This is a genomic window from Klebsiella quasivariicola (assembly GCF_002269255.1).
In the GTDB taxonomy this organism is placed as follows: domain Bacteria; phylum Pseudomonadota; class Gammaproteobacteria; order Enterobacterales; family Enterobacteriaceae; genus Klebsiella; species Klebsiella quasivariicola.
Map to the genome: position 1 here is coordinate 3,986,741 of NZ_CP022823.1, position 115,343 is coordinate 4,102,083.

Annotated in this window: 101 protein-coding genes and 7 tRNA genes (2 of these 108 running past the window's edge); 75 read left to right on the forward strand and 33 right to left on the reverse strand. The window is 59.1% G+C overall.

What is annotated here, in order from left to right; genetic code table 11:
- Positions 1 to 1,230, forward strand: the 3' portion of a protein-coding gene (gene tcuC, locus B8P98_RS20155; protein WP_025711838.1) for an MFS transporter. Its footprint begins 66 nt before the window's first position; only the last 1,230 of its 1,296 coding nucleotides appear in the window; its start codon lies beyond the left edge, outside the window; it ends in the stop codon at positions 1,228 to 1,230.
- A 50-nt stretch (positions 1,231 to 1,280) separates the two neighbouring features.
- On the opposite strand, the gene B8P98_RS20160 is transcribed toward tcuC, so the two are convergent.
- Positions 1,281 to 1,613, reverse strand: coding sequence for a ChiQ/YbfN family lipoprotein (locus B8P98_RS20160; protein WP_025711839.1), 333 nt, complete (start codon positions 1,611 to 1,613; stop codon positions 1,281 to 1,283).
- A 47-nt stretch (positions 1,614 to 1,660) separates the two neighbouring features.
- A complete protein-coding gene (chiP, locus tag B8P98_RS20165) occupies positions 1,661 to 3,064 on the reverse strand; it encodes a chitoporin ChiP (protein ID WP_095033371.1) in 1,404 nt (467 codons plus the stop codon).
- Between the two features lie 230 nt (positions 3,065 to 3,294).
- Between chiP and B8P98_RS32045 the strand changes: the two genes are divergently transcribed.
- Positions 3,295 to 3,447, forward strand: a complete 153-nt coding sequence (locus B8P98_RS32045; RefSeq protein WP_410476992.1) for a hypothetical protein — start codon at positions 3,295 to 3,297, stop codon at positions 3,445 to 3,447.
- A gap of 54 nt (positions 3,448 to 3,501) precedes the next feature.
- Here B8P98_RS32045 and glnS read toward each other — a convergent pair whose 3' ends face one another.
- Complete coding sequence (glnS, locus tag B8P98_RS20175) at positions 3,502 to 5,169, reverse strand: glutamine--tRNA ligase (RefSeq protein WP_025711841.1); 1,668 nt, start codon at positions 5,167 to 5,169, stop codon at positions 3,502 to 3,504.
- A 178-nt stretch (positions 5,170 to 5,347) separates the two neighbouring features.
- A complete protein-coding gene (gene nagE, locus B8P98_RS20180; RefSeq protein WP_025711842.1) occupies positions 5,348 to 7,297 on the reverse strand; it encodes a PTS N-acetyl glucosamine transporter subunit IIABC in 1,950 nt (649 codons plus the stop codon).
- A gap of 315 nt (positions 7,298 to 7,612) precedes the next feature.
- On the opposite strand from nagE, the gene nagB reads away from it, so the two are divergent.
- The 12 genes from nagB (at position 7,613) to B8P98_RS20245 (ending at position 14,705) form a co-directional block, all read left to right on the forward strand.
- Complete coding sequence (gene nagB / locus B8P98_RS20190) at positions 7,613 to 8,413, forward strand: glucosamine-6-phosphate deaminase (protein WP_012542446.1); 801 nt, start codon at positions 7,613 to 7,615, stop codon at positions 8,411 to 8,413.
- A gap of 115 nt (positions 8,414 to 8,528) precedes the next feature.
- Positions 8,529 to 9,677, forward strand: coding sequence for an N-acetylglucosamine-6-phosphate deacetylase (nagA, locus tag B8P98_RS20195; protein WP_080897279.1), 1,149 nt, complete (start codon positions 8,529 to 8,531; stop codon positions 9,675 to 9,677).
- Between the two features lie 8 nt (positions 9,678 to 9,685).
- On the forward strand, positions 9,686 to 10,906 hold the full coding sequence (gene nagC / locus B8P98_RS20200; RefSeq protein WP_025711844.1) for a DNA-binding transcriptional regulator NagC: 1,221 nt from the start codon (positions 9,686 to 9,688) through the stop codon (positions 10,904 to 10,906).
- Between the two features lie 116 nt (positions 10,907 to 11,022).
- Positions 11,023 to 11,775: an HAD-IIA family hydrolase gene (locus tag B8P98_RS20205; protein ID WP_025711845.1), complete on the forward strand. Its 753-nt coding sequence runs from the start codon at positions 11,023 to 11,025 to the stop codon at positions 11,773 to 11,775.
- A gap of 278 nt (positions 11,776 to 12,053) precedes the next feature.
- The gene (asnB, locus tag B8P98_RS20210) at positions 12,054 to 13,718 is read left to right on the forward strand and encodes an asparagine synthase B (RefSeq protein WP_025711847.1); all 1,665 of its coding nucleotides are present in this window, start codon (positions 12,054 to 12,056) and stop codon (positions 13,716 to 13,718) included.
- Positions 13,719 to 13,954: 236 nt separating this feature from the next.
- Positions 13,955 to 14,031 (forward strand) — tRNA-Met (locus B8P98_RS20215).
- Positions 14,032 to 14,039: 8 nt separating this feature from the next.
- Positions 14,040 to 14,124, forward strand: a tRNA-Leu gene (locus B8P98_RS20220).
- Positions 14,125 to 14,147: 23 nt separating this feature from the next.
- A tRNA-Gln gene (locus tag B8P98_RS20225) sits at positions 14,148 to 14,222 on the forward strand.
- Between the two features lie 36 nt (positions 14,223 to 14,258).
- Positions 14,259 to 14,333 (forward strand) — tRNA-Gln (locus tag B8P98_RS20230).
- A gap of 23 nt (positions 14,334 to 14,356) precedes the next feature.
- Positions 14,357 to 14,433, forward strand: a tRNA-Met gene (locus B8P98_RS20235).
- A gap of 47 nt (positions 14,434 to 14,480) precedes the next feature.
- Positions 14,481 to 14,555 (forward strand) — tRNA-Gln (locus tag B8P98_RS20240).
- A 75-nt stretch (positions 14,556 to 14,630) separates the two neighbouring features.
- Positions 14,631 to 14,705: transfer RNA gene (locus B8P98_RS20245), tRNA-Gln, on the forward strand.
- 119 nt (positions 14,706 to 14,824) lie between these two features.
- On the opposite strand, the gene ubiF is transcribed toward B8P98_RS20245, so the two are convergent.
- Positions 14,825 to 16,000, reverse strand: a complete 1,176-nt coding sequence (gene ubiF / locus B8P98_RS20250; protein WP_025711848.1) for a 3-demethoxyubiquinol 3-hydroxylase — start codon at positions 15,998 to 16,000, stop codon at positions 14,825 to 14,827.
- Positions 16,001 to 16,179: 179 nt separating this feature from the next.
- Between ubiF and miaB the strand changes: the two genes are divergently transcribed.
- The 11 genes from miaB to B8P98_RS20305 all read left to right on the forward strand — a co-directional run bounded on the left by miaB (position 16,180) and on the right by B8P98_RS20305 (position 29,439).
- On the forward strand, positions 16,180 to 17,604 hold the full coding sequence (gene miaB / locus B8P98_RS20255) for a tRNA (N6-isopentenyl adenosine(37)-C2)-methylthiotransferase MiaB (protein WP_025711850.1): 1,425 nt from the start codon (positions 16,180 to 16,182) through the stop codon (positions 17,602 to 17,604).
- Between the two features lie 153 nt (positions 17,605 to 17,757).
- Entirely contained in the window at positions 17,758 to 18,804 is a 1,047-nt protein-coding gene (locus tag B8P98_RS20260; RefSeq protein WP_004176871.1) for a PhoH family protein, read from the forward strand.
- A complete protein-coding gene (ybeY, locus tag B8P98_RS20265; RefSeq protein ID WP_002894722.1) occupies positions 18,801 to 19,274 on the forward strand; it encodes an rRNA maturation RNase YbeY in 474 nt (157 codons plus the stop codon). Before B8P98_RS20260 ends, ybeY begins: the two co-directional genes overlap by 4 nt.
- Before the next feature lie 147 nt (positions 19,275 to 19,421).
- A complete protein-coding gene (gene corC, locus B8P98_RS20270; protein ID WP_004197606.1) occupies positions 19,422 to 20,300 on the forward strand; it encodes a CNNM family magnesium/cobalt transport protein CorC in 879 nt (292 codons plus the stop codon).
- Between the two features lie 128 nt (positions 20,301 to 20,428).
- Positions 20,429 to 21,967 (forward strand): apolipoprotein N-acyltransferase, encoded by a 1,539-nt coding sequence (gene lnt, locus B8P98_RS20275; protein ID WP_025711855.1) that lies wholly within the window; start codon positions 20,429 to 20,431, stop codon positions 21,965 to 21,967.
- Positions 21,968 to 22,323: 356 nt separating this feature from the next.
- Positions 22,324 to 23,235, forward strand: coding sequence for an amino acid ABC transporter substrate-binding protein (locus B8P98_RS20280; protein WP_025711857.1), 912 nt, complete (start codon positions 22,324 to 22,326; stop codon positions 23,233 to 23,235).
- A gap of 164 nt (positions 23,236 to 23,399) precedes the next feature.
- Entirely contained in the window at positions 23,400 to 24,140 is a 741-nt protein-coding gene (locus B8P98_RS20285; protein WP_002894709.1) for an amino acid ABC transporter permease, read from the forward strand.
- Complete coding sequence (gltK, locus tag B8P98_RS20290) at positions 24,140 to 24,814, forward strand: glutamate/aspartate ABC transporter permease GltK (protein ID WP_016160493.1); 675 nt, start codon at positions 24,140 to 24,142, stop codon at positions 24,812 to 24,814. The genes B8P98_RS20285 and gltK overlap by 1 nt, the downstream gene beginning before the upstream one ends.
- Positions 24,814 to 25,539 (forward strand): amino acid ABC transporter ATP-binding protein, encoded by a 726-nt coding sequence (locus B8P98_RS20295; RefSeq protein WP_025711858.1) that lies wholly within the window; start codon positions 24,814 to 24,816, stop codon positions 25,537 to 25,539. Before gltK ends, B8P98_RS20295 begins: the two co-directional genes overlap by 1 nt.
- Before the next feature lie 371 nt (positions 25,540 to 25,910).
- Positions 25,911 to 27,581, forward strand: coding sequence for a ShlB/FhaC/HecB family hemolysin secretion/activation protein (locus B8P98_RS20300; RefSeq protein WP_080897280.1), 1,671 nt, complete (start codon positions 25,911 to 25,913; stop codon positions 27,579 to 27,581).
- A 64-nt stretch (positions 27,582 to 27,645) separates the two neighbouring features.
- On the forward strand, positions 27,646 to 29,439 hold the full coding sequence (locus B8P98_RS20305) for a filamentous hemagglutinin N-terminal domain-containing protein (RefSeq protein ID WP_025711860.1): 1,794 nt from the start codon (positions 27,646 to 27,648) through the stop codon (positions 29,437 to 29,439).
- 47 nt (positions 29,440 to 29,486) lie between these two features.
- On the opposite strand, the gene B8P98_RS20310 is transcribed toward B8P98_RS20305, so the two are convergent.
- The gene (locus tag B8P98_RS20310; protein ID WP_025711861.1) at positions 29,487 to 29,969 is read right to left on the reverse strand and encodes a zinc ribbon-containing protein; all 483 of its coding nucleotides are present in this window, start codon (positions 29,967 to 29,969) and stop codon (positions 29,487 to 29,489) included.
- A gap of 226 nt (positions 29,970 to 30,195) precedes the next feature.
- Between B8P98_RS20310 and leuS the strand changes: the two genes are divergently transcribed.
- The 15 genes from leuS to lipA all read left to right on the forward strand — a co-directional run bounded on the left by leuS (position 30,196) and on the right by lipA (position 45,661).
- Positions 30,196 to 32,778, forward strand: coding sequence for a leucine--tRNA ligase (gene leuS / locus B8P98_RS20315; protein WP_095033372.1), 2,583 nt, complete (start codon positions 30,196 to 30,198; stop codon positions 32,776 to 32,778).
- A gap of 14 nt (positions 32,779 to 32,792) precedes the next feature.
- Entirely contained in the window at positions 32,793 to 33,383 is a 591-nt protein-coding gene (gene lptE / locus B8P98_RS20320; RefSeq protein ID WP_025711863.1) for an LPS assembly lipoprotein LptE, read from the forward strand.
- Positions 33,383 to 34,414 (forward strand): DNA polymerase III subunit delta, encoded by a 1,032-nt coding sequence (holA, locus tag B8P98_RS20325; protein WP_025711864.1) that lies wholly within the window; start codon positions 33,383 to 33,385, stop codon positions 34,412 to 34,414. Before lptE ends, holA begins: the two co-directional genes overlap by 1 nt.
- Positions 34,407 to 35,057: a nicotinate-nucleotide adenylyltransferase gene (nadD, locus tag B8P98_RS20330; protein WP_080897282.1), complete on the forward strand. Its 651-nt coding sequence runs from the start codon at positions 34,407 to 34,409 to the stop codon at positions 35,055 to 35,057. The genes holA and nadD overlap by 8 nt, the downstream gene beginning before the upstream one ends.
- A gap of 75 nt (positions 35,058 to 35,132) precedes the next feature.
- The gene (locus B8P98_RS20335) at positions 35,133 to 35,762 is read left to right on the forward strand and encodes an adenosylcobalamin/alpha-ribazole phosphatase (RefSeq protein ID WP_025711866.1); all 630 of its coding nucleotides are present in this window, start codon (positions 35,133 to 35,135) and stop codon (positions 35,760 to 35,762) included.
- A gap of 222 nt (positions 35,763 to 35,984) precedes the next feature.
- A complete protein-coding gene (gene rsfS / locus B8P98_RS20345) occupies positions 35,985 to 36,302 on the forward strand; it encodes a ribosome silencing factor (RefSeq protein ID WP_002894623.1) in 318 nt (105 codons plus the stop codon).
- A 3-nt stretch (positions 36,303 to 36,305) separates the two neighbouring features.
- On the forward strand, positions 36,306 to 36,773 hold the full coding sequence (gene rlmH, locus B8P98_RS20350; RefSeq protein WP_002894620.1) for a 23S rRNA (pseudouridine(1915)-N(3))-methyltransferase RlmH: 468 nt from the start codon (positions 36,306 to 36,308) through the stop codon (positions 36,771 to 36,773).
- Between the two features lie 27 nt (positions 36,774 to 36,800).
- Positions 36,801 to 38,702 (forward strand): peptidoglycan DD-transpeptidase MrdA, encoded by a 1,902-nt coding sequence (gene mrdA / locus B8P98_RS20355; RefSeq protein WP_080897283.1) that lies wholly within the window; start codon positions 36,801 to 36,803, stop codon positions 38,700 to 38,702.
- A complete protein-coding gene (gene mrdB, locus B8P98_RS20360) occupies positions 38,702 to 39,814 on the forward strand; it encodes a peptidoglycan glycosyltransferase MrdB (RefSeq protein WP_025714336.1) in 1,113 nt (370 codons plus the stop codon). The genes mrdA and mrdB overlap by 1 nt, the downstream gene beginning before the upstream one ends.
- A gap of 11 nt (positions 39,815 to 39,825) precedes the next feature.
- Positions 39,826 to 40,953 (forward strand): endolytic peptidoglycan transglycosylase RlpA, encoded by a 1,128-nt coding sequence (rlpA, locus tag B8P98_RS20365; RefSeq protein WP_025714337.1) that lies wholly within the window; start codon positions 39,826 to 39,828, stop codon positions 40,951 to 40,953.
- 139 nt (positions 40,954 to 41,092) lie between these two features.
- Positions 41,093 to 42,292 carry a D-alanyl-D-alanine carboxypeptidase DacA gene (dacA, locus tag B8P98_RS20370; protein WP_025714338.1) on the forward strand — a complete coding sequence of 400 codons (1,200 nt, stop codon included), beginning with the start codon at positions 41,093 to 41,095 and terminating at the stop codon, positions 42,290 to 42,292.
- Positions 42,293 to 42,403: 111 nt separating this feature from the next.
- Positions 42,404 to 42,667: a DUF493 family protein YbeD gene (gene ybeD / locus B8P98_RS20375; RefSeq protein ID WP_025714339.1), complete on the forward strand. Its 264-nt coding sequence runs from the start codon at positions 42,404 to 42,406 to the stop codon at positions 42,665 to 42,667.
- Positions 42,668 to 42,771: 104 nt separating this feature from the next.
- On the forward strand, positions 42,772 to 43,416 hold the full coding sequence (gene lipB / locus B8P98_RS20380; RefSeq protein ID WP_025714340.1) for a lipoyl(octanoyl) transferase LipB: 645 nt from the start codon (positions 42,772 to 42,774) through the stop codon (positions 43,414 to 43,416).
- 202 nt (positions 43,417 to 43,618) lie between these two features.
- On the forward strand, positions 43,619 to 44,515 hold the full coding sequence (locus tag B8P98_RS20385; RefSeq protein ID WP_025714341.1) for a YbeF family transcriptional regulator: 897 nt from the start codon (positions 43,619 to 43,621) through the stop codon (positions 44,513 to 44,515).
- A 180-nt stretch (positions 44,516 to 44,695) separates the two neighbouring features.
- Complete coding sequence (gene lipA, locus B8P98_RS20390) at positions 44,696 to 45,661, forward strand: lipoyl synthase (RefSeq protein ID WP_025714342.1); 966 nt, start codon at positions 44,696 to 44,698, stop codon at positions 45,659 to 45,661.
- A 190-nt stretch (positions 45,662 to 45,851) separates the two neighbouring features.
- Here the strand turns inward: lipA and tatE are convergent, their stop codons facing one another.
- Both tatE and B8P98_RS20400 read right to left on the reverse strand, forming a co-directional pair.
- Positions 45,852 to 46,058 carry a twin-arginine translocase subunit TatE gene (gene tatE / locus B8P98_RS20395; protein ID WP_002894464.1) on the reverse strand — a complete coding sequence of 69 codons (207 nt, stop codon included), beginning with the start codon at positions 46,056 to 46,058 and terminating at the stop codon, positions 45,852 to 45,854.
- Positions 46,059 to 46,301: 243 nt separating this feature from the next.
- Positions 46,302 to 47,090 carry a deaminated glutathione amidase gene (locus tag B8P98_RS20400; protein ID WP_025714343.1) on the reverse strand — a complete coding sequence of 263 codons (789 nt, stop codon included), beginning with the start codon at positions 47,088 to 47,090 and terminating at the stop codon, positions 46,302 to 46,304.
- 89 nt (positions 47,091 to 47,179) lie between these two features.
- On the opposite strand from B8P98_RS20400, the gene crcB reads away from it, so the two are divergent.
- On the forward strand, positions 47,180 to 47,563 hold the full coding sequence (gene crcB / locus B8P98_RS20405) for a fluoride efflux transporter CrcB (RefSeq protein WP_080897284.1): 384 nt from the start codon (positions 47,180 to 47,182) through the stop codon (positions 47,561 to 47,563).
- Between the two features lie 66 nt (positions 47,564 to 47,629).
- Here crcB and cspE read toward each other — a convergent pair whose 3' ends face one another.
- Together cspE and pagP are read right to left on the reverse strand one after the other, a co-directional pair.
- The gene (gene cspE, locus B8P98_RS20410) at positions 47,630 to 47,839 is read right to left on the reverse strand and encodes a transcription antiterminator/RNA stability regulator CspE (protein WP_002439184.1); all 210 of its coding nucleotides are present in this window, start codon (positions 47,837 to 47,839) and stop codon (positions 47,630 to 47,632) included.
- A gap of 194 nt (positions 47,840 to 48,033) precedes the next feature.
- Entirely contained in the window at positions 48,034 to 48,555 is a 522-nt protein-coding gene (gene pagP, locus B8P98_RS20415; RefSeq protein WP_305955583.1) for a lipid IV(A) palmitoyltransferase PagP, read from the reverse strand.
- 336 nt (positions 48,556 to 48,891) lie between these two features.
- Here pagP and dcuC point away from each other — a divergent pair, with 336 nt between their 5' ends.
- The 4 genes from dcuC (at position 48,892) to uspG (ending at position 52,361) form a co-directional block, all read left to right on the forward strand.
- On the forward strand, positions 48,892 to 50,265 hold the full coding sequence (gene dcuC / locus B8P98_RS20420) for an anaerobic C4-dicarboxylate transporter DcuC (protein WP_025714346.1): 1,374 nt from the start codon (positions 48,892 to 48,894) through the stop codon (positions 50,263 to 50,265).
- A 92-nt stretch (positions 50,266 to 50,357) separates the two neighbouring features.
- A complete protein-coding gene (rna, locus tag B8P98_RS20425) occupies positions 50,358 to 51,155 on the forward strand; it encodes a ribonuclease I (RefSeq protein ID WP_025714347.1) in 798 nt (265 codons plus the stop codon).
- Between the two features lie 178 nt (positions 51,156 to 51,333).
- Entirely contained in the window at positions 51,334 to 51,744 is a 411-nt protein-coding gene (gene rnk / locus B8P98_RS20430; RefSeq protein ID WP_025714348.1) for a nucleoside diphosphate kinase regulator, read from the forward strand.
- 188 nt (positions 51,745 to 51,932) lie between these two features.
- Positions 51,933 to 52,361, forward strand: a complete 429-nt coding sequence (gene uspG / locus B8P98_RS20435) for a universal stress protein UspG (protein WP_002894401.1) — start codon at positions 51,933 to 51,935, stop codon at positions 52,359 to 52,361.
- A gap of 77 nt (positions 52,362 to 52,438) precedes the next feature.
- On the opposite strand, the gene ahpF is transcribed toward uspG, so the two are convergent.
- Both ahpF and ahpC read right to left on the reverse strand, forming a co-directional pair.
- Positions 52,439 to 54,004: an alkyl hydroperoxide reductase subunit F gene (ahpF, locus tag B8P98_RS20440; RefSeq protein ID WP_004893443.1), complete on the reverse strand. Its 1,566-nt coding sequence runs from the start codon at positions 54,002 to 54,004 to the stop codon at positions 52,439 to 52,441.
- 126 nt (positions 54,005 to 54,130) lie between these two features.
- Positions 54,131 to 54,694: an alkyl hydroperoxide reductase subunit C gene (gene ahpC, locus B8P98_RS20445; RefSeq protein WP_002894394.1), complete on the reverse strand. Its 564-nt coding sequence runs from the start codon at positions 54,692 to 54,694 to the stop codon at positions 54,131 to 54,133.
- Positions 54,695 to 55,105: 411 nt separating this feature from the next.
- Between ahpC and dsbG the strand changes: the two genes are divergently transcribed.
- From dsbG to B8P98_RS20465, 4 genes are all read left to right on the forward strand, one after another.
- Positions 55,106 to 55,855 (forward strand): thiol:disulfide interchange protein DsbG, encoded by a 750-nt coding sequence (dsbG, locus tag B8P98_RS20450; RefSeq protein WP_025714350.1) that lies wholly within the window; start codon positions 55,106 to 55,108, stop codon positions 55,853 to 55,855.
- 180 nt (positions 55,856 to 56,035) lie between these two features.
- Positions 56,036 to 56,968, forward strand: a complete 933-nt coding sequence (gene citR, locus B8P98_RS20455) for a DNA-binding transcriptional repressor CitR (RefSeq protein ID WP_095033373.1) — start codon at positions 56,036 to 56,038, stop codon at positions 56,966 to 56,968.
- Positions 56,969 to 57,082: 114 nt separating this feature from the next.
- Entirely contained in the window at positions 57,083 to 58,306 is a 1,224-nt protein-coding gene (locus B8P98_RS20460; RefSeq protein WP_095033374.1) for a phosphoadenosine phosphosulfate reductase, read from the forward strand.
- A complete protein-coding gene (locus B8P98_RS20465) occupies positions 58,291 to 58,917 on the forward strand; it encodes an IbrB-like domain-containing protein (protein ID WP_025714353.1) in 627 nt (208 codons plus the stop codon). Before B8P98_RS20460 ends, B8P98_RS20465 begins: the two co-directional genes overlap by 16 nt.
- Here B8P98_RS20465 and B8P98_RS20470 read toward each other — a convergent pair whose 3' ends face one another.
- A complete protein-coding gene (locus B8P98_RS20470) occupies positions 58,918 to 60,063 on the reverse strand; it encodes a pyridoxal phosphate-dependent aminotransferase (RefSeq protein WP_165931880.1) in 1,146 nt (381 codons plus the stop codon).
- Positions 60,064 to 60,204: 141 nt separating this feature from the next.
- On the opposite strand from B8P98_RS20470, the gene mtnC reads away from it, so the two are divergent.
- Positions 60,205 to 60,894 carry an acireductone synthase gene (gene mtnC, locus B8P98_RS20475; protein ID WP_025714355.1) on the forward strand — a complete coding sequence of 230 codons (690 nt, stop codon included), beginning with the start codon at positions 60,205 to 60,207 and terminating at the stop codon, positions 60,892 to 60,894.
- Positions 60,891 to 61,433 (forward strand): 1,2-dihydroxy-3-keto-5-methylthiopentene dioxygenase, encoded by a 543-nt coding sequence (locus tag B8P98_RS20480; protein WP_025714356.1) that lies wholly within the window; start codon positions 60,891 to 60,893, stop codon positions 61,431 to 61,433. Before mtnC ends, B8P98_RS20480 begins: the two co-directional genes overlap by 4 nt.
- 75 nt (positions 61,434 to 61,508) lie before the next feature.
- Here the strand turns inward: B8P98_RS20480 and B8P98_RS20485 are convergent, their stop codons facing one another.
- Entirely contained in the window at positions 61,509 to 63,818 is a 2,310-nt protein-coding gene (locus tag B8P98_RS20485) for a molybdopterin-dependent oxidoreductase (RefSeq protein ID WP_095033658.1), read from the reverse strand.
- A 410-nt stretch (positions 63,819 to 64,228) separates the two neighbouring features.
- Between B8P98_RS20485 and B8P98_RS20495 the strand changes: the two genes are divergently transcribed.
- The 5 genes from B8P98_RS20495 to B8P98_RS20515 are packed head-to-tail and all read left to right on the forward strand — an operon-like array spanning position 64,229 to position 69,696.
- On the forward strand, positions 64,229 to 65,209 hold the full coding sequence (locus B8P98_RS20495; RefSeq protein ID WP_095033376.1) for a sugar ABC transporter substrate-binding protein: 981 nt from the start codon (positions 64,229 to 64,231) through the stop codon (positions 65,207 to 65,209).
- 44 nt (positions 65,210 to 65,253) lie between these two features.
- Entirely contained in the window at positions 65,254 to 66,756 is a 1,503-nt protein-coding gene (locus B8P98_RS20500) for a sugar ABC transporter ATP-binding protein (protein ID WP_167382702.1), read from the forward strand.
- Positions 66,753 to 67,742, forward strand: coding sequence for an ABC transporter permease (locus B8P98_RS20505; RefSeq protein ID WP_025714584.1), 990 nt, complete (start codon positions 66,753 to 66,755; stop codon positions 67,740 to 67,742). The genes B8P98_RS20500 and B8P98_RS20505 overlap by 4 nt, the downstream gene beginning before the upstream one ends.
- Entirely contained in the window at positions 67,739 to 68,743 is a 1,005-nt protein-coding gene (locus B8P98_RS20510) for an ABC transporter permease (RefSeq protein WP_080897287.1), read from the forward strand. The genes B8P98_RS20505 and B8P98_RS20510 overlap by 4 nt, the downstream gene beginning before the upstream one ends.
- A gap of 11 nt (positions 68,744 to 68,754) precedes the next feature.
- On the forward strand, positions 68,755 to 69,696 hold the full coding sequence (locus tag B8P98_RS20515) for a carbohydrate kinase family protein (protein WP_080924558.1): 942 nt from the start codon (positions 68,755 to 68,757) through the stop codon (positions 69,694 to 69,696).
- A gap of 42 nt (positions 69,697 to 69,738) precedes the next feature.
- Here the strand turns inward: B8P98_RS20515 and B8P98_RS20520 are convergent, their stop codons facing one another.
- From B8P98_RS20520 to B8P98_RS20530, 3 genes are read right to left on the reverse strand one after another with little or no spacing between them, the layout of a single operon-like run.
- On the reverse strand, positions 69,739 to 70,767 hold the full coding sequence (locus B8P98_RS20520; protein WP_095033378.1) for a 2-hydroxyacid dehydrogenase: 1,029 nt from the start codon (positions 70,765 to 70,767) through the stop codon (positions 69,739 to 69,741).
- Positions 70,764 to 72,260, reverse strand: coding sequence for an FGGY-family carbohydrate kinase (locus B8P98_RS20525; protein WP_025714580.1), 1,497 nt, complete (start codon positions 72,258 to 72,260; stop codon positions 70,764 to 70,766). The genes B8P98_RS20520 and B8P98_RS20525 overlap by 4 nt, the downstream gene beginning before the upstream one ends.
- 12 nt (positions 72,261 to 72,272) lie before the next feature.
- Positions 72,273 to 72,881: a methylthioribulose 1-phosphate dehydratase gene (locus tag B8P98_RS20530; protein WP_008805607.1), complete on the reverse strand. Its 609-nt coding sequence runs from the start codon at positions 72,879 to 72,881 to the stop codon at positions 72,273 to 72,275.
- Positions 72,882 to 73,332: 451 nt separating this feature from the next.
- Between B8P98_RS20530 and codB the strand changes: the two genes are divergently transcribed.
- The 7 genes from codB to B8P98_RS20565 all read left to right on the forward strand — a co-directional run bounded on the left by codB (position 73,333) and on the right by B8P98_RS20565 (position 81,858).
- Positions 73,333 to 74,595 carry a cytosine permease gene (gene codB / locus B8P98_RS20535; RefSeq protein WP_025714579.1) on the forward strand — a complete coding sequence of 421 codons (1,263 nt, stop codon included), beginning with the start codon at positions 73,333 to 73,335 and terminating at the stop codon, positions 74,593 to 74,595.
- The gene (locus B8P98_RS20540) at positions 74,592 to 75,827 is read left to right on the forward strand and encodes a PucR family transcriptional regulator (protein WP_095033379.1); all 1,236 of its coding nucleotides are present in this window, start codon (positions 74,592 to 74,594) and stop codon (positions 75,825 to 75,827) included. The genes codB and B8P98_RS20540 overlap by 4 nt, the downstream gene beginning before the upstream one ends.
- Positions 75,824 to 77,062: a cytosine deaminase gene (gene codA / locus B8P98_RS20545; RefSeq protein ID WP_025714577.1), complete on the forward strand. Its 1,239-nt coding sequence runs from the start codon at positions 75,824 to 75,826 to the stop codon at positions 77,060 to 77,062. The genes B8P98_RS20540 and codA overlap by 4 nt, the downstream gene beginning before the upstream one ends.
- 145 nt (positions 77,063 to 77,207) lie before the next feature.
- On the forward strand, positions 77,208 to 78,164 hold the full coding sequence (locus B8P98_RS20550; RefSeq protein WP_167382703.1) for a LacI family DNA-binding transcriptional regulator: 957 nt from the start codon (positions 77,208 to 77,210) through the stop codon (positions 78,162 to 78,164).
- A 121-nt stretch (positions 78,165 to 78,285) separates the two neighbouring features.
- Positions 78,286 to 79,095, forward strand: a complete 810-nt coding sequence (locus B8P98_RS20555) for an inositol monophosphatase family protein (RefSeq protein ID WP_095033380.1) — start codon at positions 78,286 to 78,288, stop codon at positions 79,093 to 79,095.
- A gap of 110 nt (positions 79,096 to 79,205) precedes the next feature.
- Positions 79,206 to 80,564, forward strand: a complete 1,359-nt coding sequence (locus tag B8P98_RS20560) for an MFS transporter (RefSeq protein WP_095033381.1) — start codon at positions 79,206 to 79,208, stop codon at positions 80,562 to 80,564.
- A 25-nt stretch (positions 80,565 to 80,589) separates the two neighbouring features.
- Positions 80,590 to 81,858 (forward strand): histidine phosphatase family protein, encoded by a 1,269-nt coding sequence (locus B8P98_RS20565; protein ID WP_095033382.1) that lies wholly within the window; start codon positions 80,590 to 80,592, stop codon positions 81,856 to 81,858.
- Between the two features lie 49 nt (positions 81,859 to 81,907).
- Here B8P98_RS20565 and mtnA read toward each other — a convergent pair whose 3' ends face one another.
- Positions 81,908 to 82,936 carry an S-methyl-5-thioribose-1-phosphate isomerase gene (gene mtnA, locus B8P98_RS20570; RefSeq protein WP_025714572.1) on the reverse strand — a complete coding sequence of 343 codons (1,029 nt, stop codon included), beginning with the start codon at positions 82,934 to 82,936 and terminating at the stop codon, positions 81,908 to 81,910.
- A 101-nt stretch (positions 82,937 to 83,037) separates the two neighbouring features.
- Here mtnA and mtnK point away from each other — a divergent pair, with 101 nt between their 5' ends.
- A complete protein-coding gene (gene mtnK / locus B8P98_RS20575) occupies positions 83,038 to 84,237 on the forward strand; it encodes an S-methyl-5-thioribose kinase (RefSeq protein WP_025714571.1) in 1,200 nt (399 codons plus the stop codon).
- A 297-nt stretch (positions 84,238 to 84,534) separates the two neighbouring features.
- Here mtnK and B8P98_RS20580 read toward each other — a convergent pair whose 3' ends face one another.
- The 4 genes from B8P98_RS20580 to B8P98_RS20595 all read right to left on the reverse strand — a co-directional run bounded on the left by B8P98_RS20580 (position 84,535) and on the right by B8P98_RS20595 (position 89,461).
- A complete protein-coding gene (locus tag B8P98_RS20580; protein ID WP_025714515.1) occupies positions 84,535 to 85,776 on the reverse strand; it encodes an LVIVD repeat-containing protein in 1,242 nt (413 codons plus the stop codon).
- 102 nt (positions 85,777 to 85,878) lie between these two features.
- Entirely contained in the window at positions 85,879 to 86,943 is a 1,065-nt protein-coding gene (locus tag B8P98_RS20585; protein WP_025714514.1) for a sugar ABC transporter substrate-binding protein, read from the reverse strand.
- 20 nt (positions 86,944 to 86,963) lie between these two features.
- A complete protein-coding gene (locus tag B8P98_RS20590) occupies positions 86,964 to 87,962 on the reverse strand; it encodes an ABC transporter permease (RefSeq protein ID WP_002894035.1) in 999 nt (332 codons plus the stop codon).
- Positions 87,959 to 89,461: a sugar ABC transporter ATP-binding protein gene (locus B8P98_RS20595; RefSeq protein WP_025714513.1), complete on the reverse strand. Its 1,503-nt coding sequence runs from the start codon at positions 89,459 to 89,461 to the stop codon at positions 87,959 to 87,961. Before B8P98_RS20595 ends, B8P98_RS20590 begins: the two co-directional genes overlap by 4 nt.
- A 163-nt stretch (positions 89,462 to 89,624) precedes the next feature.
- Between B8P98_RS20595 and B8P98_RS20600 the strand changes: the two genes are divergently transcribed.
- Positions 89,625 to 90,713: an oxidoreductase gene (locus B8P98_RS20600; RefSeq protein WP_095033383.1), complete on the forward strand. Its 1,089-nt coding sequence runs from the start codon at positions 89,625 to 89,627 to the stop codon at positions 90,711 to 90,713.
- 57 nt (positions 90,714 to 90,770) lie between these two features.
- Positions 90,771 to 91,514, forward strand: a complete 744-nt coding sequence (locus B8P98_RS20605) for an SDR family NAD(P)-dependent oxidoreductase (protein ID WP_012968723.1) — start codon at positions 90,771 to 90,773, stop codon at positions 91,512 to 91,514.
- Positions 91,515 to 91,734: 220 nt separating this feature from the next.
- Here the strand turns inward: B8P98_RS20605 and B8P98_RS20610 are convergent, their stop codons facing one another.
- From B8P98_RS20610 to entC, 7 genes are all read right to left on the reverse strand, one after another.
- Positions 91,735 to 91,932: a YbdD/YjiX family protein gene (locus B8P98_RS20610; RefSeq protein WP_002893903.1), complete on the reverse strand. Its 198-nt coding sequence runs from the start codon at positions 91,930 to 91,932 to the stop codon at positions 91,735 to 91,737.
- Positions 91,933 to 92,037: 105 nt separating this feature from the next.
- A complete protein-coding gene (gene cstA / locus B8P98_RS20615; RefSeq protein WP_080897290.1) occupies positions 92,038 to 94,143 on the reverse strand; it encodes a pyruvate/proton symporter CstA in 2,106 nt (701 codons plus the stop codon).
- Positions 94,144 to 94,555: 412 nt separating this feature from the next.
- Entirely contained in the window at positions 94,556 to 94,969 is a 414-nt protein-coding gene (entH, locus tag B8P98_RS20620; protein WP_080897291.1) for a proofreading thioesterase EntH, read from the reverse strand.
- Complete coding sequence (gene entA, locus B8P98_RS20625; RefSeq protein ID WP_042929942.1) at positions 94,970 to 95,725, reverse strand: 2,3-dihydro-2,3-dihydroxybenzoate dehydrogenase EntA; 756 nt, start codon at positions 95,723 to 95,725, stop codon at positions 94,970 to 94,972.
- On the reverse strand, positions 95,725 to 96,576 hold the full coding sequence (gene entB / locus B8P98_RS20630) for an enterobactin biosynthesis bifunctional isochorismatase/aryl carrier protein EntB (protein WP_025714610.1): 852 nt from the start codon (positions 96,574 to 96,576) through the stop codon (positions 95,725 to 95,727). The genes entA and entB overlap by 1 nt, the downstream gene beginning before the upstream one ends.
- 13 nt (positions 96,577 to 96,589) lie before the next feature.
- A complete protein-coding gene (entE, locus tag B8P98_RS20635; protein ID WP_025714611.1) occupies positions 96,590 to 98,197 on the reverse strand; it encodes a (2,3-dihydroxybenzoyl)adenylate synthase EntE in 1,608 nt (535 codons plus the stop codon).
- 9 nt (positions 98,198 to 98,206) lie between these two features.
- On the reverse strand, positions 98,207 to 99,382 hold the full coding sequence (entC, locus tag B8P98_RS20640) for an isochorismate synthase EntC (protein WP_095033384.1): 1,176 nt from the start codon (positions 99,380 to 99,382) through the stop codon (positions 98,207 to 98,209).
- 188 nt (positions 99,383 to 99,570) lie between these two features.
- Between entC and fepB the strand changes: the two genes are divergently transcribed.
- Positions 99,571 to 100,530 (forward strand): Fe2+-enterobactin ABC transporter substrate-binding protein, encoded by a 960-nt coding sequence (gene fepB / locus B8P98_RS20645; protein WP_095033385.1) that lies wholly within the window; start codon positions 99,571 to 99,573, stop codon positions 100,528 to 100,530.
- Positions 100,531 to 100,673: 143 nt separating this feature from the next.
- Here fepB and entS read toward each other — a convergent pair whose 3' ends face one another.
- A complete protein-coding gene (gene entS / locus B8P98_RS20650; RefSeq protein ID WP_095033386.1) occupies positions 100,674 to 101,915 on the reverse strand; it encodes an enterobactin transporter EntS in 1,242 nt (413 codons plus the stop codon).
- Positions 101,916 to 102,027: 112 nt separating this feature from the next.
- Between entS and fepD the strand changes: the two genes are divergently transcribed.
- The 3 genes from fepD to fepC are packed head-to-tail and all read left to right on the forward strand — an operon-like array spanning position 102,028 to position 104,815.
- Positions 102,028 to 103,035, forward strand: a complete 1,008-nt coding sequence (gene fepD, locus B8P98_RS20655) for a Fe(3+)-siderophore ABC transporter permease (protein ID WP_004176917.1) — start codon at positions 102,028 to 102,030, stop codon at positions 103,033 to 103,035.
- Positions 103,032 to 104,024, forward strand: a complete 993-nt coding sequence (gene fepG / locus B8P98_RS20660; protein ID WP_004147521.1) for an iron-enterobactin ABC transporter permease — start codon at positions 103,032 to 103,034, stop codon at positions 104,022 to 104,024. Before fepD ends, fepG begins: the two co-directional genes overlap by 4 nt.
- Positions 104,021 to 104,815 carry an iron-enterobactin ABC transporter ATP-binding protein gene (fepC, locus tag B8P98_RS20665; RefSeq protein ID WP_002893737.1) on the forward strand — a complete coding sequence of 265 codons (795 nt, stop codon included), beginning with the start codon at positions 104,021 to 104,023 and terminating at the stop codon, positions 104,813 to 104,815. Before fepG ends, fepC begins: the two co-directional genes overlap by 4 nt.
- Positions 104,816 to 104,879: 64 nt before the next feature.
- Here the strand turns inward: fepC and entF are convergent, their stop codons facing one another.
- The 3 genes from entF to fes are packed head-to-tail and all read right to left on the reverse strand — an operon-like array spanning position 104,880 to position 110,211.
- Positions 104,880 to 108,761 (reverse strand): enterobactin non-ribosomal peptide synthetase EntF, encoded by a 3,882-nt coding sequence (gene entF, locus B8P98_RS20670; RefSeq protein ID WP_025713789.1) that lies wholly within the window; start codon positions 108,759 to 108,761, stop codon positions 104,880 to 104,882.
- A gap of 10 nt (positions 108,762 to 108,771) precedes the next feature.
- Positions 108,772 to 108,975, reverse strand: a complete 204-nt coding sequence (locus B8P98_RS20675) for an MbtH family protein (protein ID WP_004176919.1) — start codon at positions 108,973 to 108,975, stop codon at positions 108,772 to 108,774.
- A gap of 27 nt (positions 108,976 to 109,002) precedes the next feature.
- A complete protein-coding gene (gene fes / locus B8P98_RS20680; protein ID WP_095033387.1) occupies positions 109,003 to 110,211 on the reverse strand; it encodes an enterochelin esterase in 1,209 nt (402 codons plus the stop codon).
- Between the two features lie 260 nt (positions 110,212 to 110,471).
- Here fes and fepA point away from each other — a divergent pair, with 260 nt between their 5' ends.
- The 5 genes from fepA to B8P98_RS20710 form a co-directional block, all read left to right on the forward strand.
- On the forward strand, positions 110,472 to 112,700 hold the full coding sequence (fepA, locus tag B8P98_RS20690; RefSeq protein ID WP_095033388.1) for a siderophore enterobactin receptor FepA: 2,229 nt from the start codon (positions 110,472 to 110,474) through the stop codon (positions 112,698 to 112,700).
- Positions 112,701 to 112,766: 66 nt separating this feature from the next.
- Positions 112,767 to 113,426 (forward strand): enterobactin synthase subunit EntD, encoded by a 660-nt coding sequence (entD, locus tag B8P98_RS20695; RefSeq protein WP_087806258.1) that lies wholly within the window; start codon positions 112,767 to 112,769, stop codon positions 113,424 to 113,426.
- 117 nt (positions 113,427 to 113,543) lie between these two features.
- Positions 113,544 to 114,485, forward strand: coding sequence for a D-ribose ABC transporter substrate-binding protein (locus B8P98_RS20700; RefSeq protein WP_004178959.1), 942 nt, complete (start codon positions 113,544 to 113,546; stop codon positions 114,483 to 114,485).
- A 10-nt stretch (positions 114,486 to 114,495) separates the two neighbouring features.
- Complete coding sequence (locus tag B8P98_RS20705) at positions 114,496 to 115,104, forward strand: DUF2291 family protein (protein ID WP_174705290.1); 609 nt, start codon at positions 114,496 to 114,498, stop codon at positions 115,102 to 115,104.
- Positions 115,104 to 115,343 carry the start of a sugar ABC transporter ATP-binding protein gene (locus B8P98_RS20710; RefSeq protein ID WP_004893537.1) on the forward strand. The gene runs 1,287 nt beyond the window's last position, so 240 of the gene's 1,527 nt are visible here — the first part of the coding sequence; its start codon is at positions 115,104 to 115,106; its stop codon lies off the right edge, out of view. Before B8P98_RS20705 ends, B8P98_RS20710 begins: the two co-directional genes overlap by 1 nt.

The window sequence follows — 115,343 nt, forward strand, 5'->3', positions numbered from 1 at the left end:
CTCGAACAGTTCGACTTTTTCCTGTTTGGCTTTTATGCCACCTATATCGCCCGCACCTTTTTTCCGGCGGAGAGCGAGTTCGCGGCGCTGATGCTGACCTTTGCGGTGTTTGGTTCGGGCTTTCTGATGCGCCCCATCGGCGCGGTGGTGCTGGGCGCCTATATCGACAGGATCGGTCGCCGTAAAGGGCTGATGGTCACCCTGGCGATCATGGGCTGCGGGACGCTACTCATCGCCCTGGTACCGGGCTATCAGACCATCGGCGTGCTGGCGCCGATCCTCGTGTTAGTGGGTCGCTTGCTGCAGGGGTTCTCCGCGGGCGTCGAGCTTGGCGGGGTGTCGGTCTATCTGGCGGAGATCGCCACGCCGGGCAATAAAGGCTTCTATACCAGCTGGCAATCCGCCAGCCAGCAGGTGGCCATCGTGATGGCGGCGCTGATTGGCTACGCGCTGAACGCCACCCTGGCGCATGAAGAGATCGCCGACTGGGGCTGGCGCATTCCCTTCTTCATTGGCTGTCTGATTATTCCGCTGATTTTCGTGCTGCGCCGCTCGCTGCAGGAGACCGAGGAGTTCCTGCAGCGTAAACATCGCCCGGATACTAAAGAGATCCTGACCACTATCGCCAGGAACTGGCGCATTATTACCGCCGGGACGTTGCTGGTGGCGATGACCACCACCACCTTTTATTTTATCACCGTCTATACGCCGACCTACGGCAGAGCGGTGCTGCACCTCAGCGCTCGCGACAGCCTGCTGGTGACCATGCTGGTGGGCATCTCTAACTTTATCTGGTTACCGATTGGCGGGGCGATCTCTGACCGGATCGGTCGTCGCCCGGTGCTGATGGGGATTACCGTGCTGGCGCTGCTCACCACCTGGCCGGTGATGCACTGGCTCACCGCCGCGCCCGATTTTACGCGTATGACGCTGGTCCTGCTGTGGTTCTCGTTCTTTTTTGGCATGTATAACGGCGCGATGGTGGCGGCGCTCACCGAAGTGATGCCGGTGTATGTCCGCACGGTGGGCTTTTCGCTGGCCTTCAGCCTTGCCACCGCGATCTTCGGCGGACTGACGCCGGCTATCTCTACCGCCCTGGTCGAGCTCACCGGCGATAAAAGCGCGCCCGGCTGGTGGCTAATGTGCGCCGCGCTGTGCGGGTTTGTCGCCACCGTCCTGCTGTTCGTGCGTCTGAGCCGCAGCTACCAACCGGCAGAGAGCCAGCGCTAAAAAACAAACGGGCGGAGAGAGACTCCGCCCGTTTGCCGTTATCGTCTGGATTAATGGGTCGTATTATTGCTGCGGATCTCCTTCCAGATCTGGTCACAACGCGCTTTCACCGCCTGATCGTTACCGGTGCGGGTGGCCTGAATACACTGCTGATAATCCAGTACCCGGACGCTCTCCTGGTTAGCAAACTGCTGGTGCTGTTTATCCTCTTTCAGGACATTCAGTACGCTCTGACACGCTTCAATCTTGTCCGGATTCCCTTCCGCCGTATTAATACAGGCGCTATAGGCATTTCTGAGTTTAGAATCTTCTTCGGGTGCCGGCGAAGCGGTACAGCCCGCCAGACCCGATGCCATCATGGCAATGAACAGCATTTTTTTCATTGTCGTTCTCCCGGAGGTGCGGCAGGCTCACGCCCGCCGCGCAGGTATCAGAAAATAGTGAACGGGGCGATAACCATGAACTTCACATCGCGCTCATCCTGGAAGATGTTGCCGTAGCCACCGCTCCAGCTCGGGATATCGGAATGGTTGTCGTACTGGGTAAAGTGCAGTTTGAACAGCGTGCCCTTCGCCCGACCTTCCTGCACGGTATACAGCGCATCCAGGCTGTAGGCCGACTCTTTCAGGCGATAGTCAGGATCGTAGTACGCATCCGGAGAGGACATTCTGCCCGGCTTCGCATCCCAGGAGTAGACATAAGAGGCGCCAAACGCCCAGCCAGGCATGTCCCAGTTTTTCATGTCATACATCGCGCCGAAGAAGACCGCTTTTTCGCCGTTGGCGTTAAAGTCAGAGCGGTTATCCCACCAGATATCGAGACGACCGTTGGAGGAGGCGTAGGTCGGCGTCATACGCTGCAGGAAGTAGCCCTGCTGGCCATCGGCCTTCACCCAGGTCCCTTCCAGACGCAGATCCAGCACATCCGCCACTTTATAGCCAAAGGTTAATGCCTGCAGCCATGCGGTGCCGTCATAGATGTCGTTGACCCCGCCATTGCTGACCTTATCGCGGGTGCCGTAGAACTGATAGCTGGTGCTCAACGGTGCACCGGCGACGTCAAACTTGTAGCTGGCTTTAGCAAAGTACTGATCGATATAGCCCTGAGCCTGACCAAACGCCGCTTCCAGCACCAGGTCATTTTTGAAATCATATTTAGCGCCGATGGAGTGCAGATAATCGACTTTGGTTTTCTTGTCGTTCTGATAGAAATCGTCCATCTCGATATGCCATGGCGCTTTATATTCGTTCGTCCACATGTAGGAGAAACTTAACGCGCCCGCGGTGCCATAGTCGAAGTTGGCGCCGGCTTCCGCCCCCTGGTAGGTACCAGGCATAAAGCTCCAGTGCGGAGCCAGCAGAGTCTGACCGGTTGGCTGGATATAACCTGCGCGTGCCCACGCGGGACCATATTTGAATTTCGCTGCCGCTTTATACAGGCTGATGCCGCTCTTATCGCCGGAATAATCTTCGTCATAGGCTTTGTTACGTGACGAGAAGGCGATTTCGTTCGGGTGGCCGCTGTCGCCGTTTTCCGCCATTTCAATCGCCGTAAACGCGGCAATATCCAGGCCAAACATATCGGCGGCATAGCCGGACTGGAAGTCCAGGTTGGCGTTCCAGGTGGAGTGAGAAAGGTTAGTTTTGTATTTGTCGCCGTCGGTCACATCTTTACGGTCACGCTCACGCTGCCAGTAATAGATACCGCCGGTTAAGGTTGAATCATCGATAAAGCCTGCTGCGCTGGCCTGCGGAACCACAACCCAGCCCGACATCGCGGTGACGGCGGCAATAGCCAGCGCCAGCGTACTACGTTTGCCACTAAACGTACGCATGTGCATATCCTCTTTGACGTTTTAAAAGGCGAAGACCAGGGGTCATTCGCTAAAAAAATAAATAAAACTGCAAAATGTGGGGCGGTGAAAAAGGCCGCGAAACCACTGTAGATAGACTATTTTTCGTGACGCGAATTATCAATGTTTTTCGTGAGGCAAAGCTTAAGATTATGACAAAGCGCACATAATTTATGTCGTTTTGTTACAGTCTTATCTCTGATGATTTTGTCATGGAAGTCATTGCAAAATCAGGGAAAAAAGAAAAGACTGAAAGCGATTACATTGGTTTTTTGTATATGACAGGAAACATCAGAAGATCTATTTATTGCCATCCTGAAACAGGATTAATTCGCATCGCGAAAATAAAAAGAGTAATTGGCTGATTCTGAAACAAAAAAAAAGCGCCGCACAATGCGACGCTTTTCATGGCGGAGACGTTATTCCCCTGCTTTCGCCCAGGTATCACGCAGGCCGACGGTGCGGTTGAACACCAGACTGGTTGCGGTTGCATAGCGGCTGTCGAGGCAGAAGTATCCTTCACGCTCAAACTGGTAAGCTTTACCCGCTTCAGCCTGCGCCAGGCTCGGTTCGGCGTAACCTTGTTTGATCACCAGCGACTCCGGGTTGATCACCGCAAGGAAATCGTCCGCCGCGCCTGGGTTGGGTACGCTGAACAGACGATCGTAGAGACGGATCTCCACCGGCAGCGCATGCGCCGCACTCACCCAGTGGATCACGCCTTTGACCTTGCGGCCGTCGGCCGGGTCTTTGCTCAGGGTGTCGGCATCGTAGGTGCAGAAGATGGTGGTGATATTGCCTTCGGCATCTTTCTCTACGCGTTCCGCTTTGATCACGTAGGCATTGCGCAGACGCACTTCTTTACCCAGCACCAGACGTTTGTACTGCTTGTTAGCTTCTTCGCGGAAGTCCGCGCGGTCGATCCAGATTTCGGCGCTGAACGGCACTTCGCGGCTGCCCATCTCCGGCTTGTTCGGATGATTCGGCATCGCCACCATTTCGCTTTCGCCCTGCGGATAGTTCTCGATAACCAGTTTCACCGGATCGATCACCGCCATCGCGCGCGGGGCGTTTTCGTTCAGATCTTCGCGAATGCAGGATTCCAGCGACGCCATCTCGATGGTGTTGTCCTGTTTGGTCACGCCGATGCGCTTGCAGAACTCGCGGATGGATTCAGCGGTGTAGCCACGACGACGCAGACCGGAGATGGTCGGCATGCGCGGGTCATCCCAGCCCTCCACGTGCTTCTCGGTCACCAGCTGGTTCAGCTTACGCTTGGACATCACGGTGTATTCGAGATTCAGGCGCGAAAATTCATACTGACGCGGATGCACCGGGATGCTGATGTTGTCCAGCACCCAGTCGTACAGGCGGCGGTTGTCCTGGAACTCCAGGGTACACAGCGAGTGAGTAATGCCTTCCAGCGCATCGCTGATGCAGTGGGTGAAGTCGTACATCGGGTAGATGCACCATTTGTTGCCGGTCTGATGATGCTCAGCGAACTTAATGCGGTACAGCACCGGATCGCGCATCACCATAAACGGCGACGCCATATCGATTTTGGCACGCAGACAGGCCTTGCCCTCTTCGAAACCGCCGCTGCGCATTTTTTCAAACAGCGCCAGGTTCTCTTCTACGCTGCGATCGCGATACGGGCTGTTTTTACCCGGCGCTTTCAGGGTGCCGCGATATTCACGGATCTCATCAGGAGAGAGTTCATCAACGTAGGCCAGCCCTTTGTTGATAAGCTCAACCGCATACTGATGCAGCTGATCGAAATAATCAGACGAGTAGCAAACGTCCCCGGACCAGTGGAAACCTAACCACTGCACGTCGTTTTTAATCGACTCCACGTATTCGATATCTTCTTTCACCGGGTTGGTGTCATCGAAACGCAGGTTGCATTGGCCCTGGTAATCCTGGGCGATGCCGAAGTTCAGGCAGATGGATTTCGCATGGCCAATGTGCAGATAACCGTTCGGCTCCGGCGGGAAGCGGGTGTGAACGGTGGTGTGCTTACCGGTAGCCAGATCTTCATCAATGATCTGACGGATAAAGTTAGTCGGGCGGGCTTCTGCCTCACTCATCACGGGTTCCTCAAAGCGTAAACAACGTATAACGGCACATGATCTTACAAGCAGGGCGTAGTGACAACTATTAGTTACGTAAAATAGGTATCAGAAGAGGATTATGGGGCCGATTGCTGGAAAAAAAAGCGGCGAAGGTTTCCCTTCGCCGCTTAGGCATAAACTCGACTCAGGAGCCTTACTTGCCTTTAATCTCATACAGCGGCGTCTGGCCGGCAACGACCTTACCGCTCGCCAGTATCACCAACGCGCTGTAGTCATCGCTGTTGCTGCAGACGACCGGGCTTATCATTGAGCGCGCGTTGGCGTTGAGGAAGTCCAGATCCATTTCCAGAATCGGCTCACCCGCCTTCACTTCCGCGCCCTCTTCCACCAGACGTTTGAAGCCCTTGCCTTCCAGCGCCACGGTATCGATGCCCATATGAACAACGATTTCCGCACCGTTGTTGGTTTCGAGGCAGAACGCGTGGTTGGTGTTGAAAATTTTCACCACGGTACCCGCAGCCGGCGCGACCACGATATTGCTGGTCGGTTTCACCGCGACGCCGTCGCCGACGGCTTTGCTGGCGAAGGCTTCATCCGGCACCTGCTCGAGGGCCACCACGTCACCGGTAATTGGCGACACCAGCGACTCAACGGTCTTCGCGTTCGCGACTGCCTGCGGTTTAGCCGCGGGCGCTGCGGTGGCGACGTCGCCAGCCGGGGCGGCTGCAGCGACCGGACCGCGAGTGACCACTTTTTTCATCTCATCGCCGATAGACTCTGCTTTCGCACCGACGATAACCTGGATGGTTTGTTTATTCAGTTTCACCACCCCGGACGCGCCGAGACGTTTACAGGCGGCATCGTTGACTTTCGCCGAGTCGCCGACGGTCAGACGCAGACGGGTGATACAGGCGTCGATCGCTTTCAGGTTGTCCGTTCCGCCCACCGCGGCGATATAGCTGGTCGCCAGCTGGGTCAGACCTTCTTCGGTGTTGCTGTTCGCTTCTTCCGTTACCACGTCAGCGGCTTTGTCTTCACGACCCGGCGTTTTCAGGTTGAACATGCGGATCACCGCGCTGAACAGCAGGAAGTAGACGAAGAAGAACACCACGCCCATCACCAGCAGCATCCAGACGTTTTTGCTGGCCGCCGGCAGGCTGTACATCAGCACATAGTCAATTGCACCCGCGGAGAAGGAGAAGCCCGCATGGATCCCCAGCGCCGTTGCGATGAACAGGCTGATCCCGGTCAGGACTGCGTGCAGGAGGTACAGCAGCGGAGCCAGGAACATGAACAGGAATTCCAGCGGCTCGGTTACCCCGGTCAGGAACGCGGTGATAGCAACAGACAGCAGCATACCGCCGACCATCGGACGACGCGCTTTCGGTGCTGCCAGATACATCGCCAGCGCCGCACCCGGCAGACCAAACATCATGATCGGGAAGAAGCCGGACATGAACATCCCCGCGGTGCCGTCACCGGCGTAGAAGCGGTTGATGTCGCCGTGGAACACAGCGCCTGCGGCGTTAGTGAACTCACCAATCTGGAACCAGGCGATGGTGTTCAGCACCTGATGCAGACCGGTTGGGATCAGCAGACGGTTGATAAAACCGAAGATACCGGAACCCAGCGCCCCTGCGGAGACGATCCATTCGCCGCCAGAGTGGATAGCGTGCTGCACCGGCGGCCAGACGTAGCCGAAGATCGCCGCGAGGATCAGACAGAAGAAGCCGGTGGCGATTGGCACGAAGCGTTTGCCGCCGAAGAAGCTCAGGAAGTCCGGCAGCTTGATGCCGGCCCAGCGGTTGTATACCGCACCTGCCACCAGACCGGTAATAATACCGGCCAGTACGCCCATGTTAATTTCCGGGTTAATGGTGACCATCGCTTTGGTCATCACGAAATACCCCACCGCACCGGCCAGCGCCGCCGAACCGGCGTTATCCTTGGACCAGCTTGATGCCACACCAATTGCGAAGATCAGCGCCAGATTATCAAAGATCGCCCCACCCGCTTGCGCGATGAAGGGTACATTCAACAGGTCTGGTTGCCCGAAGCGCAGCAGCAATGCCGCGACCGGCAGCACTGCGATAGGGAGCTGTAACGCCCTACCCAGTCGCTGAAAGAAACCTAAAATATTCATCTTATTCCCCCTATGAGACCCCGATGAGGCTCATTTTCAAAGCCACTTTTTTATTGTGTAACAAGGTCGGTTTTATCACTTACCGGCAAAGTGTGTGAAAAATTAATTCGTATCGCAAATTAAAAGGGTATTTTTTGTGACTATTATCACCAAATATCGTATTCCCCCCTGCCTTATACTGGCTAACATCGAAAACTTATTTTATCATTCAAAAAATCAACACGGATTGACCCCGGTCGGCGCAGTTGCTGCAATACTCTCCTCAGAGTGCTGGCGCCAATCCGCCAGATTCTACTTTAACTATAGAGGTGAAGAATGAGACTGATCCCCCTGGTAACCGCTGAGCAGGTCGGCAAATGGGCTGCCCGCCACATCGTTAACCGTATTAATGCATTCAAGCCGACCGCGGACCGCCCGTTCGTTCTGGGTCTGCCGACCGGTGGCACCCCGCTGACCGCCTACAAAGCGCTGGTTGAGATGCATAAAGCAGGCCAGGTTAGCTTCAAGCATGTCGTCACCTTTAACATGGATGAATATGTTGGCCTGCCGAAAGAGCATCCGGAAAGCTATCATAGCTTCATGCACCGTAATTTCTTTGACCACGTTGATATTCCGGCAGAAAATATCAACCTGCTGAATGGTAACGCGCCAGACATCGATGCGGAATGCCGTCGCTATGAAGAAAAAATTCGTTCCTACGGTAAAATCCACCTGTTCATGGGCGGTGTAGGCAACGATGGTCACATCGCGTTTAACGAACCGGCCTCTTCGCTGGCGTCCCGCACCCGTATCAAAACCCTGACCCATGATACCCGCGTGGCAAACTCTCGCTTCTTCGATGGCGATGTGGATCTGGTGCCGAAATATGCGCTGACCGTCGGTGTGGGTACCCTGCTGGATGCAGAAGAAGTGATGATTCTGGTGCTGGGTCATCAGAAAGCGCTGGCGCTGCAGGCGGCGGTAGAGGGTAACGTCAACCATATGTGGACCATTACCTGTCTGCAGCTGCATCCGAAAGCGGTGATCGTCTGCGACGAGCCGTCCACTATGGAGCTGAAAGTGAAGACCCTGAAATATTTCAACGAATTAGAAGCTGAAAATATTAAAGGTCTGTAATGTAGTCGCGTCCCGCGGCGTTGCGCGGGACCATCTTTTTTCTTTGTATGCAACATCAGGCCGGCGGCAAAAGAGCGATTGCTGGCGTGATGAGGCGTATATACCGGGGGTCGTAATGTATGCATTAACCCAGGGCCGGGTTTATACCGGTCATGAAATTCTCGATGACCATGCGGTTGTTATCGCTAATGGCCTTATCGAACGTCTCTGTCCGCTGGCGGATTTGCCGTCAGACATCGAGCAGCGCTCAGTGAACGGCGCAATAATCGCCCCCGGTTTTATCGACGTCCAGCTGAACGGCTGCGGTGGCGTGCAGTTTAACGACAGCCCAGAGGCGGTTACCGTTGAAACACTGGAGATTATGCAGAAGGCGAATGAACGTTCGGGCTGCACCAGTTTCCTGCCGACGCTGATTACCTCCAGCGACGACCTGATGAAACAAGGGGTTCGCGTGATGCGGGAATACCTGCAAAAACACCCGAACCAGGCGCTGGGTCTGCATCTGGAAGGTCCGTGGCTGAATATCGTCAAGAAAGGCACCCACAACCCGGACTACGTGCGTAAACCGGACGCCGCGCTGGTTGATTTCCTGTGCGACAACGCCGATGTGATCACCAAAGTCACCCTCGCCCCGGAACGCGTTGAGCCAGAGGTGATCCGCAAACTGGTTGCCGCCGGGATCGTTGTCTCCGCCGGCCACTCCAACGCCACGCTGAAAGAGGCGAAAGTCGGCTTCCGCGCAGGCATTACCTTTGCCACCCACCTGTATAACGCGATGCCGTACATTACCGGCCGCGAACCGGGTCTGGCCGGGGCGATTTTTGACGAGCCGGATGTCTACTGCGGTATCATTGTCGACGGGATGCATGTCGATTACGCCAACGTGCGCAACGCCAAGCGTCTGAAAGGCGACAAACTGTGCCTGGTCACCGACGCCACCGCACCGGCGGGGGCGAATATTGACCAGTTCATTTTTGCCGGGAAAACAATATACTACCGCAATGGGTTGTGCGTGGATGAAAACGGCACACTCAGCGGCTCTTCACTGACCATGATTGAAGGGGTACGTAATCTCGTTGAGCATTGCGGCGTCGCACTGGACGAAGTACTACGCATGGCCACGCTCTATCCGGCGCGCGCCATTGGTGTGGACAAGCAGCTTGGCAGCATTGCGCCTGGCATGGTCGCTAACCTGACCGCCTTTACCCGCGATTATAAAATCACCAAGACCATCGTTAATGGTAACGAGGTCGTCACTGAGTAAGTAAAAGTATGACAGCAGGCGGACAAGCTCAAATTGGTAACGTTGACCTCGTAAAACAACTGAACAGCGCGGCCGTGTACCGCCTGATTGACCAGCATGGGCCTATCTCGCGCATTCAGATCGCGGAACAAAGCCAGCTTGCCCCTGCCAGCGTGACCAAAATCACGCGTCAGCTTATTGAGCGCGGCCTGATCAAAGAAGTCGATCAGCAGGCCTCCACCGGCGGCCGCCGCGCCATCTCCATCATCGCAGAAACCCGCAACTTCAACGCCATTGGCGTGCGCCTTGGTCGCTATGACGCCACTCTGACCCTCTATGATTTAAGCAGCAAGACGCTGGAAGAGGAGCACTTCCCGCTGCCCGAGCGCACCCAGGAAACGCTGGAACACGCCCTGCTGAATATCATCGCCACCTTTATTGAAAACTGTCAGCGCAAAATCCGCGAGCTTATCGCCATTTCGGTCATTCTGCCGGGGCTGGTCGATCCGGAGAGCGGCGTGATCCGCTATATGCCGCATATTGCAGTGGAAAACTGGGGGCTGGTCGGGGCGCTGGAAAAACGCTTCAACGTCACCTGTTTTGTTGGACACGATATCCGCAGCCTGGCGCTGGCCGAGCACTATTTTGGCGCAAGCCAGGATTGCGAAGATTCCATTCTGGTGCGCGTACACCGCGGTACCGGGGCGGGGATCATCTCCAACGGGCGCATTTTTATTGGCCGTAACGGCAATGTCGGCGAGATTGGCCATATTCAGGTCGACCCGCTGGGCGAGCGCTGCCACTGCGGCAACTTCGGCTGTCTGGAGACCGTCGCGGCCAATGCCGCCATCGAACAGCGGGTTCGCCACCTGCTGGAGCAGGGCTACCAGAGCCGCCTGACGCAGGATGACTGCACGATCAAAACCATCTGCAAAGCGGCTAATAAGGGCGATGCCCTGGCCTGTGAGGTGATCGAGTACGTGGGCCGTCACCTCGGCAAAACGATCGCCATCGCGATTAACCTGTTCAATCCGCAAAAAATTGTTGTCGCCGGCGAAATAGTGGAAGCTGAAAAGGTCCTTCTTCCGGCCATTGAAGGCTGCATTAACGCCCAGGCGCTGAAGGCGTTTCGTAAGAACCTGCCGGTGGTACGCTCTACCCTCGATCACCGTTCTGCGATTGGCGCCTTCGCGCTGGTCAAACGCGCCATGCTCAACGGCACATTACTGCAGCGTTTGCTTGAGAGCTAATCGCCCCTTTTCTGATAGCGCGTCACCCTGACACTGGCGGGCCTCGCCCGTCAGAGGTGGGAAACCTCATCGATGACGCGTATAGTTTCGTCTTTGTTAATGATTCTGGACCCACCATGACCATTCAAAACATAATTTGTGATATTGACGGCGTGCTGATGCACGATAACGTCGCCGTTCCCGGCGCTGCCGAGTTTATCAAACGCATCCTCGATAAAGGCATGCCGCTGGTAATGCTGACCAACTACCCGTCGCAAACCGGCCAGGATCTGGCGAACCGTTTCGCCACCGCCGGCATCGATGTGCCGGATAGCGCCTTTTACACCTCAGCGATGGCCACCGCCGATTTTCTGCGTCGCCAGGAAGGCAAAAAAGCCTACGTGGTGGGAGAAGGCGCGCTGATCCACGAGCTGTACAAAGCTGGCTTTACCATTACCGATGTGAACCCGGATTTTGTCATCGTCGGGGAAACGCGTTCCTTTAACTGGGAAATGATGCATAAGGCCGCCTTCTTCGTCGCCAACGGCGCCCGCTTCATTGCCACCAACCCGGATACGCACGGTCGCGGCTTCTACCCGGCCTGCGGCGCGTTGTGTGCCGGGATCGAGAAGATCTCCGGCCGTAAGCCGTTTTACGTCGGCAAACCGAGCCCGTGGATCATCCGTTCAGCGCTGAATAAAATGCAGGCTCACTCCGAGCAGACGGTGATCGTCGGCGATAACCTGCGCACCGACATACTGGCCGGCTTCCAGGCGGGGCTGGAGACCATTCTGGTGCTCTCCGGCGTCTCCACCCTCGACGACATCGACAGCATGCCGTTCCGCCCATCGTGGATTTACCCTTCCGTCGCGGAAATCGATCTTTTCTAATACCCGCCACGTCTCAGGACGTGGTTTTTTATTTATAGCGCCCATCAGAATTACTCCATCTAATAAAAACGGCCTATAAATACGAATTCCTCAATAAAGGCGTTCAAAAGATACTCTTTTTTCACTATTCAACAATCGCAGTTGCGTTTTTTCTTTTTCCGGCCGCAAAACCCTTGCGCCTGCTCCCCCTTTACGGCATTTTCTTAAGCACGCACTCAGGCTTCGCCACGAGACGAAGCCAGCACAACATCAAACACGACAGGGTAATGGAGAAGGCTATGTGTTCTATTTTTGGCGTACTGGATATTAAAACTGACGCAGGCGAGCTGCGTAAAAAGGCGCTGGAGCTTTCCCGCCTCATGCGCCACCGCGGTCCGGACTGGTCTGGCGTGTATGCCAGCGACAAAGCGATTCTGGCGCACGAACGCCTGTCGATTGTCGACGTCAACGCCGGCGCCCAGCCGCTGTACAACGCCAAAAAAACCCATGCGCTGGCCGTTAACGGCGAGATCTACAATCATCAGGCGCTGCGCGCGGAATATGGCGATCGCTACCAGTTCCAGACCGGTTCCGACTGCGAAGTAATCCTCGCGCTGTATCAGGAAAAAGGTCCGGCGTTTCTCGACGACCTGCAGGGGATGTTCGCCTTCGCCCTGTACGACAGCGAAAAAGACGCGTACTTAATTGGCCGCGACCATATCGGTATTATTCCGCTGTACATGGGTCATGACGAACACGGCAACTTCTATGTCGCCTCCGAAATGAAAGCGCTGGTGCCGGTGTGCCGCACCATTAAAGAGTTCCCGGCGGGTAGCTACCTGTGGAGCAAAGACGGCGAAATTCGTCAGTACTATCAGCGCGACTGGTTCGATTACGACGCGGTGAAAGACAACGTTACTGATAAAAACGAGCTGCGCCAGGCGCTGGAAGAGTCGGTAAAAAGCCACCTGATGTCCGACGTGCCTTACGGCGTGCTGCTCTCCGGTGGTCTGGATTCATCGGTCATCTCGGCTATCACCAAGAAATTCGCCGCCCGTCGCGTCGAAGATCAGGAGCGTAGCGAAGCCTGGTGGCCGCAGCTGCACTCCTTCGCGGTTGGTCTGGAAGGTTCTCCTGACCTGAAAGCGGCGCAGGAAGTGGCCAACCACCTCGGTACCGTGCATCATGAAATTCACTTTACGGTGCAGGAAGGGCTGGATGCGATCCGCGACGTTATCTATCACATCGAGACCTACGATGTGACCACCATTCGCGCCTCGACGCCGATGTACCTGATGTCGCGTAAAATTAAAGCCATGGGCATCAAAATGGTGCTTTCCGGCGAAGGTTCGGACGAAGTGTTCGGCGGCTACCTCTACTTCCATAAGGCGCCGAACGCCAAAGAACTGCACGAAGAGACGGTGCGTAAGCTGCAGGCGCTGCATATGTTTGACTGCGCCCGCGCCAACAAAGCGATGTCCGCCTGGGGCGTGGAAGCCCGCGTACCGTTCCTCGATAAGAAATTCCTCGACGTGGCGATGCGCATTAACCCGCAGGATAAGATGTGCGGCAACGGCAAAATGGAAAAACACATCCTGCGCGAATGCTTTGAATCTTACCTGCCGGCCAGCGTCGCCTGGCGGCAGAAAGAGCAGTTCTCTGACGGCGTCGGCTACAGCTGGATCGATACGCTGAAAGAAGTGGCCGCGAAGCAGATCAGCGATCAGCAGCTGGAAACGGCGAGCTTCCGCTTCCCGTACAACACGCCGACCTCCAAAGAAGGCTATCTGTACCGCGAGATCTTCGAAGAACTGTTCCCACTGCCAAGCGCGGCGGAGTGTGTGCCTGGCGGTCCGTCGGTGGCCTGCTCTTCTGCGAAAGCCATTGAGTGGGATGAAGCGTTCAAGACCATGAACGATCCGTCGGGCCGTGCGGTAGGCGTCCACCAGTCGGCCTACAAATAAGCCCTGACGGGCGGTGACACGCGAAACGGACCCTCCGGGGTCCGTTTTCTTTTTGCAGGATTTATGCCGCTGAAAAACGATAAATAACCAATAATTGCCGAATATTGCAGCGAGCTGTTCGCAACCTAACCAAACAGTCACATTACAACGATTTTCCTTGAAAAAGAGGTTGACGCTCGCAGGCCCAATACGCATAATGCGCCCCGCAACGCCGATAAGGTTACGCGAAAAAAGATGGCTACGTAGCTCAGCTGGTTAGAGCACATCACTCATAATGATGGGGTCACAGGTTCGAATCCCGTCGTAGCCACCATCTTTTTTGCGGGAGTGGCGAAATTGGTAGACGCACCAGATTTAGGTTCTGGCGCCGCAAGGTGTGCGAGTTCAAGTCTCGCCTCCCGCACCATTCACCAGTCAGCGTTGTACGGATGGGGTATCGCCAAGCGGTAAGGCACCGGTTTTTGATACCGGCATTCCCTGGTTCGAATCCAGGTACCCCAGCCATATTTCTTCGATATTTGCGGTTAACCGCGACGGTATTGGGGTATCGCCAAGCGGTAAGGCACCGGTTTTTGATACCGGCATTCCCTGGTTCGAATCCAGGTACCCCAGCCATCGAAGAAGCAGTAAGACAATTTGGCTACGTAGCTCAGCTGGTTAGAGCACATCACTCATAATGATGGGGTCACAGGTTCGAATCCCGTCGTAGCCACCATATTCAGGACGTATCGATACACATCGATAAATCCGTAAAAAATTTGTTGGGGTATCGCCAAGCGGTAAGGCACCGGATTCTGATTCCGGCATTCCGAGGTTCGAATCCTCGTACCCCAGCCAAATTAAAAAGTCGTTCAGCAATGAACGCACTGTTGCCCTCAACCGGGGTAGTTACGGTAAAGCGCAACAGACAATTGGGGTATCGCCAAGCGGTAAGGCACCGGATTCTGATTCCGGCATTCCGAGGTTCGAATCCTCGTACCCCAGCCACTTAAATGCAAAAAAGCTCACTTCGGTGGGCTTTTTTGCTATTGGCGTTCAGGCATGCTTACACAGCACTGACTGTCGGGCAGGGGCTTTCTGCTACGCCCCTGCCCGGGAAACCACTTTTACAAACCTAACGCATACTTCAGCGCCTGACGCTTCAATACTCCGGCACGTTCGGCCGCCATCAGGCCGATATTGCGCAGCATCCGCACCGGCGCCAGGTCATTGCTGAAACCGGCATAAAACAGATCCATTCCCGACTGCATAATAAAATTATCCGCCCGCCGCCGCGCCTGGTAGCGCTTCAGCACCGGCAGGCTGGCCCAGTCTTCGCCGCGGCCGCGGGATTCAGCGAGGATCGCCAGCAGGGCATCCACATCGCGATAGCCAAGGTTAACCCCCTGCCCCGCCAGCGGATGAATGGTGTGCGCCGCATCGCCTACCAGCGCCAGTCCCGGCTGGACATACTGCAGCGCATGCCGCCGGGTGAGCGGAAAGGCGCCGGCCGCCTGCGGCGTTACTCGTCCCAACCGCGCCGGAAAGTGACTGGCGATCTCCTGCTGGAGCTGCGTCATGGTCATGCTCTGCAGCTGACGGATCCGCGCTGGCGTGTCGTACCAGACCAGCGAGGCCCAGCGGTCAAACAACGGCAGGAAGGCGCGCGGCCCGCTGGGGGTAAACTGCTGCCAGGTGCTATCGCCGGGATCGTCGGCGCATTCGACGCTGATCAGCATACAGGACTGCTGATATTGCCAGGCGTGTACGCCGATGCCGGCCATCTCCCGCACCTGGGAATTGGCGCCGTCGGCGCCGATAACCAGCCGGGCGTGGATCGCCTCGCCCTCGCGTAAATGCAGCGCAGTATGCGCCTCGCCGCGCTGCATCGCCTCCAGTTCGTCGCCGACGCGGAGGGTGACCCCTTCATGCGCCGCCAGCGCTTGCCACAAGCCCCATTGCAGAACCTTGTTCTCGACCATGTAGCCCAGTTCCGGCAGTTTGAGCTCTGCGGCGTCAAAGGCGACGTGCGCACTCTCCCACTCCCAGGTCTCCAGACGACGGTAAGCATGGACGCGCATCGCCCGCACCGCATCCCAGACGCCGAGGCTCTTCAGCAGGCCGACAGAGGCCGCGCTGATCGCCGAGATCCGCACATCCGGGGTGGATGCCGGTTCGAAAGCCGGAGGCGCCGTTTTCTCAAGCACCGTCACGGTAAATCCCTGTTGCGCCAGCCCTAACGCCAGGGCGCCGCCGACCATGCCGCCGCCCACGATGGCGACATCTGTTGCGTGAATTGTCATGGCTATTATCCTTAAAACAGAATCCGTTAAGTTTACCGGATTTTTCGCCCTCTTGCGGTGATAACGCTCGCACTGGTCAGGGGGCGACCAAAGCATTACAATACGCGCCCTGGAAAGCGAAATTCACCCTGTATATATCCCCGCGTTTTGGATATCTATTACTGAGCATGAGCAAGTCAATGACAAAAAAACTCCATATTAAAACCTGGGGCTGTCAGATGAACGAGTATGATTCATCAAAGATGGCCGATCTGCTGGATGCGACACATGGGTATCAACTGACCGAAGTGGCGGAAGAAGCAGATGTGCTGTTGCTCAATACCTGCTCAATTCGTGAGAAGGCCCAGGAAAAAGTTTTCCATCAGCTTGGCCGCTGGAAGCTGCTGAAAGAGAAAAATCCGGACCTGATTATTGGCGTTGGCGGCTGCGTGGCTTCCCAGGAAGGGGACCATATTCGTCAGCGCGCGCACTATGTCGATATTATTTTCGGGCCGCAAACCCTGCACCGCCTGCCGGAGATGATTAACGCCGTGCGCGGCAACCGCAGCCCGGTGGTTGATATCAGCTTCCCGGAAATTGAAAAATTCGATCGCCTGCCAGAACCGCGCGCCGAAGGCCCTACCGCCTTTGTTTCGATTATGGAAGGCTGCAACAAATACTGCACCTACTGCGTGGTGCCGTACACCCGCGGGGAAGAGGTCAGCCGTCCGTGCGACGATATCCTGTTTGAAATCGCCCAGCTGGCGGCGCAGGGAGTGCGTGAGGTCAATCTGCTGGGCCAGAACGTGAACGCCTGGCGCGGTGAGAATTACGATGGCACCACCGGCAGCTTTGCCGATCTGCTGCGTCTGGTCGCCGCCATCGACGGTATCGACCGTATTCGCTTCACCACCAGCCACCCGATCGAATTTACCGACGATATCATCGAGGTCTATCGCGATACGCCGGAACTGGTGAGCTTCCTGCACCTGCCGGTGCAGAGTGGTTCTGACCGGGTGCTGAATCTGATGGGACGCACCCATACCGCGCTGGAGTACAAAGCGATTATTCGCAAGCTGCGTGAGGCGCGCCCGGATATTCAGATAAGCTCTGACTTTATTGTCGGCTTCCCCGGCGAAACCACAGACGATTTCGAAAAGACCATGAAGCTTATCGCCGACGTCAATTTCGATATGAGCTACAGCTTTATCTTCTCCGCTCGCCCGGGTACTCCGGCAGCGGATATGGTCGATGACGTGCCCGAGGCCGATAAAAAACAGCGTCTGTATATTCTGCAGGAGCGTATCAACCAGCAGGCGATGGCCTGGAGCCGGCGCATGCTCGGCACGGTACAGCGCATTCTGGTGGAAGGTACCTCGCGGAAGAACATCATGGAGCTCTCCGGGCGTACGGAGAACAACCGGGTGGTCAACTTCGAAGGCACACCGGATCTCGTCGGTAAGTTTGTCGATGTCGAAATTGTCGATGTGTATACCAACTCGCTGCGCGGCAAAATCGTGCGTACCGAAGCGGAGATGGGTCTGCGTATCGCTGAATCACCCGAATCAGTGATTGCCCGCACCCGTAAAGAGAACGATCTTGGCGTGGGTATCTATCAGCCGTGATCCCTTCAGGCCTGTCGGTTCCGGCAGGCCTTGTAATTCCTCTCTCCGTCCCTATATCTACAGCAATGCTTGCGCCATTTTCCTGTGACGTAAATAATTTCCTGATTAGCCGGCCACGCGTCGCGTCCGGCCACCTGCGTAAAGAGGAACAGTTTGAACATAGACACTCGTGAAATTACCCTGGAGCCAGCGGATAACGCACGCCTGTTAGCCCTGTGCGGCCCGTTTGACGACAACATCAAACAGCTGGAGCGTCGGTTAGGCATTGAGATCAACCGCCGTGACAATCACTTTAAACTGACCGGCCGCGCCCTGTGCGTGCACGCTGCCGCCGATATTCTGCGCAGCCTGTATGTCGACACAGCGCCAATGCGCGGTCAGATTCAGGATATTGAACCAGAGCAGATCCACCTGGCGATCAAAGAAGCGCGCGTACTGGAGCAGAGCGCCGAAAGCGTGCCGGAGTACGGCAAAGCCGTCAATATCAAGACCAAGCGCGGGGTAATCAAACCGCGTACGCCGAACCAGGCACAGTACATCGCCAATATCCTCGATCACGACATCACTTTCGGCGTGGGTCCGGCGGGTACAGGTAAAACCTATCTGGCGGTGGCGGCAGCGGTCGATGCGCTGGAACGCCAGGAGATCCGCCGGATTCTGCTGACCCGTCCGGCCGTTGAGGCAGGCGAAAAGCTCGGCTTCCTGCCCGGCGATCTGAGCCAGAAGGTCGACCCGTATCTGCGCCCGCTGTATGACGCGCTGTTTGAGATGCTCGGCTTTGAGAAAGTGGAAAAGCTGATTGAGCGTAACGTCATCGAAGTGGCCCCGCTGGCCTATATGCGCGGACGGACGCTGAATGACGCCTTTATCATTCTTGATGAAAGCCAGAACACCACCATCGAACAGATGAAGATGTTCCTGACCCGCATCGGCTTTAACTCCAAGGCGGTGATCACCGGCGACATCACGCAGATAGACCTGCCGCGCAGCACCAAATCCGGTTTGCGTCACGCCATCGAAGTGCTGGCCGAAGTCGATGAGATCAGCTTTAACTTCTTCCATAGCGAAGACGTGGTGCGCCATCCGGTGGTCGCCCGCATCGTGAACGCTTACGAGGCGTGGGAAGCCGCAGACCAGAAACGTAAAGCAGAGCTGGCCGCCGAGCGCAAACGCGAAGCCCAGGAACAGGAGCAAAAATGAGTCAGGTGATCCTCGATTTACAGCTGGCCTGCGAAGAGACCAGCGGCCTGCCGGACGAAGCCCTTTTTCAACGCTGGGTCGACGCCGTCATTCCGCCGTTTCAGGAGGAGTCAGAGTTAACGATTCGTCTGGTCGACGTTGCAGAAAGCCATGAGCTGAACCTGACCTACCGCGGCAAGGATAAGCCGACCAACGTCCTCTCCTTCCCGTTTGAAGCGCCGCCGGGAATTGAAATGCCGCTGCTCGGCGATCTGATCATCTGCCGTCAGGTGGTAGAGCAGGAAGCCAGCGAGCAAGGTAAGCCACTTGAGGCGCACTGGGCGCATATGGTGGTACACGGTAGCCTGCATCTGCTGGGCTACGATCATATCGAAGACGACGAAGCGGAAGAGATGGAAGGCCTTGAAACAGAGATAATGCTTGCTCTGGGCTATGAGGACCCGTACATTTCCGAGAAGATTGCGGAATAGCACCCAGCCGGATGGCGGCGCTAGCGCCTCATCCGGCCGCTGTTCCTGCGTTTTACCTGCCTGATCGTCAGGCAACCCATGCCGTCCGGCGCTGAGTTTACGCGCGACGAGCGACAGTTAAATCAACATGAGAACCCAAACGACGCCATGAGCGACGACAATTCACACAGTAGTGACACAGTAAACAGCAAAAAGGGATTTTTCTCCCTGTTACTCAGCCAGCTTTTTCACGGGGAACCGAAAAACCGCGATGAACTGCTGGCGCTGATCCGTGATTCCGGGCAAAACGACCTTATCGATGAAGATACGCGTGACATGCTCGAAGGGGTAATGGATATCGCCGACCAGCGGGTCCGCGACATTATGATCCCCCGTTCACAAATGATTACCCTGAAACGCAACCAGACGCTGGATGAGTGCCTGGATGTCATCATTGAATCCGCCCACTCGCGTTTCCCGGTCATCAGTGAAGATAAAGATCACATCGAAGGGATTCTGATGGCCAAGGACCTGCTGCCGTTTATGCGCAGCGACGCCGAAGCTTTCAGCATGGAAAAAGTGTTACGGCCGGCGGTTGTCGTCCCGGAAAGCAAGCGGGTCGACCGCATGCTGAAAGAGTTTCGCTCACAGCGCTACCATATGGCGATCGTTATTGACGAATTCGGCGGCGTCTCCGGCCTGGTGACCATCGAGGACATCCTTGAGCTCATCGTCGGAGAAATCGAAGACGAGTACGACGAAGAAGAAGATATCGATTTTCGCCAGCTGAGCCGCCATACCTGGACGGTGCGCGCTCTGGCTTCCATCGAAGACTTCAACGACGCCTTTGATACGCACTTTAGCGATGAAGAAGTGGATACCATTGGCGGGCTGGTGATGCAGGCCTTTGGCCACCTGCCGGCCCGCGGCGAATCTATCGACATTGACGGTTACCAATTCAAGGTAGCAATGGCAGATAGCCGTCGTATCATTCAGGTGCATGTAAAGCTGCCGGATGACGCTCCTCAGCCGAAGCTGGAAGAGTAAGCGGCAGCACCGAAGGTCACGGCCAGCCGGGAGACAGACCGTGGGCGATACCTGGTTGTCCCCTCACCCGGCTGGCAAAGAGCATAGCCTGTGACAACAGGCGTTAATTAACGGGACGATTAACCTAAATGGTATTTGCCTCTCTTCTTGAACGCCAGCGGGTACGCCTGTTGCTGGCGCTGTTATTCGGAGCCAGCGGAACGCTGGCTTTTTCACCTTATGACATCTGGCCAGCGGCTATCGTTTCGCTGGTTGGCCTGCAGGCATTAACTCTCAACCGGCGCCCGCTGCAAAGCGCAAGCATCGGCTATTGCTGGGGACTCGGCCTGTTCGGCACGGGTATCAACTGGGTCTATGTCAGCATCGCGCAGTTTGGCGGCATGCCCGGCCCGGTTAACGTTTTCCTCGTCGTTCTGCTGGCGGCCTATCTGTCGCTCTATACTGGCCTGTTTGCCGGCCTGCTCGCCCGTCTGTGGCCCAAAACCAGCTGGATCCGCATGGCTATTGCCGCCCCTGTCGTCTGGCAGATCACCGAGTTCCTGCGCGGCTGGGTGCTGACCGGCTTTCCGTGGCTACAGTTCGGCTACAGCCAGATTGACGGCCCGCTGAAAGGCCTGGCGCCGGTGATGGGCGTCGAGGCGATTAACTTCCTGCTGATGATAATCAGCGGCCTGCTGGCTCTGGCCCTCGTCCAGCGTAACTGGAAGCCGCTGGTCATCGCCGCGCTGCTGTTCGCCCTGCCGTTCCCGCTGCGCTATATCCAGTGGTATCAACTGCTGCCGGCGCGTGCGACCCAGGTCTCGCTGGTGCAAGGCGATATCCCGCAGGCCATGAAGTGGGATGAGAAGCAGCTGGTCAACACCCTGAAAACGTACCTGGCGCTGACCCAGCCGCATATCGGCCACTCGCAGCTGATTATCTGGCCTGAGTCGGCGATCCCGGATCTGGAGATCAACCAGCAGCAGTTCCTCAGCATGATGGACGATCTGCTGCGCGCAAAAGACAGCTCGTTGATCACCGGCATTGTCGATGCACGTCTCAATAAGCAGAACCGCTACGATACCTACAACACCATCATTACGCTCGGTAAAGATAACCCGTATCGCTACGACTCGACCAATCGCTACAACAAGAACCATCTGGTGCCGTTCGGTGAGTTTGTGCCGCTGGAGTCAATTCTGCGCCCGCTGGCGCCGTTCTTTGACCTGCCGATGTCCTCCTTCAGCCGCGGCCCCTACGTGCAGCCGCAGCTGATGGCGCATAATCTGAAGCTCACCGCCGCCATTTGTTACGAGATAATCCTCGGGGAACAGGTACGCGATAACTTCCGGCCGGACACCGACTTCCTGCTGACCATATCCAACGATGCCTGGTTCGGTAAGTCCATCGGTCCGTGGCAACACTTCCAGATGGCGCGCATGCGCGCGCTGGAGCTGGCCCGCCCACTCCTGCGCAGCACCAACAACGGCATTACTGCGGTGATCGGCCCGCGCGGCGAGATCCAGCAGATGATCCCGCAGTTTACCCGCGCGGTGTTGACCACCACCGTTACGCCCACCAGCGGCCTAACGCCTTATGCCCGCACCGGCAACTGGCCGCTATGGGCGCTGACGGTGCTGTTTGGCTTCGGCGCCCTGCTGATGAGTCTGCGTCAGCGTCGCCGATAAGTTTCTCCGCCGGCGACGCCCGTCGCCGGCTTTTTTCACCCCGCCCTCTGCCATTCTGGCACAGACATTGCTTTATTTTTATCGGGTAGCGCCGTCGTCCGCCTCAGTGCAACCGGGTTGCACCATAAACGTTCGATGGTCGCGCTATTTTGGTGCAATGGAAGATCTTTGCCTCCCATTGGTGCGGAGCACTTCGCAAAAATAAACAATAAAACAGCAAAATCTTTACATTAAGCCAAACTAAATGCTAACAAACACATACAAATGCGGCACGTGGATGCGTGCCCCTAATAACAACACACACAATCACAATGGGTATCAATAGCGTCGCTGACGCTGCGGATAAGGAGTTGGATATGCAATTACGTAAACTGGCCACAGCAATGCTGGTGATGGGGATGACTGCCGGTCTGGCACAGGCAGAAGATGCCGCCCCGGCGACTGGCCAGAGCACTCTGGATAAGATCGCTAAAAACGGGGTTATCGTTGTCGGGCATCGTGAATCTTCCGTCCCGTTCTCTTACTACGATAATCAGCAGAAGGTTGTGGGCTACTCTCAGGACTACTCCAACGCCATCGTCGATGCCATCAAGAAAAAACTGAACAAGCCCGACCTGCAGGTGAAACTGATCCCGGTCACCTCCCAGAACCGTATCCCGCTGCTGCAGAACGGCACTTTTGATTTCGAGTGCGGCTCAACCACCAACAACCTTGAGCGCCAGAAACAGGCAGCCTTCTCCGACACCATCTTCGTGGTCGGCACCCGTCTGCTGGTGAAGAAAGGCGGCCCGATCAAAGATTTCCCGGACCTGAAGGACAAAGCGGTGGTTGTCACCTCCGGGACCACCTCAGAGATCCTGCTGCATAAGCTGAACGATGAGAAAAAAATGAATATGCGCATTATCAGCGCTAAAGATCATGGCGACTCTTTCCGTACCCTGGAAAGCGGGCGCGCGGTGGCCTTTATGATGGATGATGCCCTGCTGGCTGGCGAACGCGCGAAGGCAAAGAAACCGGATAACTGGGAAATCGTCGGCACCGCGCAGTCAAAAGAAGCCTATGGCTGCATGCTGCGTAAAGACGATCCGTCTTTCAAAGCGCTGGTCGATGAAACCGTTGCCCAGGCCCAGACCTCTGGCGAAGCGGCGAAGTGGTTTGATAAATGGTTCAAAAATCCAATTCCGCCGAAAAACCTTAACCTGAACTTCGAACTGTCTGACGACATGAAAGCGCTGTTCAAATCACCTAATGACAAAGCACTGAACTAATTATAACAACCAGGGGCGGGATATCCTGCCCTCCCGATGATTGTCACAGCACGGACAGACTATACGGTGGCTGGTCGTTCCCCAGCCGTCGCGAATACCGAAACAAGCTGGACAACCGTCTTCGAGGGTAGCAATGGCTACCCTTTTTTTTCCAGGAGTCATGTATGTCAATAGACTGGAACTGGGGGATATTCCTGCAACAGGCCCCCTTCGGCAACACTACCTACCTGGGCTGGCTGTGGAGTGGTTTTCAGATAACCGTCGCCCTCTCCATCTCGGCCTGGATCATCGCTTTCCTCGTCGGCTCGCTGTTCGGCATTTTACGCACGGTCCCTAATCGCTTCCTCTCGGGGATTGGCACCTGCTATGTCGAACTGTTTCGCAACGTGCCGCTGATCGTGCAGTTCTTTACCTGGTACCTGGTGGTGCCGGAGTTCCTGCCGGAAAATATCGGCATGTGGTTTAAATCGGAACTCGACCCAAACATTCAGTTTTTTGTCTCCTCCATGCTGTGCCTGGGGCTGTTTACCGCCGCTCGCGTCTGCGAACAGGTACGTGCCGCCATCCAGTCGCTGCCGCGCGGGCAAAAGAATGCCGGCCTGGCGATGGGTCTGACCCTGCCGCAAACCTACCGCTACGTGCTGCTGCCGAACGCCTACCGCGTTATCGTGCCGCCGATGACCTCGGAAATGATGAACCTGGTGAAAAACTCGGCCATCGCCTCCACCATCGGTCTGGCCGATATGGCCGCGCAGGCGGGCAAGCTGCTGGACTACTCCGCTCATGCCTGGGAGTCTTTTACCGCCATCACCCTGGCCTACGTCTTCATTAATGCGGTGATTATGCTGATTATGTATGTGGTCGAGCGTAAGGTTCGCCTGCCTGGCAATATGGGAGGCAAATAATGTACGATTTTGACTGGAGTTCGATCGTTCCATCCATGCCCTACCTGCTGGCGGGTCTGGTGATTACCCTGAAGATTACGGTGATCGCCATCGTGATCGGCATCGTCTGGGGTACTTTGCTGGCGGTAATGCGCCTGTCCAGCTTTCTGCCGCTGGCCTGGTTTGCTAAAACCTACGTCAACGTATTCCGTTCTATCCCGCTGGTGATGGTCCTGCTGTGGTTCTATCTGATTGTCCCTGGCTTCCTGCAGAACGTCCTGGGGCTATCGCCGAAGACGGATATCCGCCTGATCTCGGCAATGGTCGCATTTTCGATGTTCGAAGCCGCCTACTATTCAGAGATTATCCGCGCCGGCATCCAGAGCATCTCGCGCGGCCAGTCCAGCGCCGCGCTGGCGCTGGGAATGACCCACTGGCAGTCAATGCGGCTGGTGATCCTGCCGCAGGCCTTCCGCGCCATGGTGCCACTGCTGTTAACCCAGGGGATCGTCCTGTTCCAGGATACCTCGCTGGTGTATGTATTGAGTCTCGCCGACTTCTTCCGTACCGCCTCCACCATCGGTGAGCGTGACGGGACCCAGGTCGAAATGATCCTGTTCGCGGGCGGCGTCTATTTTGTGATTAGCCTCAGCGCTTCGCTGTTGGTCAGCTGGTTGAAGAAAAGGACTGTGTAATGATTACCCTGAAAAACGTTTCAAAATGGTATGGTCACTTTCAGGTGCTGACCGATTGCTCCACGGAAGTGAAAAAAGGCGAAGTGGTGGTGGTTTGCGGGCCGTCAGGTTCCGGTAAATCCACGCTGATTAAAACCGTAAACGGTCTTGAACCTGTACAGCAGGGGCAGATAATTGTTGATGGCACGGTGGTCAACGACAAAAAAACCAACCTGGCCAAACTGCGCTCGCACGTCGGGATGGTGTTTCAGCATTTTGAACTGTTCCCGCATCTGTCGATTATCGACAATCTGACGCTGGCGCAGGTCAAAGTGCTTAATCGCGATAAAGCCTCGTCGCGCAAGAAAGGTCTCAAGCTGCTGGAGCGCGTTGGTCTGGCGGCGCATGCGGAAAAATACCCGGCGCAGCTCTCCGGCGGTCAGCAACAGCGCGTGGCCATTGCCCGTGCCCTGTGTATGGATCCGATCGCCATGCTGTTCGATGAACCTACCTCGGCGCTCGACCCGGAGATGATCAACGAGGTGCTGGACGTCATGGTCGAACTGGCTAACGAGGGCATGACCATGATGGTGGTCACCCATGAAATGGGCTTCGCCCGCAAGGTGGCAAACCGGGTGATCTTTATGGATGAAGGGAAGATTGTCGAGGATGCCGATAAAGAAGCATTCTTTGCCAATCCACAATCCGAGCGTGCCAAAGATTTCCTCGCCAAAATACTTCATTAATGGTTTTTCTCTGCGCATACCGCCCGGTATGCGCAGTTTATCTTTATTACCACGTTATTCATCAATGTTATTTATTTCGCTGATTAGCGCTAATGTTATTTACGTAAAAAATAAATTAAGCCAATAAAAGCTGAACTCATTTATTAAATTGATCAATTCATAAAGAATTCAATAATGAATTCGTGGAACTCTCCTTCCTGTATCGCTAGCATATAACGCCTCGTAACAGGTTCACCGCATGATTATTTTATTGTTTAAATATAATATTCTTGCCTGACCTCGCCTGTGCGAAATAAAACCAATTAATACAATAGCTTCTGGCCAAATAATTAACGGTTAATCGGATCAATGAAACAAATGGATATTGCTTCATGTTAATACGCTCTCGCACGCTCCCTGGGCTGCTGTTGATGACCCTCGCCGCCACCTCTGCCGCCGGGGCCGCACAATTGACCACCAGCCCCCATCAGACGGAACAGGATAAAGCCCGCCAGGAGGCGCTGACGCCACAGCAGCAGGATTTTCAGTCATCACAACAGCGCGTGACGCCGCAGGGTATCCTTTTTCCCGAGGAAACGCAGTGTAAATTGATCAACCGGGTCGATATCGATTCCGATAACCAGACGCTTACCCGCCAATTACTGGCTAAAACGGCGCAGCAGGCGCAGGGGCGCTGTCTGGGTGGTGAAGGCATTCGTCTGCTGGCCTATACCTTGCAAAATGAGCTGATCGCGCAAGGCTACATCACCTCGCTGATTGATGTGCCCTCCCAGTCGCTGGAGCAAGGCATTCTCAGGCTGACGCTGCACTATGGCAAAGTGGGCGCTATCGACTATGCCGACGGATCAGACAGCACCCGCTTGTGGAATTCGCTCCCAACTTCTTCCGGCACTATTCTGCGTTTAAGCGATCTCGAACAGGGGATGGCCAATCTGCAACGCCTGCCCGGCACCACCGCGCACATGAAACTGCTGCCGGGGCAGCACGAGGGGGAAAGCGATATCCAGATTGCCCGCAGCCTGGAGAAAAAATGGCAGCTTGGCGCCTGGCTTGACGACGCCGGCAGCAAAGCCAGCGGCCGCTACCAGGCCGGCGGCGCCCTCTATCTCTACGACCTGACCTCCCTCAACGATATCCTGTACCTTTCCGGTGGGGGGGACATTGAATTCAACCAGCACAACGACGGCAACCACAACGGCAGCCTGTATTATTCTATTCCCTTCGGCTACTGGTCATTGAGCGCCTACGGGGCATACAGCCAGTATCGCCAGCAGTTTAACGGCAACTGGTCGACGATGGATTATAAGAGCAAGAATCGCTACTACAGCGCCACGCTGAGCCGTTTGCTCTCCCACACCCGGCAGCAAAAAACCACCGCCGATCTGCGGATTGCCAAGAGCACCTCGCATTATTACTTCGGCGGCAGTGAACTACAGGTAATGCGCAAACAAACGCCCGCCTGGGAGTTCACCCTCAACCACCAGCACTACTTTAATAAAAAGATTGTCGATGCCAGCATCGGCATCCAGCGCAGTCTGCCGTGGCTCAGCTCGATGCCAACGCCAGAAGAGCAAGCCGGGCTATACAGCCCACTGTCGCGTATCGTCCATGGCAATCTGCAGGCGATGATGAAATTTGACGCCACCGGCGACAAATTTACCTGGGCTCCGCGAGTGAGCGCCCAGTTCAGTCCGGATAAACTCGCTTCCGATAATAAATTCAATCTTGGCAGCCGCTGGAGCGTGCGCGGTTTTGACGGTGAAAACAGCCTGTCCGGCAATCAGGGATGGTACTGGCGCAACGATTTTATCTGGGATCTGCCCACCCACGAGCGGCAATTCTATCTGGGCGCGGATGTGGGTCGCCTTATCGGCGCCGATCTGTATCAAAAAGGCAAAGTCCTTTCCGGCGCCGTCAGCGGCCTGCGCGGCCAGCTATGGTCAACACAATATGATCTGTTTATTAGCACCCCGCTCAGTAAGCCGGATAAGTTTCATAGCGACGCCCTGAATATGGGCTTTTCATTACAGTGGAGGTATTAATTCAGTCATTATCGACCCTTTCAGCTACGTTGTTTATTAATCTTAATTTAAAGGAATAAATAAAATGTTTAAGTTTAAAGCTTCATATGTCGCGCTGGCGGCAGTATTAACCTCGTCGGTGGTCTATGCCGACCCGACCAGCTATACGCATTCGTCCGGCGCCACGGTTATCGATATTGAAAAGCCGAACGCCGCCGGCGTCTCCCATAACCTGTACCGCGACTTCAACGTTGGCACCAATGGCACCATCCTCAATAACAGCGGCGATGATGTCAGCCACAGCACCTTTGGCAATATCGCCCGCAACAATAATCTGACCGCCGGCAGCGCCTCGGTGATTTTGAACGAGGTCACCTCCAAAAACGCCAGTAGCCTAAAGGGCTTTATCGAAGTCAACGGCCAGAAAGCGGACGTGGTGATCGCCAACCCGAACGGCATCACCTGCTCCGGCTGTAGCTTTGTCAATACCAACAAGGCCATCCTGACCACCGGTAAAGTCAACATGACCAGCGACGGCGCTATCGGCAGCTATACCGTGACGGGCGGCACCCTCACCATCGGCGAAAATGGCATGAACGCCGCTAACGGCTACGCGGTTCTGCTCGCCGACGCGATTAAGATTAACGGTAAAGTACAGGCCAACAACGCCCTGGTCAGCGCAGGCAACTTCACCATGGATAACAGCACCGGCTCGGTGACCTCCGCCGGTAAGCAGGCCACCCTTATCCAGATGACGGTTAACCCGCAGTACAGCATCGACGTCAGCAGCCTTGGCGGGATCGAGGCCAACAGCATCAGCATGGTCGGCAACAACATCGGCTTTGGCGTACGTAACCAGGGCTCCATTGTCGCTAACAGCACGCTGCAGCTCACCAGCAACGGTAACCTGCTGAACAAAGGCACAATAACGAGCAAAGGTTTGCTGAGCCAGGTTTCCACCGCCACGGGGATTACCAATAACGGCAGCATCGCTGGCGCCTATTATTTAATGCTTTCCAGCGGCGACTATATCGTCAACGTCGGCTCCCTCACCGGCGGCCAGCTGATTGCCTCCGCCAATGGTAATATCACTAACGGCGACTCAGGCACGATGACCGGCACCAGTGGATTAAGCTTGACCAGCGGCGGGAAAATCCGCAATGAGGCCAAAGCCTCCCTGCTGTCAAATAACCAGATCGCCGCCACGGCGATGGGTGATTTCCTCAATGAAGGCAAAATCAGCGCCAAAAACACCAGCCTGACTTTCGTTGGCAGCAGCTTTAAGAATACCGGCAACATTAACTCTACCGGCCAAACCACCATTCAGTCGCTTAAGCAGGATGGCAGCGCAAACAGCGGGGAAATCTATAACCTCGGTAATATCACCGGCGAAAATATCAACCTGCAGACCACTGGCACATTGGCACAAAGCAGCAGTGGTCGCATGGATGCCACCAATGCGATTACGGCGCATAGCTACTGGCTCAACAATAATGGCGCAATGAAAGCTACCGACATCACCACCGATCATGGCGTCGTGAATAACACCGGCAAAATCTCTGCGGGTAATATCTCCATCACGACTTATTCCAATATTGTTAACGAAGGTACCCTGTACAGTACCGGAGACCTGCTGCTGAATACGCAAAACAAAGGCAACATCTCCAACTATTCCCTGATTCAGGCGGGTGGTACGTTGACGATGAATGCGAAAAAGGTCGTTAACAGTGGACGCGGCTGCGGCTGGTTAGGGTTTAACACTTGTGACGTCGGCACCCTCAGCGCTAACAAGCTGGTTCTCAACTCTTCACACAGCTATGCCAGCAACATGGGTGGCTATCAGTATTTCAAGAGCACCGAAATCAACACGGTGAAATAAGGCAGTCCACGATGCGCGAAGTCTCGCGCATCGTTTTTTCGCACTGCTTAAGGTTCGAAGGGCCGACGCTGGAACTGATCGTGGCCGCACTTCGGACAGCGCGGTAGCACATCCGGGGTATATACCGCCAGGTGATAGTGGCACTTCTCGCAGACCAGATTACCCAGACCAACCACCTCTCCGCTGTGGTACACACCGTGGTGATTCAGATCCTGAAAGACTTCGCGCCACTCGAGCTGCGTTTTGTCGGTGATATCAGCCAACTCCTGCCACAGGCTCTCTTTGATCACCCGCATAAACACGCTGTCGCTCTCGTCTTCGTGACTCTCTTCGTAGCTGCGGGCAAACTCCTCGAGATCGCGCTTCACCGCCGCAATCACCGACTCAATCTCGCTCTGTGTCAGATCGCCGGCGCGGACGATGTGGTCCCGGGCCTGCGACACCAGCGCATCGATATCGCGCTCTCCATGGCGGAGCCGTTCGCTGAGCGAGGAAACCAGTTCACGGTAATATTGAGCAACCTTGTTCATCATTTCGCCTCCGGTGTGGTTAACGTCTTCTGATAATAGACCTTATTCCTCTCCCGCTGTGTCTGGCAACCCACAGAGTCGCGAAATAATCTGCGCAGCTTTTGCCGATGTTGATGTGCGAAAAGCTGTTTTGACGGGGGCGTTTGGGCTATGCTATGCCGATCTGAAATAACACATCCATTGGCTACATTTTGTAGCTGTATTGAAAACAGGACCACTGGCTGCCATGCAAGAGCAATACCGCCCGGAAGAGATAGAATCGAAAGTCCAGCTTCACTGGGACGAAAATCGTACATTTGAAGTAACTGAAGACGAGAGCAAAGAGAAGTATTACTGCCTGTCGATGCTTCCTTATCCTTCTGGTCGACTACACATGGGTCACGTGCGTAACTACACCATCGGCGACGTGATTGCCCGCTACCAGCGCATGCTGGGCAAAAACGTTCTGCAGCCGATCGGCTGGGATGCGTTTGGTCTGCCGGCGGAAGGGGCGGCGGTGAAAAATAACACCGCGCCAGCGCCGTGGACCTACGACAATATCGCCTACATGAAAAACCAGCTCAAAATGCTGGGCTTTGGCTATGACTGGAGCCGCGAGCTGGCGACCTGCACCCCGGAATACTACCGCTGGGAGCAGAAGTTCTTCACCGAGCTGTACAAAAAAGGCCTGGTCTACAAAAAAACCTCCGCGGTGAACTGGTGCCCGAACGATCAGACCGTGCTGGCTAACGAACAGGTTATCGACGGCTGCTGCTGGCGCTGCGATACCAAAGTTGAGCGTAAAGAGATCCCGCAGTGGTTTATTAAAATCACCGCCTACGCCGATGAACTGCTCAACGATCTGGATAAGCTGGATCACTGGCCGGACACCGTGAAGACCATGCAGCGCAACTGGATCGGCCGTTCCGAAGGGGTAGAAATCTCCTTTGACGTCAACGACTACGCCGATAAGCTGACCGTCTACACCACCCGCCCGGATACCTTTATGGGCTGCACCTACCTGGCCGTCGCCGCGGGTCACCCGCTGGCGCAGCAGGCTGCGGCGAACAATCCGGCGCTGGCCGCCTTTATCGACGAGTGTCGTAACACCAAAGTGGCCGAGGCCGACATGGCGACGATGGAGAAAAAAGGCGTCGATACCGGCTTTAAAGCTATTCACCCGCTGACCGGCGAAGAAATTCCGGTTTGGGCGGCAAACTTTGTGCTGATGGAATACGGCACCGGCGCGGTCATGGCCGTTCCGGGTCACGACCAGCGCGACTATGAATTCGCCAGCAAGTACGGTCTGAACATCAAGCCGGTAATCCTGGCTGCCGACGGCTCCGAGCCGGATCTCTCCGCACAGGCGCTGACCGAGAAAGGCGTCTTGTTTAACTCCGGCGAGTTCAGCGGCCTCGATTATGAAGCCGGCTTCAACGCCATTGCCGACAAACTGGCAGCCATGGGCGTGGGCGAGCGTAAAATTAACTACCGCCTGCGCGACTGGGGTGTGTCCCGTCAGCGTTACTGGGGCGCGCCGATCCCGATGGTCACACTGGAAGACGGCACCGTGCTGCCAACGCCGGAAGATCAGCTGCCGGTGATCCTGCCGGAAGACGTGGTCATGGACGGCATCACCAGCCCGATCAAAGCCGATCCTGAGTGGGCCAAGACCACCGTTAACGGCCAGCCAGCGCTGCGCGAAACCGACACCTTTGACACCTTCATGGAATCCTCCTGGTACTATGCGCGCTACACCTGCCCGCAGTATCAGGAAGGGATGCTGGATTCAAAAGCGGCCAACTACTGGCTGCCGGTAGATATCTATATCGGTGGTATCGAACACGCCATCATGCACCTGCTCTACTTCCGCTTCTTCCACAAGCTGATGCGCGACGCGGGTATGGTGAACTCCGATGAGCCGGCGAAACAGCTGCTGTGCCAGGGTATGGTGCTGGCTGACGCGTTCTACTACGTGGGCGAAAACGGCGAACGTAACTGGGTCTCTCCGGTTGACGCTATCGTTGAGCGCGACGAGAAAGGCCGCATCGTGAAGGCCAAAGACGCGGCAGGCCACGAGCTGGTGTACACCGGCATGAGCAAGATGTCCAAGTCGAAAAACAACGGCATCGACCCGCAGGTGATGGTTGAACGCTACGGCGCAGATACCGTGCGTCTGTTCATGATGTTTGCTTCCCCGGCGGATATGACCCTCGAGTGGCAGGAATCTGGCGTTGAAGGGGCTAACCGCTTCCTGAAACGCGTCTGGAAGCTGGTCTACGAACACACCACCAAAGGGGACGTTGCGGCTCTGAACGTCGCGGCCCTCAGCGAAGATCAGAAAGCGCTGCGTCGCGATATCCACAAAACCATCGCCAAAGTCACCGACGATATCGGCCGTCGTCAGACCTTCAACACCGCTATCGCGGCGATCATGGAGCTGATGAACAAGCTGGCGAAAGCACCGCAGGAAGATGAGCAGGATCGCGCCCTGATGCAGGAAGCGCTGCTGGCCGTGGTACGTATGCTCAACCCGTTCACCCCACACGTCAGCTTCACCCTGTGGCGTGAGCTGAACGGCGAAGGTGATATCGACAACGCGCCGTGGCCGGTGGCGGATGAAAGCGCGATGGTGGAAGACAGCACTCTCGTCGTCGTCCAGGTCAATGGCAAAGTTCGTGGTAAAATTACCGTTGCGGTAGATGCAACTGAAGAGCAGGTTCGTGAGCGCGCTGGCCAGGAACATCTGGTGGCGAAATATCTCGACGGGAAAACCGTACGTAAAGTGATTTACGTTCCGGGCAAACTGCTCAATCTGGTCGTTGGCTAAGCGCGGGAGGAAGCGTGCGATATCTGGCAACAATGTTGTTATCTCTGGCGGTGCTTGTCACCGCCGGCTGTGGCTGGCATCTGCGTAGCACTACGCAGGTGCCAACCACCATGAAAACCATGATTTTCCAGTCAAGCGATCCGAACGGGCCGTTAAGCCGCGCGGTGCGTAATCAGCTGCGTCTTAATGGCGTGGAACTGATCGACGCCAGCACGCTGCGTAAGGATGTCCCTTCTCTGCGCCTCGACGGGTCGTCGATTCAGAAAGATACGGCATCGGTGTTCCAGGATGGTCGTACCGCGGAATATCAGATGGTCATGACCGTTCATGCCAGCGTTCTGATCCCGGGTCATGATATCTATCCGATTTCCACCAAGGTCTATCGTTCGTTCTTTGATAACCCGCAGGCGGCGTTAGCGAAAGACGCCGAGCAGGATATGATTATCCAGGAAATGTACGACAAAGCGGCGGAACAGCTGATTCGTAAGCTGCCAAGCGTACAGGTGGCGGATGTTGAAGCAACCCAGCAGGAAGAGAAACCGGTCGCTGGCAGCACGGCACCGGCTTCCTCGGGTAACCGCGTCTCCACCACGCTGGGTCAATGATGATTCGGTTGTACCCGGAACAGCTCCGCGCGCAGCTCACTGAAGGGCTGCGCGCGGCCTATCTGCTGCTTGGCAACGATCCCCTGCTGTTGCAGGAAAGCCAGGACGCCATTCGTGAAGCCGCTGCCGCGCAGGGCTTTACCGAACACCACACCTTCACCATAGACAATAGCACCGACTGGCAGGCGCTTTTCGCCTTAAGCCAGGCGATGAGCCTGTTTGCCAGCCGGCAAACACTGCTGTTGATCCTGCCGGAAAACGGCCCCAACGCGGCGATCAACGAACAGCTCGCCACGCTGGTCGGCCTGCTGCACGACGATTTGCTGCTGATAGTTCGCGGTAATAAGCTGACCAAAGCCCAGGAGAATGCCGCGTGGCTTACCGCCCTGGCGCAGCGGGCCGTCCAGGTCAGCTGCCAGACGCCGGAATACGCGCAGCTCCCGCGCTGGCTGGCCGCTCGGGCGAAACAGCATCAGTTGCAGCTCGACGACGCGGCCAGTCAGCTGCTGTGCTACTGTTACGAAGGTAATCTGCTGGCGCTGGCGCAGGCGCTGGAACGTCTGGCGCTCCTCTGGCCGGACGGCAAACTGACCCTGCCCCGGGTTGAGCAGGCGGTTAACGATGCCGCCCATTTTACGCCGTACCATTGGGTCGATGCGCTGCTGGCAGGCAAAAGCAAGCGCGTGCTGCACGTTCTGCAGCAGTTGCGTCTGGAAGGCTGCGAACCCGCTATTCTGCTGCGCACGCTGCAGCGGGAGCTGTTGCTGCTGGTCACCCTCAAGCGCCAGTCGGCACAGACGCCGCTGCGCTCGCTGTTTGATAAGCATCGGGTCTGGCAAAACCGTCGCCAGCTGCTCAGCGACGCCCTCGCCCGCCTGAGCGGTGAACAGCTGCGCCAGGCAGTGACGCTACTGACCCGAGCCGAACTGACCTTTAAACAGGATTACGGGCACGACGTCTGGCCCGAACTGGAAAGTCTTTCGTTGTTGCTCTGCCACAAGGCCCTGGCGGACGTTTTTATTGATGGTTGATATGACTCAGTTGCAGGCAATCTATGGCGGCACCTTCGATCCGGTGCATTACGGTCACCTCAAGCCGGTTGAGATCCTGGCGAATCAGATTGGCCTGAGTAAGGTCATCATTATGCCCAATAACGTTCCGCCGCACCGACCACAGCCGGAAGCCTCCAGCGCCCAGCGTGTGCATATGCTGGAGCTGGCGATTGCCGACAAGCCGCTGTTCACGCTCGACAAACGCGAACTACAGCGCGACACCCCTTCCTGGACGGCGCAAACCCTACAGGAGTGGCGCCAGGAACAGGGGCCAGAGAAGCCGCTGGCGTTTATCATTGGCCAGGATTCCCTGCTCACTTTCCCTACCTGGCACCATTACGAAACCATTCTCGACAATGTTCACCTTATTGTCTGCCGCCGCCCGGGTTACCCGTTGACCATGGCACAGGAAGCCGACCAGCGCTGGCTGGATCGCCATTTAACTCATGACGTAGAGTGCCTGCATAATCGCCCTGCCGGGGTCATCTACCTGGCGGAAACACCGTGGTTCGACATTTCGGCGACGATTATCCGCCAGCGACTCGAGCTGGGGGAATCCTGTGCCGAGATGCTGCCCGCCGCGGTGCTGGACTACATCCGCGAGCAGGGACTTTATTGCTGACGCCAGCAGGCTGGGCCTGACGCGAAAAACGCGCTATCGTAACGCCACGTCTCTACCGCCTGTTTGAGCATCATCATGAAATTATGGTTAGTTCGCCACGGCGAAACCGAAGCCAACGTGGCCGGATTATATAGCGGCCACGCGCCTACCTCCCTGACGCCGCGCGGCGTTGCCCAGGCGCAAGCCCTCGGCGAGCGGTTACGCGCGGTGCCTTTCGATAAAGTCATGTGTAGCGCGCTGGCGCGAACCGGGACAACGGCCGATCTGCTGCTTGGCGATCGCCATATCCCTCGTGAACACCATCCCGCGCTCAACGAAATGTTTTTTGGCGACTGGGAGATGCGTCACCATCGCGATCTCCAGCGGGAAGATGCGGAAAATTACGCCGCGTGGTGTGCTGACTGGCAGCATGCCTCCCCCACCAACGGCGAAAGCTTTCAGAATTTTGCCCGCCGCGTCAGTGATTTTATCCCAACCCTGACCGACCACCGCCATCTTGACCACCTGCTGATTGTCGGCCATCAGGGCGTCCTGAGCCTGCTGACGGCTCTGCTGTTGCAGATGCCCGCGGCGGCGATGTGGCACTTTCCCATTGAACATGGCGCCTGGAGCCAGCTCGACATCCGAGAGGATTTTACCACCCTGCGGGTATTAAATAGCCGGGCTGTCTGGCAGCCGCAGGAAGAATTCCCGTCAGACCATTGACAGGCCAGTGCAGGCTGTTATTCTCCGCTGCCAGGTAACATCCGCCGAAACGTGTTTGCAGAAATTGTTTTACAAAAATGGCGATGCAATCCCTGGCGAGGGATGGGATGATAGCCCGCCACGAACGCCTGCCGACAGACATTTCATCCGACTTTTTCATCAGTTCGGGTATACTGTCAGGCTCTTTATGATTATCAATCTTCACGCACCCAGGGGGAACACTTGCAGGGTAAAGCACTCCAGGATTTTGTTATCGACAAAATTGATGACCTGAAAGGTCAGGACATCGTTGCCATTGATGTACATGGCAAATCCAGCATCACCGATTGCATGATTATCTGCACCGGCACTTCCACACGTCACGTGATGTCCATTGCCGACCACGTGGTTCAGGAATCCCGCGCCGCCGGCATGCTGCCGCTGGGCGTTGAAGGCGAAGCTGCCGCCGACTGGATCGTCGTCGACCTCGGTGACGTGATGGTTCACGTCATGCAGGAAGAGAGCCGTCGTCTGTACGAGCTGGAAAAACTCTGGAGTTAATGCGTGAAGTTGCAGCTGGTGGCCGTGGGCACCAAAATGCCGGACTGGGTACAGACCGGCTTTAGCGAGTATTTGCGCCGTTTTCCCAAAGATATGCCGTTCGAACTGGTGGAGATCCCCGCCGGTAAGCGCGGCAAGAACGCTGATATCAAACGTATCCTCGAAAAAGAGGGCGAAATGATGTTGGCTGCTGCCGGCAAGAACCGTATCGTGACCCTGGATATTCCGGGAAAACCATGGGATACGCCGCAGCTGGCGCGCGAACTGGAACGCTGGAAACAGGACGGGCGTGACGTCAGTTTGCTGGTTGGCGGCCCGGAAGGCCTCTCTCCCGCCTGTAAAGCCGCGGCGGAACAGAGTTGGTCGCTCTCGACCCTCACCTTACCTCACCCGCTGGTGCGTGTACTGGTGGCCGAGAGTCTGTATCGGGCGTGGAGCATTACCACCAACCACCCGTACCACCGTGAGTAATGATGATCAGGGTAGACTAAGCAGCGAATGAAATTACAGAATTCTTTCCGCGACTATACGGCTGAATCCTCGCTGTTCGTGCGCCGGGCGCTGGTCGCTTTTTTGGGGATTTTGCTGCTTTCCGGCGTTCTGGTCGCCAACCTGTATAATGTGCAAATCGTTCGCTTCAACGACTATCAGACGCGCTCGAACGAAAACCGCATCAAACTGGTGCCGATCCCGCCAAGCCGCGGCATCATTTACGATCGCAACGGCACCCCGCTGGCGCTTAACCGCACCATTTATCAGCTGGAGATGATGCCGGAGAAAGTCGATAACGTGCAGCAGACGCTGGATGCGCTGCGCGACGTGGTCGATTTAACCGACGATGATATTGCCGGCTTCAAAAAGGAGCGCGCCCGCTCCCATCGCTTCACCTCAATTCCGGTAAAGGTCAACCTTAGCGAAGTGCAGGTCGCCCGCTTTGCCGTTAACCAGTACCGCTTTCCCGGCGTCGAAGTCAAAGGCTACAAGCGTCGTTACTATCCGTATAACTCAGCGCTGACCCACGTCATCGGCTACGTCTCAAAAATTAACGATAAAGACGTCGACCGCCTCGATAAAGAAGGCAAGCTGGCCAACTACGCCTCGACCCACGACATCGGCAAACTGGGTATTGAGCGTTATTATGAGGACGTCCTCCACGGTCAGACCGGCTATGAAGAGGTTGAAGTCAACAACCGCGGCCGCGTCATTCGCCAGCTTAAAGAGGTGCCGCCGCAGGCCGGACGTGATATCTATCTCACCCTCGACCTTAAGCTGCAGCAGTATATCGAAACGTTGCTGGCCGGTAGCCGCGCAGCGGTGGTGGTCACCGATCCGCGTACCGGCGCTATTCTGGCTCTGGTCTCCACCCCGAGCTATGACCCGAACCTGTTCGTCGACGGCATCTCCAGCAAAGACTATTCCGGCCTGCTCAACGATCCGAATACGCCGTTGGTAAACCGCGCGACGCAAGGGGTCTATCCACCCGCCTCGACGGTCAAACCGTATGTTGCCGTCTCGGCGCTGAGCGCCGGGGTGATCACCCGCAACACCAGCCTGTTTGACCCAGGCTGGTGGCAGTTACCCGGCTCCGATAAACGCTACCGTGACTGGAAAAAATGGGGCCACGGCCACCTGAACGTCACCAAAGCGCTGGAGGAGTCTGCGGATACCTACTTCTACCAGGTCGCCTATGACATGGGGATCGATCGCCTCTCCGAGTGGATGAGCAAGTTCGGCTACGGCCACTACACCGGTATCGATCTCTCCGAAGAACGTTCGGGCAACATGCCAACCCGCGAATGGAAGCTCAAACGCTTTAAGAAACCCTGGTACCAGGGGGATACCATTCCGGTGGGCATCGGCCAGGGCTACTGGACCGCCACGCCGATTCAGATGAACAAAGCGCTGATGATCCTGATTAACGACGGGGTCGTCAAAGTGCCGCACCTGCTGCAAAGCACCGTGGAAGACGGCAAGCCCGTCCCGTGGGTCCAGCCGCATGAGCCGCCGGTGGGCGACATCCATTCCGGCTACTGGGAAATTGCCAAAGACGGCATGTTCGGCGTGGCCAACCGCGGCAATGGTACTGCGCACAAATACTTCGCCAGCGCGCCGTATAAAATCGCGGCCAAGTCCGGTACCGCCCAGGTGTTCGGCCTCAAGGCTAACGAAACCTATAACGCGCACCGAATTTCTGAACGTCTGCGTGACCATAAACTGATGACGGCGTTTGCGCCTTATAACAACCCTCAGGTTGCCGTGGCGATGATCCTGGAAAACGGCGGCGCCGGCCCGGCGGTCGGTACGATTATGCGCCAAATCCTCGATCACATTATGCTGGGCGATAACAACACCACGCTGCCAAGCGAAAACCCGGCGGTAACCGCAGGGGAGGATCAATAATGACGGATAATCCGAATAAAAAATCGCTGTGGGATAAAATCCATCTTGACCCCACCATGGTGCTGATCCTGCTGGCGCTGCTCACCTATAGTGCGCTGGTTATCTGGAGCGCCAGCGGTCAGGATGTCGGCATGATGGAGCGTAAAATCGGCCAGATCGCCATGGGCGTGGTGATCATGATCGTTATGGCGCAGATCCCACCGCGGGTCTACGAAGGCTGGGCGCCCTATCTCTACATTTTCTGTATTATTTTGCTGGTGGCCGTCGACGCCTTCGGCGCCATCTCGAAAGGGGCGCAGCGCTGGCTGGATCTCGGTATCGTTCGTTTTCAGCCGTCGGAGATAGCCAAAATTGCCGTGCCGCTAATGGTGGCGCGCTTTATTAACCGCGACGTCTGTCCGCCGTCGCTGAAGAACACCGCCATTGCCCTGGTGCTGATCTTCCTGCCGACCCTGCTGGTGGCGGCGCAGCCCGACCTGGGAACCTCGATCCTGATCGCCCTCTCCGGGCTGTTTGTGCTGTTCCTTTCCGGCCTGAGCTGGCGTCTTATCGGGATTGCCGTGGTGCTGGTTGCCGCCTTTATTCCAATCCTGTGGTTCTTCCTGATGCACGACTATCAGCGCCAGCGCGTGATGATGCTCCTCGATCCGGAAACCGACCCGCTGGGCGCCGGCTATCATATTATTCAGTCTAAAATTGCCATTGGCTCTGGCGGCCTGCGCGGCAAAGGCTGGCTGCATGGCACCCAGTCGCAGCTGGAGTTCCTGCCGGAACGTCACACCGACTTTATCTTCGCCGTGCTGGCCGAAGAGCTGGGCCTGATTGGCGTACTGATCCTGCTGGCGCTCTATATTCTGCTGATCATGCGCGGACTGTGGATCGCCGCCCAGGCGCAAACCACCTTTGGCCGGGTCATGGCCGGTGGTTTAATGTTGATTTTATTCGTTTATGTCTTCGTAAATATTGGTATGGTGAGTGGTATTTTACCGGTGGTGGGCGTACCGTTGCCGCTGGTGAGCTACGGGGGCTCCGCCCTGATCGTATTGATGGCCGGGTTTGGTATCGTGATGTCGATCCATACCCACAGAAAAATGTTGTCGAAAAGCGTTTAAAGGGGTTCGCAATGCGTAAGCAATGGCTGGGGATCTGCATAGCAGCGGGGCTGCTGGCGGCATGTTCGAGTGATGACGTGCAACAAAAAACGGTCAGTACTCCACAGCCGGCCGTCTGTAATGGCCCGACGGTTGAGATCAGCGGCGCCGATCCGCAGTATGAAACGCCGAACGCCACGGCCAATCAGGACTATGAGCGCGACGGTAAAAGCTACAAAATCGTCCAGGATCCGGCAAACTTTACTCAGGCCGGTTTCGCGGCGATCTACGACGCTGAGCCCAACAGTAACCTGACCGCCAGCGGCGAAACCTTCGATCCAACCCAGTTGACCGCGGCGCACCCGACGCTGCCGATCCCGAGCTATGCGCGGATCACCAATCTCGCTAACGGACGCATGATCGTCGTGCGAATTAACGATCGTGGCCCGTATGGCAACGATCGGGTCATCTCGCTCTCCCGCGCGTCCGCAGACCGCCTGAATACCTCAAACAACACCAAGGTGCGCATCGACCCCATCATCGTCGCGCCTGACGGTTCACTTTCCGGTCCGGGAATGGCCTGCACCACGGTCGCCAAACAGACTTACGCCCTGCCCGCCCGGCCGAATCTGGACGGCGGAGACGCCACAGGGATGAGCCAGCCTGCGCCCACCGACGTTCGCCCGATCAGCAACAGCACGCTGAAGCCGGAAGACAGCGTCGGCGCACCGGTGAACAGCGGTGGTTTCCTCGGCGCGCCGACGCCGCTTAACAGCGGCGTGCTGGAAAGTAGCGAACCGGCGGCTGCAGCGTCAGCTGCCGGCACAACCCCTGCAGCGCCGGTCACCGCACCGGGATCTATTCAAGGTAGCGTTGCCCCCGCAGCGGCCGCAGGCGCCGTTGCCGCCTCCTCTTCCGCCACCTCCAGCGCCAGCGGTAATTTTGTCGTCCAGGTTGGCGCAGTGAGCGACCAGGCGCGGGCGCAGCAGTATCAGCAGCGCCTGAGCCAGCAGTTCTCCGTGCCGGGGCGCGTCACGCAAAACGGCGCGGTATGGCGTATTCAGCTGGGCCCGTTTGCGGATAAAGCACAGGCCAGCGCCGTTCAGCAGCGCCTGCAAAGCGAAGCGCAGCTGCAGTCCTTTATTACTCGCGCCAACTAAACGCCGCGGGCCGCCCGTTCACCATGCGCATGTAAAAGTCATTAACAAACTCATGCGCAATGTCGGATGCTGGCCCGCAGAGCATTTGCTATAGTAAGGCACTTTTTTTAACTCCATCACGGATGCCGTTGTTCTGACCATGAAGACCTCTTTCACCGCTCGTTTACTCATCACGGCGCTCTCCGTTGCAGCGCTCTCCTCCGCTGCCCGCGCCGATGACCTGAATATCAAAACGATGATCCCAGGCGCCCCGCAGATTGACGCCGAATCCTGGATCCTTATCGATTACAACTCTGGCAAGGTGCTGGCAGAAAATAACGCCGACTCCCGCCGCGACCCGGCCAGTCTGACCAAAATGATGACCAGCTATGTTATCGGTCAGGCGATGAAAGCGGGCAAATTCAAAGAGTCCGATCTGGTCACCGTGGGCAACGATGCCTGGGCCACCGGCAACCCGGTCTTCAAAGGCTCTTCCCTGATGTTCCTCAAACCAGGCATGCAGGTGCCGGTTTCGCAGCTGATCCGCGGTATCAACCTGCAGTCCGGGAATGATGCCTGCGTGGCGATGGCCGATTATGTCGCCGGCAGCCAGGACGCCTTCGTCAGCCTGATGAACAACTACGTGAACGCCCTGGGCCTGAAAAATACCCATTTCCAGACCGTACACGGCCTTGATGCCGACGGGCAGTACAGCTCGGCGCGCGACATGGCGTTGATTGGTCAGGCGCTGATCCGCGATGTTCCGAACGAGTACTCCATCTATCGTGAGAAAGAGTTCACCTTTAACGGTATTCGCCAGCTGAACCGTAACGGCCTGCTGTGGGATAACAGCCTGAACGTTGACGGCATCAAAACCGGCCATACCGACAAAGCGGGCTACAACCTCGTCGCCTCTGCCACCGAAGGCCAGATGCGTCTTATCTCAGCGGTCATGGGCGGGCGTACTTTCAAAGGCCGTGAGTCGGAAAGCAAAAAACTGCTGACCTGGGGCTTCCGCTTCTTTGAAACCGTCAACCCGATTAAAGCCGGCAAAGAGTTTGCGTCCGAACCCGCCTGGTTCGGCGACAGCGACCGCGCCTCACTGGGGGTGGATAAAGATGTCTACCTGACTATTCCGCGCGGCCGGATGAAAGATCTGAAAGCCAGCTATGTGCTGAATAACACTGAACTCCACGCCCCGCTGCAGAAAAACCAGGTGGTAGGCACTATCAATTTCCAGCTGGATGGTAAAATCATCGATCAGCGTCCGCTGGTAGTGCTGCAGGAAATTCCGGAAGGGAATTTCTTCGGCAAAATTATTGATTACATTAAATTAATGTTCCACCACTGGTTTGGTTAAAAATTGAACACTTGAAAGTGTGATTTCCATCCCCATATACTATTCATCCAAGTAACTGATAACTCCCGCCCTTGGTGGGAGTTATTATTTTGTCGTCACACCGGAGCTGACATGAAAACCAAACTTAACGAACTGCTTGAATTCCCTACGCCATTTACTTACAAAGTAATGGGGCAGGCGTTGCCTGAGCTGGTTGATCAGGTGGTGGAAGTGGTACAGCGCCATGCGCCTGGTGATTACTCGCCGTCAGTAAAACCGAGCAGCAAAGGTAACTACCACTCGGTCTCCATCACCATCAACGCCACCCACATTGAACAAGTGGAAACCCTGTACGAAGAGTTAGGTAATATCGAAATCGTACGGATGGTGCTGTAATCTTTTCCCTGACCCGGCCGTCGTGCCGGGTCCTCTCATTCCCTTCTTCACGGCTGTGATATACTCCCCGACCTGAGTTCTCTCTTCCCGGCGGAGATGTTGTTTTGCAGCACAATAAAATTCTTATCCGGCAGCTTGGCCTGCAACCTTACGAACCCGTCTCGCAGGCGATGCATGAATTCACCGACGCTCGCGATGAAAACACCCTCGACGAGATCTGGCTGGTGGAACATCACCCTGTCTTCACGCAGGGCCAGGCCGGAAAAGCAGAACATGTCCTGGTTCCTGGCGATATTCCGGTGATCCAGAGCGATCGCGGCGGCCAGGTAACCTATCACGGTCCAGGACAGCAGGTGATGTACGTGCTGTTGAATCTTAAACGCCGCAAGCTCGGCGTGCGCGAGCTGGTGACCCTGCTGGAACAAACGGTCGTCAACACCCTGGCCGAATATGGTATCGACTCCCACCCTCGCGCCGATGCCCCAGGCGTTTACGTCGGTGAACGCAAAATATGCTCTCTGGGACTGAGGATCCGCAAAGGCTGTTCTTTCCACGGCCTGGCGCTCAATATCGCGATGGATCTGACACCGTTTCTGCGCATCAATCCCTGCGGCTACGCGGGTATGGAGATGACGCAAATGCGCCAGTGGCAGCCAGCAGCATCGCCTGAAAAAGTCGCCCCACGGCTGGTCGCCAATCTGCTGGCGCTGCTGAATAACCCGCCTTACGAATACCTCGCTCAGGAATAAGAACGGATCTAAGCCCCGCACACGGCGGGGCACGAGATCCAAAATCGCGATTAACTCGCTATTTTTGCAATCAATTGTCACGCACGGCAACGCGGCAGGCCGCTATACTTGGCCTATCACTCTCAACCGGACTTATCGCGTGCCAGAGAATACGCCTCCGTCAGAATCCCCTGAACGACAGGATGAACGTTACGATCGTCAGATGTTTCGCATCCTGCGCAATATTGACCTCAATCTGTTGACTATCTTCGAAGCCGTTTACGTACATAAGGGCATCGTTAATGCCGCGAAGATACTGAATATCACGCCATCGGCCATTAGCCAGTCCATTAATAAACTGCGCGCGCTATTCCCCGATCCGCTGTTTATTCGCAAAGGACAAGGGGTGACGCCCACTGCCTATGCCACCCATCTTCATCAATATATCAGCCGCGGCATGGAGGCTTTCCTCAGCGCACTGGATATTACCGGTAGTTCACACCAACAGCGGGTGATTACCGTCGCCACCACGCCCTCCATGGGGGCGCTGCTGATGCCGACCATCGCCAGCGCGTTGAAACCGGCTTTTCCGCAGATCCTGTTGCACAATATCGCCATTACAGACGCCGCACGCCAACTCGACCAGCGCCAGGTCGATCTGCTTATTGATACCCACCTGCACAGCGGCCAGGCGATAAGCCATCATGTGCTGTACCAGGATCGGGTGCAGATGTACTGCCGCTCCGGGCATCCTGCTCTGCACACTCCGCAGGATGAAACCACTCTCAGCCAGTATGAGTTCGCGCTCCTGCTCCCGGAAGGCCAGCGTTACCCCACTCTGCACCGCCGGTTACAGGAAGAGATGGGCGAGCGACGCTGCGGTTTCAGCACCTTCAACCTGCTGACCCAGGCCGCGATGATTGCCCAGAGCGACATGCTGGGGCTGACCACCGAGCGCCTGTTCACTACGGTATCCCGGCTCTGGCCGCTGCAGATTCTCGATTACCCCTCTCTGCAGGACGAAAAAATTGATGTCGCGCTGCTTTACAATAAACAGAGCGGGAAAGAGCCACTGCTGAAAGAGATCATCGAGACCGTGCTCCAGGCGTTCAGAGCATAGGGCACGGAAGGGAAAAGAATAAAACAACAACTATTTTACAATTTGCCGGGCAGGCAGGCTGCTTTCTGCCCCTTTTCAATGGTATACTGCCTGCTCTTGATTCAAAAATAGTTGATAATTGCAACATTTCATTGAATTAATTCGCTTTCCTTCGTGACTCGCAACTGGAACACGCACGCTATGAGTAAACCCATTGTGATGGAACGCGGTGTTAAGTACCGCGACGCCGATAAAATGGCCCTTATCCCGGTGAAAAACGTGGCAACTGAGCGTGAAGCTCTGCTCAGAAAACCGGAATGGATGAAAATCAAACTTCCGGCAGACTCGTCCCGTATCCAGGGAATCAAAGCAGCGATGCGTAAGAATGGCCTGCACTCCGTGTGCGAAGAGGCCTCCTGCCCGAACCTTGCAGAATGCTTCAACCACGGAACCGCGACCTTTATGATCCTCGGCGCGATCTGTACTCGCCGTTGCCCGTTCTGCGACGTCGCGCATGGACGGCCGGTCGCGCCAGATGCGAACGAGCCACTGAAGCTGGCGCAAACCATCGCCGATATGGGTCTGCGCTACGTCGTGGTCACCTCGGTAGACCGTGACGACCTGCGCGATGGCGGTGCCCAGCATTTTGCCGACTGCATCAGCGCCATTCGCGAGAAAAACCCGTCGATTAAGATAGAAACGCTGGTCCCGGATTTCCGCGGCCGTATGGATCGCGCCCTTGATATTCTGACGGTGACCCCGCCAGACGTCTTTAACCACAACCTCGAAAACGTGCCGCGTCTCTATCGGCAGGTACGTCCGGGCGCGGATTATAACTGGTCGCTGAAGCTGCTGGAGCGTTTTAAAGAAGCGCACCCGGAAATCCCGACGAAATCCGGCCTGATGGTCGGTCTGGGTGAGACCAACGATGAAATCATTGAGGTGATGCGCGATCTGCGTCGTCATGGCGTCACCATGCTGACGTTAGGTCAATATCTGCAGCCGAGCCGTCACCACCTGCCGGTACAGCGCTACGTCAGCCCGGAAGAGTTCGAAGAGATGAAAGCAGAAGCAATGGCGATGGGCTTCACCCACGCCGCCTGCGGCCCCTTCGTTCGCTCTTCCTACCATGCCGACCTGCAGGCTAAAGGGATGGAAGTTAAATAATTCCCCCCTCTCCTGTGCCGCTGCGTCCTTCCGGCGTAGCGGCCGCTTACCGCGTCACTTGCTCCTTGCGCCAGTAACAGTTGGTTGCATCTTTCCCGCGCGGCGTCGCCAAAAATGACAAAGGCCGCAACGATAAACGTCGCGGCCCCTTCGCCGTCCAGCCAGTCTCCATCCGGGAGCGTCTGGTCAATTACTCTTTATGAGAGAGCTTCTGCGCCGGCGCTTCTTCTTCCGCGGTGGTCTTCTTCGCGCTATCGTCATCCTCGTTCATGGCTTTTTTAAAGCCCTTGATAGCCGAACCCAGGTCGCCGCCCAGCGTACGTAATTTCTTGGTACCAAACACTAAGATAATCAGTGCTGCGACTACCAGCAGTTTGGTAATACTAATCTCACCCATAGCTAACCTTCTTCTCTATACAAGCTGCGAATACGCCATCATACACGCATTTATCCGTCATATTGTAATCCACCTGTGCGTGGGCTGCGTGATGAAGCCCATGGCCTCCCCTACAAGGAGTTTGCGCAGGGGTGTCCGTCCTGACGTGCACAGCGAATTATTGGGATAAACAATACGGGTATTTGACGCGCGGACACAATAGCAATCTGTAACAAGGTGAATCAAGTCTTGTTTAAAAAAACATCACAATAATTGCGGCGGCGCAAATCGTCGGTTGAGCAATACCGGCAAACGCTCGCGAACGCGCGCAAGGTAGTCCGCGGAGAGTTCGGCAAAGATCAGCTGCGGCTCGCTCCCTGCTCCAGCCAGCGTGGTTCCCAGCGGATCAATAATCCGGCTCTGTCCAATATTACGCGTCCCACACTCGCCTGCCGCCACGATATAGCAGGTGGTATCAAGGGCGCGCGCCGCCAACAGCGTCGCCCAGTGGTGCTCTTTCTGTGGCCCTCTCACCCATGCGGTGGGCAGTACCAGCAGATCTGCCCCGTTCAGCGCCAGCGACAGCGCCAGTTCCGGAAAGCGAAGGTCGTAGCAGGTCATCAAGCCAACGCGGAATCCCTCCACCTCAATCACCGGCGGGATCTGCTGGCCGGGATCCACCCGCCGCGACTCCTGCATCGTGAAAGCATCATATAAATGAAGTTTATGATAATGGGCCACCACTTCACCTTGACGCAACACCACCAGCGTGTTGGTCGCCCTCCCCTGTCCCGACGGCACGTGCAGTGTCAACACCGTGGTCAGACGGTTTTGCTCGCTTTCAGCCAGCAACAGCTGTAAAAATTCCCCGTCCAGCGGCTGAGCCGATTTCACCGACAAATCCGGGTCGCTGTCATCTCGCGCCAGCAACGCCTCCGGCAGCACCAGCAGTGCCGCCCCTTCTCGCGCAGCCTGCTGCATCATGGCCACACAGGTCTGCGCATTCGTCCGCCATACTGGCGTGACGGCAAATTGTCCTGCCGCTACTCGCATGCTCTCCTCCGGTCAGGTTATGCATAGCCAATCGCGCCCATAGCGCGCTACACTTGACACTCTCAACTATCAAATAACAGGAAACGACCGTGTTTCAACTTCTTTGCGCCGTTTTTATTGGCGGCGGCACCGGCAGCGTATTACGCTGGTGGCTCGGCATGAAGCTCAATCCTGTGCACCATGCTATCCCGATTGGGACCCTGACCGCCAACCTGGTAGGCGCCTTTGTGATCGGTGCCGGACTGGCGTGGTTTAATCGCCTCACCGGTATTGACCCGATGTGGAAACTGCTTATCACCACGGGATTTTGCGGCGGCCTGACGACCTTCTCCACCTTCTCTGCAGAAGTCGTATTTCTTCTGCAGCAGGGGCGGGTGAGCTGGGCGCTACTCAACGTCGCGGTAAATTTGCTCGGGTCGTTTGCCATGACGGCAGTCGCCTTCTGGCTCTTTTCACAGGCAGCCAGCCGCTAAGCGCGCGGCAAACAGGCAAAAAAAAACCCGCTATTAGCGGGTTTTTATATTCTACTGACGCGTTGCTTACAGAGCGATTACGTTTGCAGCAGAAGGGCCTTTGGCACCGTTAGTGATTTCGAACTCTACGCGCTGACCTTCAGCCAGAGTTTTGAAACCGTTGGACTGGATTGCAGAGAAGTGTACGAATACATCTTTGCTGCCATCTTCCGGAGTAATGAAACCGAATCCTTTGGACTCATTAAACCACTTAACGTTACCTTTAATCTTAGACATCAAAATTACCTTTATATGAAAAATCGACACTAATGCTGTGTCGGGTATCAGTACACCAATTGTGGTACCTTTTGTCCAGTGCAACTTTGCTAAAAAGTGATAAAAGTCGCTATCTTTTTTAGTGGGTAACGCTTTAGTCCTTGTTTTTCAACAAGACGCGCCACTTATCTCATTTATTGCTAAGACTTAGCGAATTAAAACTGAATACGCGCCCAGGCGAAGTAAACGTTACCGTTATTGTAGGTGCCAGGAATATAGGTCATCTGGAACGTTGCCGGGCCGTAACCTATTGATGCCAATGGCAGGATCACCGGGATCGGGATGTAGTCCCAGTTGTCACGCGCCGTCACCCCAAGGGTATAGCCGAGTCCAAGGCGGAAATTTTGATCCGTCAGCGGGCGCCAGGTCTTCTCCCAACCATAGCCGCCGATAGGCTCCCACTTATTGAAAGAGTCTTTGAACGCCATCAGATACAGACCGTGCCAGTTCCCTTTCTCATCCCAGCGGGAGACGCCGAAACCCGCCCCCCATGGACGTTCGTTATACTTATCGGTCTTTTCCTTATCATAGGCAAACCGCGCGTGCCAGGTGATGGCAGGAACGTACAGATCATAGTGCTCCGGCTCATTCCAGGTCTGTGCCACGTTATTACTTAAGGTATGGTAACCTTCGCTAAGGGTCGATGAAAATGACGCGCTGGCGTTTCCGGATACCAATAACCATCCTAAAAAACCAAGAGAAAACAATGATAAACGACGTAGCATCAACACTTTTCTATTACCACTTTCATTTTAAAGTCACCTAAAATTGCAAAGATAGACTCAACACAGGCTGAACGAAATAAGGCAAACTCCTGATTTTCACCTGATGTCTATCAGCACTTCTTAACTATCCATCTGGTGATTATATCCAGGCGCGATGGAGTAAGCGTAGTTCTTAGCGCTTTATTGATTTGCATCAGCGAGTTTCGTCGCTTTTTTCGGCACATTCGCACACTAAAATTTGGTGTGACGCTTTTTTATCTACATATTCTTTGGGCCTAGGGGTAATAAATGCTGACGTTTGTTGAGATCCTGATTGGGATTGTGGTCATTGTGGGCGTTGCCCGCTATATCATTAAGGGCTATTCGGCCACCGGGGTACTGTTCGTCGGAGGGCTAATCTTATTGATTGTCAGCGCCCTGCTGGGACATAAAGTCCTGCCGGGCAATACCGACAGCACCGGTTATTCTGCCACCGATATTATTGAATACATTAAGATTCTACTCATGAGCCGCGGCGGCGATCTGGGTATGATGATTATGATGCTGTGCGGTTTCGCCACCTATATGACCCACATTGGTGCCAATGATATGGTGGTCAAATTAGCGTCAAAACCGCTGCGTTATATTAACTCGCCCTATCTGTTGATGATTGCCGCCTACTTTGTCGCCTGTCTGATGTCGCTGGCGGTCTCTTCGGCCACCGGCCTTGGCGTGCTGCTGATGGCGACACTGTTCCCGGTCATGGTTAACGTCGGGATCAGCCGCGGGGCGGCGGCCGCCATTTGCGCCTCACCGGCAGCGATTATCCTCTCCCCTACTTCAGGTGACGTGGTGCTGGCGGCGAAAGCCGCTGAAATGCCGCTGATCGATTTTGCTTTCAAGACCACGCTGCCGATCTCCATCGCGGCGATCATCTGCATGGCGATCGCCCATTTTTTCTGGCAGCGCTATCTGGATAAAAAAGAGAACATTTCCCACGAGATGCTCGACGTCAACGAGATCACCACCACCGCTCCGGCGCTGTATGCCATCCTGCCGTTTACTCCAATCATTGGTGTGCTGATCTTTGATGGCAAATGGGGGCCAGAACTGCACATTATTACCATCCTTGTCGGCTGCATGCTGCTGGCGGCGGTTCTGGAATTTCTGCGCGGGTTTAACACCAAAAACGTCTTCAGCGGGCTGGAGGTTGCCTACCGTGGCATGGCCGACGCCTTCGCCGGCGTAGTGATGCTGCTGGTTGCCGCGGGCGTCTTTGCCCAGGGGTTAAGCACTATCGGCTTTATTAACGGCCTGATCTCCATCGCCACCTCCTTCGGCTCGGCCAGCATTATTCTGATGCTGGTGCTGGTGATCCTGACCATGCTGGCGGCCATGACCACCGGCTCCGGCAATGCCCCGTTCTATGCCTTTGTTGAGATGATCCCCAAACTGGCTCACTCCTCCGGCATCAACCCGGCTTACCTGTCGATTCCGATGTTGCAGGCCTCGAACCTCGGCCGCACGATATCGCCAGTCTCCGGCGTGGTCGTCGCCGTTGCCGGGATGGCGAAGATTTCGCCGTTCGAAGTGGTCAAGCGCACCTCCGTGCCGGTGCTCGTTGGCCTGCTGGTAGTGATTGTTGCCACTGAAATCCTGGTACCCGGCAGCGCGGTCCGCTAATGGTCTAACCACGTGAAAAGGCGCCAGCAGGCGCCTTTTTTATGCTTTAATAACTTCCCGTTATCTTTTGCCATCCACAATCAGGAATAAACATGTTCAGGAAGGATTTCGCCGCGCTTGCCCTGGTGCTCACCGCCACTCAGGCCGGCGCTGAACCGCTCACCGCGACGCGATACGCTGATTTTGATCGCTATGTCCTTGCCCTCTCCTGGCAAACCGGATTCTGTCAGAGCATGCAGGACCGCAACCGTAACGAACCGGAAGAGTGTCGGCTGCAGCAGGAAACCGCGAATAAAGCCGATTTTCTGACCGTACATGGTCTGTGGCCCGGGCTGCCAAAGTCCATTGCCGCGCGCGGAGTGGATGAACGTCGCTGGATGCGCTATGGCTGCGCTACGCGCCCGGTACCCAACATGCCGGAAGTGAAAGCGAACCGCAAATGCCAGGCGGCAGAGACCGGGCTGTCGCTGGAGATGGCCAACAAGCTCAATAATGTGATGCCGGGCTCAGGCGGCACTTCCTGCCTGGAACGTTACGAATATGCCAAACATGGCGTCTGCTTCGGCTTCGATCCCGACAGCTATTTTGGCACCATGGTGCGCCTGAATGGCGAAATTAAGCACAGTCCGGTCGGTGATTTCCTCGCCAAACACTATGGCCAAACCGTCAGCCGTGCCGACTTCGACGCCGCCGTGGCCCGCGCCTGGGGCCCACAAAGCGTAAAGGCGTTTAAATTAACCTGTAACGGTAATCCAGCCTATTTGACCGAGATGCAAATCTCCCTTAATGCCGCGACGATCAACGCCCCGCTGACCCCCGCCGCATTTCTGCCGCAGCCTCACCCGGGCAACTGCGGAACGCAGTTTATTGTGGACAAGGTGGGCCAGTAGCGAAAAACGGCGTACTGTCGAGAAATCTCGGCCTGCCAGGACGCGTTGCACGCTGATTGTGCGTTTCATCACTTCAAACTACCGGCAACTCTCAGTATGATGGGCAGACCTTAACCCTTGCCCTTTTCGGCGAGGGTTTTCTTTTACGGACAGGTTCCTGGATAACATGGAGTATGCAATGACCAGACCCGCAATCATCATTAACGAACTGGATGCCGAACGTATCGACAGGCTGCTGGAGCAGCCGGCTTTTGCTAACTCACCGGTTGCCGATGCGCTGAATGACGAACTCGACCGCGCGCAAATGCTGGCGCCGGAAGCGATGCCGCATGACGTCGTCACCATGAACAGTACGGTTAAATTTCGTGATTTAACCAGTGGCGAAGAGCGCGTGCGGACGCTGGTGTTTCCGTCGCAGGTGACCGACAGCGCCAGCCAGCTATCCGTCCTCGCACCGGTAGGCGCTGCGCTGCTGGGCCTGAAGGTTGGTAGCACCATTCACTGGGAGCTGCCGGGCGGGGCGTCGACCCACCTGGAAGTGCTGGCCCTGCTGTACCAGCCGGAAGCCGCTGGCGAATTCCACCGCTAATTTCCGCTGCCTGAGGCGTGTCGCGCTTTATTCAGAGGATGTCCACACATCCTCTTTCTGCTGTTTCTTCCCCCGCTAACGTTTTTTTACGCTTTCCGCCCGTCGGTCTGACAGTTTTGCGACCTGAATGACACAATATCCGCATATAATATGTTGATATAGACGCAACCGAACAAGGAGGAATGCATATGTATAAGACAATCATTATGCCCGTTGATGTCTTTGAGATGGCGCTGAGCGACAAGGCCGTCCGACATGCGGAGTTTCTGGCCCAGCAGGATGGGGTGATCCATCTGCTGCATGTATTACCCGGTTCAGCGAGCTTTACCATGAGCCGCTTTACCGCCGACCTGCGGCGTTTTGAAGAGCATCTGCAGCATGAAGCGGAAACCCGCCTGCAGACGATGGTCAGCCACTTCAGCATTGACCCGTCTCGTATCAAGCTGCATGTGCGTTTTGGCAGCGTGCGCGATATGGTGAATGAGCTGGCCAGCGAAATTAATGCCGATGTGGTGGTGATTGGTTCGCGCAACCCGTCCATCAGTACCCACCTGCTCGGCTCTAACGCCTCAAGTGTGATCCGCCATGCCCATATCCCGGTGATGGTTGTCAGATAAGCCTGAGAAACAGGTAACAAAAAAAGAGGCTACCCCCAGGGTAGCCTCTTTGTTATGCAGGTCTATTGTCTGACTTGTTATGCGGTTTTCGTGCGGATCAGGTAGTCGAAGGCGCTCAGCGACGCTTTTGCCCCTTCCCCTGCCGCGATAATAATCTGCTTGTACGGCACAGTGGTGCAGTCGCCGGCGGCGAACACGCCTTTGACATTGGTTTCGCACTTCGCATCGATGATGATCTCACCCATACGGTTCCGCTCAACGGCGCCTTCCAGCCAGGTGGTGTTTGGCAGCAGGCCGATCTGGACGAAAATGCCCGCCAGCGCAACATGATGCTCATCACCGCTCACCCGGTCACGATACTGCAGGCCGGTCACTTTGCTGCCATCGCCTTTCACTTCCGTGGTCTGCGCATTGAGAATGATGTCGACATTCTTCAGGCTGCGGACCTTATCCTGCAGCACCTGGTCAGCTTTCATCTCTGGAGCGAACTCCAGCAGGGTTACGTGCTCGACAACGCCTGCCAGGTCGATGGCCGCTTCCACGCCGGAGTTCCCGCCGCCAATTACCGCTACGCGTTTGCCCTTAAACAACGGACCATCGCAGTGCGGGCAGTAGGTCACGCCTTTGGTGCGATACTGATCTTCGCCCGGCACGTTCATATTGCGCCATTTGGCGCCGGTGGCGATGATGACGCTGCGCGCCTTCAGCACCGCGCCAGAGGCGGTTTCAATCTGATGCAGACCGCCCTCTGTCGCCGCCGGCGTCAGTTTGGTCGCGCTTTGGGAGTCGATCACATCGACGTTATAGTCATTGACGTGCGCTTTCAGCGCGCCGGCCAGCTTCTGGCCTTCGGTTTTCGGTACCGAAATATAGTTTTCGATATCTACGGTATCCAGCACCTGACCGCCGAAGCGCTCGCCCATCAGGCCGGTACGGATACCCTTACGCGCAGAGTAGACCGCTGCCGCCGCGCCGGACGGGCCGGAGCCGACGATCAGCACATCATAGGCGTCACGTTGGTTCAGCTCTTCCGCTGCGCGTTTTTCCGCGCCGGTATCCACTTTGGCGACGATTTCCGTCAGGGTCATCCGCCCCTGGCCAAACTCCTGGCCGTTCATGAATACCGCCGGCACGCCCATCACGTTGCGTTCGGTGATCTCATTCTGGAACGTCCCGCCGTCAATCGCCGTGTGCTTGATGCGCGGATTGAGCACCGCCATCAGGTTCAGGGCCTGCACCACGTCCGGGCAGTTATGACAGGAGAGCGAGTAGTAGGTTTCAAATTCAAAATCACCGTCGATATCGCGGATCTGCTCCAGCAGCGACTGGGCCTCTTTCGACGGATGGCCGCCGGTCCACAGCAGCGCCAGTACCAGCGAGGTAAACTCGTGGCCCAGCGGAGAGCCGGCGAAGCGCGGGCCCTGGTCGGAACCGGGATTGGTAATTAAGAAAGACGGCTTACGTACCGCCAGCGTGTTGTCTTCTTTAAAAGTGACTTTATCTGACAGTTCAGCGATTTCAGCCAACAGTTCCTTGATCTCTGCCGATTTAGCGCTGTCATCCAGCGTGGCAATCAGCTCAACAGGTTTGGTCAGCTTCTCAAGGTAGGCCTTGAGCTGGGTTTTCATGTTGGTGTCGAGCATTGTTATCTCCTGGGCTTAAAACATCATCATGCAAGCGGCCTCGTCGGCAGCCTGAATGCGCTTGCATCATGGTGTTGGAATAAAACGGGCGCGAAAGCGCCCGTTGATTACCGGGAATAAAACGAATTAGATCTTACCAACCAGATCTAAAGAAGGAGCCAGCGTCGCTTCGCCTTCTTTCCATTTTGCCGGGCACACTTCGCCTGGGTGGGAAGCGACGTACTGCGCTGCTTTGATTTTACGCAGCAGGTCAGACGCGTCACGGCCGATACCTTCAGCGGTAACTTCGATCGCCTGGATGATACCCTGCGGGTCAACCACGAAGGTGGCGCGGTCAGCCAGACCTTCATCTTCACGCATGTTGTCGAAGTTACGGGTCAGGGCGCCAGTCGGGTCGCCGATCATTGCATATTTGATTTTGGCAATGGTTTCAGAGCTGCTGTGCCACGCTTTGTGGGTGAAGTGGGTATCGGTAGACACAGAGTAAACGTCTACGCCCAGCTTCTGCAGTTCTTCATAGTGGTCAGCCACGTCGCCCAGTTCAGTCGGGCAGACGAAGGTGAAGTCAGCCGGATAGAAGAAGAAGACGCTCCAGCGGCCTTCGGTGTCTTTCTCGGTGACTTCGATGAATTCACCATTTTTGAATGCCTGGTTTTTGAACGGTTTGATTTTGGTGTTAATTAAGGACATCTATACTTCCTCCGTGTTTTCGTTGAGGTCTAAGTTAACGAATTTTTCCTGACCCGACCAATGCGTTTACATTATCGAATCAATAAGCGTTATCTAACAACCGGAACAAGACAACTCTGTGAACCTGTCGACGCGTTCAGCGCTAATCGCTGTTTTTCGCATCATTTGCCGCGACAAAAGTAAAAAGGCCACCTTTTCAGGCGGCCCCGTTACCTGAAATACCCGAAGGTAGGTTCAGCGCCAGTCAGACTGGCTATGTGTTGCGCTCTACATTACCTTAATGTAACAGCATCCAGGATTACATCACCCACGCCAGGAAAGGGCAATCCGTCGTTCTGCTGATCTTGCCTATGACTGTGATAGGTTCGGCAATCGTTTTACCCTTTCCTGCTGATTTTACAAGGAATACGCATGTTAAAACGTCTGCTGTTGCTTAGCTTTCTGCCTGTATGCAGTTATGCGCAAGATCTGCCCGCCCCGGTAAAAGCGATTGAAAAACAGGGCATTACTATCATAAAACCGTTTGACGCCCCGGGAGGAATGAAAGGCTGGCTGGGTAAATATCAGGATATGGGCGTCGCCATCTACCTGACGCCAGACGGCAAGCACGCGATCTCCGGCTATATGTATGATGAGAACGGCACTAACCTTAGCGAGCAGCTGTTTCAGAAAGAACTTTATACCCCGGCAGGACAGGAGATGTGGAAAAAAATGGCCAGCGCACACTGGCTGCAGGATGGCCACAAGGACGCCCCGATCGTGCTGTATGTTTTTGCCGATCCCTTCTGCCCTTACTGCAAACAGTTCTGGCAGCAGTCCCGTCCGTGGGTCGAGGCGGGCAAAGTACAAATTCGTACCCTGCTGGTGGGGGTGATCAAACCGGAAAGCCCGGCCACCGCCGCGGCCATCCTCGCCACCGCCGATCCGGCGAAAACCTGGCATGATTACGAGCAATCGAACGGAAAAATGGCCCTGACGATCCCGAAAGCTATTCCGCCGGAGAAGATGAAAGTACTCAACGTTAATCAGCAGCTGATGGATGAGCTGGGGGCCAACGTCACGCCGGCCATTTACTATATGAATAAAGATAATATGCTGCAGCAGGTGGTCGGCCTGCCGGATAAAGAAAAACTGCATATTATGATGGGCGAAGCAGAGTAATCTGATTGCATTATGGCGCCAGATAATAGCCACCGCTGGCGCCACTAGTGTAAATAAGGTATATTTAGCAGAACTTAAAATTATTTGCCGATAACTAAATTCACACTGCAAATACTAAGCCACTCAACATTCTCATTAAGAATATTTCAACCCGCCCTGGTAATACAAAGGACTGCGTTAATGGCAAATCTTTACGATCTGAAAAAGTTCGATTTGAATTTATTGGTTATTTTTGAATGTATCTATCAACATTTAAGCATCAGCAAAGCGGCGGCAATGTTATTTATCACCCCATCGGCGGTGAGTCAGTCGTTGCAGCGTTTGCGCCAGCAGTTAAACGATCCGTTATTTGTTCGCGTCGGTAAAGGCATGACCCCCACGACCGCCTGCGTGAATCTGCATTATCATTTGCAACAAAATCTCGAACAGCTGGAAAAAACGATTAATCTCAATAATCGCTCCGAATTACGTAAACGAATCGTCATCTATGGCCCACCGCTGTTCTGTTCAGTCAACAGCCATTTTATGATTAACCAGCTCTGTCATCAGGCCAATTTGCAGATTGAGCACCATAATCTGACCACCACGGAGTCCGCTGAGGAATTACTGGCCTATCGCCAGGCCGACCTGGTGTTCACCCGCATGCCTATTACCAATCGCGCCACCGTCTGCCAGCCCTATCAAACGGTGCAAACCCTGGCAGTGTGCCGGGCAAACCATCCGCGGCGCGAGCAGCTCACCTCGGTTGATGCGCTGGCGCAGGAGTTTTTCACTCACTATATCACCAACGATCCGGTTATTCAGCGCGTCCAGCAAAGCAGCGCGCCGTGGCTCAACCCGCGTAATATTGCCTTTCGCAGCGACTCGTTTATGACCATTCTTAACATGATCAATAAAACCGATTTAATTGGCGTTATTCCGTCCTATTTATATGAATTTATTTCACCCACGATGCCGCTGCACACGATCAATATTGCGGATCTTTTCCCGGAGATCACCATATATATTAATTACCATAATTCATCTTCTCAAAATCATTTCTTGTCTGAATTAATCACCATTCTAATGAATGACAGAAAGACATCCGTTCCTCAGCTTAATAACAGTGAGTAATCAGTCCCTTTTTCTCCCCCGAGAAGGCCAGAGTAAAAATCGACCATTAATTTTCCAGACCTCATCGCTTATACTGAGAAAACGGGAATCTCTACGATTAAAGGATTAATGGTCATGTCCTTCACCAAATATCCCTTACCGGAATCGGTGCTACAGGCAACTGAGCAGCGGATCCAATGGGTCATGGATAATTTTTCGCGCATCTGTGTGTCTTTCTCCGGGGGGAAAGACTCCACCGTTATGCTGCATTTAACCGCGCAGGCGGCGCGGCGACAGGGGAAAAAAATCTGCGTGCTGTTTATCGACTGGGAGGCGCAGTTCTCCTGCACCATCGCCCACTGTGAAAAACTGCGCACGCTGTATCAGGATGTTATCGACACCTTTTACTGGGTCGCTCTGCCGCTCACCACCCAGAATGCTCTGACGCAGTATAAACCCCAATGGCAATGCTGGGAGCCCGGTGCCAACTGGGTCCGCCAGCCGCCGCCGTGGGCCATTACTCATCCGGGCTATTTTCCGTTTTATCAACCGGGAATGAGCTTTGAGTCCTTTGTCAGCCACTTTGCCGAGTGGTTTTCGCAACGACGCCCCGCCGCCGTGCTGGTGGGTATTCGCGCCGACGAGTCACTGAATCGTTTTATGACGATTTCGTCACAGCGTAAACAGCGCTTCGCCGACGATAAACCGTGGACCACCTCAGCGCCGGGCGGCCACGCCTGGTATATCTACCCGCTCTATGACTGGAAAACCGCCGATATCTGGACCTGGTTTGCCAAAAGCGGCCAGTCCTATAACCCGCTGTACGATCTGATGTATCAGGCCGGGGTGCCGCTGCGCTATATGCGCATTTGCGAACCATTTGGTCCCGAGCAGCGTCAGGGGCTGTGGCTCTACCATGTGCTGGAGCCTGAGCGCTGGGCGTTGATGTGTCAGCGGGTGAGCGGCGCGCACAGCGGCGGGATCTATGCCGGACATGATAATCAGTTCTACGGGCATCGAAAAATCGACAAGCCCGACCATTTAACCTGGAAAAGCTACGCCCTGTTCCTGCTCGACAGCATGCCGGAAACCACCGCCGAGCACTATCGCAACAAAATCGCCGTCTATCTGCGCTGGTATCAGAAAAAAGGGATGGAGGACATCCCGGATACCCAGCCCGCGGACATTGGCACTAAAGATATCCCGTCCTGGCGGCGAGTCTGCAAGGTGCTGCTCAATAATGACTACTGGTGCCGCCAGCTCTCGTTTAGCCCGACCAAAAGCAGCCATTATCAGCGCTACCGCAAACGCATGGAAAAACATCGCCAACAATGGGGGATATTATGCAACAACAACTGACGCAGGCGTTGGATGCTTACCTGAATACCCTGGATGACGAGGCGCGCATCGAGGCAATTAACGCGTTTCGCCAGGTGCTCCATCAGCACAGTCCCTTCCGCGACCAGCCCGTTGACTGCGTACTGTGGGTGAAACAGGAGCAGGTCATCCCTAACGACTACAACCCGAATAACGTGGCGCCGCCGGAAAAACGCCTTTTGCAAACCTCGCTGGAAACCGATGGTTTTACCCAACCGGTCGTCGTCATCCAGCAAGGCCCGCGGGCGTATACCATTGTCGACGGCTTTCACCGTCATGAACTGGCCGCCAGCAAAGCGTCACTGAAAAAAATGCTGAATGGTTATCTGCCGGTCACCTGCCTGACGGACGGGATCGCCTCGCGTGACGGGCTGATAGCGGCAACAATCCGCCATAATCGGGCCCGCGGACGTCATCAAATCCACGCTATGTCGGAGATCGTCCGCGAACTGACCCAGCTAGGCTGGACGCCGCAGAAAATCGGCAAAGAGCTGGGGATGGATGCCGATGAGGTACTGCGCCTGAAGCAAATCAGCGGCCTGACGGAGATGTTCGCCGGCCGCCAGTTCTCTCAGGCGTGGACCATTAAATAGCTACAGCTGACACAAACGCGCCGCCGCGGCCAACAGGGTCGCCGGCTGCTTGGCGAAGCACAGCCGGATCAGCTTATGCGGGAACGGATCGGCGCAGAAGACGGAGAGCGGGATCGCCGCCACGCCAATCTCCGTGGTCAGCCAGCGACAGAAGCTGACGTCGTCCAGATCGGAGATAGCGCTATAGTCCGCCAGCAGGAAATAGGTGCCTTCACAGGGCAGAAGTTCCAGTCGGCCTGGGCGCAGCGCCTCAATAAACAGATCGCGGCGTTCCCGATAAAACGCCGGCAGCTCGCGATAGTGCTCCGGCGCCTCGCGCAGCATATCGGCAATCGCCAGCTGCGCCGGGGTATTCACTGAAAAGGTCAGATACTGGTGCACCTTGCGCAGCTCGGCGCTGATGGCCGCCGGAGCCACGCAGTAGCCGACCTTCCAGCCGGTCATATGAAAGGTTTTGCCAAACGAGGAGACCGCCACCGCCCGCTCGCGCAGCTGCGGATGCGCCAGCACGCTGGCGTGGCCGTCAGCGGCGAAACAGATATGCTCATAAACCTCATCGCTGAGGACATAGATCTCGCGTTCGGCGATTGCCTGCCACAGGGCAGCAAAATCCTCGCGCTGCCAGACGGTGGCCGAGGGATTGTGCGGGGTATTGAGGATCACCAGCCGGGTTTTATCGCTCAGCGCCGCCGCGAACTGCTGCCAGTCGACGCGAAAATGCGGCGGCTGCAGCGCAATGCGGCGTAACTCGCCGCCGGCCAGCGCCACCGCCGGAGCATAGCTGTCGTAGCTGGGATCAAAACAGATCACCTCGTCGCCGCGGCGTACCAGGGCGGTGATCGCCGCATACAGGGCCTCGGTCGCGCCGGCGGTGACCGTGATATCGCTGTTGACATCGGGCAGGTAACCATACAGCTCCGCGGTCTTGCTGGCGATCGCCTCGCGCAGCGCCGGCACGCCGGTCATCGGGGCATATTGATTCGCCCCCTGGGCGACGTGGTAGGCCAGGCGCTCCTGAAGATAGCGCGGGCCGTCGAAATCGGGAAAGCCCTGTGACAGATTAATAGCCTGATACTGCTGGGCCAGGGCGCTCATCTGGGTAAAAATCGTGGTGCCGAGCGCCGGCAGTTTACTCTCTGGAATCAACGGGTTATTACTCATTCTTTTTTTACCGATTGTAATGCTGTTGTTGAAGCCACTATAACACGATGTTAATATTTGGCAATCAAGACGCTTAGACGTCTAAATGCTAATGTTATTCCACGCCACGCCCACTCTGGAGAAACCATGATCCGCGCCATCGTGACCGACATAGAAGGCACCACCAGCGATATCCGCTTCGTGCATAACGTGCTGTTCCCCTACGCCCGCGAACGACTGGCCGGCTTTGTCACCGCTCAGCAGCACGCTGAACCGGTCAAAACCATTCTCGACAACCTGCGCCGCGAGACAGACGCCCCGGCCGCCAGCACCGCCGACCTTATCACTACCCTCTTCGCCTTTATGGACGAAGACCGTAAATCCACGGCGCTAAAGGCGCTACAGGGGATCATCTGGCGCGACGGCTACCTCAACGGCGACTTTACCGGCCATCTCTATCCGGACGTACTGCCGGCCCTGGAGAAATGGAAAGCGCAGGGTATTGATCTGTATGTATATTCCTCAGGCTCCGTCGCCGCGCAGAAATTGTTATTTGGCTACAGCGATGAAGGTGATATTACTCATCTGTTCACGGGCTATTTCGATACCCTGGTAGGCGCCAAACGCGAGGTGCAGTCCTACCGTAACATTGCTGAACACCTGGGCCACGCCCCCGGCGCTATCCTGTTCCTGTCGGATATCCATCAGGAACTCGACGCCGCCGAGGCCGCGGGTTTGCGCACGATCCAGCTGGTACGCGGCGACCGCGACCCGGCGAGCCACCATCCTCAGGTTCAGCGTTTTGACGACATTCATCCGGAGCAGATCCCAGCATGAGCGCATTAACCCTATTTTCCGTGACCGATCCGCAAACACCGCTCTGGCACAGCACCGACGCCAACGCGATTCAGGCGCAGCTTAACGCCAAAGGCGTCCGCTTCGAACGCTGGCAGGCCGACCGCGACCTCGGCGCAAATCCCAGCCCAGAAACGGTGATTGCCGCCTATCAGCACGCAATTGACAAACTGGTCGCCGAAAAGGGCTACCAGAGCTGGGACGTCATCAGCCTGCGCGCCGATAACCCGCAGAAAGCGGCGCTGCGGGAAAAATTCCTTAACGAGCACACTCATGGTGAAGATGAGGTCCGTTTCTTTGTCGAAGGCGCCGGCCTGTTCTGCCTGCATATTGGCGACGAGGTGTTCCAGGTGCTGTGCGAAAAGAACGATCTGATTTCGGTTCCCGCCCACACCCCGCACTGGTTTGATATGGGCTCAGAACCGAACTTCACCGCCATTCGCATTTTTGATAACCCGGAAGGCTGGATCGCCCAATTCACCGGCGACGATATCGCCAGCGCCTACCCGCGGCTGGCGTAACGCCGCGCTGTCATCACACGCTTTCCCGGGGACGGCGCCTGGCGCGCCGCCCCCGGGCTATCCGATCGCCACCACCTAAAGCGCAATAAACGTCGGCGGGTCAAAGGCGGTGATCGGCGGCAGTTCCTCTCGCCACGGAGCGATCTCCACCCAGCAGCTCTGGGCGCTACAGCCCTGCCCCAGGCGCGAACTGCCGCGATCCTCGGTTAACACGTTGGGATTGCCGTGCTTATCGAGCGATCCTTTTTCTTTGGGATCCAGCGGGTCATACCAGGCGCCGGTGGACATCTGCACCACCCCCGGCAAAATCTGCTCGCTCAGGTGCACGCCCGCCAGAATCGCCCCGCGGTCGTTATAGACCTTCACCACGCAGCCTTCGCGGATGTCTCTTGCCTGCGCATCGCTCGGATGCATCCACAGCGGCTCGCGTCCCTGAATTTTCGTCGCCCGGCTGACGCTGCCGTGGTCGTACTGACTGTGCAGGCGGGCGCGCGGCTGACTGGAGAGCAGATGAAGCGGCCAGCGCGCCGCCTCCTGCCGCTGGCGGGCGGCCTCTTCCTCATCCCACCACGGATGGCCAGGGCATTCACGATAGCCAAACCCGGCGACGGTGGCGGAAAAGAGTTCAATCTTGCCGGAGGGCGTGGTGAGCGGATAGCGCTGCGGATCGGCGCGAAAATCGGCGAGAAAGATCTGCGGCCGCTCCGGCGCACTGTACTCCAGCACCCCCTGCTGCCAGAACGCCTCGAATGAGGGCAGCGTAATGTCCTCCTCTTCGGCCCGCGGTCTTGACTCCTCATAGAGATGACGCAGCCACTGCCCGGCGTCACGTCCTTCGCTGAACTGTTCTCCGAAGCCCAGCCGTTCGGCCAGATCGCAGAAAATGGCGTAATCATCACGCGCCTCGCCCACCGGCGGGATCTGCGCGCTCATAGCGATCATAAACCCGTCGTGGCCGCCGCAGCCGATGTCCTCTCGCTCCAGCGAGGTGGTGGCCGGCAGAACGATATCGGAAAATTTGGCCTGCGCGGTCCAGTACTGCTCATGCACCACCACCGTCTCCGGGCGGCGCCAGGCCTCGCACAGTCGGTTGAGATCCTGATGATGATGAAACGCATTGCCTCCCGCCCAGTAGACTAAACGGATATCGGGATAACGCCGCTGCTGACCGTCGAACTCATAGACTTCTCCCGGATGGAGCAGCATATCGGACAGCCGCGCCACCGGGATAACGCTGTCCACCGCATTCTCCCCGGCGGGCAAGCGCGGGCCGGAAAACGCTTTTCGCACCGCACCCGCCAGGTTGGTACAGGCGTAGCCAAACCCAAGGCCGCCGCCCGGTGTGCCGATCTGTCCCAGCAGCGCGGTCAGGGCCACCGTCGCCCAGTAGGCTTGCTCCCCCTGACGGGCGCGCTGGACAGACCAGGAGATATTCACCATCGTCCGGTGGCGGGCCATCTCCCGCGCCAGGTCGGCGATGCGCTGGGCGTCCAGGCCGGTGATCGCCGCCGCCCACGCCGGGGTTTTCGCCACGCCGTCGTGCTCGCCCAACAGATAAGCGCGATAGTGGGCAAACCCGACGGTATGGCTGGCGACAAACGCCTGGTCGTAGAGAGATTCACTGATCAGCACATAGCTCAGCGTCAGCAGCAGAGCGGTATCGGTGCCCGGCCGAATGGCCAGCCACTCGGCGTCGGCTACCGCGCTAAGATCATTGCGCACCGGGCTGATATTGATAAATCGCGCGCCGTTGGCCTGCATCTTATCCAGCCAGTACTGCAGCATATGGTCATTGGCGCCGCCGCCGTTGACCTGGGCATTGCGCAGCGGCAGTCCGCCGATGGCGACAAACAGCTGACACTCCCGCGCCAGCTCGGAAAAATGGGTATGCTGACGGTGCAGCGGGCTCAGCGGCCCGAGAATATGCGGCAGAATGCGCTCGCCCGCGGCGCTGCTATAGGTATTGGTGCTGGCGGTATACCCGCCAAATCCCTTGAGAAAGCGGTGCAGCTGGCTCTGTGCATGGTGAAAGCGCCCGGCGCTGGCCCAGCCGTAGGAGCCGCCGTAGATCGCCTCATTGCCGCAGCGCGCCTTGACCGAACGCAGCTCGCGAGCCAGCAGGTCGAGCGCCACCTCCCAGCTGACTTCGACAAAGGGCTCCTTGCCTCGCCCCTCTCGTGACGCCGGCCCCTGCTGCAGATAGCCAGCGCGCACCGCCGGACGGCGAATGCGCGTTTGGCTGGTCACCGCGTCGGGGAGCGACTGGCCGATGCGTGACGGATTTTTATCCCAGGGCACCGGATTCACCGCCACAATATCGCCTTCCTGGCTTTCTACCTGCCACGTTCCCCAGTGCATCACCGTATAATTATGCTGTTTCTTCATAGCACCCGCGTTCTTCTCAGCCAAAAACTCGTTAAAATAAATCGAGGAAATGACGGAAATATCCCCGTCCCAGCCAGACATTACTCTGCTAAAAAAAGTATTAGCCCACGCAATCACCTGCATTTCCCTGCAAGGGCCTTATTTCTCCACGCCATCACAATAAACAGAAAGCCGTCTTTATCCGTTAAATAAACACGGAAAAAGTCAAAAATAAAACCACAAAATAAAAAGGTATATTTTGCATCATGAAATATTTTCAGGTTCCCGATGGCAAAATAACATTTTTCTCTGGCGTTTCTGCGATATAACATTGCCGGCATAACTTAGACTTATTTTGTATTTGAGGTGGCGAGGTCCTTCTTGTCATGCTACCGCTCCGCAACCACCTTCATCACAGGATCATAATAACAATGTCGCAGAAGAGAAAATTATTGCCTGCCGCGCTGGGACTGCTTTCCCTTGCCTCGCTGAGCGTCACTGCCGCGGACGCCCTCTCCTTACAGGGAAAAACCATTGGCGTTGCCGTGGTCGGCACTCAGCATTTCTGGGATCGCGAGGCCTTTAAAGGCGCGACAGAGGAAGTGGAGAAACTGGGGGGGAAAGTCATTGGCGTCGATGGCGGTCGCGATAACCAGGTGCATGCCAATAATCACGATATTTTACTGTCACGCAAGGTGGATGCGGTAATTAGTATTCTCGGCGACAGCGCCGTCGAACCCAAATTTAAAGCATTGCGTGATGCCGGTATCCCGGTATTTACCGTGGATCATGTTTCACAATATTCAGTCAACAATACCACCTCCGATAACTACACTTTAGGCTCAACCATCGGCCGCTATATGGCGGATGAATTAGGCGGCAAAGGCAACGTCGCTGTATTTAACGCATTCTCCAGCGCGCTGCGTATTTGCGGCATTCGTTACGATCAGTGGAAATATGTCCTTAAGGATTATCCGGATATTCATATTATCCAGCCTGAGCTTGCGGAACAGTTTGCCAACTCACAGGAAGATGCGCGGAAGAAAACCCTCGAATTACTCAGTCAGTATCCGAAAGGCAAACTGGACGCCATCCATGTCGCCTGCTGGGATCAACCGGCCATCGGCATCGTCCAGGCGCTGGAAGAGACCGGTCGCGATAAGGACGTGAAAGTAACGGCGATCGACGCCGGTCCGGAGACCCTGGAGATCATGGCAGAGCCTGGCAGTCCGTTCGTGGCGAACGTCGCGCAGCAGCCGCATCTGATCGGCCAGACCTCTGCCGACAACGTGGCCCGCTACTTTGCCGGTCAGAAACTGCCGGTGCAAACCTTTATCCCGGTGGTCCCGGTGAAAGGTCCGCAGGAGGCGAAAGCGGTGTATAAACAGTTGGGATACGGCGAACTGCAGTGATAAATCAACACCCTGGCGGGGAGCGCCCCGCCGCGGGTCTGGTCATGGACCAGATCGGCAAACGTTTTGCCAGCGTCACCGCGCTCAATGCGGTCACCCTGCGCCTGAGCCCAGGGGAAATTCATGGCCTGATTGGCGAGAACGGCGCCGGTAAATCGACGCTGATCAAAATCCTCGCCGGCGTCTATCAGGCCGACAGCGGCAGCGTGACGCTGGACGGTCACCCGCTGCCCCTCGGCAACCCGGCTGCCATCGAAGCCGCCGGCATCCGCGTTATCCACCAGGAGCTGAACCTGATCCCGCATTTTACCGTCGCGGAATCGGTGTTTCTCGGCCAGGAGTATCGCACCCGCTGGGGGGCGCTGGATCGCCGACGGATGAAGGCCGCTACGGCGCAATTTTTCCAGCAACACTGGCAGTTGACGATCGACCCCGAACGGCTGGTGCGCGACCTGAGCCTGGCCGAACGCAAGCTGGTGCAGATTGCCCGCGCGCTGATCGACGGCGCGGCGCGGCTGGTGGTATTCGACGAGCCCACCGCGCCGCTGGAGGCGCAGGAGGCCAGTCTGGTCTCCTCCGCCATCCTGCGCCTGCGCGACCAGGGCATTGCCATTCTGTATATTTCCCACTACCTCAATGAGATAGCCACCCTCTGCGACCGCGGCACCGTGCTGCGTAACGGGGAAGTGGTCGGCTATCCGGACCGCGACCTGCTGCAGAACACCGAGGCGCTGATCGCCATGATGGTTGGCCGGGAAATCGACCAGCTCTATACCCCGCGCCAGCGCCCGGCGGCAGACACCGGGGCGGCCCCGCTGCTCTCGGTGCGCCAGCTGAGCGACGGGCAGCAGCTGCAGGATCTCTCTTTTGATATTCAGCCGGGCGAAATCGTCGGCGTCGCCGGCCTGCTGGGCGCCGGGCGCGATGTGCTGGTCGACTTACTCTACGGCTTACGCCCGGCGGAACGCGGTACCATCCACCTCGACGGCCGGCCGCGGCGCATCCGCACGCCAAAGCAGGCGATCCGCGCCGGCATGGCGCTGGTGCCGCGCGACCGCCGCCATCAGGGGCTGATCCTGCCCTTCACCACCGCCGACAATATTAATCTCGCCTCGCTGCCGGAGACCGCCACCTTGGGCTGGGAGCGGCGGGGTCTCGCCGAGCAGAAAGCGCGCGACTGGATAGAACAGCTGGCGATCCGCCCGGGACGCCCGGGGCTGCCGGTACGCTACATGAGCGGCGGTAATCAGCAGAAAGCGATCCTCGCCCGCTGGCTGGGGACCGATGCCCGGCTGTTTATTCTCGATGAACCCACCCTTGGGGTCGATATCGGCGCCCGTCGCGATATTTATCAACGGACGCGCCAGCTAGCCGATAAAGGACGGGCGGTGCTGGTCTCCTCCAGCGACGCCACCGAACTGCTCGGACTATGCGACCGGATCCTGGTCCTCTGGCGCGGCGCGCTGGCGGCCAATCTGCCCACCCACGGGCTAACGCTGGACGCCCTGCTGGTGGCGATCAACGGCGGACAGGAGCCTTCACCATGAGTACCGCTATCCTGCGTCGCGGCCGTCCGGGCCTGGCGACGCTGATTGAAAAATTTCCCCTGATCCTGTTTCTGGCGCTGCTGGTATGGCTGAGCGTACAGTCTCCCTACTTTCTCAGCTGGCAAAATATCAGCCTGATGCTGGTCCAGAGCGTTCCGCTGGCGATCCTCTGTTTCGGCCTGGTCTGCGTTATCGCCGTGGGCGGGGATGACGTGGTCTCCGGCGGCATCGACCTCTCCCTGCCGGCGACGGCGGTGCTCGGCGTCGCGCTGCTCAGCCTCGGTCTGGCCGAATGGCACACGCCGTACCTCCTGCTGCTGGCGCTGCTGGCGGCGGTTTGCCTGCTCTGCGGGGCAATTAACGGCTTGCTGGTGCTGGCGGCCGGCCTGCCGCCGCTGCTGGCCACCCTCTCGACCTCCGTGGCGTTTACCGGCCTGACAGATCTGTTGACCGGCCAGCGGCGCATCGCGGTCAGCGATCCGCTGATGGTCGCCTTTCGCGATAACAGCGTGCTGGGCCTGCCCTGGCCGCTGATCTATCTGCTGGGGGTATTTATCCTGTTCCAGTTCCTGCTCCACCACTCCCGCTTCGGCCAGCATGTGCAGGCGGTGGGCGGCAACCGCGATATGGCGCAGATGAGCGGCCTGAACGTGCGCCGCCTGACCCTGCTGGTCTGGCTGTTAGCGGGCATTGCCGCCGGGCTGGCTATTCTGCCGCTGCTCAGCCAGGGCTCCGGCAGTTCCAGCGGGACGGCCACGCCGCTGCTGCTGGAAACCGTGCTGGCGACCTTTATCGGCGCCGCCTTCTCGCGCCGTCGGGTGGTCACCATCTGGGGGGCGCTGCTGGGGGCGATTCTGGTCAATGCCCTCTCTAACGGGCTCGGCCTGCTGGGGGTCAATATCTTCTGGATGGGCGCCATTAAAGGCGGCCTGATCCTGGTGGTGCTGGCGGCATCGGCGGTCAGACACAAAGGAGGCGAGGCATGAGCCAGATAACCCTGAAAACCCCTGCCCCGACAGAACAGACGGCCAGCAGCCCGCTGGCCTGGCTATCGCGGGCCGGATTTGGCGTCATCACCCTGCTGGCCATCGCCCTGTTTGGCTGGGCGAATCCGGTATTTTTAACCGTGGATAACTGGGCCAACCTGCTGCAGGGCAGCGCGATCCTGCTGATTGTGGCGATGGCGATGACCCTGATCGTCAGCGCCGGGGCGATTGATCTGTCGGTGGGCGTTGCGCTCGATTTCGGCGCCGCCTTCGCCCTCGTCGCCCTGAAAACCTGGCATCTGCCGTGGCAGGCCGCGGTGGGCTGCGCCCTGCTTGGCGGCGTCCTGATTGGCCTGCTCAATGCCTTTCTGATCCTCATCTGCCGGATCCGCCCCTTCCTCGCCACGCTCGGCACCTGGTTTATCGCCAGCAGCGCCGAGCGCATCTATACCGACGGCGGCGGCGCGATAGCCTATCGGCGGATGGCGCCGGAATATCACGATCTGGCAGTGGGCAGCCTTGGTGGGATCCCCACGCCGGTGGTGATTGTGCTGGCGCTGTGGCTGGTGGCCTGGCTGGTCACCGAGCGCACGCTGTGGGGCAAATATGTCCGCGCCATCGGTCAGAACAGCGAAGCAGCGCGCATCGCCGGGATCCGCGATCGCCTGACCATGCTCGGCGTGCTGGTGGCCGCCTCGGCGCTCTGTGCCGTCGGCGGGGTGATCCTCTCCGCCAACCTGCGGCAGTTTACCCCGCTGGCCGGGCAGTCTTACCTGATGGACGCCATTGCGGCAGTATTTATCGGCACCGCCTTTAATCGTCTGGGCCGGGTCAGCATCCTTGGCACCCTCGGCGGCGTGCTGTTCCTTGCCATTATTGATAATGGCCTGAACCTGATGGGGCTCAATTATCTGGTGAAGGACGCGCTGGTCGGCGTGATTCTGGTGGTGGCCCTCGCCCTTTCCTTCTGGCAGGCGCGCATGCGCCAAACGCATCGCTAAACGGGAGAACGATGGCAACCTTTGACGCCGTGTTTGTCGGCCTGACTATTCTGGATATCGCCGGGCGCCCGGTGGTGGCGATCCCGCCGCGCGGCGGCGTCGCCTTTATTGAGCAAATTCGCCTCAACCCCGCCGGCACCGCCGCCGGGGCCAATATTAACGCCGCGAAGCTGGGGATCCGCACCGCAGCGGTGGCCTGCCTGGGTGAAGATGAAAAGGCCGACTTTATCCTCGCCAGCTATGCCCGGCTGGGCATCGACTGCTCGCTTATCCAGCGCACCGCGCTGAAAGAGACCTCGGCGACGATCCTGCCGATTCGCCCCAACGGCGAGCGTCCGGCCCTGCACTGCCGGGGCGCATCCGACGCCCTGTTTGTCAGTGACGCGGAATTTGACGCCGTCCTCGACTGTCGTTTCCTGCATCACGGCGGGACCGGACTGCTGGCGGCAATGGATCAGGGGCAGAGCGCGCGGCTGTTGCAGGCGGCTAAAGCGCGCGGAGTCACCACCAGCTTTGACCTTATCGCCCCGAATGAAGACACCCTTGAACTGCTGCGGCCCCTGCTGCCGTCGGTGGATTATTTCATGCCTTCGCTGGAGGAAGCCGCTTTTCTCTGCGGCGAGACCCAGCCGGAGGCCATCGGCCGTTTCTTCCTGGCGCTCGGCGTGGGCACCTGTATTCTGAAAGACGGCGAGAACGGCTCCTGGCTTATCCGTGGCGATGGCGCGCTGGAGCATATTGCGCCGTGGCCCGTCGAGGCAGTGGATACCACCGGCTGCGGCGACAGCTACTGCGGCGGGTTTATTGCCGCGCTGGCGCGCGGGCTCAGCGTGAAAGCAGCGTGTGACGTCGCCTCGGCGGTGGCCGCGCTGGTGGCAACCGGGATGGGATCGGATGCCGGGGTGGTAGACTGGGAACAGACCCAGGCTTTTATGGCGGCCCATCGCCCCTGACGTTGGACCCACGCCGCTGCAGGACGCGGCGGCGCAAGCGGCTTAACGCCACGGGTACAGCAGCGGCTCCCCGGCAACATAGCGCTGAAGATCGGCGGCAATCATCGCCGTGTGTTTGGCGATACTCTCCCGGGTGGCTCCGGCGATATGCGGCGTGATAATCACGTTATCGAACTCGGTGACAAAAGGATGATCGCGCCACAGCGGTTCGCGGTGATAAACATCCAGCGCCGCGCCGCCCAGCGGGCCGTGACGCAGGGCATCAATCAGCGCAGCCTCGTCGACCACCGCCGCGCGAGAGGTATTGATCAGCAGCGCGCCGGGCTTCATGCTGTTTAACAGCGCCGCATTCACCAGCCCGTCGCTGTGCGGCCCGCTGCTCAGATGCAGGCTGACGATATCCGCCTCGCGGAACAGCGCCTCCAGGGTCGTTTTCTGTAACCCTGGCTCATTAATATCCTCTGCGGCGACGAACGGATCCACCACCAACACCGCCATACCGAACGCCCGGGCGATACGCGCCACCCGGCGGCCAATGTTGCCATAGCCCACCAGCCCCAGCGTTTTATTGCGCAGTTCACTGCCCTTAAACACTTCATAGGGGCTTTCCGGGTTCACGTCCCAGACCACATCCCGCCGCAGGCCCTGCCGGGTGGCGGCTGCGGCATTGTCAGCCTGCGTGAATTCCCCCCGCTTCAGCGCCGCATGGGATTGCGGAATATGGCGCGCCAGGCTGAGCATCAGGCCAAACGTCAGCTCCGCGGCGGCATCGGCATTGCGCCCCGGGGTATAAAGCACCCGGATGCCGCGCGCCTGCGCGGCCTGGGTATCAATATTCACTGGATTGGCGCGGGTGCAGGCGATTACCTGCAGGCGCGGACAGGCGGCCATTACCGCGTCCGTCACCTCATCATAGCTGGTCACCAGCACCTCGGCGTCGTGGGCCAGCTCAATCAGCTGACCGGCGCTGAGCTTCGGTTTGCCCAGCGCCCATCCCTCCACCAGCAGCTCGCCCAGCGGGTGGAAGGCGCTAAGGTCGCCAGCATGCTCGGCGGTAAAAACGATTTTCATGGTTGTAGGTCCTGAGAAAAAGATTGAAGGGCGGCCTGCCTGGCCTGCCATACCGGCAGCATCTGCTCGCGCAGCAGGCGGTAAACGGGATACAGCGCCGCGTAGCGGGCATGCGCCTGAGGGCGCGGCTGATAGCGGGTCTGCGCCAGCGGAGGCGTCCCGGCCAGCGCCGCGACGCTGCGGGCCGCCAGAATCGCCGCGCCGCGCGCGCTCAGTTCGTTAAAGGCGCTGGAGACCACCGTGCGTCCGGTACAGTCGGCGATAATCTGCAGCCAGGTCGCCGAGGCTGCGCCGCCGCCGGTCAGATACAGCTCGCCGCCCTGCGGATAACCCTGCAGCGCATCGACAATGGCGAAGGCCAGGCCTTCAAACACCGCGCGCTGCAGTTCGGCGCGGGTGGTGTGCGGGCTAATGCCAAAAAAGCCGGCCCGCGCGTCCGGGCTGTAAAACGGCGCGCGTTCGCCATTGAGGTACGGCTGCCAGAAGACGCCGCCGCTGCCCGGCTCCACCTCCGCGATCGCCTGCTCCAGCCGATCCAGATCGGCGTCCAGCGAAATATGCTGCTGCAGCCAGTCAATGTTTGGCGTACCGGCCTGCATCGGAAACAGCGAGATCACCTGCCCGGCTTCGGTATGGGTGACAAAGCGCGTCGCCTCGTTCACCGTCTGCGGGCCGCGGCAGACGATCCCGGTGCAGCAGGTGGTCCCGAGGATCGTGTAGATATCCCCTTCGTTGACCGCGCCGCAGCCCAGCGCGGCGCTACAGACATCCAGCGCCCCGGCGGCCACCGGCGTCGCGGCGGGCAGTCCGGTCAGCGCCGCCACCGCGTCGCTCAGCGTGCCGGCCGGGGCATCCGGGGCCAGCAGCGGGGGAAACAGCGGCAGCAGTTCGTTCAGCCCCATCTCGTTCATCACCACCGAGGACCAGCCGCCGGTCTGCTGGTTAAGTAACGAGCTGCTGGCGTCCGTCAGCTCCAGCGCCGCCACGCCGGTCAGGCGAAAGCGGATCCAGTCCTTGGCGAAAAACAGATAGCGCGCGGCCGCCAGCCGCGCCGGCTGATACTGTTTCAGCCAGTACAGCTGCAGGCTGGTATTGCAGGGCTGCAGGTGGGTGCCGGTATCGGCGAAATAGCGGCGGTCGAAGCCGGGCCGGCGCAGCAGGTCGCTCATCAGCTCGTGGCTGCGGGTATCGCTCCACAGGATCCCCGGGCCCACCGGTTCACCCTGCGCATCGCTGAGCCAGACCCCCTCCCCTTGCCCGGCGAGGCCGATGGCCCGCAGCCGCCCCGCCTGCAGCGCCGGGTGGCGGGCAATCTGGCGCAGAATAGCCAGCACCGAATGCCACAGCTGGGTCATATCCTGTTCCGCATAGCCATTGGCCGACAGGCGGGGTGACGTGTTTTCCGCGGCGCTGGCGCAGGCGGTGAAATGCTGATCAAACAGCACCGCTTTCACCCGCGAGGTGCCAATATCAATACCAAGATAAAAATCCATACCTGCTCCGGCTCAGGGCTCGTAGCGGCGGCGCATCAGCTCGCACTCGAACAGGAACTCCAGCCCCTCCAGTTGCCGGCGGGCCTCCTGAATATCTTTCCCCCAGCAGGTCAGGCCGTGGCCGCGCAGCAGAAAACCGTAGCGCAGCGGGCGCGTTTGCGCATAATCGGCAATCCGCGCCGCCAGGGCGTCAATATCCTGGTCATTATCGAAGATGGCGACCGGCACGGTATCGAGATGGCTGTGCTGCCCGCTAAGGGTTTTCTGCATTTCATACCCCTGCAGCGCCAGCGTGTCGCTTTTTTCGATGCGCGACAGCACCGTGGCGTTGACGGTATGCACATGCAGCACCACGTTGGCTTCCGGGAACAGGCGATACACCAGGGTGTGCAGGCCGGTCTCCGCCGACGGCTTCCGGCCGGAAGGCGCCTGATTGGTGGCGATCTCAACCTGCAGAAAATCCTCGGTTGTCAGGCTGCCTTTATCGCGGCCCGACTCGCTTAGCCAGCACCAGGTGTCATCCTGACGCACCGACATATTGCCGCCGGTCGCCGGCGCCCAGCCTTTCGCCCCGATCCAATGACAGGTGGTGACCAGTTGCGCGAGTCTTTCTTGCCACATAGCAGTTCCTTAGGTTAGCGATGATTTATTTAGCCGTCTAAATGGCTATTTATCCGATACTAACACCGCTAACCGGAGGGGACAATATTTCAGGAAACACACACAAGACAAATGGTTATACCATAAATGCATATTAAATAACCTTTATTCACAGTGATTTAACCAACCGTTTTCAATACACCGCTATTCTCCACTACTCGCTGGCCAAAAACTGGCGGATCGCCCTGGCTGAAATTCTCCTCCTGCGCCAGGGATGCGCTCGCCGCCCTCCTCTGCCCTGGACTGGTGCAAAACATGGCAGGATGCCCACTAAAATGGCATCTCATCGTCTTTACCCCATCATTACTGTGCACTGTGCACATCCTGTGATATTCCCCGTGCCCGGTTTTTCCTGGCACATCTCTTGCTACTTCCGGCTATCACCGCCCATCTACCAGCCAGAGGTTCCAGGATGTCAAACAGCAATGATTTTCCCCTCGTCGAAGCGCCCGCCGCCGGACGCAAAGGCGTATTTTCCATCGCCATGGTGTTGTTCAGCTTTACCTTTTTCACCGGCACGATGTTTGCCGGCGGCAAACTCGGCGTCTCCTTTTCCATCGTCAATCTGCTGTGGATAGCCGTCATCGGCAACGCCTTGCTGGCCCTCTATGCCGCGTCGCTGGGCTGGATCGCCGCGCGCAGCGGCCTGAATACGGTGCTGATGGGCCGGTTCTGCTTCGGGGAGATCGGCAGCAAGCTGGCCGACTTTATTCTTGGCTTTGCCGAACTGGGCTGGTACGCCTGGGGGACCGCCACGGTCGCTATCTCGCTGGTGAAGATCCTCGCCCTGCCCGAGGCGCTGACCCAGCCGTTGATGGTGCTGTTTGGCATTCTCTTTTGCGTCACCGCGCTGGTGGGCTACAAGGGGCTGGACGCGCTGTCGCGCCTGTCGGTGCCATTGATGTTTGTACTGCTAATGGTCTCCATGTATCTGGCGCTGCACCACGCCGGCGGCTGGCAGGCAATGACCCGCATTGCGCCGAGCGACACCATGACCTGGTCGGCGGCCATCACCATGGTCTTCGGGACCTTCGCCAGCGGCGCCACCCAGGCGACGAACTGGACCCGGCTGGCCAACTCCAGCCGGACCGCCATTCTCGCCAGCATGGGCAGCTTCCTCATCGGCAACGGGCTGATGATCGTCGCCGGCGCCTGGTGCGCCATCGTCTATCAGCAGGCCGATATCGTCGAAGTGCTGATCCTGCAGGGGCTGTCGGTCGCCGCGGTGATCATGCTGTGTCTCAACCTGCTGACCATCCAGGGACCCACCATCTATAACGTCTCTGCCGCCGCCTGCCATCTGCTGCGCAGCGAACGTCGCCGGACGCTGACCCTCGCCGCCGCCGGGGTGGGCATTGTGCTCGCCATCGGCGGGATGTACGAAATGCTGATCCCGTTCCTCGTGCTGCTGGGCAGTATTATTCCGCCCATCGGCGGGGTGATCCTCGCCGACTACTGGTTCGCCCGCGGCGGACGCTATCCCCTGCTGCAGAACGCCCGCCTGCCGCGTTTTAACTGGCTGGGACTCGGCGCCTACGCCGCTGGCGCGGTGGTGGCCTATCTGTCACCGTGGATCGCACCGCTGGTGGGGATCACCGTCTCCGCGCTGGTCTATATCGCCCTGACCCTGCTAAGCAAACGCCAGCCTGCCGCCGTCGCGGAGCAGGAGCCATGAGCCTGACGGTCAGCGAACTGCTGGCCCTTGAGGGACTCTCCGCCCTGCGTCTGCGGGCGGGAAAGCAAGGGCTGCAGCGGGCGGTACGCTGGTACTACGTGGCGGAAAATGAACATATCGCCGAGTGGATCATGGGCGGCGAGCTGGTGTTTATCACCGGCATCAACCATCCCCGGGATGAAGCCAACCTGATCCAGCTGCTGATGGAGGGCAAACAGCGCGGCATCGCCGGGATGGTGATCCTCACCGGCGAGGCCTATATCCACGCTATTCCCGCCACGCTGATCGCCCTTGCCGACGAGCTGGGCATGCCGCTGATCGAGCAGCCCTACCTGCTGAAGATGGTAATTGTCACCGAGCGCATCGGCACCGCGCTGGTGCGCAGCGAAAACGCCCTGCAGTCGCAGCGCGACATTCTGATGCAGCTGGTCACCGGCGACTATCCGGATCTGCAGATGCTCCACCAGCGCGCCCTGCACCAGCAGCTCGATTTTACCCGTCCGCTGCGGCTGGCAGCGCTGCGTCTGGAGGGACTGTCCCGCCTGTTTCGCCAGTTCCCGCCCGAACAGGCCGAAGCCTGGCTACTGCAGGCCCACCGCAGCGTCCGTCAGCAGCTGCAGCAGCAGCTCAACCAGCAGGGCAATCCCTTTCCGCTGCTGGAGCGCAGCAACATGTTTCTTTTCCTGCTGCCGGATGAGGAGGGAGAAGGCTTTCAGCAGAAAAAATGGCTACAGCAGTGGCTGCAGACGCTGGCGGACGGAGAGGAGAGTTTATCGCTGCTCTGCGGCCTCTCCGCGCCGCTCAGACAGCTGCAGGGCTACCCGCGGGCGCTGTCGCAGGCGCGCCAGGCGCTGGATCTGTGCGATACCCTGCGGCCGACCCAGCGTATCAGCGACTATCAGCAGCTGGGGTTTATCAAACTGTTGTCCGCGGTCAGCGACCCGGCGCTGCTCAACGATTTTATGCACGACACCCTGGGCTGCCTGATCGAACCGGGCCGCAAAGCGCCATGGCTGCTGCTGGAGACCCTCGAGACGCTGCTGCAGGAGAACGGCAACGTGGTGCGGGCCGCCGACCGGCTGGGCCTGCATCGCAACACATTGCATCAGCGCATCCAGCGTATTGAAAAACTGACCGGCTACCCGGTCAGCCACCCCCAGTTTCATCTCAACGCCTCGGTCGCGCTGGTGATCTGGCGTTTATCGCAAAACCATTTACAGGACCCATTATGAAAATTATTAACGCTCGCCTGCGCCGCCAGGAGGCGCTGTTTACTCTTGACCTGCAGGACGGGATGATTCAGCGCATCACCGCCCAGGCCGCGATGCAGACTGCCGACGCCGGGGATATTGACGCCCGGGGCCGGCTGGCGATCCCGCCCTTCGTCGAGCCGCATATTCATCTTGACGCCACCCTCACCGCGGGCGAGCCGGAGTGGAACCGCAGCGGCACCCTGTTTGAAGGCATCACCCGCTGGAGCCAGCGCAAAGCGAGCATTACCCCAGAGGACACCCGCCAGCGGGCGCTGAAAACCATCGGTATGCTGCGCGATTTCGGCGTCCAGCACGTCCGGACCCATGTGGATGTCACCGACCCGTCACTGGCGGCCCTGAAGGCGCTGCTGGCAGTGAAACAAGAGGCCGCCGACCTTATCGATCTGCAGATTGTCGCCTTCCCGCAGGAGGGGATCGAATCGTACCCCAACGGCCGGGAGCTGATGACGCGCGCCATCGAGATGGGCGCCGACGTGGTGGGCGGCATTCCGCACTATGAGAACACCCGCGACAAAGGGGTCAGCTCGGTGATGTTTTTGATGGACCTCGCCCAGCGTTACGGCCGCCTGGTGGATGTCCACTGCGATGAAATCGACGATCCGCAGTCGCGTTTCCTCGAAGTGCTGGCGGAAGAGGCGCGGGTGCGCGGCATGGGAGCGCAGGTCACCGCCAGCCACACCTGCGCGATGGGCTCTTATGATAACGCCTACTGCTCAAAGCTGTTTCGCCTGCTGAAAGCCTCTGGCATCAACTTCATCTCCTGCCCGACCGAAAGCATTCATTTGCAGGGCCGATTTGACAGCTGGCCGAAACGGCGCGGCGTCACCCGGGTGGCGGAGCTGGATCGCGCCGGCATCAACGTCTGCTTTGCCCAGGACTCGATTCAGGATCCGTGGTACCCGCTGGGGAACGGCAATATCCTGCGCATTCTGGATGCCGGGCTGCACATCTGCCATATGCTCGGCTATGACGATCTGCAGCGCTGCCTCGACTTTGTCACCGACAACAGCGCCCGAGCGCTGTGTCTGGGCGATAATTACGGCCTCGCCGAAGGCCGCCCGGCTAACCTGTTGATCCTCGATGCGGAAAACGACTACGAAGCCGTCCGTCGTCAGGCACGGGTGCTGACCTCCATTCGCCACGGCAAGGTGATTTTGCAGCGTGAGGTGGAGCACATCCGCTACCCGGCATAAGGCGCAAGGCGCTGCGCGTCGGCGCCTTTCTGTGATACCTTTTCAGGCAGTGTGCGTGACCGACGCCCGCCCGGGCGTCGGCTTCCTGGAAAACAGACGGCGCGAAACGACGATGAGCGATAAAAAATGGATTAAGGCCGAGGACGTGGCCAGACTGGCCGGCGTCTCGCGCTCGGCGGTCTCCCGCACCTTCACCCCCGGCGCCTCGGTGTCGGAGAAGACCCGGCAGAAGGTGCTGAGCGCCGCGGAAACCCTGGGCTATCAGGTGAATATCATCGCCCGGACGATGATCACCGGCAGCAGTAATTTTATCGGCATCGTTACCGCCGGTTTCGACAACCCGTTTCGCAGCAAACTGCTGGCGCCGCTGGTCCATCAGCTGGCGCTCAATGGCTTTATGCCGCTGCTGATGAACGCTGACGATCCGCAGCAGCTCGCCCCCTCGCTTAAACAGCTGCTGAGCTATCACGTCGCCGGGGTGATCATCACCTCCGGCGCGCCGCCGCTGTCGCTGGCGGAAGAGTATCTGGCGCGCAAGATCCCCGTCACCCTGATCAACCGCCATGCGGACCTCGCCGGCTGCGACCGGGTGTGCAGCGATAACGCCCAGGGGGCAAAGCTGGTGGCGGATCTGTTCAGTCGCCGAGGCTGGCAGCAGGTTGGCTTTATTGGCGAAAATCGCGAGAACTTCAGCACCCGTCAGCGCTATGAGGCTTTTATCGCCCGGACGTCGGGCATGACGGTGAGCAGCCGCTTCTGCGACGGCGGCGGCTATCAGGCCGGCTACCAGGCCGCCAGAGAACTGGTTGCTGAAAACCCCGGGGTGCAGGCGCTGTTCTGCGCCACCGATATGCTGGCGCTGGGCGCCCTGGACGGCCTGCGGGACGCCCCCGCCGCCGCCCCGCTGCCGGCCATCGTCGGCTTTGACGATATCCCGCAGGCGGACTGGCAGCCCTATCAGCTCACCACCGTCCAGCAGAATACCGCCCTGCTGGCGCACCACGCGGTGGATCTGTTGATGACGCGGATCGCCCGCTTCAGCCTGCCCTCGCGCCATCGCGAAGTGCCGGTGAAACTAATTATTCGCCATAGTGCGAAATGAAAAAATCATTTTATGCTGGAGCGATCACAGAATCTTCTGCGAAACCCGGCCACACTCATTCGGCCCTTCGGGGCTGTTTTTTTCACGCAAAATGCACACGTGTGCAAAATAGGGAGTCACTATGCAATCTCAGGAATCAGAAGCGCTACAGGCCCGCTACCGCCTGGCCTGCGAGCTGGCGAAAGCGGGGGCTGAGCTGGCGTTTGAATTCTATCAACAGCGCGAGGCGCTGACCGTCGACCATAAAGGCGATGACCTGCAGGATGTGGTCAGCGTGGCCGACAAACGGGTGGAGGCCTTTGTCAAACAGCGCATCCAGAGCGCGTTTCCGGAGGATGGCTTTCTCGGCGAAGAGAGCGGCACTCGCCTGCCCGACGCCCGGGTGCTGTGGGTGGTCGACCCCATCGATGGCACCAGCTGTTTCCTCAACGGCCTGCACACCTGGTGCCTGTCGCTGGCGATCGTCGCCGACGGCGAACCGGTCATCGGCGTGGTCTACGACCCCAACCATCGCGAGTTGTTTCATGCCCTGCGGGGCCACGGCGCCTGGCTCAACGACGCCCCGATCCGTCCGCACCCTGCGGCGACGGTCAAAGAGGGCGTGATGGGCGTTGGCACCTCGCATCGCGTCACCCCGGCGGACTTTCTGCCGTTTCTGCAGGCGCTGCTCAGCGACGGCGGCATGTTTATCCGCAACGGCTCCGGGGCGCTGATGAGCGCCTGGGCGGCGGCGGGCCGGTTGATTGGCTACTACGAGCCGCACATGAACCCGTGGGACGCCCTGCCAGGGCTGGTGCTGATGCGCGAAGCGGGCGGCGCCAGCAACGATTTTCTGGCGCAGGAGGGGATCCAGCGCGGCAATCCGCTGCTGCTGGCCAGCCAGACGCTCTACCCGCAGCTGAAAAAGATGATCCCCCAACCCTTACTTTAACCCTTACGGGTCAGGCTATCTCTGATTATGTACTCTACACAGTAACGATAACTTCACTCACGGACGAACCACATCAATCAGTCACGCCTCCGACCTGCGGAGAACCACCTATGTCTGGAATTATCGCTTTTTTCCGGGCGTCGCCGCCGAAAGCGGGCGCCGCGTTTGATGAACACCGTTTTCGCCGGGTGCGCTGGCAGACTTTTATCGCCATGACCCTGGCCTACGTCACCTTTTACGTCTGCCGGTTATCGTTCACCGTCGCCAAAAGCGCGCTGGTAGAGCTGGGGATCACCCCGACGGAGCTGGGCATGATCGGCTCCACCCTGTTCTTCAGCTACGCCATCGGCAAACTGGTCAACGGCTTTATCGCCGATCACGCGAACGTGGTGCGCTATATGAGCCTCGGTTTATTGCTCAGCGCCGGGATGAACCTGCTGATGGGGATGACCACTAACGCCCTGCTGCTGGCCATCTTCTGGGGGATCAACGGCTGGGCGCAGTCGATGGGCGTCGGCCCCTGCGCGGTCTCGCTGGCGCGCTGGTACGGCGTTAAGGAGCGCGGCACTTTCTATGGCATCTGGTCGACGGCGCATAATATCGGCGAGGCGGTGACCTATATGGTGATCGCCGCGGTGATCGCCGCCTTTGGCTGGCAGATGGGCTACCTGTCCACCGCCGCGCTCGGCGCCGCCGGGGTGGTGCTGCTGGTGCTGTTCATGCACGATTCGCCGCAGAGCAGCGGCTTTCCGTCCATCAACGTCATCCGCGATGAACCGCAGGAGGAGGTCGAAGCCCGCGGCTCGGTGTTTAAAAACCAGCTGCTGGCGCTGCGCAACCCGGCGCTGTGGACCCTCGCCCTCGCCTCCGCCTTTATGTACATCGACCGCTACGCCGTCAACTCGTGGGGGATCTTCTTTCTCGAGCAGGATAAAGCCTATTCCACGCTGGAGGCGTCCGGGATTATCGGCGTCAACGCCATCGCCGGCATCGCCGGGACCATCATCGCCGGTATGCTCTCCGACCGCTTTTTTCCACGCAACCGCAGCGTGATGGCCGGGTTTATCAGCCTGCTGAACACCGCCGGCTTCGCCCTGATGCTCTGGTCGCCGCACAATTATTACACTGATATTCTGGCGATGATTATCTTCGGGGCCACCATTGGCGCCCTGACCTGCTTCCTCGGCGGGCTGATCGCCGTCGATATCTCCTCGCGCAAAGCCGCCGGGGCCGCGCTCGGCACCATCGGCATCGCCAGCTACGCCGGGGCCGGCCTGGGCGAGTTTCTCACCGGGATCATTATTGATAAAACGGCGATCCTCGAGAACGGCAAAACGCTGTATGATTTCAGCACGCTGGCGCTGTTCTGGGTGGGTACCGGTCTGGGTTCCGCGCTACTCTGTTTTACCACTGCCGCCATCGTCGCCCGGCGCCATGCCGTCGAACGGCAGACCTCGTTCTCCTCATAACCGATTAACGAATAAGGAAGAAGATATGATGCCTGCAAGACATCAGGGGCTGTTACGCCTGTTTATCGCCTGCGCGCTGCCGCTGCTGGCGCTGCAATCTGCCGTCGCCGCGGACTGGCAACTGGAGAAAGTGGTCGAGCTCAGCCGCCACGGTATCCGCCCGCCGACGGCCGGCAACCGGGAAGCCATCGAGGCCGCCACCGGACGACCGTGGACCGAGTGGACCACCCATGACGGCGAGCTCACCGGCCATGGCTATGCCGCCGTGGTTAACAAAGGACGTGAGGAAGGCCAGCACTATCGCCAGCTCGGCCTGCTGCAGGCGGGATGCCCGACGGCGGAGTCGATTTACGTGCGCGCCAGCCCGCTGCAGCGGACGCGAGCGACCGCCCAGGCGCTGGTGGATGGCGCCTTTCCGGGCTGCGGCGTCGCTATCCATTACGTCAGCGGGGACGCCGATCCCCTGTTTCAGACCGACAAGTTCGCCGCCACGCAAACCGACCCCGCCCGCCAGCTGGCGGCGGTGAAAGAGAAGGCCGGGGATCTGGCGCAGCGTCGGCAGGGGCTGGCGCCGACTATCCAATTATTGAAACAGGCGGTTTGTCAGGCCGATAAACCCTGCCCGATCTTCGACACCCCGTGGCAGGTCGAGCAGAGCAAAAGCGGAAAGACCACCATTAGCGGACTGAGCGTGATGGCCAATATGGTGGAGACGCTGCGTCTCGGCTGGAGTGAAAACCTGCCTCTCAGCCAGCTGGCGTGGGGCAAGATCACCCGGGCCAGGCAGATCACCGCCCTGCTGCCGCTGTTAACGGAAAACTACGATCTGAGCAACGATGTGTTGTATACCGCGCAAAAACGCGGGTCGGTGCTGCTCAACGCTATGCTCGATGGCGTCAAACCGGAGGCGAATCCGAACGTACGCTGGCTGCTGCTGGTGGCCCATGACACCAATATCGCCATGGTGCGCACGCTGATGAACTTTAGCTGGCAGCTGCCGGGCTACAGCCGGGGAAATATCCCGCCGGGCAGTAGCCTGGTGCTGGAGCGCTGGCGCAATGCGAAGAGCGGGGAACGCTATCTGCGGGTCTATTTCCAGGCGCAAGGCCTCGACGACCTGCGTCGTCTGCAGACGCCGGACGCGCAGCACCCGATGCTGCGTCAGGAGTGGCGTCAGCCGGGCTGCCGTCAGACCGACGTCGGTACGCTGTGTCCCTTCCAGGCGGCTATTACCGCCCTCGGTCAGCGTATCGACCGGCCGTCCGCCCCCACGATAACGATGGTTCTGCCGTAGCGGCGCGGGCCCGGGAAAGCCGTTTTTTCCAGGCCCGGCACGGTGTCTGCTATCCGTTGTCCGGCGCAAACGCCCCTGCGGCGACCTGCGCCGGGGTGACCAGCCCGCTGTCCAGCACCCAGCCGCTTATCAGCCCAGCAGGCGTGACGTCGAACGCCGGATTGTAAACGGCAGCCCCCGTCGGCGCCCACTGTACCGCGCCGAAGCTGCCCGCCACCCCGGTCACTTCCGCCGCGGCGCGCTGCTCAATGGGGATCGCCGCGCCGTTCGGGCAATAGCGGTCGAGGGTAGTCTGCGGGGCAGCGACGTAAAACGGGATCTGGTGATAATGGGCCAAAACCGCCAGAGAGTAGGTGCCGATTTTATTCGCCACGTCGCCGTTGGCAGCGATACGGTCGGCGCCGACCCACACCGCATCCACCTGCCCCTGAGCCATCAGGCTGGCGGCCATTGAATCGGTGATCAGCTGATAGGGCACGCCCAGCTCGCCCAGCTCCCAGGCGGTTAAACGTCCGCCCTGCAGCAGCGGCCGGGTTTCATCGACCCACACGTTGGTCACTTTTCCCTGCCGGTGCGCCAGCGCGATAACCCCCAGGGCGGTTCCCACCCCGGCGGTCGCCAGGCCACCGGTGTTGCAGTGGGTCAGCAAACGGCTGGCGGGCCGCACCAGCGCACTGCCCGCCTCAGCGATGCGGTCGCACAGTTGTTTGTCCTCTTCGACCAGACGCAAAGCTTCCGCTTCCAGCGCCTGCGGGTAATCTTCCCGGGCCAGCGCTTGCTTCATGCGATCCAGATTATTCATCAGGTTGACCGCCGTCGGCCGCGCCGCGCGCAGCGTCTCCAGCGCCTGCTGGAGTTCATCCCGGTTCAGGCCGCGCTGGGCCAGCAGAGCCAGCAGCAGGCTGGCGGACAGGCCAATCAGCGGCGCGCCGCGCACCCGCAGGGCATGAATATGGTCCACCAGCAGCGCAACGTTATCCGCCGCCAGCCAGCGTTTTTCCTGCGGCAAGGCCTGCTGGTCGAGAATAAAAAGCTGATTTTCACTCACCCGCAGGCTGGTGGTCTGTATTGTCTGCATGTCGTTAAATCCCTGTTGCGTTGTTGTATCACATTGTGTCAGGATGGAATCCAGAAGTATAGACGTCTGAACGGCTTAATCAGAATTCGAGGATCGAGGCAATGTCGCAATACCATACCTTCACCGCCCACGATGCCGTGGCTTACGCGCAGCAGTTCGCCGGCATCGACAACCCATCTGAGCTGGTCAGCGCGCAGGAAGTGGGCGATGGCAACCTCAATCTGGTGTTTAAAGTGTTCGATCGCCAGGGCGTCAGCCGGGCGATCGTCAAACAGGCCCTGCCCTACGTGCGCTGCGTCGGCGAATCCTGGCCGCTGACCCTCGACCGCGCCCGTCTGGAAGCGCAGACCCTGGTCGCCCACTATCAGCACAGCCCGCAGCACACGGTAAAAATCCATCACTTTGATCCTGAGCTGGCGGTGATGGTGATGGAAGATCTTTCCGACCACCGCATCTGGCGCGGGGAGCTTATCGCTAACGTCTACTACCCGCAGGCGGCCCGCCAGCTTGGCGACTATCTGGCGCAGGTACTGTTTCACACCAGCGATTTCTATCTCCATCCCCATGAGAAAAAGGCGCAGGTGGCGCAGTTTAGTAACCCGGCGATGTGCGAGATCACCGAGGATCTGTTCTTTAACGACCCGTATCAGATCCACGAGCGCAATAACTACCCGGCGGAGCTGGAGGCCGATGTTGCCGCCCTGCGCGACGACGCCCAGCTTAAGCTGGCGGTGGCGGCGCTGAAGCACCGTTTCTTTGCCCATGCGGAAGCGCTGCTGCACGGCGATATCCACAGCGGGTCGATCTTCGTTGCCGAAGGCAGCCTGAAGGCCATCGACGCCGAGTTCGGCTATTTCGGCCCCATTGGTTTCGATGTCGGCACCGCCATCGGCAACCTGCTGCTTAACTACTGCGGCCTGCCGGGCCAGCTCGGTATTCGCGACGCCGCCGCCGCGCGCGAACAGCGGCTGAACGATATCCACCAGCTGTGGACCACCTTCGCCGAACGCTTCCAGGCGCTGGCGGCGGAGAAAACCCGCGACGCGGCGCTGGCTTACCCCGGCTACGCCTCCGCCTTTCTGAAGAAAGTCTGGGCCGACGCGGTTGGCTTCTGCGGCAGCGAACTGATCCGCCGCAGCGTCGGGCTGTCGCACGTCGCGGATATCGACACTATCCAGGACGACGCCATGCGTCATGAATGCCTGCGCCACGCCATTACCCTCGGCAAAGCGCTGATTGTGCTGGCCGAGCGTATCGACAGCGTCGACGAGCTGCTGGCGCGGGTACGCCAGTACAGCTGAGTGCGGCCTGTTTTCCCTCACCCCGGCCCTCTCCCATAGGGAGAGGGAGCAAAACCTAAAAAAGGCCATTGTCATTGCCTTTTTGCGTTTACCTTGCCCTCACCTCGGCCCTCTGCCACAGGGAGAGGGAGCAAAGCCTAAAAAGTGCAATCTTCTGGGATTGCCCGGCGGCGCTGCGCTTGCGCGGGCCTACAGATAACCGCATAACGCTTTGATGTTGCAGTCTTTCGTAGGCCGGGTAAGGCGAAAGCCGCCACCCGGCAGACATGCGAGCACAATTTTGCGTTTACCTTACCCTCACCCCAGATACTCAATCACCGACAGCCCGCCGTTGTAATCGGTGCTGTAGATAATGCCCTGCGCATCGACAAACACATCGCAGGACTGGATCACCCGCGGCCGGCCGGGACGGGTATCCATCATTCTCTCAGGCGCCGCCGGCACCAGCGCCCCGGTCTCCAGCGGACGATACGGGTTGGAAATATCGTATGCCCGCACGCCAGCATTCTGATAAGTGGCGAAGATAAGCGTCGAGCTGACAAAGCTGCCGGGACGGTTCTCATGCAGGTTGTGCGGGCCAAAATGCGCCCCTTTCGCCACATAATCCGCTTCGTCCGGCTGCGGGAAGGTGGCGATGCTCACCGGGTTTGACGGCTCGCGGATATCAAACAGCCAGATCAGCTTCTCGCCGTCCTCCTGGTTGTCAAGCACCGCTTCATCCAGCACCACCAGCAGATCGCGATCCGGTAGCGGCAGCGCGGTATGCGTTCCGCCGCCGAACGGCGGGCTCCAGTTGCGATGGCTAATCAGCCTCGGCTGGGTACGATCTTTGACATCCAGCAGCGTCAGGCCGCCGTCGCGCCAGCTGCCGTAGGCGGTATCCCCGGCAATAATGGCGTGATGCAGCGCATAGCGTTTGCCCTGCGGCCAGTCCGGTGTTTCACCGCCCGCCTGGTGCATCCCCGGCAGCCACCAGCGCCCGGCCACTTCGGGCTTACGCGGGTCGGCCAGATCGATGGTCAGGAAGATGTAGTCGGTAAAACCGTCAATCAGCGCGGACACATATGCCCAGCGCCCGCCGACGTACCAGATGCGGTGAATACCGATGCCGTTAAGCGACAGGAAACTGATTTCCCGCGGCTGCGCGGGCGTGGAAATATCAAAGATGCGCAGCCCGGCGCTCCAGCCTTTGTCCTGCACATCGCTGACCGTGTCGCCCACCGAGCGGGTGTAGTAGACTTTCTCATCAGCAAAACGGGCGTCGGCAAACAGATCCCGGGCGTTGATCACCAGCAGCAGATCGTCATGCGCCTGCAGATGCACGTTCCAGGTGCCCGGCGGCGCGGCAATATAGTTGACGGTGGTGGGCCGGGTCGGATCGCGAACATCGACCACGGAGAAGCCCTGCGACACCATATGGCCGATATAGGCGAATCCGCGATGCACCATCAGCTGCACGCCGTCCGGACGACCGCCCTGATCGCTATGGCCAATCAGCCGCATATTGCGGCTGTATTCGGGGGAAGGTAATGCTGACATAGGGGATCCCTTTCGCCCGGTGGCATGGTTTTCCCCCTCTCCCTGTGGGAGAGGGCCGGGGTGAGGGCACCAGGCCGCCCCCCACCGCCACCCGGCTTGATTTTATTTGTTTTTCGCTTCCAGCGTCGCGAACCACGGCGCGATAAAGTCTTCGGTCTGGCCCCAGCCAGGGATAATTTTCCCCAGCGACGCCACGTTCACCGCCCCCGGCTGGGCCGCCAGCAGCGCCTGCGGAATCGCCGCCGCCTTGAAGTCGTAGGTGGCTGGCGTCGGCTCGCCGGCGATCTTATTGGCGATCAGCCGCACGTTGGTCGCGCCGATAAGCTTCGGGTCCACCGCCACGCTCACCTTCCATGGGCTGCCGGCTTCGCGCATCAGCTGCAGATCCTGGTTGGAAATATCAATGCTGTAGAGTTTGATCTCGGTGCGGCCGTTTTCTTTCAGCGCTTTATAGGCCCCCTGGCTAAAGGCATCCCAGGTGCCCCAGATCGCGTCGATTTTCCCTTTCGGATACTTGGCGAGGATCGCCCCCACCTTGTTGGCAGTGTCGCCCTGCACATCGGATGACACGGCGCCGATCGACTCCAGCTCTTTAATCCCCGGATTTTGCTTCAGCAGCGTCTGGTAAGCCGCCTGACGGCGTTCCATCGGCGGGAAGCCCGCTACCCACAGCTTGACGATGTTGGCCTTGCCGTTGAAGTCTTTCACCAGTTGGCCAAAAGAGAGCTCGGTCAGTGACGCGTCATCCTGCTGGCTGACCGTCACCCCGGGGATCTCACCGCTCACCGCGGTATCGAACACCGCCACTTTGATCCCGGCATCCACCGCCTTCTTCACCAGGGCGGTGGAATACGGGTCACGCCCCTGGGAGAGAATAATGCCATCGTATTTCTGGCTGATGGCCTGGTTGACGAAGTCCTGGAATTTGGCGTCATCGCCGTTGCTCAGGAAGGTGCTGATTTTGAAACCGAGCTTTTTGCCTTCCTGCAGCGCCCCGGCGACAAACTGGGTGGTGTTATCGTCAGACCCCAGGTTGCGGATCACCGCAATACGGATCGGGCCGCTGTGCTCGGCAATCGCCGCCGGCACCGGCGTCGGGGCAGTCGCCAGCGCCGCCGTCGACTGCAGCAGACCCAGCGTCATCAGAGAGAGTGCGATCTTTTTCATGCTGTTTACCCTGTAAAATGTTAAGTACGGCGCTGAAAATAGGTCAGTGCCAGCGCGCCAGCCAGGACCAACCCTTTAATAATGTCCATCGCGTAATACGGCACCGAGAGCATCACCAGCCCGTTGGAGAGCACGCCGAGGATCACCGCCCCCACCAGCGTCCCCAGGGCGTTCGGTTTACCGGAGCCCGCCAGCGAAAAGCCGATCCATGCCGCCGCCACCGCGTCCATCAGATAGCCGCCGCCGGCGTTGACCTGCGAGGATCCGATACGCGAGGCCAGCAGAATGCCGCCCAGCCCGGCCAGCAGCGAGGCGATCACGTATGCTGCGACTTTGTAACGAGTGATCCGCAGGCCGGAGAGCCGCGCGGCCTCCGGGTTGCCGCCGATGGCGTACATCCGCCGTCCGTGGGTGGTAAACGACAGCGCCAGCTGGGCAACCAGCGTCACCACCAGCATGATGATAACGATGGTCGGCACCTGCCCCAGCGCGCCAAAGGCCGCCGGGATAGTGCCTTCCGCCATCTCGCCGCTCGGCAGCACCATGTTTTCAGTAATCGAACCGCCGTAGCTGTAGGTCATCGCCACGCCCTGAATCACAAACAGGCTGGCCAGGGTGGCGAGCATGTCAGGAATGCGCAGCACCACGATCAGAAAGGCGTTAAACAGCCCCACCAGGGTGCAGAGCGCGAGGGTGATCAGAATCGCTTCGGTGGTCCCCAGGCCATGCCAGACAAACAGGGAGATCACCAGCGCGTTAGCCAGCGATGCCGTCGATCCCACCGACAGATCAAAGCCGCCAATGGTGAGAGAAATCGACACCCCGATGGCAATCACCGTGACAATCGCGATCGAGCGCAGAATGTTGATGATGTTGAACGGATCAAGGAAGTTGTCCGAGGCGAGGCCAAAGACCGCCACCAGCAGCACCACGGTCAGCAACATGCCCCACTTATAGAGAAAATCAAAAAATCGCTGACGGCCCGATACCGTCGCGTTCACTGCCAGGGCCTTGCTCACGCTGCCGCTCCTCCGGTTGAATAATAAAGTAACGTCTCTTCCCGGGCTTCCGCGCCGGGGATCTCCGCCACAATCCGTCCGTCCCATAGCACGCAGATGCGGTCGCATAAACCGACCAGCTCGGCGAATTCACCCGAGGCATAAATCACCCCTTTGCCTTCCCGCGCCAGACCATCGATCAGCATGAACAGATCGGTTTTCGCTTTCACATCGACCCCTTTGGTCGGTTCGTCAAAAATCAAAACATTGGCATGACTGCGCAGCCATTTGCCAATGGCCACCTTCTGCTGGTTGCCGCCGGAAAGACGGCGCAGCGTCTGCCCCGGGCCAGTGGCGCGCACGCCGAGGCGGGCAATCACCTCCTCAGCCCAGCGCCAGGCCTGCCGATGGCCAAACAGGCTCCAGCGCGAAAAGCTGTTATCGGCGCTGACCGCCAGGTTCATCGCGATCGGCTCTTCGATGAAAATGCCCTCTTTGCGCCGCTCCTCCGGGACCAGCGCCAGGCCGCGCCCCACCGAGTCGGCCGGGTCGCGCGGTCGCCACGGCTGGCCGTTCAGCTCGCCACGCTGCACCCGGCTTTTGCTGGCGCCGAACAGCGCTTTGCACAGCTCGGTTTTGCCCGCGCCGGCCAGCCCGGCGATACCAAGAATTTCCCCCTTCCGCAGGCGCAGCGAAATATCCTGCAGCAGCGCCTCATCATGCAGACCGTCAACCTGCAGCAGCACCTCTTCGCCGTGCGGCGGGCGCGGCGGCGGAAAGATATCGCTCAGCTCGTGGCCCAGCATCTTTTCGACGATCTGTTCGCCGCTCAGCGGCGCCATCGGGCCGCTCTCAATCAGTCGCCCGTCGCGCAGCACCGTCAGGGTGTCGCAGATTGCCTTCAGTTCATGGATACGATGCGAAATAAACACCACCCCGATCCCCTGCTGCTGCAGACGGCGTACTACCGCAAACAAGCGCTCACTTTCATGCTGATCCAGCGGCGCGGTGGGCTCATCGAGGATCAAAAAGCGGCAATGGTGCGACAGAGCGCGGGCCAGCAGGATTTGCTGTTTTTCGGCGAGCGTGCAACTGTCAATGGAGCGCCTGACGTCCAGCGCCACGTCCAGCTGCGCCAGCGCCTCGCGCGCCAGCTGCCGAACCCGCGACCAGCGAAACGCCATGCCCGGCTCCGCCAGCCTGTCCAGCATGATGTTTTCCGCAATGCTCAGGCCCGGCACCAGCGCCACATCCACCTCCTGCTGCACCAGGTGGATCCCCAGCTGTTTAGCATCCCGCGGCGAACGAATGGTGACCGGCTGGTTGTTGATCGTCACCTCGCCTTCATAATGCGCGTGGGTGCCGCACAGCACCGCCATCAGCGTCGACTTACCCGCGCCGTTGGCCCCGGTCAGGGCATGCACCGACCCGCCATGGAGGGTAAAGGCCACCTTGTTCAGTGCCTGAAAGCCGGAGAAGGCCAGGCTAATGTTATGCATCTCAAGGCGGTTCGCGCTCATCACTGTTCCCGTGCGGTAATTAATCTTCTGATTTAACGAATTTTTCATAGCCGCCGCTGGCTGACAACTGCGTAAAAAGCATAAGATACAACGAAATAATATTAGCCATCTGGATGTCCAGACATAACATCAGTTTAGCCCAACACCTATAAGGACAGCGTTCATGAGCAACAGCGATATCCGCGTCGTACCCGGCCCGGCCAACTATTTCTCCCACCCTGGCAGCCTTGCGCGGCTGAGCGATTTTTTCAGCGCCGACCAGCTCTCGCGGGCGGTGTGGGTCTATGGCGAGCGCGCCCTGGCCGGCGCCGAACCTTTTCTGCCGGCGGCCTTCCACCTGCCGGAGGCAAAAAAGATCCGCTTTCCCGGCCACTGCAGCGAACGCGACGTGGCGGAGCTGGTGCAGGCCTCCGGTGACGATCGGACGGTAGTGATTGGCGTCGGCGGCGGCGCGCTGCTCGACAGCGCGAAAGTGCTGGCCCGCCGCCTGGGGGTACCGCTGGTGGCCATCCCGACTATCGCCGCTACCTGCGCGGCGTGGACGCCGCTCTCGGTGTGGTACAGCGACGCCGGACAGGCCCTGAATTTTGAGATCTTCGATGACGCCAACTTCCTGGTGCTGGTCGAACCGCGCATCATTCTCAACGCCCCGGCGGAGTACCTGCTGGCGGGCATTGGCGACACCTTAGCCAAATGGTATGAGGCCGTGGTGCTGGCGCCGCAGCCGGAGGCGCTGCCGCTCACCGTGCGGCTGGGGATTAACGGCGCGCTGGCGATCCGCGACGTGCTGCTGGCCAGCAGCGAAACGGCGCTGGCGGACCAGCGCCGCGGCGATCTGACCCAGGCGTTTCGCGATGTGGTGGATGCGATTATCGCCGGCGGCGGGATGGTTGGCGGGCTGGGGGAACGTTACACCCGGGTCGCCGCCGCCCATGCGGTGCACAACGCACTGACGGTGCTGCCGCAGACGGAAAAATTCCTCCACGGTACCAAGGTGGCCTACGGCATTCTGGTACAGAGCGCCCTGCTTGGTCAGGACGATGTGCTGGCGCAGTTAGTGCAGGCGTATCAGCGCTTTAACCTGCCGACCACCCTGGCGGCGCTGGAGGTCGATATCAATAACCGCGCAGAGCTGGAGCGGGTCATTGCCCATACCCTGCGCCCGGGCGAGTCGATTCACTATTTACCGGTGGCGTTAACCCCTGAGGTTCTGCGCGCGGCGTTTGAGAAGGTGGAATACTTCAGCCGTTAATCACCCCGACCGTCTATACCTAATGATGATGCTCACCACTCTCGCAACGAGGTCATCATGCAGATCGATTTAACAGGTAAGAAGGCGCTGGTTACCGGCGCCAGCCGTGGGTTGGGTCGCGCAATTGCGCTGTCGCTGGCGCGCGCCGGCGCTGATGTGGTTATTACGTATGAAAAATCGGCCGATAAAGCCCAGGCGGTCGCCGATGAAATAAAGGCGCTGGGTCGGCACGGCGAGGCGGTACAGGCCGACAGCGCCAGCGCGCAGGCGATTCAGGATGCCGTCACCCATGCGGCCCGGTCCCTCGGCGGGCTGGATATTCTGGTCAACAACGCCGGGATCGCCCGCGGCGGTCCGCTGGAATCCATGACGCTGGCGGACATTGACGCCCTTATCAACGTCAATATTCGTGGGGTGGTCATCGCCACCCAGGAAGCGCTGGTGCATATGGCCGATGGCGGACGGATCATCAACATCGGCAGCTGTCTGGCTAACCGCGTGGCCATGCCGGGCATCGCGGTTTACGCCATGACCAAGTCCGCCCTCAACGCCCTAACCCGTGGCCTGGCGCGTGATTTAGGCCCTCGCGGGATCACCGTTAACCTTGTCCATCCCGGGCCGACCAACAGCGATATGAACCCGGAGGATGGAGAACAGGCGGAAGCCCAGCGCCAGATGATTGCGGTCGGTCACTACGGCCAGCCGGAAGACATCGCCGCGGCGGTCACCTTCCTCGCCAGCCCGGCCGCCGGGCAGATCTCCGGTACGGGGCTGGACGTGGATGGCGGATTGAACGCCTGATCGCACATTTTCTGCAAGCCTCTGTCGCCGGGCAGAGGCCTTTCCGCGCCGCCTCGACGGGTTGCGTTTTGCCTCTTACGTGCGTTTACAGATGGCAGAGATCGACGACGATCTGGAATATATTGAAATCGAACACGATTGCTATGATGACGTAATGCTGCCAGGTGAAGTATGCGACGTGGTGCATAAAGAAAATCAGCCTCTATCTGCCGAAAGAGGGCTAGCAGCACTTCGCCCCGCCCTTGCCGCCGTAACGCGCGTCCTGGCGTTCGCGAAAGAACTCTTCGTAGGTCATCGGCGTCTGATCCGGGTGGGTTATTCGCATGTGCTCGACGTAGTTATCGTAATCCGGCACGCCGATCATCATCTTCGCCGCCTGGCCCAGGTACTTACCTGCTTTGGAAAGGGTGTCAAACATAAGTCATTTCTCTTTTGTTTCCCTCACCCCGAGCCTCTCCCAAAGGGGAGAGGGAGGATCGGAAATGTAGGCCGGGTAAGGCGAAGCCGCCACCCGGCACACCAGTTAATGCGCCCCTTTCGCCTGGGTCTCAATCGCGTCCAGGTTTTCAGGCATTGGCTCATACGGCGTCTCTTTCGCCGTCGGTTTGTCCTCTTTCAGCGCCGCCAGCGCGGTTTTAATCGAGAACAGCGCCAGCACCACCACCACAATCATAAAGAAGATGGTCAGCCCGGCATCGAGACGGTTGTTAAACACCAGCTGCGCCAGCTGTGATTCGGTATATTGCGGCGGAATGGTGCCGCTGTCGATCATCGCCTGGAATTTATTGGCGATCGCCAGGAAACCCACTTTGGTATCGGGGCTAAACGACTTCTGCCAGCCGGCGGTCAGGGTACAGATCAGCAGCCAGCTGGTCGGCAGCAGCGCCACCCACGCGTAGCGCTGGCGTTTCATCTTGAACAGGACCACCGCACACAGCATCAGCGCCATCCCCGCCAGCATCTGGTTGGCGATACCGAACAGCGGCCACAGGGTGTTAATCCCGCCCAGCGGATCCACTACCCCCTGATGCAGGAAGTAGCCCCACGCCAGCACGCACAGCGCGGTCGCCAGCAGGTTGGCCGGCAGCGAGCTGGTTTTTTTCAACCCGGGGCTAATCACCCCCAGCAGATCCTGCAGCATAAAGCGCGCCGCACGGGTGCCGGCATCAACCGCCGTCAGGATAAACAGCGCCTCAAACAGAATAGCGAAGTGGTACCAGAACGAGACATCCATCAGCCCGCCCAGCGAGCCGTGCAGGATATAAGCCATCCCCACCGCCAGGGTTGGCGCGCCGCCGGCGCGGGAGATAATCGACTGTTCGCCGACCTCCCTGGCGATTTGATTCAGCGTATCCGGGGTAATGCTAAAGCCCCAGCCACTCACCACCTGCGCCGCCGAGGCCACGACGTCAGTCGTCCCCGCCGGCGCCAGCACCGCCATCGGGCTGTTCATCGCGAAGTAGACGCCCGGATCGATAATACAGGCCGCCACCAGCGCCATAATCGCGACGAAGGATTCCATCAACATGCCGCCGTAGCCGATAAAGCAGGCCTGCCCTTCGTTGGCCAACATTTTCGGTGTCGTGCCGGAGGAGATCAGCGCATGGAAGCCGGAGACCGCGCCGCAGGCGATGGTGATAAACAGGAACGGGAACAGGTTGCCGGTCCATACCGGGCCGGTGCCGTCAACGAACTTGGTCAGCGCCGGCATGGTCAGCGTCGGGCGCATAATCAGAATGCCAATCGCCAGCCCCACAATGGTGCCGATTTTCAGGAAGGTGGAGAGGTAGTCGCGCGGGGCCAGCAGCAGCCAGACCGGCAGTACCGCGGCCACAAAGCCGTAGCCCACCAGGATCCACGTCAGCTGTACGCCGGTATAGTCAAACCACGGCGCCCAGGTCGGGCTTTCTGCCACCCAGCCGCCGGAGATGATGGCGAACACCAGCATCACCAGGCCGATCACCGACACCTCGCCGATGCGTCCCGGACGCAGATAGCGGATGTAGATGCCCATAAAGATCGCCAGCGGGATGGTAAAGGCGACGGTGTATGTCCCCCACGGACTGTGGGTCAGCGCTTTCACCACGATCATCGCCAGGACCGCGAGGATGATCACCATGATCATAAAGCAGGCCACCAGCGCCAGGACGCCAGCGGTCGGCCCCATCTCCTCTTTAACCAGTTCGCCAAGCGAACGGCCATCGCGACGGGTAGAGACAAACAGCACCATAAAGTCCTGCACGGCGCCGGCCAGCACCACGCCGGCGAGGATCCAGATCATCCCCGGCAGGTAGCCCATCTGCGCGGCAAGCACCGGCCCTACCAGCGGCCCTGCGCCGGCGATGGCGGCAAAATGGTGACCGAACAGCACTTTTTTGTCGGTTGGAACGTAATCGAGGCCATCGTTATGCCGCACCGCGGGCGTCATGCGCGTTGGGTCAACGCCGAGGACGGTTTTGGCGATATACAGGCCGTAAAAACGATACGCGATCAGATAAACGCAGACCGCCGCGACGACAATCCACAGCGCGTTGATCTGCTCACCCCGGTTTAAGGCGATATAGCCGAGGGCAAAGGCGCCGATGACGGAGAGCAGTGTCCAGATGAGGTATTTCCCTGAATTATTCATTGTTATGGTCCACCGGTAGGGTAATCAGGATGTTACATTTTGTTTCTAGATCACAACGCAGAATTTAACAACACCGAAACAACGCAGATGCCGTACACCCACAGAGATTTGTCTCACATTGCTAGCGAGATCACTTAAGGCAGGAAAATGAATGAAAGGATTACCGTGAAAGGTGCCGTTTTTTTGTCGGGTGGCGGCTAACGCCTTACCCGACCTAGGGATCCATAGCCCGGCTCAGCGTAGCTCGAGCAGGGAAATTCCCGGATGGCGGCGCGCTGCGCCTTATCCGGGCTACCCATTGCGCCGATCCGTAGCCCGGCTAAGCGTAGCGCAAGCCGGGGAAATAGCAGCTTCTTAGCCCAGAAACCGTAGCCCGGCTCAGCGCAGCGCAAGCCGGGGAAATAGCGGCTTCTTAGCCTAGCACCGCGGTACCCAGACGACAGGTGCAGCAGCGCCGCCCCCTTTCGTCATACACCACAATTTCCCAGCTCTGACTCTGGCGGCCAAGATGCAGCGGTCGGCATTCGCCTCGTACTTTCCCGCTGGAGACCGGACGATGGTGGCTAGCGTTAAGCTCGGTGCCCACCACGCACTGCCCATCCTCGGTCATCAGCCAACCGGCCATCGAGCCCAGCGTCTCCGCCAGCGCCGCCGAGGCGCCGCCGTGCAGCAGGCCAAACGGCTGATGCGTGCGGGCATCCACCGGCATCTCCGCCTCCAGCAGCCCCGCATCGAGCCGGGTGTAGACGATGCCAAGATGCGCCACCAGGGTGTTTTCGCTGCTGGCGTTCAATTCCGCCAGCGTGAGCTCTCGTTTCCAGGCCATTTACGCCCCCAGCGTCGAGCCGCCATCGACCACAATATCCTGCAGGGTGATATGGCTGGCGTGCGAAGAGGCGAGGAACAGAATGGTATTGGCGATCTCCTGCGGACGGGCAATCTTACCCAGCGGGATCCCGAGCTTAAACTGCTCGCCAAATCCGCGGATCCGCTGCTGTTCCGCATCGTCATTGACCCACAGGGTACGTTGCATATCGGTATCGGTGGAGCCCGGCGACACGAGGTTGCAGCGCACGCCGCTGCCTGCCAGCTCAAGTCCGACGGTCAACGCCAGGCTTTTCAGCGCCGCTTTCGAGGCGCCATAGGCGCTCATGCCGATACGCGGCGTATGCGCGGCATCGGAAGCGACGGTGACAATCGCCCCACCCCGCTGACGGCGGAACTGGGCCATCGTCTGCTGAAACAGATTAAACGCGCCGCCAACGTTCACCGCGAAGGTCTGCCGCCAGTCTTCCGCGCTCAGTTGATCGGTCGCACCCATGCGTAGGATCCCGGCGGCATTCACCAGCACGTCCAGCCGTTCGATGTTGTTGAGCAGCCGCGCGCACACGTCGCGTACCTGGTCGGCATCGGCGACGTCCAGCGTTTCGGTGGCAAACGGGTAGCTTTCGCCGCTAAAGGCAAGGTCGAAACCGGTGACGTTGGCCCCGGCCTCGACGAAAGCCAACGCGGTGGCATAGCCAATGCCTTTACCCGCGCCGGTCACCCACACGGTCTGGCCGCGAAAATCCAGCGCCGCCATTATTGCACCTCACGGGAGAGCAGCGCCCACCAGGCGTCGATGGTCGGGTTTTTCGCCAGCATCACGAAGTCGATATCGCCGTGCACTTTACGCCAGCGGGCGGCCAGCGCCATCATGCGCACCGAATCCAGGCCGTAGTCGATCAGGTTTTCATCATCCAGCGGTTCGTCAGATTCATCGAGCAGCGGCAGGATCAGCGCGCGCAGCGCCGCTTTGGAGGCCGGCAGCGGCAGCAGCTCTTCGGTCATCACCACGCGTCCGGAGCGGCCGGCGACGTATTTCAGCGCCATCAGGTGCTCTTCACGGCTGAAGTCCGCCAGCGCGTCGGCGACAAAGAACGGTTTGATATCGCGCATAAAAGCATCGGTGGCGGTAGTCATGCAGCCGATATGGGCGTAAACGCCGGTAATGATCAGCTGGTCGCGGCCGCTCTCTTTCAGCATCTCTTCAAGCGGCGAGCGATGAAACGCGCTGTAGCGCCATTTCACCAGCACCGTATCCTGTTCATCCGGCGCCAGCGCGGCAATCACCTGCTGCTGCTCCGGCGAGCGGGTCAACCCCGGCCCCCACATATCATTCAGCAGGGCGCGGTCTTCATCGCTCTGCTCTTTCGGCTGGGCGGTGTAGTACACCGGAATACCGTTTTGTTTGCAGAAGTCGCGCAGGGCGGCGATATTAGCCACCACTTTCTCCATCATCGCGCTGTTTTCGCCCCAGAAATTGAGGAAATACTCCTGCATATCGTGGATCAGCAGCGCGGCGCGCGACGGCTCAAAGGCCCAGTTGACTTTGTTCGCCGGGATATCGCTGGCTTCCGGCAGCGCGTAAGCCTGTAATTTAGGGATTGCCATTTTCTGTTCTCCTTCAGCCCAGCTTGCCTTCGGCCAGCCACTGACGTAATTGTTTTTTATCGACTTTGCCCACCGGCGTCAGCGGCAGCGCGGCAACGCACTCCACGCGGTCCGGCAGTTTAAATTCCGCCACCCCCTGCTCGCGCAGGAAGCGGCGCACGGCGACGGCGCGCAGCGGCGAGGTCACCACCAGATAAGCGCAGCTTTTCTCGCCCAGCAGATTGTCTTCGATGCTGACCAGCGCGGCGTGGATCACCGCCTCATGGCGCAGCAGCAGGTTTTCGATCTCTTCAGCGGCGATCTTCTCGCCGCCGCGGTTGATCTGATCTTTTTCCCGGCCCTGGACGGTGATATACCCGTCTTCGTCGATCGAAATCAGATCGCCGGAGCAATAAAACCCCTCGGCGTCAAAGGCTTCCGCGTTATGCTGCGGGCTGTTGTAGTAGCCGCGGAAGGTATAAGGGCCGCGGGTCATCAGACGGCCCACTTCGCCGCGCGGCAGCGGGTTGCCGTCGGCATCCGCTACCCACACTTCATCGTCCGGGCACATCGGACAGCCCTGGGTATTGATAATTCGCTCCGGGCTGTCGTTAAGGCGGGTGTAATTCACCAGCCCCTCCGCCATGCCGAACACCTGCTGCAGCTGGCAGCCGATTTCCGCCGGAATGCGCGCGGCGAGGGTCGCCGACAGGCGTGCGCCGCCGACCTGCAGCAGCTCCAGCGATTGCAGTTGCGCGTTGCCGCCCCATTCATGGATCGCCTGCAGCCACAGGCTGACCGCCGGCGGCACCAGCGACGCGACGTTGATCTGGTGTTGTTCAATCAGCGGGAAACAGAGGGTGGCGCTCGGGTCGGCGGCGAGGATCACCCGGCCGCCGGCGAGGAAGACACCGAGCGAACCCGGGGAACTCATCGCATAGTTATGCGCCGCCGGCAGCGCGTTGAGGTAGCGCGTCTCCGCGTTGATCCCGCAGATCTCGTTGCTGCGCCGGATACTGTAGTCGTAATCGTTATGGGTGCGCGGGATCAGCTTCGGCGTCCCGGTGCTGCCGCCGGAGAGCTGGAAAAAGGCCACTTCGTCGGCAGGGGTTGGATTGGCGACAAAGTTATCCGCCGGGCGGTTAATCTCCGTCGCCAGATCGCGCTCGCCGCCGTCGTTACGCAGCAGCGCGACGCGCAGAGAAGGATGCTCCGCGATAAACGCGTGGAGGAAACTATCATCGGCAAACAGCGCGTGCTCACGATCGGCAATCAGCAGCGCCGGTTTAATCTGTGCGGCGTAGGCGTTAAGCTCGCTGCGCTGATGGCTGAACAGCGCGTTCACCGGCGCGACGCCGATGCGCAGCAGAGCAAAGAAGGTGATGTAAAACTCGGCGACGTTGCCCAGCTGCACCAGCGCGGTTTCCCCGCGCTTCAGTCCCTGGCGCTGCAGCGAGCAGGCAAGATTGTCCACCAGTTGATTAAACTGGCGGTAGCTAATCTGCCGCTCGCCATCGATAATCGCCACGGCGTCATTGTCCGCATGACGGGTAAGCAGATTGGTTAACGGCAGATCCTGCCAGTAGCCTTTTTGACGATAGCGGGACGCGAACGCTTCCGGCCAACGGGTAAATGCAATCATCCTTGCCTCTTAATTCAAGCCAAATACGTTAAGCATGGTGGTCAGTTTGACGCCGGTTTCGCGCCATTCGCCCAGCGGCGAAGAGGCCGGGACGATACCCGCGCCGGCAAACAGGCGCAGCGTACGCTGCTGCAGACGCGCACAGCGGATGGTCACCACCCACTCACCGTTGCCTTCATCGTCGCACCAGCCAACGATGCCGCCGAACAGCTGGCGATCGAAGGGTTCGAGCTCGGCGATCAGGCGCTTCGCCGCCTGGTGCGGGAAGCCGCTCAGCGCCGGGGTCGGGTGCAGCAGACAGGCCAGCGACATGGCGTTTTCTTCCGCCAGCGCTGTACCTTCGATCGGCGTCGCCAGATGCCAGAGCGTCGGGGTGGTAATCAGCTGCGGCGACTCCGGCAGCGACAGCTGGCTGCTGCGCGGGCCAAGCACGCTCTTCATCGCCTGGGTCACCAGCTCGTGTTCGTGACGATCTTTGCCGGACGCCAGTAGTTTGTTGCCTGCTTCGCGGTCCAGCACATCGTCCGGCTGACGACGGGCGGAGCCGGCCAGCGGTAACGAGCTGAAGCGCTGTCCTTCTTTACGCAGCAGCAGCTCCGGACTGGCGCCCAGCAGCACGCCGCCGTCGGAGAGCGGCACGTGGAAGTTAAAGCTGGCGGGGTTCTGGGCGATCAGTCGCTCCATCAGCGCGCCGCTGTCGACGCGGTCGCGGGTGGTAATATCGATAAGCCGTGATAGCACCACTTTGTCGACTTCCGGGGTGGCGGTCAGCGCGGCGGCGCGTTCTACCATCGCCAGAAACTCGTCCTGCTCCGGGATCTCCCGACGCTCCACCACCTCCATCGCCTCCAGCGGCGCGGCATAGCGGGCGGAACGCTGCTTTTCCGGGCGAGAGAACGCTTCCCAGCGCTCGGGGATATAGAGCTCGGAAGGCTGACAGGTGTCGAACGGGATAGCCCCGACCATCACCGGCTTGCGGATCCCCGCCGCCCGGGCCTCGGCAAAGGCGGCGGCCATCTGCTGCTGGAACTCGCCGTTCAGCGCATCGCCGCCAACGGCGGGCTGTGAGAAGCGACGGAAGCAGCCTGAAGTGGTAAAACTGCGGTACGGCGACATAAAGAAGAAGCTGTCCGGCGACAGGGTCCGGGTCGGTTTCTTTACATCCTCAGCCAGTGACGTTTCCATATCATCCTCCAAAAACGATAAAGATATTAAGAATAATTATCATTTATATTTTGGTTGGCTAACCTAAAAGGTATTGCCCGCCATGTCAACCGCGTTACGTCATGGCGCCGCCACTTTGGCTTGCATCCTGCTGGCACAAAGTTGAAAATGAGACGCATTTATCACCTTTCAAATCAGGATGCGATGACGTGAACTTCTTTTCTTTCTGCCGCCGCGGTGCGCTGACCGGCATGCTGTTGCTTTTAGGAATTACCTCAGCCCAGGCGGCGGACTGGCCGCGCCAGGTCACCGACAGCTACGGGACCCACACCCTGCCGAGCCAGCCGCTGCGCATTGTCTCCACCAGCGTGACCCTCACCGGCTCGCTACTGGCGATTGACGCGCCGGTGGTCGCCAGCGGCGCCACCACCCCGAACAACCGCGTGGCAGATAATCAGGGCTTTCTGCGCCAGTGGAGCGAGGTCGCCAAAGCCCGTAAGCTGGCGCGGCTGTACATCGGCGAACCGAGCGCCGAAGCGGTGGCCGCCCAGATGCCGGATCTGATCCTGGTGAGCGCGACCGGCGGCGACTCCGCCCTGCCGCTTTACGATCAGCTCAAAACGATCGCCCCGACGCTGGTCATCAACTATGACGATAAAAGCTGGCAAACCCTGCTCACCCAGCTGGGGCAGATCACCGGCCATGAGCAGCAGGCCAGCGCGCGCATTGCCGACTTCAATAAACAGCTCGTTTCGTTAAAAGAAAAAATGAAACTGCCGCCGCAGCCGGTGACCGCCCTGGTCTATACCGCCGCCGCGCACAACGCCAATATCTGGACGCCGGCATCGGCTCAGGGGCAGATGCTTGAACAGCTGGGCTTTAGCCTGGCGACGCTGCCGGGCGGCCTGCCCGCCAGCCACAGCCAGGGCAAACGCCACGATATCGTGCAGCTGGGCGGGGAGAACCTCGCGGCCGGTCTGAACGGTCAGAGCCTGTTCCTGTTCGCCGGCGACCAGAAAGATGTGGATGCTATCTACGCTAATCCGCTGCTGGCGCATCTCCCGGCGGTCGAAGGCAAACGCGTCTACCCGCTGGGCACCGAGACCTTCCGCCTTGACTACTACAGCGCCCTGCTGGTGCTCCAGCGTCTCTCCAGCCTGTTCGGCTAACGCGGGCTGTGCCATCAGAACAGCTACGCGGCCTGAACTCTTTGCCGGGCGGCGCGGCGCTTGCCCGGCCTACTGAGCTTGCACCGGCCTGCCATACCCCAGGCCCGGTAAGGCGCAGCCGCCACCGGGCAAGCGCACCCTACTTAACTTTCATTGACGATTTCCGGGCGCTGGAAACGGCGCAGTTCGCGTAGCAGCCCCACCAGCAGCACACCGACGAGCGCCAGCGCCCAGCCGCTGGCGCTGGCGGATGCCGCCGGGGTCATCACCGCCCCTAAGCCGCCGAGCAGCGCCGCGCCGATGGCGTCGCCGGTGACGTTTTGCGCGGTCCACAGGCCGTTAATCCGTCCAAGCATATGTTCCGGCGTCTGGGTCTGGATCAGGGTGTACTGCAGCAGCGAGCTAATAGCGCTCAGCCAGCCAAACAGCGCCAGGCACAGCGCACCCAACGCCCAGTGCGGCATCAGGCTGAACAGCGCAATGGCGATAAACGATCCCACCGTGGTCGCCAGCATCAGCGCGCCTGGCCGCACCGTCTGGGCCAGCTGGCCGCTGGTCAACGCCCCCAGCGCCGCCCCGAGCGGGATCGCAGCGTACAGCAGGCCAATCTGTCCGGCCGACATCTGCCAGCCGTCGGCCAGCGCCGGATAGAGCACCCGCACCGCGCTGGCCATGGTCAGCAGACCACCGAGCAGCGCAATCCCGCCGATAAGCGGGCTCTGGCAGAGGAAGGTCAGCCCCGCCAGCAGGGAGCGCAGCGGATGCTCACGCGGCTGCGGAGGCGGCGGCAGCTGCGGCAGACGCAGCAGGGTTAAGGTGGTGATAAAGGTCCCCGCCGCCGCCAGGCCGAAGTTCCAGGCCACGCCGCCGGTGGCCAGCAGCAGGCCGCCGATCATCGGCGAAATCACCGAGCCAAGGCGCACCGTCAACATGGTGATGGCCCCGGCCTGCATCAGGTTTTCCCGCCCCACCAGCGCCGGCGTCGCCGCCAGCAGCGCGGTCACCCCCAACGAGGCGAAGAACCCGTCCCAAATCCCCAGCAGGTAGATCGCCGCCAGCGACGGCTCCGGCAACAGGGCGTTCAGACACAGGCCGACAAAGCCCACGCCGCAGGTGCCGCGCGCCAGCAGGATCAGGCGTTTGCGCTCATAGCGGTCAGCCAGTACGCCCCCCACCATCAGGCCAACAAACATCGACGCGCCGGTCAAGGTCACCGACAACCCGACCTGCCAGGTCGAATGGGTCATCATCTGGATCTGCACCGGGATGGCCACGCCCAGCAGGCCAAGCGACAGAATAGAGATAAAGCGAGCGATAAAAACGGCGCGAAACGCCGGGTGAGTTTTCAGCAGGCTGAGATTGAGCAGCCAGGATTGTCGGTTCATTACAGCGCCTTGTCGTTATTTTTAATACCCTTTTTACTGTGGGTCATGCTACCATAGCTGAATAAAATCGATAACGATAATTACTATCATTATCATATCAGGGATGTCAGTTATGTCGTTTTCTACGACCGCGGTACGCTCTGTCGCCGTGCCCGGATTGTTGCTATTACTCGCCTTAGCCGCCGCGCTTAGCCTGACCATCGGCGCCAAATCGTTGCCGATCGGCACGGTATTCACCGCCTTCAGCGGAACCTGTCAAAGCGCCGACTGCACTATCGTGCTGGACGCGCGCCTGCCGCGCACTCTGGCCGGTCTGCTGGCCGGCGTCGCCCTCGGCCTCGCCGGCGCGCTGATGCAGACGCTCACCCGCAACCCGCTGGCCGACCCCGGCCTGCTGGGGGTCAACTCCGGCGCCAGCTTCGCCATCGTCCTCGGCGCGGCGCTGTTCGGGATCACTTCCCCGCAGGAGCAGCTGCTGCTGGCGTTCTGCGGCGCGCTCTGCGCCTCGCTGCTGGTAGCCTTTACCGGCAGCCAGGGCGGCGGTCAGCTGAGCCCGGTGCGCCTCACTCTCGCCGGGGTCGCCCTTGCGGCGGTACTCGAGGGGCTGTCCAACGGCATCGCCCTGCTCAACCCGGACGTCTACGATCAGCTACGCTTCTGGCAGGCCGGTTCGCTGGATATCCGCACCCTGCAAACGCTGAAAATTGTCCTGCTGCCGGTAGTCGTGGCGGGGATCGCCGCTCTGCTGCTGAGCCGGGCGCTGAACAGCCTGAGCCTGGGCAACGATACCGCCACCGCCCTCGGCAGCCGCGTCGCCCGCACCCAGCTGATCGGCCTGATCGTCATCACCGTCCTGTGCGGCAGCGCCACCGCCGTCGTCGGCCCCATCGCCTTTATCGGCCTGATGATGCCGCATATGGCGCGCTGGCTGGTGGGGGCCGATCATCGCTGGTCGCTGCCGGTCACCCTGCTCGCCACCCCGGCCCTGCTGCTGTTTGCCGACGTGATTGGCCGCCTGCTGGTGCCCGGCGAACTGCGGGTATCGGTGGTGAGCGCCTTTCTCGGCGCGCCGGTGCTGATCTGGCTGGTGCGCCGCCAGCCGCGGGGAGGTGGACTGTGATTGCTCCGTCCCGCCGCCTGATAGCCAGCTGTCTGCTGCTGATGGCCGCCAGCCTGCTGATTTCTCTGCTCGGGCTGGCGCAAGGCCCGGTGCCCCTGACGATTGACCAGGTGTTCTCGGCGCTGTTCGGCGATGCGCCGCGCAACGTCGCGATGGTGGTGAACGAATGGCGGCTGCCGCGGGTGTTAATGGCGCTGCTCATCGGCGCCGCGCTCGGCGTCAGCGGCGCCATTTTCCAGTCGCTGACCCGTAACCCGCTCGGCAGCCCGGACGTGATGGGCTTTAACACCGGCGCCTGGAGCGGCGTGCTGGTGGCAATGGTCCTCTTCGGCCAGAACCTGACGGCGATCGCCCTGGCGGCGATGGCCGGCGGGGTGCTGACCTCGCTGGTGGTCTGGCTGCTGGCCTGGCGCAACGGGATCGAAACCTTCCGCCTGATCATTATCGGCATCGGCGTGCGCGCCATGCTGGTGGCATTCAACACCTGGCTGCTGCTGCGCGCCTCGCTGGAGACCGCCCTTTCTGCGGGCCTGTGGAACGCCGGATCGCTTAATGGCCTGACCTGGGGTAAAACCTGGCCGTCGGCGCCGCTGATCCTGTTGATGCTGGTGGGCAGCGCCCTGCTGGTTCGCCGGATGCGGCTGCTGGAGATGGGCGACGATACCGCCTGCGCGCTGGGGGTGCAGGTCGAGCGTTCGCGCCTGCTGCTGATGCTGGTGGCGGTGGTGCTCACCGCCGCCTCGACGGCGCTGGCCGGGCCGATCTCATTTATCGCGCTGGTGGCGCCGCATATCGCCCGCCGCCTGAGCGGCACGGCCCGCTGGGGACTGACCCAGTCGGCCCTGTGCGGCGCGCTGCTGCTGGCGCTGGCCGATTACGGCGCCCAACGGCTGTTTATGCCGTGGCAGCTGCCGGTTGGCGTGTTAACCGTCAGCCTCGGCGGTATTTACCTTATTGCATTGTTGATTCAGGAGTCCCGCAAAAAATGAGTGCTGTCCCCTCCCGTTTGCGCGGCGAGCAGTTAACCCTGGCCTACGGGAACAAGACCATCGCCGAGTCGCTGAACGTGACCATCCCTGACGGTCACTTCACCGCCATTATCGGCCCCAACGGCTGCGGCAAGTCGACGCTATTGCGCACCCTCAGTCGCCTGATGACGCCCGCCAGCGGCCACGTCTGGCTCGACGGCGCGCAGATCCAGCAGTACGCCAGTAAAGAGGTTGCCCGCCGCATCGGGCTGCTGGCGCAGAATGCCACCACCCCTGGCGATATCACGGTGCAGGAGCTGGTGGCCCGCGGGCGCTATCCGCACCAGCCGCTGTTTACCCGCTGGCGCAAAGAAGATGAAGAGGCGGTGAACAAGGCGATGCGGGCGACCGGGATCAGCGATCTGGCGCTGCAGAGCGTCGACACGCTTTCCGGCGGCCAGCGGCAGCGGGCGTGGATTGCGATGGTGCTGGCCCAGGAGACGGCGATTATGCTGTTGGATGAGCCGACCACCTGGCTGGACATCAGCCATCAGATCGACCTGCTGGAGCTGTTGAGCGAGCTGAATCGCGAGAAGGGTTATACCCTGGCGGCAGTGCTGCACGATCTTAACCAGGCCTGCCGCTACGCCACCCACCTGATCGCCCTGCGCGACGGCAGGATCGTCGCCGAGGGGGCGCCAAAGGAGATCGTTACGGCGGATCTGATTGAACGGATTTACGGCCTGCGCTGCACGATCATTGAGGATCCGGTGGCGCATACGCCGCTGGTGGTGCCGCTGGGCCGCCGGTAATCTCCCCTTTCCCCGGCTTGCGCTACGCTGAGCCGGGCTACCTGCTGTAGCCCGAACTCAACCGTTACCCCAGAATCTCCCTGACCACCGGGCCGATGGCTTCAAAGGCCTGCGGGGAGATGATGTCGACGTGGGCGCAGTTCTGGCTGAACACCTCCAGTTCCCCCACCCACGGGCCCCATACGACCTGCGGATCCATCCCCGCCTGCCGCGTCTTCTCCGCCACGAACAGCGTCGCCTTGCCGTCAAACGACGCGCTGTGGGCGGTGGTTAACAGCCGCACCGCATCGGCATAGTTACCTTCGATAGCGCTGAACAGCTCGCCGGAGGCTTGCCCTTGCTGGGCGGCGAGGAACGCCTCGCGCTCGCGGTCAATCTCCGCCAGTACCTCGGGATCCAGCCCGTTAGCCTCTTTCTCCGCCCAGTTTTGCGTCTCCGGCGGCCAGGTATCCAGCAGGCCGAGGAAGGCCACCGCTTCGCCGCGCTGGCGCAAACGGGCGGCAATCCCCTGGGCTAAGGTGCCGCCCAGCGAATACCCGAACAGGTAATAAGGGCCGTGAGGCTGCTGCGCCAGCAGCGTGCGCAGATGGTGCTCGCACACCTCATCGAGGCTGGCGGCGCTGGCCATCGGCCCCTGCGGACGCGGCGACTGAATCCCGGTTATCGACCAGCGCGGGCTGAGATAGCGCGCCAGCACGCTGAACTGCCAGGCAAAGCCGGAGGCGGGATGGAAGCAGAACAGCGTCGGGCCGTCGCTCTCGCGCAGCGGCAGAAGCGTATCCAGCCCCAGGCGCCGGGCCTGCTCATCGCTGAGATCGGCAGCCAGCAGCGCGCTCAGTTTGCCCACCGTCGAGGCCACCATCACCTGCCCCGGGGTCACCTGCCGCGCCAGCTGGCGGCTGAGCTGCGCCGCCAGGCGCATCGCCAGCAGCGAATGGCCGCCAAGGGCGAAGAAATCGGCGTCGATATCGTTCACCTCGCAGCCCAGCAGCTGGCTAAAGGCCGCGGCGACAAGGGTTTCCATCCCGGGCTCCGGCGGCCGGCCGCTGCGCTCCCCGCCGAGGGTCGGCAGCGGCAGCGCTTTGCGGTCCAGTTTGCCGTTGGCGCTCAGCGGCAGCTCAGCGAGCTGCATCAGCACCACCGGCACCATATGCGGCGGCAGCTGTTCCGCCAGCCGCGCTCTCAGCGCCGCGGTATCCAGCGGCAGGCCGGAGTCAGAGACCAGATAGCCCACTAGCTGCCGGGCATCGCCGCCGGTCGCCGCCGCCTGATTGAAGACGCAGGCGTGGCTCAACGCCTGCGCCACGTCCGGCAGGGCCGACATCACCCGATCAATCTCGCCAAGCTCGATGCGCTGCCCGCGGATCTTCAGCTGGTCGTCGCTGCGGCCAAGGTACTCCACCGCGCCGTTCGTCAGCCAGCGCGCCACATCGCCGGTGCGATACATCCGCTCGCCGGGGGCAAACGGATCGGCGATAAAGCGGCTGGCGGTGAGGTCCGGACGTCCGAGATAGCCCTGCGCCAGCTGGATGCCGGTAAGATAAAGATCCCCCGCCACCCCCGGCGGCACCGGGCGCATCGCGGCATCGAGAATGCGCAGCCCGGTGTTCCACACCGGCCAGCCAATCGGCACGCTGCTGCCAGTCACGGCTGCCAGCTCAGGCCCGCAGGCCGGATACCAGCTGACATCCACCGCCGCTTCCGTCGGGCCGTACAGGTTATGCAGCGGCGCGCCGGTTAAGCGCTCCCAGTCGCGGCACAATTCCGTCGGTAGCGCTTCGCCGCTGCAGAAGACCCGTCGCAGCGTGCGGCAGGCGGCGACGCTGTCGCCATCCAGCGAGGCGACAAACGCCGCCAGCATCGAGGGCACAAAGTGGGTGGTGGTCACGCCGTAGCGGGCGAAAAACTGCTGCATCGCCTGCGGGTCGCGGTGCGCCTCCGGCTCGGCCATCACCAGCTGCGCGCCGGCGATAAACGGCCACCAGAACTCCCACACCGACACGTCGAAACTGCACGGCGTTTTCTGCGCCACCACGTCGTCGGCAGATAACGGATAGCGATCCTGCATCCACAGCAGGCGGTTGACGATGGCGGTCTGGCCGACCATCACCCCTTTCGGCCGCCCGGTGGAGCCGGAGGTAAAGATGATGTAGGCGGTATGGTCCGGTTTTGACAGCGCCAGCGGCGCCTCATCACCGGCGGCCAGCGGCTGCTGGTAGCAGAGGCTTTCCAGCCCCGGGATATCGCTGAAGCGGGCCAGCTGATCCTCCGAGGCGATCAGCAGCGACGGCCGGGCGTCTTCCAGCATCATCCGCAGGCGGTCGTCCGGATAGCCAGTGTCCAGCGGCAGCCAGGCGGCCCCCGCTTCGACAATACCGTGCAGCGCCAGGGTCAGGAACACCGAGCGCGGCAGGGCCACCGCCACGCTGTCGCCCGGCTTCACGCCGCGCTGACGCAGCAGCTGCGCGAGCGCCACCACCTGCTGACGCATCTCGCGATAGCTGAACTGCCAGCGGGCGTCCGCCAGCGCCGGGGCATCCGGCGTCTTCCGCGCCTGGTCGGCCACCAGCGCGCTGAGGGTGGTAGCGGGCAGCGGCACAGCGGTATCGTTGACCGCCGCCAGCCGGGCCAGCTCGTCGGCGGAGAGCATCTCTGCTTCGCCGCAGCGCAGCGCCGGATCGGCGGCGAACTGCGCCAGCAGCGCGGTCAGTCGCGCCATGTGGCGACGCAGCTCGGCTTCGTCGTACCGGGCTTTGTTGGCGAGGATCTCCAGCGACAGGCCGCCGGTCTCATCCGGGAACAGCGCCAGCTCAAGATCGTTGACCGGGCCGGTGGCAAGGGTGTGGGTCACCGCCTCAATACCATCGATATCCAGCTGGTAATCAAAGACTTTGACGTTCAGCACCGGGCCGAACAGCGGTTCATCCCCTGCCGCTTTGCCGCTGTCGCGAACGATCTGCTCGGCGTCATAGCGCTGATGGCGGCGCATCTTTTTCAACTGAGCGGCGAGGCGCATCGCCAGGTCTGCCAGCGTCTCCCGGGCGTCAATATGCACCGCCAGGGGCAGGACATTGAGCACCGGCCCCGTCGAGGTCAGCGCGGCTGACCCCATCCGGCGCATAAAGATAAAGCCCGCCGCGTAGTCCATCCGGTTGCACAGGCGGCCCAGCCACAGGGTGGTGAGCGCCAGCGCCAGGTCAGCGGGCTGACACTGCGGCGCATGGCCGGCCAGACGGCGGAAGGCGTCGGCATTCATCTCCAGCTTCATCCGCCAGATATCGCTCCCGGCGGCGCGCCCGCCCAGCGGCGCGGCAGAGAGCGAGGCAGGCGCCGGTAATGCCTGGCGCTGAGCCTGCCAGAAGGCTTTATCCCGCTGCCAGGCCTCGCTGCCGGCGTAGCGCTGGTACTCATCCACCACTTCGGCGAAGGGGGTGAAAGGCGACTCAGGAGTAGCTTCCCCCCGCTGCCAGGCGCGATAAATGGCGGCGATCTGCCGGGTTATCGCCGGGAAGCTGAAGCCATCCACCAGCAAGTGATGATAACGCTGATACCAGTACCAGCGGTCGTCGCCGACGCGCAGCAGTTGATGGCACACCAGCGGGTTGCCGCCGTCGACGCGCAGATCCTGCGCCAGATCCGCCTGCATCCGCTCCGTAGCGGCGCGATGCGGATCCGGCGCCGTCCGCAGGTCAATGATCGACGGTTCGCCAAAGGTGCGGTCGGCCGCCAGCCACTGCCAGACTTCCCCCTCCTCTTCCTCAAAGCGCAGGCTGAGGGTGTCCGCCTGCTGCAGACCGGCGACAATCGCTTTTCCCAGCAGCGTCGGATCGAGGGCGCCGCGCAGTTCAACATAGTGGGCCACGCTCCAGGCGCCTGGCAGAGTGGAGAGGCGCTCGGCCATCCAGATCCCCGGCTGCGCGGCAACCAGCGGTAAACGAGTGGTCATTGTCAGCTCCTTATGACGCGTGATGGGCGGGGGTCAGTGTCGACCAGTTGGCCGCCAGCCAGGCGTTGCAGGCCTCGGCCGACTGCGGGGGGCACACCACCGTCCAGCCGGCAGGCAGGTCGCAGTGCGCCGGCCACAGGCTGTACTGCTGCTGATCATTGCGCAGAATGTAAAACTGCCCTTGCGGATTGTCGAAGGGGTTACTGAATTGCATATCAAACTCCTGTCGTAAAGCGCGATGCTAAGGGTGCGACAGCAGCGGCTGCCAGAGCTGGATAAGCCCTGCTGTCAGCCCGCCGCGCCAGCAAAGCGCATCATGCCCGCCGTCAACCTGACGCCAGAAAATCGTCTGCTGTGGTGTAGTGAGTTGCGCCAGTAGCGCCTGGTTAGCGCGAAAAATAATCGGTTCACGCTGGCCCGCTTCCAGCCAGACGCGCAGCCCGGCTGCGGACACCTCGCCATGGCGAAGCTGTTCGCCGATAAAGCCCGTCCCGCGGCCATCGCGATGCGGCCACCAGTAGGAGCCTGACTGGCTGAGTACGCAGCCAAAGCGCTGCGGCCAGTTGAGGGCGGCGAACATCGCCGCCAGGCCGCCGAAGCTTTGCCCGGCCACCACCGTCCGATCCGGGCGGTCGCTGAACGGGGCATGGCTGCGGACCAGCGGCAGGAGCTCCTCCTGCACCGCCAGCCAGAAATCGCGGTGACAGGGCAGCTCAACCCCGCGGCGCTGGTTGTCGATCGCGTCAATCAGCAGGTAGACCGCCGGCGGCAGCTTCCCCTCGCGGGTCAGCGCGGCCAGCGGCGACCACACCGGCATGCTCTCGGCCCAGAACTGACCGTCGAGCAGGATCGCCAGGGGCCGCGTTTGCGGGTCGCCCGCCTCACCGGGGGTGTAGATCCAGACCCGGCGATGGTTGCCCAGACGCGCGCTACGCCACTCAAGACAACGGGCGGGAGGATGCGCCTCATTAAGCCGGTCCCAGCCGGGCTGCACGGGGGCCTGCGGCATCTCCAGGGCCGAGACCCCATGGCCGCGTCCGCCCTGCCAGCTGTGCGGGTTCAGCGGATCGGCTATCGCCCGCGGCAGCAGTTTGCGCCAGCCTTCGCGCAGCAGCGCGCGGTCGGGCGCGTCAGCGCTAAATACCTCAGGGGAAAAATCATCGTCACGGTCGGAGGGAATAAAACAGTAGCTACCGCGCCAGGTCGGCGACAGCGTAGTGCGCCAGCACCAGGCGTCGGTCCCGGGCAGACGTTGCAGCGATTGCGGCCGCGCATTCTGATGGTGGTCGGTCACGCCGGTGATATACAGCCATACCCGACGGTGCGGAGAGTGCGTTTCATCCCCCGCCGGATCCCGCCACCAGAACGTCACCTCGATGACGTCATCCACTGCGCGGCACTGCGGTCCGTGCAGGGTTTGCCACCATTCCTCGCTTCCTGTCCTTAACATTCTGTCATTAACCCTATGTATCACGTGACTTTTTTAATTAATTGCCACTATTTATTGATAATATTATTGATAACTATTTGCATTTGCAATAGCGTATTAGCGCGCCGTGGGAAGCGCGTCTTTCACCAGAACATGTCAAAGCGGGCTTATTCAGCCAGCGACGGAGTGCCTTTGCCCGCTTCTGGCAACATTTATGCCGCCTCCCCTCCCGGTGGGAAGGGGCGTTTGGGGAACGTGGCGACAAAAAAACAGGAATAACAATGAATAACAGGATCAAATCCCTGGCCTTGCTGGTCAATCTGGGAATTTACGGGGTTGCTTTTCCGTTAAGCGCAGCGGAAACCGCCACCGACGATAAAAACAGCGCTGCTGAAGAGACCATGGTGGTCACCGCCGCCGAGCAGAACCTGCAGGCGCCGGGTGTCTCCACCATCACCGCCGATGAGATCCGCAAACGTCCGCCAGCGCGCGACGTCTCGGAGATCATTCGCACCATGCCGGGGGTCAACCTGACCGGCAACTCCACCAGCGGCCAGCGCGGCAATAACCGCCAGATTGATATCCGCGGCATGGGCCCGGAAAACACCCTGATCCTGATCGACGGCAAGCCGGTCACCAGCCGCAACTCCGTGCGCCTCGGCTGGCGCGGTGAGCGCGACACCCGCGGCGACACCAGCTGGGTGGCGCCGGAGATGATCGAACGCATCGAAGTGATCCGCGGCCCGGCCGCCGCCCGCTACGGCAACGGCGCCGCCGGCGGCGTGGTGAATATCATCACCAAAAAAACCGGCGATGAGTGGCACGGCTCATGGAACACCTATATGAACGCCCCGGAGCACAAGGATGAAGGCTCCACCAAACGCACTAACTTCAGCCTCAGCGGCCCGCTGGGCGGCGATTTCAGCTTCCGCCTGTTCGGTAACCTCGACAAAACGCAGGCCGACGCCTGGGATATCAACCAGGGCCATCAGTCCGAACGTACCGGGATCTATGCCGATACCCTGCCGGCCGGGCGCGAAGGGGTGAAAAACAAAAACATCGATGGTCTGGTGCGCTGGGAATTTGCTCCAATGCAGTCGCTGGAGTTTGAAGCCGGCTACAGCCGCCAGGGCAACCTCTACGCTGGCGACACCCAGAACACCAACACCAACGACCTGGTAAAAGAGAACTACGGCAAAGAGACCAACCGGCTGTATCGCAACACCTACTCGGTCACCTGGAACGGCGCCTGGGACAACGGGGTGACCACCAGCAACTGGGCGCAGTACGAGCGCACCCGCAACTCGCGCAAAGGCGAAGGTCTGGCCGGGGGCACCGAGGGGATCTTTAACAGTAATCAGTTCTCGGATATCGATCTGTCAGATGTGATGCTGCACAGTGAAGTCAGTATCCCGTTCGACTATCTGGTTAATCAGAACCTGACGCTGGGCAGCGAGTGGAATCAACAGCGGATGAAGGATAACGCGTCCAACACCCAGGCGCTGTCGGGAGGCGAAATTCCGGGCTACGACAGCACCGGCCGCAGCCCGTACTCGCAGGCGGAAATCTTCTCGCTGTTCGCCGAGAACAACATGGAGCTGACCGACACCACCATGCTGACTCCGGCGCTGCGTTTCGATCATCACAGCATTGTCGGCAATAACTGGAGCCCGTCCCTCAACCTGTCGCAGGGGCTGTGGGACGACTTCACGCTGAAGATGGGTATCGCCCGCGCCTATAAAGCACCGAGCCTGTATCAGACCAACCCGAACTATATTCTCTACAGCAAAGGACAGGGCTGCTACGCCAGTAAATCCGGTTGCTATCTGCAGGGGAACGACGACTTAAAAGCCGAGACCAGCATCAACAAAGAGATTGGCCTCGAGTTTAAACGCGACGGCTGGCTGGCGGGCGTCACCTGGTTCCGCAACGACTATCGCAATAAGATTGAAGCGGGCTATGCCCCGGTCTATACCAACGGCAGCGGCACTGACCTCTACCAATGGGAAAACGTACCAAAAGCGGTGGTGGAAGGCCTGGAAGGGACGTTGAACGTGCCGGTGAGCGAGACCGTGAACTGGACCAACAACATCACCTATATGCTGCAGAGTAAGAACAAAGAGACCGGCGATCGTCTGTCGATTATCCCGGAATACACGCTGAACTCTACGCTGAGCTGGCAGGTACGCGATGACGTTTCGCTGCAGTCAACCTTTACCTGGTACGGTAAGCAGGAGCCGAAGAAGTACAACTACAAAGGTCAACCGGTTACCGGCAGCGAGAAGAACGAGGTCAGCCCCTACAGCATCCTCGGCCTGAGCGCGACCTGGGACGTCACCAAATACGTCAGTCTGACCGGCGGCGTGGATAACGTCTTCGACAAACGCCACTGGCGCGCGGGCAACGCCCAGACCACCGGGGGCGCCACCGGCTATATGTATGGCGCCGGCGCCGAGACCTATAACGAATCGGGCCGTACCTGGTATATGAGCGTCAACACCCACTTCTGATAGCGGGTTCTCCCTCCCCCGCCCTTGCTGGACAAAGGGCGGGGGCAACCGCGGTAACCTTACCCTATGCGCCACCATCACACCGCTTTGCCACTGGCCGGCTATACCATCCAGCAGATCGACTTCGACCCGGCGACTTTCCAGCCGGAAGATCTGTTCTGGCTGCCCTATCACGCCAGCCTGACCGGCTGGGGCCGCAAGCGGCAGGCGGAGCATCTGGCCGGACGCATCGCCGCGGCATACGCCCTGCGCGAGGTGGGGGAGAAACGGCTTCCCGCCATCGGCGATCGGCGCCAGCCGCTGTGGCCCACACCCTGGTTCGGCAGCATCAGCCACTGCGGCCAGCGCGCGCTGGCGGTGGTTGCCGATCGGCCGGTGGGGGTCGATATCGAGCGCCGGTTTACCCCCCAGCTGGCGGCGGAACTGGAGAGCAGCATTATCAGTCCGGCAGAAAAAACGGCGCTGCTGCGCAGCGGTCTGCCCTTCCCGCTGGCGCTGACGCTGGCGTTTTCCGCGAAAGAGAGTGGGTTTAAGGCCTGGTCTTCACACGCTTTAGCCCTGCCCGGCTTCCACAGCGCCCGGATTGTGGCGCTCACTGCGCAGCAGGTTCATTTACGTTTTACCGCCCGCTTCTCCGTACAGCTTGCTGATTTCACCTTGCAAATCAATCATCTGATAAAAGACGATTTCGTTATTACCTGTACCTGCCCGCCTCGCGAAGCGTGATCCTTTTCGCTTTTTAAGAAATTACCTGTGCAAACCGTAGACAGTTCTGGCTGGCCGCTTTATGGTTACATTGAATAATAAATCATTATTGAATATATATTCAATGCGGAGATAATAATGAAAACTACCCTGATAAAGTCTGTTCTGTTTGCCTCCATGATGGCCGCATCTGGCTCACTTTTCGCCGCCGATAATGGCCTGATCGCGATCATTACCCCTTCACATGATAATCCATTCTTTAAAGCGGAGGCTGACGGCGCAGCGGCGAAAGCGAAAGAGCTGGGTTACAGCACCCTGGTCGCCTCCCACGACGACGACGTCAACAAACAAAACCAACTGATTGAAACGGCTATTGCGCGCAAAGCCAAAGCCATCATCCTGGATAACGCTGGCGCGGATGCCACCGTCGGCCCGCTGGAAAAAGCAAAAGCGGCAGGTGTGCCGGCATTTTTAATCGATAGAGAGATCAATAAAACCGGCGTCGCCGTGGCGCAGATCGTCTCTAACAACTATCAGGGCGCCCAGCTTGGCGCGGAAAAATTCGCCAGCCTCCTCAACGGTAAAGGCAAGTATGTCGAACTGTTAGGTCGTCAGTCCGACACCAACGCCAGCGTCCGCTCGCAGGGTTATCACGATGTGCTGGACGACTATCCGGAAATGAAAATGGTCGCCCAGCAGACGGCGAACTGGAGCCAGACGGAAGCCTTTACCCGTATGGAAGCCATTCTGCAGACCAATCCGGATATCGTCGGCGTGATTTCCGGCAACGATACCATGGCGCTGGGGGCGGAAGCGGCGCTGAAAGCCGCGGGTAAAAACGACGTGATTGTCGTCGGCTTCGACGGTAGCGACTACACCCGCGACTCGATACTCAAGCAGGGCAACATTAAAGCCACGGTTCTCCAGCCTGGCTGGAAGCAGGCGCAAATGGCCGTGGAACAGGCGGACTTTTTCCTGAAAAACGGGAAAGCCCAGAAAGAAGAGAAGCAGTTGATGGACTGCATCCTCATCGATAGTGGCAATGCGAAAAAACTCAACATGTTCAACCTCAGCGAGTAAGGCGGAAATGATGCGGTTAAAACAATGGGGCGCCGTGCTGATGGGCTGCGCCGCCCTGTTGCTGACGGCCTGCACGGTGGTGGACTTAGATGAGAATGGCAAGCCAGTGCTGCCTGCCGACCCGAACGCGAAACCCAGCTTCGACCATCTCACCCCGCAGCAGATCGCGCAACAAACCTGGCAATCTCGAGTAATTGACGCAGCGAACCAACATGCGCTGGACGCGACTGCGCTGGAAAAAGTGCGTCAGGCCTCTGGCGCGACGCCACAGAGCGTCTTTGTTCGCCTGAGCAGCGAAGTGACCGGGATTGACGTCAGCACCCCACGCGAGCAGAAGCTCACTCTTACGCTACAGGGCCAGCCGTTGGTCGTGCAGCTGGGTCCTGTCATGCGGGGCAACGCCATTCGCGATGCCAGCGGGTTCAAATTTGAAGACTTTACCAACCAGGTGCAGTTTGCGCAGCTTTCACGCGCCTATAACCGGGAGGCGATAAAATCGTTGCCGACAGTGGACGCGAGCTGGGCAGGCAAACCTGTCGATATTCTCTTTGCGGCCACGGTGGTTAACGGCAGCCTGCAGGATGCGGCCGCTCTTGCGCTAAAACAGGAGGCGCGCTGATGGCCAGTTCACCCACAGAGGAGATCATTTTACGCACCCGTGGTATTTCCATGCTGTTCCCCGGCACGGTGGCGCTGGATAACGTCGACTACAACGTCTGGCGTGGCAAAGTTAACGTGATCATCGGCGAAAATGGCGCGGGTAAATCAACGCTCATGAAAATTCTCGCCGGTGTGCAACAGCCGAGCCTGGGCGAAATGGAGCTCAACGGTAAGCTTGTCCGTTTCTCCAGCACCCGC

What these genes read in the sequence shown, in the direction of transcription:
- B8P98_RS20160 (WP_025711839.1), bottom strand. Translation starts at nt 1,613, where the DNA reads ATGAAAAAAATGCTGTTCATTGCCATGATGGCATCGGGTCTGGCGGGC.
- chiP (WP_095033371.1), bottom strand. Translation starts at nt 3,064, where the DNA reads ATGCGTACGTTTAGTGGCAAACGTAGTACGCTGGCGCTGGCTATTGCC.
- B8P98_RS32045 (WP_410476992.1), top strand. Translation starts at nt 3,295, where the DNA reads ATGGAAGTCATTGCAAAATCAGGGAAAAAAGAAAAGACTGAAAGCGAT.
- glnS (WP_025711841.1), bottom strand. Translation starts at nt 5,169, where the DNA reads ATGAGTGAGGCAGAAGCCCGCCCGACTAACTTTATCCGTCAGATCATT.
- nagE (WP_025711842.1), bottom strand. Translation starts at nt 7,297, where the DNA reads ATGAATATTTTAGGTTTCTTTCAGCGACTGGGTAGGGCGTTACAGCTC.
- nagB (WP_012542446.1), top strand. Translation starts at nt 7,613, where the DNA reads ATGAGACTGATCCCCCTGGTAACCGCTGAGCAGGTCGGCAAATGGGCT.
- nagA (WP_080897279.1), top strand. Translation starts at nt 8,529, where the DNA reads ATGTATGCATTAACCCAGGGCCGGGTTTATACCGGTCATGAAATTCTC.
- nagC (WP_025711844.1), top strand. Translation starts at nt 9,686, where the DNA reads ATGACAGCAGGCGGACAAGCTCAAATTGGTAACGTTGACCTCGTAAAA.
- B8P98_RS20205 (WP_025711845.1), top strand. Translation starts at nt 11,023, where the DNA reads ATGACCATTCAAAACATAATTTGTGATATTGACGGCGTGCTGATGCAC.
- asnB (WP_025711847.1), top strand. Translation starts at nt 12,054, where the DNA reads ATGTGTTCTATTTTTGGCGTACTGGATATTAAAACTGACGCAGGCGAG.
- ubiF (WP_025711848.1), bottom strand. Translation starts at nt 16,000, where the DNA reads ATGACAATTCACGCAACAGATGTCGCCATCGTGGGCGGCGGCATGGTC.
- miaB (WP_025711850.1), top strand. Translation starts at nt 16,180, where the DNA reads ATGACAAAAAAACTCCATATTAAAACCTGGGGCTGTCAGATGAACGAG.
- ybeY (WP_002894722.1), top strand. Translation starts at nt 18,801, where the DNA reads ATGAGTCAGGTGATCCTCGATTTACAGCTGGCCTGCGAAGAGACCAGC.
- corC (WP_004197606.1), top strand. Translation starts at nt 19,422, where the DNA reads ATGAGCGACGACAATTCACACAGTAGTGACACAGTAAACAGCAAAAAG.
- lnt (WP_025711855.1), top strand. Translation starts at nt 20,429, where the DNA reads ATGGTATTTGCCTCTCTTCTTGAACGCCAGCGGGTACGCCTGTTGCTG.
- B8P98_RS20280 (WP_025711857.1), top strand. Translation starts at nt 22,324, where the DNA reads ATGCAATTACGTAAACTGGCCACAGCAATGCTGGTGATGGGGATGACT.
- B8P98_RS20285 (WP_002894709.1), top strand. Translation starts at nt 23,400, where the DNA reads ATGTCAATAGACTGGAACTGGGGGATATTCCTGCAACAGGCCCCCTTC.
- gltK (WP_016160493.1), top strand. Translation starts at nt 24,140, where the DNA reads ATGTACGATTTTGACTGGAGTTCGATCGTTCCATCCATGCCCTACCTG.
- B8P98_RS20295 (WP_025711858.1), top strand. Translation starts at nt 24,814, where the DNA reads ATGATTACCCTGAAAAACGTTTCAAAATGGTATGGTCACTTTCAGGTG.
- B8P98_RS20300 (WP_080897280.1), top strand. Translation starts at nt 25,911, where the DNA reads ATGTTAATACGCTCTCGCACGCTCCCTGGGCTGCTGTTGATGACCCTC.
- B8P98_RS20305 (WP_025711860.1), top strand. Translation starts at nt 27,646, where the DNA reads ATGTTTAAGTTTAAAGCTTCATATGTCGCGCTGGCGGCAGTATTAACC.
- B8P98_RS20310 (WP_025711861.1), bottom strand. Translation starts at nt 29,969, where the DNA reads ATGAACAAGGTTGCTCAATATTACCGTGAACTGGTTTCCTCGCTCAGC.
- leuS (WP_095033372.1), top strand. Translation starts at nt 30,196, where the DNA reads ATGCAAGAGCAATACCGCCCGGAAGAGATAGAATCGAAAGTCCAGCTT.
- holA (WP_025711864.1), top strand. Translation starts at nt 33,383, where the DNA reads ATGATTCGGTTGTACCCGGAACAGCTCCGCGCGCAGCTCACTGAAGGG.
- nadD (WP_080897282.1), top strand. Translation starts at nt 34,407, where the DNA reads ATGGTTGATATGACTCAGTTGCAGGCAATCTATGGCGGCACCTTCGAT.
- B8P98_RS20335 (WP_025711866.1), top strand. Translation starts at nt 35,133, where the DNA reads ATGAAATTATGGTTAGTTCGCCACGGCGAAACCGAAGCCAACGTGGCC.
- mrdA (WP_080897283.1), top strand. Translation starts at nt 36,801, where the DNA reads ATGAAATTACAGAATTCTTTCCGCGACTATACGGCTGAATCCTCGCTG.
- mrdB (WP_025714336.1), top strand. Translation starts at nt 38,702, where the DNA reads ATGACGGATAATCCGAATAAAAAATCGCTGTGGGATAAAATCCATCTT.
- rlpA (WP_025714337.1), top strand. Translation starts at nt 39,826, where the DNA reads ATGCGTAAGCAATGGCTGGGGATCTGCATAGCAGCGGGGCTGCTGGCG.
- dacA (WP_025714338.1), top strand. Translation starts at nt 41,093, where the DNA reads ATGAAGACCTCTTTCACCGCTCGTTTACTCATCACGGCGCTCTCCGTT.
- ybeD (WP_025714339.1), top strand. Translation starts at nt 42,404, where the DNA reads ATGAAAACCAAACTTAACGAACTGCTTGAATTCCCTACGCCATTTACT.
- B8P98_RS20385 (WP_025714341.1), top strand. Translation starts at nt 43,619, where the DNA reads ATGTTTCGCATCCTGCGCAATATTGACCTCAATCTGTTGACTATCTTC.
- lipA (WP_025714342.1), top strand. Translation starts at nt 44,696, where the DNA reads ATGAGTAAACCCATTGTGATGGAACGCGGTGTTAAGTACCGCGACGCC.
- tatE (WP_002894464.1), bottom strand. Translation starts at nt 46,058, where the DNA reads ATGGGTGAGATTAGTATTACCAAACTGCTGGTAGTCGCAGCACTGATT.
- B8P98_RS20400 (WP_025714343.1), bottom strand. Translation starts at nt 47,090, where the DNA reads ATGCGAGTAGCGGCAGGACAATTTGCCGTCACGCCAGTATGGCGGACG.
- cspE (WP_002439184.1), bottom strand. Translation starts at nt 47,839, where the DNA reads ATGTCTAAGATTAAAGGTAACGTTAAGTGGTTTAATGAGTCCAAAGGA.
- dcuC (WP_025714346.1), top strand. Translation starts at nt 48,892, where the DNA reads ATGCTGACGTTTGTTGAGATCCTGATTGGGATTGTGGTCATTGTGGGC.
- rna (WP_025714347.1), top strand. Translation starts at nt 50,358, where the DNA reads ATGTTCAGGAAGGATTTCGCCGCGCTTGCCCTGGTGCTCACCGCCACT.
- rnk (WP_025714348.1), top strand. Translation starts at nt 51,334, where the DNA reads ATGACCAGACCCGCAATCATCATTAACGAACTGGATGCCGAACGTATC.
- uspG (WP_002894401.1), top strand. Translation starts at nt 51,933, where the DNA reads ATGTATAAGACAATCATTATGCCCGTTGATGTCTTTGAGATGGCGCTG.
- ahpF (WP_004893443.1), bottom strand. Translation starts at nt 54,004, where the DNA reads ATGCTCGACACCAACATGAAAACCCAGCTCAAGGCCTACCTTGAGAAG.
- ahpC (WP_002894394.1), bottom strand. Translation starts at nt 54,694, where the DNA reads ATGTCCTTAATTAACACCAAAATCAAACCGTTCAAAAACCAGGCATTC.
- dsbG (WP_025714350.1), top strand. Translation starts at nt 55,106, where the DNA reads ATGTTAAAACGTCTGCTGTTGCTTAGCTTTCTGCCTGTATGCAGTTAT.
- citR (WP_095033373.1), top strand. Translation starts at nt 56,036, where the DNA reads ATGGCAAATCTTTACGATCTGAAAAAGTTCGATTTGAATTTATTGGTT.
- B8P98_RS20460 (WP_095033374.1), top strand. Translation starts at nt 57,083, where the DNA reads ATGTCCTTCACCAAATATCCCTTACCGGAATCGGTGCTACAGGCAACT.
- B8P98_RS20465 (WP_025714353.1), top strand. Translation starts at nt 58,291, where the DNA reads ATGCAACAACAACTGACGCAGGCGTTGGATGCTTACCTGAATACCCTG.
- mtnC (WP_025714355.1), top strand. Translation starts at nt 60,205, where the DNA reads ATGATCCGCGCCATCGTGACCGACATAGAAGGCACCACCAGCGATATC.
- B8P98_RS20480 (WP_025714356.1), top strand. Translation starts at nt 60,891, where the DNA reads ATGAGCGCATTAACCCTATTTTCCGTGACCGATCCGCAAACACCGCTC.
- B8P98_RS20485 (WP_095033658.1), bottom strand. Translation starts at nt 63,818, where the DNA reads ATGAAGAAACAGCATAATTATACGGTGATGCACTGGGGAACGTGGCAG.
- B8P98_RS20495 (WP_095033376.1), top strand. Translation starts at nt 64,229, where the DNA reads ATGTCGCAGAAGAGAAAATTATTGCCTGCCGCGCTGGGACTGCTTTCC.
- B8P98_RS20500 (WP_167382702.1), top strand. Translation starts at nt 65,254, where the DNA reads ATGGACCAGATCGGCAAACGTTTTGCCAGCGTCACCGCGCTCAATGCG.
- B8P98_RS20505 (WP_025714584.1), top strand. Translation starts at nt 66,753, where the DNA reads ATGAGTACCGCTATCCTGCGTCGCGGCCGTCCGGGCCTGGCGACGCTG.
- B8P98_RS20510 (WP_080897287.1), top strand. Translation starts at nt 67,739, where the DNA reads ATGAGCCAGATAACCCTGAAAACCCCTGCCCCGACAGAACAGACGGCC.
- B8P98_RS20515 (WP_080924558.1), top strand. Translation starts at nt 68,755, where the DNA reads ATGGCAACCTTTGACGCCGTGTTTGTCGGCCTGACTATTCTGGATATC.
- B8P98_RS20520 (WP_095033378.1), bottom strand. Translation starts at nt 70,767, where the DNA reads ATGAAAATCGTTTTTACCGCCGAGCATGCTGGCGACCTTAGCGCCTTC.
- B8P98_RS20525 (WP_025714580.1), bottom strand. Translation starts at nt 72,260, where the DNA reads ATGGATTTTTATCTTGGTATTGATATTGGCACCTCGCGGGTGAAAGCG.
- B8P98_RS20530 (WP_008805607.1), bottom strand. Translation starts at nt 72,881, where the DNA reads ATGTGGCAAGAAAGACTCGCGCAACTGGTCACCACCTGTCATTGGATC.
- codB (WP_025714579.1), top strand. Translation starts at nt 73,333, where the DNA reads ATGTCAAACAGCAATGATTTTCCCCTCGTCGAAGCGCCCGCCGCCGGA.
- B8P98_RS20540 (WP_095033379.1), top strand. Translation starts at nt 74,592, where the DNA reads ATGAGCCTGACGGTCAGCGAACTGCTGGCCCTTGAGGGACTCTCCGCC.
- codA (WP_025714577.1), top strand. Translation starts at nt 75,824, where the DNA reads ATGAAAATTATTAACGCTCGCCTGCGCCGCCAGGAGGCGCTGTTTACT.
- B8P98_RS20555 (WP_095033380.1), top strand. Translation starts at nt 78,286, where the DNA reads ATGCAATCTCAGGAATCAGAAGCGCTACAGGCCCGCTACCGCCTGGCC.
- B8P98_RS20560 (WP_095033381.1), top strand. Translation starts at nt 79,206, where the DNA reads ATGTCTGGAATTATCGCTTTTTTCCGGGCGTCGCCGCCGAAAGCGGGC.
- B8P98_RS20565 (WP_095033382.1), top strand. Translation starts at nt 80,590, where the DNA reads ATGATGCCTGCAAGACATCAGGGGCTGTTACGCCTGTTTATCGCCTGC.
- mtnA (WP_025714572.1), bottom strand. Translation starts at nt 82,936, where the DNA reads ATGCAGACAATACAGACCACCAGCCTGCGGGTGAGTGAAAATCAGCTT.
- mtnK (WP_025714571.1), top strand. Translation starts at nt 83,038, where the DNA reads ATGTCGCAATACCATACCTTCACCGCCCACGATGCCGTGGCTTACGCG.
- B8P98_RS20580 (WP_025714515.1), bottom strand. Translation starts at nt 85,776, where the DNA reads ATGTCAGCATTACCTTCCCCCGAATACAGCCGCAATATGCGGCTGATT.
- B8P98_RS20585 (WP_025714514.1), bottom strand. Translation starts at nt 86,943, where the DNA reads ATGAAAAAGATCGCACTCTCTCTGATGACGCTGGGTCTGCTGCAGTCG.
- B8P98_RS20595 (WP_025714513.1), bottom strand. Translation starts at nt 89,461, where the DNA reads ATGAGCGCGAACCGCCTTGAGATGCATAACATTAGCCTGGCCTTCTCC.
- B8P98_RS20600 (WP_095033383.1), top strand. Translation starts at nt 89,625, where the DNA reads ATGAGCAACAGCGATATCCGCGTCGTACCCGGCCCGGCCAACTATTTC.
- B8P98_RS20605 (WP_012968723.1), top strand. Translation starts at nt 90,771, where the DNA reads ATGCAGATCGATTTAACAGGTAAGAAGGCGCTGGTTACCGGCGCCAGC.
- B8P98_RS20610 (WP_002893903.1), bottom strand. Translation starts at nt 91,932, where the DNA reads ATGTTTGACACCCTTTCCAAAGCAGGTAAGTACCTGGGCCAGGCGGCG.
- cstA (WP_080897290.1), bottom strand. Translation starts at nt 94,143, where the DNA reads ATGAATAATTCAGGGAAATACCTCATCTGGACACTGCTCTCCGTCATC.
- entH (WP_080897291.1), bottom strand. Translation starts at nt 94,969, where the DNA reads ATGGCCTGGAAACGAGAGCTCACGCTGGCGGAATTGAACGCCAGCAGC.
- entA (WP_042929942.1), bottom strand. Translation starts at nt 95,725, where the DNA reads ATGGCGGCGCTGGATTTTCGCGGCCAGACCGTGTGGGTGACCGGCGCG.
- entB (WP_025714610.1), bottom strand. Translation starts at nt 96,576, where the DNA reads ATGGCAATCCCTAAATTACAGGCTTACGCGCTGCCGGAAGCCAGCGAT.
- entE (WP_025714611.1), bottom strand. Translation starts at nt 98,197, where the DNA reads ATGATTGCATTTACCCGTTGGCCGGAAGCGTTCGCGTCCCGCTATCGT.
- entC (WP_095033384.1), bottom strand. Translation starts at nt 99,382, where the DNA reads ATGGAAACGTCACTGGCTGAGGATGTAAAGAAACCGACCCGGACCCTG.
- entS (WP_095033386.1), bottom strand. Translation starts at nt 101,915, where the DNA reads ATGAACCGACAATCCTGGCTGCTCAATCTCAGCCTGCTGAAAACTCAC.
- fepD (WP_004176917.1), top strand. Translation starts at nt 102,028, where the DNA reads ATGTCGTTTTCTACGACCGCGGTACGCTCTGTCGCCGTGCCCGGATTG.
- fepC (WP_002893737.1), top strand. Translation starts at nt 104,021, where the DNA reads ATGAGTGCTGTCCCCTCCCGTTTGCGCGGCGAGCAGTTAACCCTGGCC.
- entF (WP_025713789.1), bottom strand. Translation starts at nt 108,761, where the DNA reads ATGACCACTCGTTTACCGCTGGTTGCCGCGCAGCCGGGGATCTGGATG.
- B8P98_RS20675 (WP_004176919.1), bottom strand. Translation starts at nt 108,975, where the DNA reads ATGCAATTCAGTAACCCCTTCGACAATCCGCAAGGGCAGTTTTACATT.
- fes (WP_095033387.1), bottom strand. Translation starts at nt 110,211, where the DNA reads ATGTTAAGGACAGGAAGCGAGGAATGGTGGCAAACCCTGCACGGACCG.
- fepA (WP_095033388.1), top strand. Translation starts at nt 110,472, where the DNA reads ATGAATAACAGGATCAAATCCCTGGCCTTGCTGGTCAATCTGGGAATT.
- entD (WP_087806258.1), top strand. Translation starts at nt 112,767, where the DNA reads ATGCGCCACCATCACACCGCTTTGCCACTGGCCGGCTATACCATCCAG.
- B8P98_RS20700 (WP_004178959.1), top strand. Translation starts at nt 113,544, where the DNA reads ATGAAAACTACCCTGATAAAGTCTGTTCTGTTTGCCTCCATGATGGCC.
- B8P98_RS20705 (WP_174705290.1), top strand. Translation starts at nt 114,496, where the DNA reads ATGCGGTTAAAACAATGGGGCGCCGTGCTGATGGGCTGCGCCGCCCTG.